This window comes from Comamonas sp. 7D-2 (assembly GCF_022749555.1).
In the GTDB taxonomy this organism is placed as follows: domain Bacteria; phylum Pseudomonadota; class Gammaproteobacteria; order Burkholderiales; family Burkholderiaceae_C; genus Comamonas; species Comamonas thiooxydans.
The window spans coordinates 525,001-640,343 of the sequence record NZ_CP094238.1; the positions used below are offsets into that span (position 1 = coordinate 525,001).

A 115,343-nucleotide genomic window follows, 5' to 3' on the forward strand; every position below is an offset into this window, starting at 1 on the left:
ATAGTCGATCAGTTAACAAAACGGCATGGAAAGGCCGACCATAGTGGGTGATAGTCCCGTATGTGAAAACCGATCGGTGGTACTAGGCTGCAGACAAGTAGGGCGGGGCACGAGAAACCCTGTCTGAATATGGGGGGACCATCCTCCAAGGCTAAATACTCATCATCGACCGATAGTGAACCAGTACCGTGAGGGAAAGGCGAAAAGAACCCCGGGAGGGGAGTGAAATAGATCCTGAAACCGTATGCTTACAAAAAGTCGGAGCCCTTAGGGGTGACGGCGTACCTTTTGTATAATGGGTCAGCGACTTACATTCAGTGGCAAGCTTAACCGAATAGGGGAGGCGAAGAGAAATCGAGTCCGAATAGGGCGACTAGTCGCTGGGTGTAGACCCGAAACCAAGTGATCTATCCATGGCCAGGATGAAGGTGCCGTAACAGGTACTGGAGGTCCGAACCCACTAATGTTGCAAAATTAGGGGATGAGCTGTGGATAGGGGTGAAAGGCTAAACAAACTTGGAAATAGCTGGTTCTCTCCGAAAACTATTTAGGTAGTGCCTCAAGTATTACCGTCGGGGGTAGAGCACTGTTTAGGCTAGGGGGTCATGGCGACTTACCAAACCTATGCAAACTCCGAATACCGACGAGTACAGCTTGGGAGACAGAGCACCGGGTGCTAACGTCCGGACTCAAGAGGGAAACAACCCAGACCGCCAGCTAAGGTCCCTAAAATTGGCTAAGTGGGAAACGAAGTGGGAAGGCTAAAACAGTCAGGATGTTGGCTTAGAAGCAGCCATCATTTAAAGAAAGCGTAATAGCTCACTGATCGAGTCGTCCTGCGCGGAAGATGTAACGGGGCTAAGCCAGTTACCGAAGCTGCGGATGCACAGTTTACTGTGCGTGGTAGGAGAGCGTTCTGTAAGCCTGTGAAGGTGTCTGGTAACGGATGCTGGAGGTATCAGAAGTGCGAATGCTGACATGAGTAGCGTTAAAGGGGGTGAAAAGCCCCCTCGCCGTAAGCGCAAGGTTTCCTACGCAACGTTCATCGGCGTAGGGTGAGTCGGCCCCTAAGGCGAGGCAGAGATGCGTAGCTGATGGGAAACAGGTCAATATTCCTGTACCGATCAATAGTGCGATGTGGGGACGGAGAAGGTTAGCTCAGCCAACTGTTGGATATGTTGGTTCAAGCGTGTAGTCGTGCTCTTTAGGCAAATCCGGAGAGCTAAGATGAGGCGTGATAACGAGTCTGCTTGCAGACGAAGTGAGTGATACCCTGCTTCCAGGAAAAGCCACTAAGCTTCAGCTATTGACGACCGTACCGCAAACCGACACTGGTGCGCGAGATGAGTATTCTAAGGCGCTTGAGAGAACTCAGGAGAAGGAACTCGGCAAATTGACACCGTAACTTCGGGAGAAGGTGTACCCCAAGTAAGTGAAGTTGTACAAATGGAGCTCAAAGGGGTTGCAAAAAATTGGTGGCTGCGACTGTTTAATAAAAACACAGCACTCTGCAAACACGAAAGTGGACGTATAGGGTGTGACGCCTGCCCGGTGCTGGAAGATTAAATGATGGGGTGCAAGCTCTTGATTGAAGTCCCAGTAAACGGCGGCCGTAACTATAACGGTCCTAAGGTAGCGAAATTCCTTGTCGGGTAAGTTCCGACCTGCACGAATGGCGTAACGATGGCCACACTGTCTCCTCCTGAGACTCAGCGAAGTTGAAATGTTTGTGATGATGCAATCTCCCCGCGGAAAGACGGAAAGACCCCATGAACCTTTACTGTAGCTTTGTATTGGACTTTGAACGGATCTGTGTAGGATAGGTGGGAGGCTTTGAAGTGCGGTCGCTAGATCGCATGGAGCCGACGTTGAAATACCACCCTGGTGCGTTTGAGGTTCTAACCTGGATCCATTATCTGGATCGGGGACAGTGCATGGTAGGCAGTTTGACTGGGGCGGTCTCCTCCCAAAGCGTAACGGAGGAGTTCGAAGGTACGCTAGTTACGGTCGGACATCGTGACGATAGTGCAATGGCATAAGCGTGCTTAACTGCGAGACTGACAAGTCGAGCAGATGCGAAAGCAGGACATAGTGATCCGGTGGTTCTGTATGGAAGGGCCATCGCTCAACGGATAAAAGGTACTCTGGGGATAACAGGCTGATACCGCCCAAGAGTTCATATCGACGGCGGTGTTTGGCACCTCGATGTCGGCTCATCTCATCCTGGGGCTGTAGTCGGTCCCAAGGGTATGGCTGTTCGCCATTTAAAGAGGTACGTGAGCTGGGTTTAAAACGTCGTGAGACAGTTTGGTCCCTATCTTCCGTGGGCGCTGCAGATTTGAGGAAGCCTGCTCCTAGTACGAGAGGACCGGAGTGGACACACCTCTGGTGTACCTGTTGTCACGCCAGTGGCATCGCAGGGTAGCTAAGTGTGGAAGAGATAACCGCTGAAAGCATCTAAGCGGGAAACTCGTTTCAAGATGAGATCTGCCGGGGCCTTGAGCCCCCTGAAGGGTCGTTGTAGACCACGACGTTGATAGGCTGGGTGTGGAAGCGCAGTAATGCGTTAAGCTAACCAGTACTAATTGCCCGTGCGGCTTGACCCTATAACTTTGGGTAAGCCTGGAAAATGAAAGACAGAACGCAAGTTCTAGTTATGCCGAAAAGGCGCAATCGAAAAGCTGATTGAAGACTCTATGAATTCGTTGGATTGAAGGTGAGCGAGATTAAGAAGTTAATCGAGGCGCTGTCAATCTGACAAAAAGTTTATGCCTGATGACCATAGCAAGTTGGTACCACTCCTTCCCATCCCGAACAGGACAGTGAAACGACTTTGCGCCGATGATAGTGCGGGTTCCCGTGTGAAAGTAGGTCATCGTCAGGCTCTTACGCCAAAACGCCTGGCTCACGCCAGGCGTTTTCTTCTCCCTCCTTGTAATGAGGGGTGAGAAGAAAACGCAAAAACGTTTTAAAAGTACTGTGAAAACAGTGCTACAATAGAAGGCTTCGCTGATCGCAGCAAGCAACGAGATTCGAGATCGGTACTTCCGGTTTTGCACTCGGTTCCTTAAAAAAATACAGCCGATAAGCGTGGGCGTTTGAGGGCAAGCAGCCAGTTCTTCGGAACAAACTCTTCGGAGTTATCAAGCGCTCACAAAAACAGTAATGAGGAAGAATTAATTCTTCTTGATTCCGTCAAGTGAGTGAGCAGTCGAAAGACTTTAAATTCAAGATCGAACTATAGAGTTTGATCCTGGCTCAGATTGAACGCTGGCGGCATGCTTTACACATGCAAGTCGAACGGTAACAGGTCTTCGGATGCTGACGAGTGGCGAACGGGTGAGTAATACATCGGAACGTGCCTAGTAGTGGGGGATAACTACTCGAAAGAGTAGCTAATACCGCATGAGATCTACGGATGAAAGCAGGGGACCTTCGGGCCTTGTGCTACTAGAGCGGCTGATGGCAGATTAGGTAGTTGGTGGGGTAAAGGCTTACCAAGCCTGCGATCTGTAGCTGGTCTGAGAGGACGACCAGCCACACTGGGACTGAGACACGGCCCAGACTCCTACGGGAGGCAGCAGTGGGGAATTTTGGACAATGGGCGAAAGCCTGATCCAGCAATGCCGCGTGCAGGATGAAGGCCCTCGGGTTGTAAACTGCTTTTGTACGGAACGAAAAGCCTGGGGCTAATATCCCCGGGTCATGACGGTACCGTAAGAATAAGCACCGGCTAACTACGTGCCAGCAGCCGCGGTAATACGTAGGGTGCAAGCGTTAATCGGAATTACTGGGCGTAAAGCGTGCGCAGGCGGTTTTGTAAGACAGTGGTGAAATCCCCGGGCTCAACCTGGGAACTGCCATTGTGACTGCAAGGCTAGAGTGCGGCAGAGGGGGATGGAATTCCGCGTGTAGCAGTGAAATGCGTAGATATGCGGAGGAACACCGATGGCGAAGGCAATCCCCTGGGCCTGCACTGACGCTCATGCACGAAAGCGTGGGGAGCAAACAGGATTAGATACCCTGGTAGTCCACGCCCTAAACGATGTCAACTGGTTGTTGGGTCTTAACTGACTCAGTAACGAAGCTAACGCGTGAAGTTGACCGCCTGGGGAGTACGGCCGCAAGGTTGAAACTCAAAGGAATTGACGGGGACCCGCACAAGCGGTGGATGATGTGGTTTAATTCGATGCAACGCGAAAAACCTTACCCACCTTTGACATGGCAGGAACTTACCAGAGATGGTTTGGTGCTCGAAAGAGAACCTGCACACAGGTGCTGCATGGCTGTCGTCAGCTCGTGTCGTGAGATGTTGGGTTAAGTCCCGCAACGAGCGCAACCCTTGCCATTAGTTGCTACATTCAGTTGAGCACTCTAATGGGACTGCCGGTGACAAACCGGAGGAAGGTGGGGATGACGTCAAGTCCTCATGGCCCTTATAGGTGGGGCTACACACGTCATACAATGGCTGGTACAAAGGGTTGCCAACCCGCGAGGGGGAGCTAATCCCATAAAGCCAGTCGTAGTCCGGATCGCAGTCTGCAACTCGACTGCGTGAAGTCGGAATCGCTAGTAATCGTGGATCAGAATGTCACGGTGAATACGTTCCCGGGTCTTGTACACACCGCCCGTCACACCATGGGAGCGGGTCTCGCCAGAAGTAGGTAGCCTAACCGCAAGGAGGGCGCTTACCACGGCGGGGTTCGTGACTGGGGTGAAGTCGTAACAAGGTAGCCGTATCGGAAGGTGCGGCTGGATCACCTCCTTTCTGGAAAAATGCTGCTTCAAATTGAACGTCCACACTTATCGGTTGTTGGAACAAGCCAGGTGGCCTGCTGAAAAAGTGGGCTGCGTGGAATGGGTCTGTAGCTCAGCTGGTTAGAGCACTGTGTTGATAACGCAGGGGTCGTTGGTTCGAGCCCAACTAGACCCACCAAGATTCCAATATCTGGTCAGAGGATCCCGGGGGATTAGCTCAGCTGGGAGAGCACCTGCTTTGCAAGCAGGGGGTCGTCGGTTCGATCCCGTCATCCTCCACCAAAAATGATAGCGCTAATGGTGCTATAATCGAAGGCTTCCCAATACAAAAGCAGTCTTGCAAAGACTGCTTTTGTATTGATCGAAACGTCGATCAATTGGCTGTTCTTTAAAAATTCATAGAGTCGAAATCAGCGTTGCTGGTGGAAAGAGTTGAAAAATACTCACCGTGCCGCCAGCAACATTTTGATTGCGTCAAAACAGATATTTTGCGAATGCAAATTTATCTAGTAATGACGAATATTCTCTAAGCTGCATCGAAAGATGCAGCCAAAGATATTCACATTACGGCATAACGCGTGAGGTGCAAGACCTCACCAGTCTTTGAAACCAGGCTTTGATTCTCGCTAAGAGAGTCCAAAGTTATAGGGTCAAGTGACTAAGAGCATATGGTGGATGCCTTGGCGATGATAGGCGACGAAAGACGTGATAGCCTGCGATAAGCTTCGGGGAGCTGGCAAATAAGCTTTGATCCGGAGATTTCTGAATGGGGGAACCCACCTCGCAAGAGGTATCGTGCACTGAATACATAGGTGCACGAAGCGAACCTGGAGAACTGAAACATCTAAGTACCCAGAGGAAAAGACATCAACCGAGATTCCGATAGTAGTGGCGAGCGAATTCGGAAGAGCCTTGCAGTGATAGTCGATCAGTTAACAAAACGGCATGGAAAGGCCGACCATAGTGGGTGATAGTCCCGTATGTGAAAACCGATCGGTGGTACTAGGCTGCAGACAAGTAGGGCGGGGCACGAGAAACCCTGTCTGAATATGGGGGGACCATCCTCCAAGGCTAAATACTCATCATCGACCGATAGTGAACCAGTACCGTGAGGGAAAGGCGAAAAGAACCCCGGGAGGGGAGTGAAATAGATCCTGAAACCGTATGCTTACAAAAAGTCGGAGCCCTTAGGGGTGACGGCGTACCTTTTGTATAATGGGTCAGCGACTTACATTCAGTGGCAAGCTTAACCGAATAGGGGAGGCGAAGAGAAATCGAGTCCGAATAGGGCGACTAGTCGCTGGGTGTAGACCCGAAACCAAGTGATCTATCCATGGCCAGGATGAAGGTGCCGTAACAGGTACTGGAGGTCCGAACCCACTAATGTTGCAAAATTAGGGGATGAGCTGTGGATAGGGGTGAAAGGCTAAACAAACTTGGAAATAGCTGGTTCTCTCCGAAAACTATTTAGGTAGTGCCTCAAGTATTACCGTCGGGGGTAGAGCACTGTTTAGGCTAGGGGGTCATGGCGACTTACCAAACCTATGCAAACTCCGAATACCGACGAGTACAGCTTGGGAGACAGAGCACCGGGTGCTAACGTCCGGACTCAAGAGGGAAACAACCCAGACCGCCAGCTAAGGTCCCTAAAATTGGCTAAGTGGGAAACGAAGTGGGAAGGCTAAAACAGTCAGGATGTTGGCTTAGAAGCAGCCATCATTTAAAGAAAGCGTAATAGCTCACTGATCGAGTCGTCCTGCGCGGAAGATGTAACGGGGCTAAGCCAGTTACCGAAGCTGCGGATGCACAGTTTACTGTGCGTGGTAGGAGAGCGTTCTGTAAGCCTGTGAAGGTGTCTGGTAACGGATGCTGGAGGTATCAGAAGTGCGAATGCTGACATGAGTAGCGTTAAAGGGGGTGAAAAGCCCCCTCGCCGTAAGCGCAAGGTTTCCTACGCAACGTTCATCGGCGTAGGGTGAGTCGGCCCCTAAGGCGAGGCAGAGATGCGTAGCTGATGGGAAACAGGTCAATATTCCTGTACCGATCAATAGTGCGATGTGGGGACGGAGAAGGTTAGCTCAGCCAACTGTTGGATATGTTGGTTCAAGCGTGTAGTCGTGCTCTTTAGGCAAATCCGGAGAGCTAAGATGAGGCGTGATAACGAGTCTGCTTGCAGACGAAGTGAGTGATACCCTGCTTCCAGGAAAAGCCACTAAGCTTCAGCTATTGACGACCGTACCGCAAACCGACACTGGTGCGCGAGATGAGTATTCTAAGGCGCTTGAGAGAACTCAGGAGAAGGAACTCGGCAAATTGACACCGTAACTTCGGGAGAAGGTGTACCCCAAGTAAGTGAAGTTGTACAAATGGAGCTCAAAGGGGTTGCAAAAAATTGGTGGCTGCGACTGTTTAATAAAAACACAGCACTCTGCAAACACGAAAGTGGACGTATAGGGTGTGACGCCTGCCCGGTGCTGGAAGATTAAATGATGGGGTGCAAGCTCTTGATTGAAGTCCCAGTAAACGGCGGCCGTAACTATAACGGTCCTAAGGTAGCGAAATTCCTTGTCGGGTAAGTTCCGACCTGCACGAATGGCGTAACGATGGCCACACTGTCTCCTCCTGAGACTCAGCGAAGTTGAAATGTTTGTGATGATGCAATCTCCCCGCGGAAAGACGGAAAGACCCCATGAACCTTTACTGTAGCTTTGTATTGGACTTTGAACGGATCTGTGTAGGATAGGTGGGAGGCTTTGAAGTGCGGTCGCTAGATCGCATGGAGCCGACGTTGAAATACCACCCTGGTGCGTTTGAGGTTCTAACCTGGATCCATTATCTGGATCGGGGACAGTGCATGGTAGGCAGTTTGACTGGGGCGGTCTCCTCCCAAAGCGTAACGGAGGAGTTCGAAGGTACGCTAGTTACGGTCGGACATCGTGACGATAGTGCAATGGCATAAGCGTGCTTAACTGCGAGACTGACAAGTCGAGCAGATGCGAAAGCAGGACATAGTGATCCGGTGGTTCTGTATGGAAGGGCCATCGCTCAACGGATAAAAGGTACTCTGGGGATAACAGGCTGATACCGCCCAAGAGTTCATATCGACGGCGGTGTTTGGCACCTCGATGTCGGCTCATCTCATCCTGGGGCTGTAGTCGGTCCCAAGGGTATGGCTGTTCGCCATTTAAAGAGGTACGTGAGCTGGGTTTAAAACGTCGTGAGACAGTTTGGTCCCTATCTTCCGTGGGCGCTGCAGATTTGAGGAAGCCTGCTCCTAGTACGAGAGGACCGGAGTGGACACACCTCTGGTGTACCTGTTGTCACGCCAGTGGCATCGCAGGGTAGCTAAGTGTGGAAGAGATAACCGCTGAAAGCATCTAAGCGGGAAACTCGTTTCAAGATGAGATCTGCCGGGGCCTTGAGCCCCCTGAAGGGTCGTTGTAGACCACGACGTTGATAGGCTGGGTGTGGAAGCGCAGTAATGCGTTAAGCTAACCAGTACTAATTGCCCGTGCGGCTTGACCCTATAACTTTGGGTAAGCCTGGAAAATGAAAGACAGAACGCAAGTTCTAGTTATGCCGAAAAGGCGCAATCGAAAAGCTGATTGAAGACTCTATGAATTCGTTGGATTGAAGGTGAGCGAGATTAAGAAGTTAATCGAGGCGCTGTCAATCTGACAAAAAGTTTATGCCTGATGACCATAGCAAGTTGGTACCACTCCTTCCCATCCCGAACAGGACAGTGAAACGACTTTGCGCCGATGATAGTGCGGGTTCCCGTGTGAAAGTAGGTCATCGTCAGGCTCTTACAGTGAAAACCCCGTAGTCGAAAGATTACGGGGTTTTTTATTGGGCGCTTCGAAACGAGGAGCGCTTGCCGCAGGGTGTCAAAGCATTCCAGCTACAAAAATACCGGAAACCCATAAAAAGAGAGCGCTAGGCGCTCTCTTTTTATTTCTGCATATTCGGTGCGTAGAAGCGCAGGATGCCGTTTTCATCCAGCCGCCGCGTCAGTTGCCGGCTGAACCAGAGATAGTGCAGGTGAGCCAGAGCCTCGCCCATGGCGAAAGTCATCTGGTGAGTGTCCAGTTGGCGTTTGAAGAGAATGGGAAGGATGTCGGCAGCGCTCAGCCCCTGTAGCCTGGAGGCCTGCATGATGTCGTTCAGACGTTCCTGATGATGGTCCAGCAGTTGCTGGACACGGATATGCAAGCCTGTAAAGGGTTTGCCATGCGAGGGCAGAACATAGGTGTTCTGTGGGAGAGCGAAGTAGCGCTTCAGCGATGTGAGAAACAGCTGCAGCGGGTTGGCTTCGGGCTCGGAAGAATGCACGCTGACATTGGCGGAAATACGGGGAAGCACCATGTCGCCGCTGATCAGTGTCTCGAGCTCGGCGCAGTAAAGCGCCATGTGCTCCGGCGCGTGACCATAGCCGGCAATGCATTGCCATGTGCGGCCGTTGATGTCGATCTCGTCGCCATCCATGATGCGGTGATAGATGTCGGGTATGGGGGCCACCAGGGAAGAGTAGTAGCTGCCACGGCCGCGGACATGGAGCAGAAATTCCTCATCTCTTTGTCCGTGCAGGCTGTAGAAGTCCGCACCGGATTCGCCGCCGAAGCCGTCCCTGTCTTTCATGGCGACGCGGGCGACGTTGTAATCGGTGGCGCTGATCCACAAGGGCGCGTTCCATTGCTGGCAGAGCCAGCCGGCCAGGCCGATATGGTCGGGGTGCATATGGGTGACGATGACGCGCAAAACGGGCAGGCCTTCCAGTTCGGCGGCGAAGATCTGCTCCCATTGCTCGCGCGCCTCGGTGCGATTGACGCAGCAGTCGATGACCGTCCAGCCCTCGCGTACCTGGCCATGCAGATCGGTCTGGCGATCACGCAGCAGCCAGAGGTTGATGTGATCGAGGGCAAACGGCAAGGTCATGCGGATCCACTTGACGCCGGGTGCCACTTCCAGAGTCTGGGCCGGACCGGGCAAGGTATCGCCGAGTGGGTAGTGAAGAGCGGATTCTTGGCTTGAGGTCATGGGGCGGTATTTCGTTTAGCATTGACGTTAACGTAAACGTCAGTTTTGTCAAAGCATTTTAGAGATCAAGCCACCTCTGGCAGTCGCCTGTGCGATGCAAGACTTACAACCCCACAGAATCATGTCGACCATTTACACCATCAGTGACCTTGCCAAAGAGTTCGATCTCACGACCCGGGCCATCCGTTTTTATGAGGACATGGGCTTGCTGCAGCCGGAGCGCTCCGGCGCAGGTGGTCGCAATCGCGTGTACTCGTCCCGAGATCGCGCACGTCTGCGCCTGACGCTGCGGGCCAAGCGCCTGGGACTGTCGCTGTCCGAGGCCAAGGAAATCATCGACATGTATGACAGCCCGCGTGATACGGGCGTGCAGCTGCGCAAGTTTCTCGACGTGCTGGCCATCCATCGCAAGCAGCTCGAAGCGCAGATGGCCGATCTGCAGGTGACTCTGGATGAGGTGCGAGAACAGGAAAAAGAGGCTCGCACACTATTGAAAAGGAGCGAGAGCAAAAATGGCGCATAATTGACGTTTACGTAAACGTCAATTGTAGAGCTTTGCTGGAGAGTTGCCATGTCTGTTGCAGGTGTCACCGAGTCTCTGGATTTTGTTCATCGGGTGAAGCAGAGCTTTGCGAAGCAAGGCGCCATGGCCACGATTGGCGCGGAGCTGACCCTGGTGGAGCCAGGCGTTGTGGATATCTGCCTGGACTGGGCTCCCGGCCTGACGCAGCAGCATGGTTTTTTGCACGCCGGCATGGTATCCACCGCACTGGACTCGGCCTGCGGCTACGCGGGCCTGACGCTGATGCCGGCCGATGCGGCCGTGCTCACCATCGAATTCAAGATCAACCTGCTCGCTCCTGCCAAAGGCCAGCGCTTTCGCATGGAAGGTCGGGTCATCAAGCCCGGACGCACCATCACCGTATCCGAAGGCAAGGCATTTGCCATTGACCAGGGAAAAGAGAAACTGATTGCCACAATGGGCTGCACTCTGATGTGTGTGCAGAACCGTGAAGGCATACAACACTGACAAGACGATTCGTCAGACCCATATCTACAGGAGACAACCATGAGCCTTGCCAATCTGCCCGGACTGAACTTCCAGCTCGGTGAAGACATCGATGCGCTGCGTGATGCGGTGCGTGAATTCGCACAGAGCGAGATTGCTCCGCGTGCGGCCGAGATTGATCGCAGCGACCAGTTCCCCATGGATCTGTGGCGCAAGTTCGGCGAGCTGGGCGTGCTCGGCATTACCGTGCCCGAGCAGTACGGCGGCGCCGATATGGGCTATCTGGCGCATATGGTGGCCATGGAGGAAATATCGCGCGCCAGTGCCTCGGTGGGCCTGTCCTATGGCGCGCACAGCAATCTGTGCGTGAATCAGATCAATCGCAACGGCAGCGAGGCGCAGAAGGCCAAATACCTGCCCAAGCTCATCAGCGGCGAGCATGTGGGAGCTCTGGCCATGAGCGAGCCCGGCGCCGGCTCCGACGTGATCAGCATGAAGCTCAAGGCCGAGGACAAGGGCGGCTACTACCTGCTCAACGGCAGCAAGATGTGGATCACCAACGGGCCCGACGCCGACACCCTGGTGGTCTATGCCAAGACCGAGCCGGAGATGGGCGCGCGCGGCGTGACGGCCTTTCTGATCGAAAAGGGCATGAAGGGCTTCTCGATCGCGCAAAAGCTAGACAAGCTGGGCATGCGCGGCAGCCACACGGGCGAGCTGGTGTTCCAGGATGTGGAAGTGCCGGCTGAAAACATTCTTGGCGGCCTGAACATGGGCGCCAAGGTATTGATGAGCGGCCTGGACTATGAGCGCGCCGTCCTGACCGGCGGCCCGCTGGGCATCATGCAGTCCGTCATGGACAATGTCGTCCCCTATATCCACGACCGCAAGCAGTTCGGCCAGAGCATCGGCGAGTTCCAGCTGATCCAGGGCAAGGTGGCGGACATGTACACCGTGCTGCAAGCAGGCCGCTCTTTTGCCTATACGGTCGCTAAAAACCTGGATCTTCTGGGAACCGATCATGTGCGCCAGGTTCGCAAGGACTGCGCCAGCGTGATCTTGTGGTGCGCCGAGAAGGCCACCTGGATGGCCGGCGAGGGCGTGCAAATCTATGGCGGTAATGGGTATATCAACGAGTATCCGCTCGGTCGTCTGTGGCGAGATGCGAAACTCTACGAGATTGGCGCTGGCACCAGCGAAATTCGCCGCATGCTCATAGGCCGCGAGCTGTTTGCTGAAACCTGCTGAAAAAGCAGGAGCTGCGCCGTTCTTTCAACCACAAAAAGAAGGATAGCTTCATGACAACGACCTCCATCGAAGAACTGTTTGTCCACAACCGCCAATGGGCAGACCAGATGGAGCGTGATCGTCCGGGTTTCTTTACCGGACTGATGGCGCAGCAAAAGCCCAAATACATGTGGATCGGCTGCTCGGACAGCCGCGTGCCAGCCAACCAGATCACGGGTCTGGAGCCTGGCGAGGTGTTCGTGCACCGCAACGTGGCCAACGTGGTGGTGCCCAGCGATCTGAACTGCCTGTCCACCATCCAGTACTCGGTCGATCATCTGAAGATCGAGCACCTGATGGTGGTGGGCCACTATGGCTGCGGCGGCGTGTATGCGGCGCTCAATAATCTGCGTCTGGGTCTGGTGGACAACTGGACCCGCCACGTGCGCGACGTGCGCGACAAGCACATCAAGCTGCTGGAAGGCATCTCCACCCAGTTCCGCCACGATGTGCTGTGCGAACTCAACGCCATCGAGCAGGTGGTCAACGTGGCTCAGTCCACCGTGATGCAGGATGCCTGGGCCCGTGGTCAGAAGGTGACTCTGCACGGCTGGTGCTACAGCCTCAACAACGGCCACATCACCAACCTCGAAATGACCGTGCCTGGTGTGGGCGGCCTGGAGGATGTCTACAACAAGGCTGTCGAGAAGGTCGCTGCGCGTAAGCGCGACTGATCGCTGCCGCTGCGCAGTTGCAGTGCCCTCAAGCGGACTCAAGGCCTGTGTCGCTTGTTCCGTTTGAGAGTGCTGCTCACTTATCTGGAGCGACTGGCCCGCCATGTTTCCGCAACGACTGGACGCCCCCGAGGCCTATGCCATTGCGCAGGCCCTGATGCATGGCTACAACCAGCATTACCGCATGTTCAGTGCGGAAGCTGCCCGAGCCAAGCAGCGCTTCGAGACCATGGACTGGCCGGGCCAGCAGCAGGCTCAGCGTGAGCGCATAGAGTTCTACGATCGGCAGGTGCGTGCCTGCATCCAGAGGCTGGAAGAGGAGTTTGCCGCCAGCCTGCAGAGCATGGCTGTCTGGCAGCAGGTCAAGCTTCATTACATCGGCCTGATGGTCGATCATCTGCAGCCGGAGCTGGCCGAGACCTTCTTCAACTCGGTCACCACCAAGATTCTGCACCGCACCCATTTCCAGAACGACTTCATCTTCGTGCGTGCTGCCGTCAGCACCGAATACCTGGAAAACACCGCGCCGGGTGCCGTACCCATCTACCGCGCCTACTACCCCGGCAACCTCGCCCAGATCGAAGGCACGCTGCAGAGCCTGTTCGAGCAGCTGCAGCTGCAATGCCGCTTCGAAGACCTGCAGCGCGACGTGCATCTGCTGGCCGAGCGCATACGCGAGAGGCTGGCGGGCCTGACGCTCAGGGCCAACTTCCAGCTTCAGGTGCTGTCCAGCCTGTTCTATCGCAACAAGGGAGCGTATCTGGTCGGCAAAATCATCACCGGCTATACCGAGCTGCCGCTGGCGATTCCCATACTGCATGGAGAGCAGGAGCAACTGATACTGCATGCGGCCCTGTTCGGCGAGGACGACCTGCATGCGCTGTTCAGCTTTGCGCGCGCCTATTTCATGGTGGACATGGAAGTGCCCAGCGCCTATGTGAGCTTTCTGCGCAGCCTCATGCCGCGCAAGCCCAAGGCGGAAATCTATAACGCCCTGGGTCTGGCCAAGCAGGGCAAGACGCTGTTCTATCGCGACTTCCTGCATCATCTGCGCCATTCCAGCGATCAGCTGCGCATTGCGCCCGGCATCAAAGGCCTGGTCATGCTGGTGTTCGACCTGCCGAGCTTCCCCTATGTGTTCAAGCTCATCAAGGACCGTATTGCCAGCAGCAAGGATGTTTCGCGTCCCCAGGTCAAGGCCAAGTACCAGCTGGTCAAGAAGCATGATCGTGGCGGCCGCATGGCCGACACCATGGAGTACAGCCTGGTGGCCTTTCCCAAGGAGCGCTTCAGCGATGAACTGCTGGCCGAGCTGCACGCCCAGGCTCCCGAGCAGATCGAGATCAGCGACCGCGACGGCGACGGGCAGATGGAAGTCATCATCAGCCACCTCTACATAGAGCGCCGCCTGGTGCCGCTGAACCTGTTCCTGATGGAGTGTCTGGCCGAGGCAGACACCAAGCCGGAGCGCCGCGCTGCCATGGAGAGGGCGATTCTCGAGTACGGCAATGCCATCAAGGATCTGGTCGCCACCAATATCTTTCCCGGCGACATGCTGTGGAAGAACTTCGGCGTCACGCGCGGCGGCAAGGTGGTGTTCTACGACTATGACGAGATCGAATACCTGACCGATTGCAATTTCCGCGAGGTGCCGCAGCCGCGAACCGAGGAAGAGGAGATGTCGGGCGACATCTGGTACTCGGTCGGCCCCAGGGATGTCTTTCCCGAGACCTTCGGGCCTTTTCTGCTGGGCCATCCGGCTGTGCGCGACATCTTCATGCGTCATCACGCCGACCTGCTGGAGGCTGAGTTCTGGCGCGGCCACCAGAGCCGTATCCGTGACGGTCATTTTCTGGACGTGTTTCCCTACGAGCGCAGCCGCTTTCTGCATGCTGGCGACGCAGGCCTGGACACGCAGCGTTTCGAGATTCCCGCCAATAGCCTCGCTTGAAGAGGCAGATCACATCCATCCATTTTTCAAGGAGACAAACCATGCATCAGGATCCCGTAGTCATCGTCAGCGCAGCCCGCACTCCCATGGGCGCGTTCCAGGGCGATTTTTCCGATCTGGCCGCCCATGATCTGGGCGGAGCAGCCATCAAGGCGGCAGTCGAGCGCGCCGGCATCCGGCCCGAGCTGGTGGAGGAAGTGCTGTTCGGCAACTGCCTGATGGCCGGCCAGGGCCAGGCTCCGGCTCGCCAGGCCGGCTTCAAGGGCGGCCTGCCGCAAAGCACAGGCGCCGTGACCCTGTCCAAGATGTGCGGCGCCGGCATGGAGGCCACCATCCTGGCGCACGACCAGCTCATTGCCGGCAGCCGCGAGGTGATGATTGCCGGCGGTATGGAGAGCATGACCAATGCGCCTTATCTGCTCAAGAAGGGGCGTGGCGGCTATCGCATGGGGCACGACAAGATCTTCGATCACATGATGCTCGACGGTCTGGAGGACGCCTATGAGGCCGGCCGCTCCATGGGCACTTTCGGTGAGGACTGCGCCGCCAAATACCAGTTCACGCGTGAAGCGCAGGACGCGTTTGCCATTGCCAGCGTGCAGCGCGCCCAGGCAGCAGCGCAAAGCGGTGCTTTTGACGCCGAAATCACGCCCGTCACCGTCAAGACCCGCAAGGGCGACGTGACCGTCAGCGTTGACGAAGGCCCGGCCAAGGCCAAGCTGGACAAGATCTCCAGCCTCAAGCCAGCGTTCAAGAAGGACGGCACCATCACGGCCGCTTCCAGCTCCAGCATCAACGACGGCGCTGCCGCCATGGTGCTGATGCGCGAGTCCACGGCCAAGCAGCTGGGCTGCAAGCCGCTGGCGCGCATCGTCTCGCACGCGACCTTTGCACAGGCCCCCGAGTGGTTCACCACCGCACCCGTGGGCGCCACCGAAAAGGCGCTGAAGAAGGCCGGCTGGGCCGTGGAGGATGTGGACCTGTGGGAAATCAACGAAGCCTTTGCCGTGGTGCCCATGGCGCTGATGGCCGATCTCAAGGTCTCGCATGACAAGGTCAACGTGAATGGCGGTGCCTGTGCTCTCGGACACCCGATTGGCGCCAGCGGTGCGCGCATTCTGGTCACCCTGCTGCACGCGCTCAAGACACGCGGCAAGAAGAAGGGCCTGGCCACGCTGTGCATCGGCGGCGGCGAGGCCACGGCCATGGCAATTGAGCTGATCTGACGCCATTTGCTCAGAACCGTCACCGGTTTGCTCTACAGTGAACGCATGTTCAACGGATTGCACGCATTCGCGCTGAATGTGTGCAGCTCACATTGCGGAAATCATTCATGAGCGCAGACATTCACCACGACGAGAGCGAGACCATCAAGCCGCTGGAGCCGCAGCAGATTGATGCTTTCTGGGGCGATTTTTCCAACCAGCTGAGCCAGCTGGAGGAGCTCGATCGCCATGAGTTTGTGGAAAGCTCCAATGAGTTGCTGCACCAATATGCACCGGGCCTGAGTCTGGAGCTGGAGGGCAAGCTCGGGGAGGCCGGCTCCCGTCTGGTGATCTCGGCCCATGGCAACACGGCGCAGTTCGAGAATGCCCAGGCACTGGTGCGCCAGGCGCCGCGTTTCGAGCATTACAGCGTGCAGGCGTTTCGCAGCCGCGCGCTGGGCAGCAACTTCGGCATGCGCATGGACGGCTTCGAGCTGGCCTGCTCCGATATTCGGGTGGGCTATTACGATGCGGGAGGCATCATAGGCCTCAAGCTTTCGTTCGAGAAGCCCATTGCCAGGGACATGGCCGAGCATGCACAGCACATGGCGTTCATCATGCTGGACCATGTGCTGGGCGAGTGGGATTTTTCCGTACGCGTGGGTCCGGTCGAGTTTGCCTCCGAGGCTGCGGCCGATGTCTACGGCTCCGCTCTGCTGTCGGAGTTTCCGCCCCTGTTCGATGGCTTCATCCGCCAGCAACTGGGCCGCAGCTATGAATTCCCCCAGGAAGACAGCGACCGCTGGCTCTCGCTCGAAGTGCGTGCACAGGATGCCGATGAGGATGCGCCGCCCGACATCCTGACCTTCCACGACGGTGCCAATGCCGTGGCCACGCGCGCCGATCTGTCGCATTTCATGGAATGGCGCTTCAATTTCTCCAGCCAGCAGGAGCTGGACGGGGTGCGTGACGCCCAGGATGCGCTGGATGAACAACTCAGCCGTGAACAGCGCGGCATTCTTGCCTTCTCGCGCGTGGAAAACATGAGTGCCCGCGTGGCCACCTACTATGTGGAAGATCCGGCCCATGCGGTGCAACTGGCCGGACAGCTGGGCAGACAGCATGTGCCCGAGCTGGAGGGCGAGCTCAGCGTGAGCTTCGACCCTTCCTGGAACGAGTTCCTGTCACTGTATGCAGCCATCCACCGCAACGACCGTCCCGAGGAGGTCCTGGCTTCATGATCACTTCGCGCGAACAACTGCTGCAGTTGTACGAGCCTCCTGCCGAGCGCGCGTTGCTCAAGCAGCAGTGGGAGCTGGATCGGCACTGCCTGCGCTTTATCGCGCTGTCTCCGTTTCTGGTCATGGCCACCGGCGGTGCGGGCGGCACCTTGCTCGATGCTTCGCCACGAGGCGGCAAGCCTGGCTTCGTCAAGGCACCGGACGCCAATACCTTGCTCATTCCCGATGCGGGCGGCAACAACCGGCTGGACAGCCTGAGCAATCTGCTCGACGACCCGCGCCTGGGTTTGCTGTTCTTTGTGCCGGGCTTCGATGAAACCCTGCGCGTCAACGGCACAGCCCAGCTGCGTGATGAGGCGCATTACACGGCCTTGTTTGCCAGCGATCATTTCCGCCCCAAGCTGGTGATCGAAGTCCGTGTGCAGGAGGCTTATCTGCACTGTGCCAAGGCGCTGATGCGCTCCCGCCTGTGGAGCGAGGAGGCCAGGGTGGCGCGCAACGTCATGCCTACGCTCAATCAGATCATCCATGCCCAAATGGGTCTGACCGCCCAGCCTGAATCGCAGGAAAGCATGGTGGCCCGCTATGGCGCCATGATTGCTGCCGAGCAGACCAAGAAAAGTTGATAGCTGACAGCGCTTGTCATGAAAGGATTTTCGATGGAAAACGTTTTGAAACCAACCATTCATAGGCGCAAACAGCTATGGCTTTGATACTGATTCTTGGCGCATCACGCGGCCTGGGCCGAGCCCTGGCCGAGGCCTATCTGGCACAAGGCCACCAGGTGATTGCCACCGTGCGCAAGGCTGAAGACATGGTCGACCTGCAGGCACGCGGCGCCCGGGTGCTGCAGGTCGATCTGGCAGATCCTGCCAGCGTCAGCGGCCTGGCCTGGCAGCTCGACGGGGCCAGCATCGATATCGCGCTTTACGTGGCCGGTGTCTGGGACGGTCATGACGCAGGCGTGCCGCCTACTCAGCAGCAGTTCGATCTGGTGATGCACAGCAATGTGCTGGGCTTTATGCAGGCCCTGCCGCAGATTGCTCCCATGGTGCAGGAGGCTGGCGGCGTGATCGGCGCCTTCTCCAGCGGCATGTCCCTGCTGGCTGATGCGGACGAGAGCGCCTGGCTGTACCGCGTCAGCAAGGCTGCGCTCAATATGGCCGTGGTCTCGGCCTGCCGCCAATGGCCGGGCCTGACGCTGCTGGCGCTGGATCCGGGCTGGGTGCAGACCGAGATGGGCGGCGCTGCGGCCCCGCTGTCGGTGGCTCAAAGCGTGCAGGGGCTGATGCAGGCCCTGGCGCAGGTCAAGCCCGAAGACCGTGGTCAGCTGCTGCGCCACGACGGCAGATACATCAAGCTTCTAGACGCCTAGCCCAGGCTGAACAACGGGCATATAGCTATAAATATCGGAGACAACATGCTGCTGAATCAGGACCAGGAAATGATCCGCGACGCTTTGCGCGATTTTGTGCGCGAGCAGATCACACCCCATGCCGCGCGCTGGGACAAGGAGCACGAGTTCCCCAAGGAGGTGCACCAGGGGCTGGCCGCGCTCGGTGCCTATGGCATCTGCGTGCCCGAGGAACTCGGCGGTGCGGGCCTGGACTATGTGAGCCTGGCGCTGGTGCTTGAGGAAATCGCCGCTGGCGATGGTGGCACCAGCACCGTCATCAGCGTGACCAATTGCCCGGTCAATGCCATTCTCATGAAGTACGGCAATGCCGGCCAGCAGGAGCAATGGCTGCGTCCGCTGGCGCAGGGCCAGATGCTGGGAGCCTTCTGCCTGACCGAGCCCCATGTGGGCAGCGATGCCTCGGCGCTGCGTACCACGGCCGTACGCGATGGCGGCGACTACGTCATCAACGGCGTCAAGCAGTTCATCACCAGCGGCAAGAATGGCGATGTAGCCATCGTCATCGCCGTCACCGACAAGACGGCGGGCAAGAAGGGCATGAGTGCCTTCATCGTGCCCACCGGCAATCCCGGCTACCAGGTGGCACGCCTCGAAGACAAGCTGGGCCAGCACAGCAGCGATACGGCGCAGATCAATTTCGAGAACTGCCGCATTCCCGCCGCGAACCTGATCGGGGCCGAGGGCGAGGGCTACAGGATTGCACTTTCCGCGCTGGAAGGCGGGCGTATCGGCATTGCCGCGCAAAGCGTGGGCATGGCGCGTGCGGCCTTTGAATGCGCGCTGCAATACAGCAAGGAACGCGAGAGCTTTGGTCAGCCCATCTTCAACCATCAGGCCGTGGGCTTCAGGCTTGCCGAATGCGCGACGCAGATCGAAGCGGCCCGGCAACTGATCTGGCATGCTGCCAGCCTGCGTGATGCGGGTCTTCCCTGCCTCAAGGAAGCAGCCATGGCCAAGCTCTTTGCCAGCGAGATGGCCGAGCGCGTATGCAGTGCCGCCATCCAGACCCTGGGCGGCTATGGCGTGGTGAGCGACTTTCCCGTGGAGCGCATCTATCGCGATGTGCGCGTATGCCAGATCTACGAAGGCACCAGCGATGTGCAGAAGATCTTGATCCAGCGGGCGCTGGCCTGATCTGAGTCAGGTTGCAAAAGCCCGCCGCTGTCAACTGTTGTGCACGAGGCTGTGGCACATCAGGGGACGGGCCGGTTGCCGATGTCACAAGGCCTGCTTAGGATGTGCTCAGTGTGGGGAGTTTCCCCCAGGGGTTTCAACCATTTGAAGCAGGAGTCCGCAGCATGCCTTTTGCCCAGGTCAATGGTCAGAATATCTACTACGAGGACACGGGAGGGCGTGGCCCGGCCATTGTGTTTTCGCACGGCCTGCTCATGGATCACACCATGTTCGAGCCGCAGATTCAGACTTTGCAGGGGCAGTATCGCTGCATCAGCTGGGACGAGCGCGGCCATGGGCAGACGGCCGATCCCGAGCATTGCGAAGCGTTCAGCTACTATGACTCGGCCGATGATCTGGCGGCTTTGCTCAAATATCTGGGTGTGGAAAAAGCGGTGCTGGTGGGCATGTCGCAAGGCGGCTATCTGTCGCTGCGCTGCGCGCTGATTCACCCCGATGTCGTGGGCGCGCTGGTGCTGATCGACACCCAGGCCATGCTGGAAGACCCCGAGCAGATGCCGCACCATGAGGCGCTGCTCAAGGCCTGGATGGAGCATGGTCTGTCGGACGACATGGCCACCATCGTGGAGCACACGATTCTGGGTCAGGGCTGGCCCGGGGCTGCGCAGTGGCGCGCCAAATGGAAACAGGCCTCGCCGATCAACCTGGGGCAGAGCTTTGCGACGCTGGCGCTGCGCGACGACATCAGCCCGCGCCTGGCCGAAATCAAGGTGCCTGCGCTGGTGATTCATGGCGACAAGGATGCGGCCATCGGTGTGGAGCGTGCGCGGGCCATGTTCAAGGGCTTGCCCCAGGCCCAGTGGGTGGATGTGGCCGGTGCGGGCCATGCAGCCAATCTCACGCACCCGGAACCCGTGAATGCGGCCATCAGGCAGTTTCTGGACGGCCTGCACTGAGAACCTAAACACGCTCTGAGGCTCTCAGGCCTCCCCCAGCTCAGCCATGCTGCGCTTGCGCAGCACCACGGTGATCTGGCCGTTGGTCTCGATCGTGGCGCGCTCCACCTCATGCGCGTTGAGACAGCCATTGGAGCGCAGGGCCGCAGCCAGGTCTTCGGCAGTGATCTGCTCCTGCGTCATCAGACTGGGTTGCACAATGCCTTGGTGAATCAGAACCTTGGGTTTGCCATTCACCAGCCTGCGAAGCCTCGCAAAACGGTAACTCAGGCGGGAGAGCAGCGCATGGCAGGCCAGCAGCGTGCCGGCACTGATCAGGCCGCCGATCAGCGAGTTGTCGCCGGCATTCATGGAGTTCTGTACTGCGTTGGAAAGAATCAGCAGCAGCACCAGGTCGAAAGGTGCGTACTGGCCGGTCTGGCGCCTGCCGGTCAGACGCAGAAACACCAGCAGAAACAGGTAGACGCTGACACCGCGAATCACGAACTCCCACCAGGGAGCAGCCATGGAGAACATAGGCAAACCTTTGAGCAGCGAGCTTTGGACTGCCGCTACTGTGCTCTGAGGCAACCGACTGCGCAAGCCGGCTTGCTCGTTGTTCGACTTGGTCGACAATGCAGCATTGCCAATCAAGACTGCCAAAGTTGTGAAAGAAGCCGAGAAAAAGCGGGACTGTCCCTGTGGACGCAAGAATGCCAAGGGGCGGCTGCTGGCCTATGCCGATTGCTGCGGCCGCTATATCGATCACTGGGATGCCCGGCCCGCTCCCGATGCCGAGGCGCTGATGCGCTCGCGCTACACGGCCTTCGTGTGTGAGAGTCAGGAATATTTGCAAGCCACCTGGCATGCCAGCCAGCGCCCGTCGCAGCTCGATTTCGATGCCGCCACCAAATGGCTGGGGCTGGATGTGAAGCAGTTTCAGTTGACCGGCGATGCTTCTGCGGAGGTCGAATTCGTCGCCCGCTATCGCCTGGCGGGTCGTGCCGTGCGCTTGCATGAGCGCAGCCGCTTTGTGCTCGAGGGTGGGCGCTGGTTCTACGTCGATGGCGACCAATTCTGAAGTCGATTCGGCGCAGCTGACCCGGCTGCAGGCCTGGTTGCGCCTGTTGCAGTCCCTGGCTTCGCGTGGCTCCTCCGAAATCGCCGCATTGCTGATTCCTGCCCTGCTGCTGTGGGTCAGTACCCGAAACAGCCCAGCCGTCAGCGCGGGGCTGGCCTGGTGGTGGGGGCTGATGGTCGTCATGGCGCTGGGCTTTCTGCTGTTTCGCCGCAGCCTGCATCGTCAGTGGCGGTCGGCGCGCGATTGGGAGCCATCGCGACTGCAGGCGGCATTGACGACATGGCAGCGACAGCTGGCGCTGGCCGCACTGATCAACGGCCTGCTTTGGGTCAGCGTGCTGGCCTTTACCTGGGGCGAAAGCCATAGTGAGCTGCGTCTGCTGATCTATCTGGTGCTGCTGGGCGTGATGGCGTCGGCCGCCACTTTTCTGGCGCCCGTACTGCAGGTGTTCGCCGCCTTCATGGCGGGTATCTACTTGCCCATGTTGCTGTGCACGCTGCATTACTTTCCGAAAAAAGGCCCTTATCTGTTGCCGCTGCTGCTGCTGTACGGCGCCATACTTGCGCGCCACGCCTGGGGCGCGCGGCGTTTCGTGCAGCAGCAGATGGCGCACGAGCTGGAGCGTCAGGCACTGGCGGAGCGCTATCGCGAGGCCAAGGAGCAGGCCGAGAATGCGCTGGCCGAGAAAAACTGGTTCATTTCCGCCGCCAGCCATGATCTGCGGCAACCCTTGCATGCCATGGGCCTGATGCTGCAAGCCGCCCACCAGCGCAATCAGGATGACGAGCTGGCACAACTGCTGCAGGAAATGCAGGCCTGCACGCGCGATCTGGGCTCCATGTTCAACGACTTGATGGATCTGTCGCGACTTGAGGGCGACAGCTTCGCACCGCAATGGCAGGCGGTATCCATGAGTGCGGTGCTGGACGAGGCTCGGCGCCTGTTCTCGCGCGAGGCAGCGCAGCGCGGTCTGCGTCTGCGCGTGAGGCAGCCGGCTCATATGCCGGCGCTGTGCACGGATGCGGTGCTGTTGCGGCAGATGGTTTTCAATCTGCTGCAAAACGCGCTGCGCTACACCGACCAGGGCGGGGTGCTGCTGGCGCTGCGGCACAGGCAGGGGCGCTGGCTTTTGCAGGTGTGGGACAGCGGCTGCGGCATGAGCGAGCAGGAATGCGCACAGGTCTTCATGCGTCACTATCGCAGCCCTGCGCGCCAGCAGCGCGATGCCAGGGATGGCGTGCCGGCGCCATTGCGCGGGCGTGGCCTGGGCTTGTCCGTGGTGGCGCTGGCGGCGCAGCGGCTGGGCGTGGAATGCGGGGTTCAGTCGCTGCCGGGCAAGGGTTCATGTTTCTGGCTGCGCTGGCCGCAGGATGCCGAGCAGTGGCAGACCTCGTCTGTGCTGCCGGCACCGCCGATATCGACTGGGCCGCAGTGGTTCGCCCCCTTGCAGGGACACTGCCTGGTCGTGGAAAACGATGCGCAGCTGGCCCCGGTGCTGGTGCAGATTTTGCAGAGCTGGGGTGTGCAGGTGCAAAGAGCGCGCAGCTTGCCTGAGGCGCAGCAACTGCTGGCCGATGGATTGCGGCCAGACTTTGTGTTGTGCGACCAGCGATTGAAGGATGGTGCAAGCGGGCTTGAGTGCTTGATGCAGCTGCTGGACCAGCATCCGCAAGCCAGCGGTGCTTTGATGAGCGGCGATGAGGAGATGCTGGAGCAGGTCCAGGATCAGGGCTATCTGGCTCTGGCGACGCCCTTGCAGCCCGACCAGCTGCATGCGGTGCTGGCGCGCTGTATGGCGATCCGTCAGCCTTAGTCCAAGTCGACCTCGATGCCTCGCATGCGCGTGATCAGCGCCACGCGGTTGCTGGCTCCCAGGCGCTGAAGCAGGGCGGTGACATGTTCCTTGACCGTGTATTCGGACAGGTTCAGCGCCTGTGCAATGGCGCGATTGGGCTTGCCCTGCAGCAACAGGCTCAGCACCTGCGCCTGGCGGGCAGTGATGCCGAGCTCTCTGGCGCTCATATGCAGGATGCTGCCCGCGGTTGGTGCCGGAGGGGCGGTGGGGATGGGAGGCAGGGCCTCAAACCAGGTGCGGCCGCTCAGCAGGGCTTGCACTGCTGCCTGAAATTCGTGAGACGGGCTGCTTTTGTGCACAAAGCCATGCACACCTGCGGCTGCGGCCTTGCTGGCGATGGCCGGGTGCTTGTCGCCGCTGGTCACCAGAATGCGTGTGCCAGGAGCCAAGGCCAGGATGCTGTGCACAAATTCCAGTGATGCGCCGTCCTCCAGCCAGAAGTCCATCACGGTGATAACGGGTTCGCCCAGCGCAGCAATCATTGCCAGAGCCTCATTGCCATGTGCCGCACAGCGCACCCGCTGCACGCCGGCGCTGGTCATCAGCACATGGGCTGCACCCTCCGCGACCAGCGGGTGATCATCCACCACCAGCGCATAGGGTTGTGCGCTCAGTTGAGTGGTGCTCAGGATTTGCAGTAGATCGGGCATGAGCGTTCCTTTGGGGCTTGGTAACAAAGACCCCTCCTCGGTAGGGAGTGGTCTGCTCGCAAGCCTTCTGACAATGTCTGTAAGACGACGCTGCTTGTTATCTCAGTGTCGGGATATGGACATTTTCAACCAACATCAAGACCGAGGAGCAAGCCAGTGCCATCTCTTATGCAAATCACCCGTAGAACTGCAGCCCTGCTGCTGATTTCCACTCTGGCTGCCTGTGGCGGCGGTGGTGGTGGAGACGGAGGCAGCGGCGCAGGCTCAGGAGGCGGCTCCGAAGGTGGCGGCGGCAATACAGGAGGCGGGGACAACGGCGGCGGCAACAATGGTGGCGGTACTGGCGGCGGCACCGGCAATCAGGCCGTCACGGGGACCTACAAGATGGGCGGCCAGACGGCCACCAGCCATGCGCAGATGCTGGATGCCGCCAACAGCATGGGCGCAGACGGCTATGCGCTGTTCAGTTCCCTGGCGGGCTCGATCTCTTCGACCGGTGCGGAGATCGGCGACTTCTATCTCACGGATACCGCGCATGCAGGCCGCAAGTTCAGCTATGTCAATCCTGCGGCGCAGCCATCGCGCACCGCCTTTCTGGCACAGCTGAACCAACAGGGCAGCAGCGGCTATATGTACAAGTCCGATGCGGTGTTCAGCGATGTCAGCGACATCCGCAGCGTCTATGTCAAGGACAACAGCCGCAGCGACCAGTTCAGCTACAGAACGGTGACGCCCGTGGCCACGACCGCTGAAGCCTTTGCCACGGAGCTCAACGGACAGGGGGCCGAAGGCTATCGCTATCTGGGTCCCCAGATCGTCAACAACGAGCTGTTCAGCCTGTATGCCAAGCGCAATGACAGCGTCACCTATACCTATCAGGTCGACAAGCTCGGCAGCGCATCCTCGGCCGCCGATGCTGCAGAAATGAGAACGCGCCTGGCCCAGAAGGGTGCGGACGGCTGGTTCATCCGCGGCACGCAGGGGCTGGGCAGCGACCCGATGAATATGAACTATGTGGATGTCTTCGAGAAAAGCTCGGCACAGAATGGCGCCATCGAGTATCTGGTCGAGGCCTCGGCAAGCAGTGACTCGCTCACAACCCAGCTGAGCAATATGAATGCCAATGCAGCCAACGGCTTCTTCTATTTCAGCGGCATCATGACTGCCGACAACAAGACGAGCACCATCTACGCCAAGAACAGCGCGTGGATGATCAATCCGCTGGCCGGAGTGACCTTCCCCTGAACTCGAAAAGGGCGTGAGCGCATAATCACGCCCTCTGTTTCTTGATACTAGGCGCCGTTGGGCGCCTTTTTTGCATCCCATGATGCGCTGGTAATGCTTCCATGACTGCTTTTGACGCTGTGCTTTTCGACTGTGATGGTGTGTTGGTGGACAGCGAATCCATCACCAATCGCGTGCTGTGCACCATGCTCAACGAATCCGGCTGGGCCATCAGCCAGGAGCAGTGCACGCGCGACTTCATCGGCAAGACGGTGCGCAGCCAGGCGGCCGTGATCGAGGCCCATACCGGCAAACCGCTGACCGATGCCTGGATGGCAGAGTTCTACGAGCGCCGCAATGCTGCGCTGAGTGCCGAGCTGGTAGCCATCGACGGCGCGCTGGAAGCGGTCAGGCGGATTCATGCGCTGTGCGATGGACGCATTGCCTGCGCCTCCGGTGCGGACCGTGCCAAGGTGGAGATGCAGCTCGCCAAGGTGGGCATGGCGCCCTATTTCGAAGGTCATGTCTACAGCGGCCATGAAATGCCGCGCAGCAAGCCCTTCCCCGATGTGTATCTGGCAGCGGCCGAAGCGCTGAAGGCCGATCCTGCCAAGTGCCTGGTGATCGAGGACACCATGACCGGCGTGCAGGCCGGCGTGGCCGCCGGTGCCACCGTATGGGGCTATTTTCCGGCCGATCAGGGTCATGCCTCGGCAGAGCAGTTGCTCGAGGCCGGCGCCGCCTGCGTGTTCGGTGACATGGGGGATCTGCCCGCCATGTTCGAGGCCGTGCGCAAGAGCGCCGCCAGCGCTTCGGTCGGCGAAGACGACGAGCACGACCTGCGCTGAAGCGCGCTCAGTCCCAGATCGACAGCGCCTCGCGCAGGTGCTTCATCGGCTGATCGTTGATCACGCTGTTGTGCAGCAGTATCACGCGCTGTACGGGCCAGTTTTCCACCCGCTTCACCCAGCTGCGCACGGCGGCCCTGTCCCTGACCAGCAGGCGCGCGGTGCGCGGCACGGTCAGGCGCTCATGTCCGCCCGTCAGACCCAGATACATGCGTACCGGCAGGCTTAGCGGTCCTTGCCAGCATTGCAACACGTCGGTGGCGATGAGGCTGCCGCTGGCCGGGTGGAACCACAGCGTCTCGTCGAGCATGGGAATGCCGTCCAGCCGCAGGCACTGCAGCTCGCCTGTCCAGGGTGCTTCGGAGTCCGGAGGCAAGGGCTCCAGCAGCGGCAGATCAGGTCGCTTGCGCAGCACGCCTTGTGTGCCATAGATCCTGGCCTGTGGATAAAGCCTGGCCAGTTTGCCCACGAACAAATGGTGCATGGCGCTGGGTGCGACTATGTGTTGCAGCGGTCCCAGGGCGTCGAGCGCAGCTTTCTGCCCGCCCGTCAGCGGCACTGCAGAGTGCGAGAACAGGCTGCCGTCGGCCAGCCGGATCACCGTCATGCGTGTGCTGACCTTCAGCCCTGCATTGCTGAAGTGATAGCTGAGTGCCCATACCCCATCAGCGATTGCCTGCCAGTTTTCTGAGGATTCCTGCATGGAGAGCTCCTTGCGTCAGGCGGCGCGCTGGCCGGCGGTTTTGCGGAATTCCGAAGGGGAGAGCCCTGTCCAGAGGCGAAAGGCGCGGATAAAGCTTTTGTCGTTGAGAAAGCCGCAGGCCTGGGCCACGCGCTTGATGGGGCGGCTGGTGCGCAGCAGCAGCGCAATCGCGCGTTCACGCCGGATATCGTCCTTGAGGGCCTGCAGCGAAATACCTTCTTCCTTGAGCTGGCGGTGCAGGCTGCGCTGCGACAGATGCAGTTGACGGGACAGCGTTTCAGCCGTCTGCTGCTCCTCCCCGCTGGCGGCCAGCAGATGGCGCACGCGCTGCACCAGAGTCTTCTCGCGCTGGTAGGGGCGCACCTGGATCGGCAAGGCGCGCTGCAGCATCCGGTTGAGGGCGGCCTCGTCGCGCGCCAGCGGTGCCTGCAGCCAGCGTGCTTCAAACTGCAGACTGGCGACGGGTGCATCAAAAGCGATGCTGCCCGGTGCGAAAAGCACCTTGTAGACATCGGCATGCGCGGGCTCGGCAAACGGAAAGCTGGCATGCAGCAGGCTGATCGGTTCGTTGATCAACCAGCTGGCAAAGCCGTGGATATTGCGCAGCACCGATACCATGCAGAACTCGCGCATGGCGCCCAGTGGACGGCTTTCATGCAGGGTAAGGGTGGCAATGCCGGCCTGCTCGCTGAGCTGCAGCTGTATGTCCTGCGCAATCAGGCAGTGATGTCGGCACCAGCGCGCCAGCGCCAGGCCCAATTGCGGTGCGCTGATGCTGGCGCGGGCCAGCATGCCGTAGCTGCCCCAGGGCAGGCGACGCTCGAACCAGCCCAAGGCTTCATCGTCCAGCTCGCGCATGGCTGCATCGGATAGTGCCTCCATCTGCAGGGCCGTGATGCGCTCGTTGGCATCGTTAATCAGATCTGGCGGGATTTGTGCCTTTTCCAGAGCTCCTAGCGCTGACATCTGCCTGGCTTCATAAGCGCTGACAATGGCTTTGACAAACGCCATGGGGGTAATTGCCGGGTGCGATTTGAGCACGGAGCTGGCATGGTGCGGTAGTGGAGTCTTGACCAGAGAGGGGGTGAGCATTTGGCAATTATTGCAACCTTTGTGACCTCTTCTGGACAGGGCTTGCCCTTATTCTGAGGCGCAGAAAACGGTGCTGAATGGACGCTGCGCAGCCAGTTCGCAGGTGGCTGCCGGCACGCAAGGAGACACAAGACCATGCCATCGCAAGTGAACGCGCTGACCGCCAGCTATGCCAAGGGGCGCACGGATGTGCCGCTGATCGAGCAGACGATTGGCGATTTTTTTGCTGCAATGGCACAGCGCCAGGGCCCGCGTGACGCGCTGGTCAGCCGTCATCAGGGTCTGCGCTACAGCTATGCCCAGCTGCATGTGGCAGCGCGCCAGCTGGCCAGCGCGCTGCTGTCGCAAGGGCTGGTCAAAGGTGACCGGGTGGGTATCTGGAGCCATAACAACGCCGAGTGGGTGCTGATGCAGCTGGCCACGGCTCAGGTGGGCCTGGTGCTGGTCAATATCAACCCTGCCTATCGCACCGCCGAAGTCGAATATGCACTCAACAAGGTGGGTTGCAAGGCGCTGGTGTCCATGCCGCGCTTCAAGACCAGCGACTATCTGGGCATGCTGCGCGAGCTGGCGCCCGAGCTGACGAGCTGCGCGCCAGGTCAGTTGCAATCCAAACGCCTGCCGGCCTTGCGCACCGTGGTGTGGATTGATGCGGCCGGCTCAGGTGCGGCCGGCCCAGGTGCGACCGCCTCAGGTGCGGCGGATCTGGACGCCGAACAGCCCGGCATGCTGCGTTTTTCGCAGCTGATGGCGCAAGGAACCAGTGCGGATGAGCGCATTGATGCGATTGCGGCCACGCTCAGCAACCGCGACCCCATCAATATCCAGTTCACGAGCGGCACCACGGGCTTCCCCAAGGGGGCGACGCTGACACACCGCAACATCCTCAACAACGGCTTTTTCATTGGCGAATGCATGCGCCTCACGCCCGAGGACCGACTGTGCATTCCCGTGCCCCTGTATCACTGCTTCGGCATGGTGCTGGGCAATCTGGCCTGCTTCACCCATGGCTCGACCATTGTCTATCCCAATGATGGCTTTGACCCCATCACCGTGCTGGAGGCAGTGCAGGCCGAGAAATGCACGGGTCTGCACGGCGTGCCCACCATGTTCATCGCCGAGCTCGACCATCCGCGCTTTGCCGAGTTCGATCTGTCCACGCTGCGCACCGGCATCATGGCCGGCTCGCCCTGTCCCATCGAGGTGATGAAGCGCGTGGTGCGCGACATGCACCTGAGCGAAATCACTATCGCCTACGGCATGACGGAAACCAGTCCCGTAAGCTGCCAGAGCGATGCCGATACGCCCCTGGAAAAGCGTGTTGCCACCGTGGGCAAGGTGCAGCCGCATCTGGAGGTGAAGATCGTGGACCCGTCCACGGGCGAGATCATGCCGCCGGGCCAGTCGGGCGAGCTGTGCACGCGCGGTTATTCCGTCATGCACGGCTACTGGGAAGACGAGGCCAGAACCCGCGAGGCCATCGATGCCGAGCAGTGGATGCACACCGGCGATCTGGCGACCATGGACGGCGAAGGCTATGTGAATATCGTGGGTCGCATCAAGGACATGGTGATCCGTGGCGGCGAGAACATCTACCCGCGTGAAATCGAGGAATTTCTCTATCGCCACCCCAAGGTGCAGGACGTGCAGGTGGTGGGCGTGCCCGATGTGCGCTATGGCGAGGAGCTGTGTGCCTGGATCATTGTCAAGCCCGGCCAGGAGCTCGGCGAGGAAGAGGTGCGCGACTTTTGCAAGGGGCAGATTGCCCACTACAAGGTGCCGCGCTATATCCGCTTTGTCCAGGCCTTCCCGATGACGGTGACGGGAAAGATCCAGAAGTTCAAGATTCGCGACGAGATGATCGAGTTGCTGGATCTGCGCGTGATCAAGACCGCCTGAATATGCGCTACCCCCTGAGCTGCTTCGCACCTTCCCTGCGCCGGGTGCCCCCCAAGGGGGACGACACCCTTGCCGCGAGGCGGCTCTTGCTGGGCGTCTCTGAATTAGTGGTTGGCGTGCGTGCTGGTCATGGGAAGACCGGCGGCACGGCGGGCGACAGCGAGGCGCTTGCGCATGGCGATTTCCTGCATGTCCAGCTCGCTGACCAGGCTGCGCAGCGATTCGTCGTTGATGCGATGAGCCTGTCTTTCGGCGTAGTAGAAGTCCCGCTCGGCATGAATGCACTCGATGCGGGTTTCGATCTCCATCACATAGCGCAGCTTGCGCTGGCGCACGACTTCGGGTGCTTCGCGCAGCAGCTCTATGCTTTGCGCGGCGCCGCTGCCGTCGTCGAGCAACTGGATGCGGTTACGGTATTCCTGGGTCAGGTGGCCGTTGACCTCCTGGCGCATCGCCACCCATTCGGGGTCGCGGCGCTGCATTTCCTCCTCGCTCAGCGTGAGCTTGGCCATGGCCGCCATGCAGGCCTGTTCACGGGCCAGGCGCTCCTCGCGCACGGTGGGCGACTCTTCGTGCGGGGGCAGATGGCGCAGCACGATGGGCAGGCCCACGGCACCGATCACCAGCGTGAACAAAATGGTGCCGGTGGCGAGAAAGACCAGCATGTCGCGGCCCGGGAAGGGCTGGCCGTTGTTCAGCAGCATGGGCACGGACAGCGCACCGGCCAGCGTGACCGCGCCGCGAATGCCGGCCAGCGTGGTGGCCAGATTCAGCAGTGGCGAGGGACGCTCGGACATCTTGCCCTGCCGGTGGGCGCGCAGCAGCGAGCCATGCACACCCAGCACCAGCCAGATCCAGCGCATCAGCAGCAGCGCAAACGAAATCGCGGCCACATAGCCGACCAGAATCCACCAGTCATGGCCGGCCTGATGCAGGGGCACGCCGATGATGGAGGGCAGCTGCAGGCCCAGCAGCAGGAAGATGGCGCCGTTGAAGGCGGCCTCCACCATGCTCCAGGTGCCTTCGGTCTGCAGGCGTTCGCTGATATAGCTGCTGCGCTCCAGGTCGGCGAAATTGGTGGCGATGCCTGCGGCCACGGCAGCCAGAATGCCGGAGACACCGATCTTCTCACCCACGATATAGGCGGCAAAAGGCAGCAGCACCAGCAGCAGCACCATCTGCGTGGCAGCGACATCGCCCAGGCGGCGCGTGATGGTGCCGCGCGCATGGCTGAAGCCCCAGCCTATCAGCGCACCCACACCCAGGCCGCCGACGGCCATCCAGGTGAATTCCTTGGCGACTTCGCCCCAGGAGAACATGCCGGTCAGCGTGGCTGCAATCGCAAACTTCAGCGCCACAAGGCCCGATGCGTCATTGAGCAGCGACTCGCCCTCCAGCACATGCATGGTCTTCTCGGGCATGCCCAGATTGCGCGTGATGGCCGAAACGGCTACGGCATCGGTGGGCGAGATCACGGCGGCCAGGGAAAAGGCCACGGTCAGCGGAATCTCGGGAATCATCCAGTGGATGAGATAGCCCAGGCCCAGCACGGTGAACAGAACCAGGCCCAGGGCCAGCAGCAAAATGGGTTTGGCCAGTGCGAAGAATTCACGCTTGGGGATGCGCCAGCCGTCGGCGAACAGCAGCGGCGGAATGAAGAGAAGCAGGAACAGCTCGGGGTCGAACGCGATGTGCAGGCCGGCTTGCGGCCAGGCAATCAGCGCACCCAGCGCGATTTGAATCAGAGGCAGGGGAATGGCCCGGATATAGCGGGCCACAATGCCTGTCAGCGCTCCCAGCAGCAAGACAAGCAGAACAGTTTCAACAGCGTGCATAAGGCATTTTCTTCAACTGCAGTGGCAGCGCTGTGTCTGAGCAAGAAAAAAACCAAGTTCCCGTATCGGGCAAAGTAATCAAGACAAGAGGCAAGCGATGAGCATTCTGGGCACACAACTGAATCCGCGTTCGGCAGATTTCCTGGCCAACGCTGCCGCCATGCAGGCGCTGGTCAATGAGCTGCACGCACGCTGCGATCAGAACGCGCTGGGCGGCAATGAAGCCGCGCGCGCCAAGCATGTGGCGCGCGGCAAGCTGCTGCCGCGCGAGCGCGTGCAGCGGCTGCTGGACCCCGGCACGCCGTTTCTGGAGCTGTCGCCGCTGGCCGCGCTCAATATGTACAACAACGATGCGCCGGGCGCCGGCGTGATTGTCGGCGTGGGCCGCGTCAGCGGCGTGGACTGCATGATCGTCTGCAACGACGCCACCGTGAAGGGCGGAACCTACTACCCGATGACGGTGAAAAAGCATCTGCGCGCGCAGGAAGTGGCCGCGCAGAACCGTCTGCCCTGCATCTATCTGGTGGACTCGGGCGGTGCCAATCTGCCCAATCAGGATGAGGTCTTCCCCGACCGCGAGCACTTCGGTCGCATCTTCTACAACCAGGCCAATATGAGCGCTCAGGGCATCGCCCAGATCGCCGTGGTCATGGGTTCGTGCACGGCAGGCGGCGCCTATGTGCCAGCCATGAGCGACGAGTCCATCATCGTCAAGAACCAGGGCACCATCTTTCTGGGCGGCCCTCCTCTGGTCAAGGCCGCCACCGGCGAGGTGGTCAGTGCCGAGGACCTGGGCGGCGGCGATGTTCACACGCGCCTGTCGGGTGTGGCCGACCATCTGGCCGAGAACGATCTGCATGCACTGGCGCTGGCACGCCAGGCAGTGGCAAACCTGAACAAGGACAAGCCCCAGTCGCAGACCGACCATACGCCAGCGGCGCCGCTGTTCGAGAGCGAAGAGCTGTATGGCGTGATTCCCGTCGATACGCGCAAGCCCTTCGATGTGCGCGAGATCATCGCCCGCATCGTGGACGGCAGCCAGTTCGACGAGTTCAAGGCCCGCTTCGGCAATACCCTGGTCTGCGGCTTTGCGCGCATCGAGGGCATGCAGGTCGGCATCATCGCCAACAACGGCATTCTGTTTTCCGAGTCGGCCGTCAAGGGTGCACACTTCATCGAGCTGTGCTGCCAGCGCAAGGTGCCACTGGTGTTCCTGCAGAACATCACGGGCTTTATGGTCGGCCGCAAATACGAAAACGAAGGCATTGCCCGTCATGGCGCCAAGCTGGTCACAGCCGTGGCTACGGCGGCGGTGCCCAAGTTCACCATCATCATCGGCGGCAGCTTTGGCGCGGGCAACTACGGCATGTGCGGCCGCGCCTATTCGCCCCGCTTCCTCTGGATGTGGCCCAACGCGCGCATCAGCGTCATGGGCGGCGAGCAGGCGGCCAGCGTGCTCGCCACCGTCAAGCGCGACGGCATCGAAGCCAAGGGCGGCAACTGGAGTGCCGAAGAAGAGGAACGCTTCAAGGCGCCCATCCGCCAGCAGTATGAAGACCAGGGCCATCCCTATTACGCCACGGCGCGTCTCTGGGACGACGGCGTGATCGATCCCGCCGACACGCGCCGCGTGCTGGCGCTGGGCCTGGCTGCCGCGCGCAATGCGCCGATTGAGGACACACGCTTCGGCGTATTCCGCATGTAAGCGGGCATAGGTTGCCAGTCATGTCGCGTCGCCATTTCTTCACCTGCTTGCCGCCAGTCCTGCTGTCGGCTGCGTTGGCCATGCCCATGGTTGGCGCTGCCGAGCCAGCGGTGCAGCGCATGGATGCGCGCATTCCGGTCTGGGTGCCAGCAAGCGGCGATTCGCCCGCGCACAGCGCCGAGTTGGCAGGTCATGTCTATCGTCCTCATGGGCAGGGTCCTTGGGGATTGATCGTGCTCAGCCATGGCACACCCAGCGGCAAAGAGGCGCGCGAAACCATGCGCGATCGCTACGGCCCGCAGGCGCGCGCTCTGGCCGAGCTGGGCTATGTGGTAGTGACGGGCTTGCGCCGCGGCTATGGCGCATCGGACGGTCCTCTGGCCGACCGCTACGGCAGCTGCGATGACCCCGACTACGCCCATGCGGCCCAGGAGGCAGCGCGCGATGTGGCGGCCATCATGACTTACGGGCAAAAGCTGCCCTATGTCGATGGCTCGCATGTGCTGCTGCTGGGCAAGTCCGCCGGCGGCTTTGCGTCGCTGGCGCTGGCGGCGCAGCAGCCCGCGGGCTTGCGCGGTGTCGTCAACTTTGCCGGTGGCCGCGGTTCGCAGCCGCAGATGCGTGAAAAAGCCGCGGTTTGCGGCGAGGCACAACTGCTCAAGACCGTGGCCGGCTTTGCCGCCACCAGCCGTGTGCCCCAGCTGTGGATTTATGCCGAGAACGATAGCTACTTTCGCCCGCCGCTGGTGCGCAAGATGGCTGAAAGCTATCTGGCCGCAGGCCAGAACCTGAAACTGGTGTTTGCTCCATCCAGTGGCGCTGAGGGACACCAGTTCTTTGACCGTGCAGCCAATATCGGGCAATGGTTGCCGCAGGTCCGTGAATTCCTGATGCAGCAGCTGCCGGGTACGGCGGCTGCGCAACTGCAAAGCTCTAACTCACTGGGAGACAAGCCATGACTGCTTTGACTTTGACCGTGGACGGCGGCATCGCCCGCGTCACGCTGGCTCAGCCCGCCATTCGCAACGCCTTCAGCGATGCGGCGATTGCCGAGATCACCGCCGCCTTCATTCAGGTCGGCGAGCGTGCCGATGTGCGCGCCGTGGTGCTGGCCGCCGAAGGACCCGCATTCTGCGCGGGCGCGGACCTGAACTGGATGCGCCGCATGGCCGATTACTCGCGCGACGAAAACCGCGTCGATGCGGGCTTGCTGGCCGAGATGCTGCGCGTCATCTACGAATGCCCCAAACCCACGATTGCGCGTGTGCAGGGCGATGTCTATGCGGGCGGTATGGGCCTGGTGGCCTGCTGCGATATGGCGGTGGCGGCCGACACGGCGGGCTTTTGCCTCAGCGAGGTCAAGATCGGCCTGATTCCCGCCACCATCAGCCCCTATGTGATCCGCGCCATGGGTGCCAGGGCTGCGCACCGCTACTTTCTCACGGGCGAGCGCTTTTCGGCGCAGGAGGCGCATCGCATCGGCTATGTGCATGAGGTGGTCGATGCCGACGGGCTAGACGCCGTGGTCGACGGCTGGCTCAAGCATTTGCTGAGCGCCGGCCCCGCAGCTGTTCGGGCCTGCAAGCGCCTGGTGCTGGACATGGCCGAGCGCGAAATCAGCGAGCAGCTGATTGCGGCGACAGTGGAATCGATTGCCACCATCCGCGCCAGCAGCGAAGGCAAGGAAGGCGTGCAGGCCTTTCTCAACAAGCGCAAACCCAACTGGCTGCCTGGATGAGATGACAAACCTTGTGTCCGGGGCGCTTTAGAGTCCGGGCGAGACATAAGGAGTGAACACCATGGATATCTGGCAAACCATCATCGACTGGCTGCACCGCATCGGCCTGCATATCGACCCCGAAACGGCCAGGGCCGTGGGCGATGCTGCGGGCCAGGTCACAGATGTGGCCGCCAGGGCCGGGCAAGCCGTGGGTCAGATGGACATGGCCTCGATGCTTGCGCTGGCCGCAGCCCTGGGCTGGGCCAGCGGCTTTCGCCTCTATGCCGTGGTGTTTGTCGTGGGCCTGCTGGGGGCAAGTGGTCTGATGCCGCTGCCCGGCGGTCTGCATGTGCTGCAGCACCCCATGGTGCTGGTCATCAGCGGCGGTCTGCTGTTCGTGGAGTTCTTTGCCGACAAGATTCCCGTGGTCGACTCGGTCTGGGACCTGTTCCAGAGCGTGCTGCGCATTCCCGCCGGGGCGGCGCTGGCGGCCTCGGTCTTTGCTGCCGACAGCACCACCATGGCCATGGCTGCCGCCTTGATGGGCGGAACGCTGGCCGCGACCAGCCAGGCGGCCAAGACCACGACGCGTGCCCTCATCAACACCTCGCCCGAGCCGTTCTCCAACGTGGGAGCCAGTCTGGCTGAAGACACGGTGTCGCTGGGCGCCATCTGGCTGGCGCTGACCAATCCGCTGGTGTTTGCCGCCGTGCTGCTGGTCGTGGTGATTGCGATGTGGCTGGTGATCTGGGCGCTTTGGCGCTTTCTCAAGGCGATTTTTCGACGCCTGCGCGGCACTGGCGATGCGCAGGAGCCATTGCAAAAAACATAGCTGCTTGCGTTTGATGGATATGCGCTGAGTGGTGATTTGACCGATAACCGGAGACGATATGTTCAAGAAAATTCTGATTGCGAATAGAGGTGAAATCGCCTGCCGCGTAGCCGCCACCGCCCGTCGCATGGGTGTGAAGACCGTGGCTGTGTATTCGGATGCCGATGCCCGGGCCAAGCATGTCGCGGCCTGCGACGAGGCCGTGCACATCGGCGGCAGCGCCCCCAAGGACAGCTATCTGCGCTGGGAGCGCATTCTGGAGGCGGCCCAGGCCACGGGTGCCGAAGCCATTCACCCCGGCTATGGCTTTCTCTCCGAGAACGAAGACTTTGCCAATGCCTGCGCAGCGGCCGGTCTGGTCTTCATCGGCCCGCCCGCCAGCGCGATCCGCGCCATGGGCCTCAAGGCCGAGTCCAAGCAGCTGATGGAAAAAGCCGGCGTGCCGCTGGTGCCCGGCTATCACGGTCACGACCAGAACCCCGAACTGCTGCAACGCGAGGCCGACCGCATCGGCTATCCCGTGCTCATCAAGGCCAGCGCGGGCGGTGGCGGCAAGGGCATGCGTCTGGTGGAAAAGAGCGAGGACTTCGCGGCTTCGCTGGAGTCCTGCAAGCGCGAGGCCATCAACAGCTTCGGCAACGATGCCGTGCTGATCGAGAAATACGTGCTGCGTCCGCGCCATATCGAGATCCAGGTGTTTGGTGATACGCAGGGCAACTGCGTCTATCTGTTCGAGCGCGACTGCTCGGTGCAGCGTCGTCACCAGAAGGTGCTTGAGGAAGCGCCGGCGCCCGGCATGACTGCCGCGCTGCGCCAGAAGATGGGCGAGGCCGCCGTGGCCGCCGCCAAGGCCGTGAACTATGTGGGCGCGGGCACGGTGGAGTTCATCGTCGAGCAGCCCGGTGGCTACGACCAGCCCGAAGCCATGAAGTTCTACTTCATGGAAATGAACACCCGGCTGCAGGTGGAGCACCCCGTGACCGAAGCCATCACCGGCGAGGATCTGGTGCGGTGGCAGCTGCTGGTGGCTTCGGGACAGCCTTTGCCCAAGGCGCAGTCGGAGCTTCGTATCCTGGGGCATGCCATCGAAGCACGCATCTGCGCCGAGAACCCAGAGAATAACTTCCTGCCCGCCACCGGTCATCTGGCCGTCTATCGCAAGCCCGAATGCAGCAGCTTCGAGGTCAGCGATGTGCGCGTGGACGACGGCGTGCGCGAGGGCGATGCGATCAGCCCCTTCTACGACTCCATGATCGCCAAGCTCATCGTCCATGGCGAGGACCGTGCTCAGGCGCTGGCGCGTCTGGACGCGGCGCTGGCCCAGACCCATATCGTGGGCCTGACGACCAATGTGCAGTTTCTGCGCCAGGTGGTGAAGAGCCAGGCGTTCTCCAATGCCCTGCTCGATACCGCTCTGATCGAGCGCGAGCGCGAGGCCTTGTTCGGCAAGGATTTCGTGGGCCGCGACCTGGCCGTCGCCGCTGCCATGGCCTGGCAGCTGCAGGGCGAGCAGGCCGCGCAAGGCGCAGACCCCTTCAGCCGCCGCGACGGCTGGCGCATGTCGGGCCGCTATGTGCGCTCCTTCGGCTTTGCCTACCGCGGCGAGGACTTCACGGCCGGCCTGGCCTATGGCCGCGGCACGCAGGCGGCGCAGACCTATCAGCTCGGCATTGGCGAGGGCGAAGGCCGCAGCGATGCCGCGCTGCAGTGGCGCGCACTGGCCGACGGGCGGCTGGAGCTGGGCCTGGACGGCAAGCGCACGGTGGTTGTGGTCCATGCCCAGGGCGACCAGCTGTCCATCTTCACCGAGGCGGGCAGCACCCAGATCACCGTGGTCGACCAGCTGGCCCACGCCGGCGATACCGGCCATGAAGGCGGCCGCCTGACGGCGCCCATGCCGGGTAAGGTGGTGTCTTTCACGGTCAAGGCCGGCGACAAGGTCAGCAAGGGCCAGCCGCTGGCCGTGATGGAGGCCATGAAGATGGAGCACACGATTGCCGCCCCTGGCGATGGCGTGGTGCTGGAGCTGCTGTATGTGCCCGGCGACCAGGTCAGCGAAGGCGCCGAGCTGCTGCGCATCGAGGTGGCAGCCTGATCCGGCCAGGGTTGAACTGTTTAACAAAAAGAGCAGCTTGCGCTGGACTATCCATGAATTCAGTCACTTTCGACGATGAAATCAAGACAGGTAAAGCGCAAGAAGCTTCTTTTTTGATAGCAGTCCATTGGCCATCTGCGTCTGCAGCAGGAATGCCAAAGCGTTAGGCTTCGCATCTATGAAAGTCTTATTTTGCTGTGACGATACGCGGCCGGAGCCCTGGCTCAAAGGTTTGCACGACGCGCTGCCGGGCGCGGAGATTGCCATCTGGGAGTCGGGCGCGCCCCAGGCCGACTATGCGCTGGTCTGGGCGCCGCCCCAGCAGTTCCTCGACGAGCAGGCGGCCGGACTGAAGGCCATGTTCAACATCGGCGCGGGCGTGGATGCCTTGCTGCCGCTGCGCATTCCCGCCGAGCTGCCCGTCTACCGCCTCGAAGATGCGGGCATGGCCGTGCAGATGGCCGAGTATGTGGCCCAGGCCGTGATCCGCTTCTTTCGCGGCCTCGATCAGTACGAGTCCGATATGGCGCAAGGCCTGTGGCAGCACCAGCGCAACCCCAGGCGGGTGGACTATCCCGTGGGCGTGATGGGCCTGGGCAAGATGGGCGAGCGCGTGGCCAGGGCGCTGACGGTGTTCGATTTCAAGGTCAATGGCTGGAGCCGCTCGCCGCGCGAGCTGCAGGGCGTTGAATGCTTCAGCGGCATGGACAGCCTGGACCGGTTTCTGTCCGAGACGCGCATTCTGGTCAATCTGCTGCCCCTGCACGACGAGACCCGCGACATCATCAACGCCCGCACGCTGGCGCTGCTGCAGCCCGGTGCCTATGTGATCAACGTGGGGCGCGGCGGCCATGTGGTCGATGCCGACCTGATTGCGCAGATCGAGTCCGGCCATGTCAGCGGCGCCATGCTGGATGTGTTCCGCGAGGAGCCGCTGCCCGAGAATCACCCGTTCTGGAAGCAGTCCAGAATCATCCTCACCCCCCATACCTCGGCCCGCACGCTGGCCGCGGACAGCATTGCCCAGATCGTGGGCAAGGTCGCCGCCATGAGCCGGGGCGAGCCCGTCACAGGTCGGGTCGATCTGAGAAAAGGGTATTAACCCCCTGAGCCGTTGCGCCTAGGCGGCTCCGCGGCTTCCCCCTTTCTCTGCGGAAGGGGGACGACGCCAACGCTGCGGGGCGGCGGGGCCGCCCAGGCCCTTGCTGGGCGTCTCTTGCGACGGGGGATTGTTCAGTGGTTCAGGTAATGAAGAGATAGGAGAACGAAATGAAATACCCCGCACGCGTCAAGATCATCGATGTGGGCCCGCGAGACGGCCTGCAGAACGAAAAGCAGCCTGTGCCTGCCGCCGTCAAGATCGAGCTAGTGCAGCGCCTGCAGGATGCAGGCCTCAAGGAGATCGAGGTCACCAGCTATGTGTCGCCCAAATGGGTGCCGCAGATGGCGGACAACGCCGAAGTCATGGCTGGCATAGCGCGCCGAGGCGGGGTGCGGTATTCGGTGCTCACGCCGAATCTCAAGGGCTTCGAGGCCGCGCTGGCCGGCAAGCCCGACGAGATCGTGGTGTTCGGTGCGGCCAGCGAAGCTTTCAGCCAGCGCAACATCAACTGCTCGATTGCCGAGAGCATCGAGCGCTTTGCGCCTGTGGTGCAGGCGGCCCTGGAGGCCGGCATTGCCGTGCGCGGCGCCATGAGCTGCACCGTGGGCTGCCCCTACGAGGGCGAGATCGCGCCCGAGAAGGTGGGCTATCTGGCCGGGCTCATGAAGAACATCGGCGTGCAGCGCGTGGATGTGGCCGACACCATCGGCGTGGGCACGCCCGTCAAGGTGCAAAAAGCGCTGGAAGCCACGCTGGCGCACTTCGATATCGACCAGGTGTCCGGCCATTTCCACGATACCTACGGCCAGGCCCTGAGCAACACGCTGGCGGCGCTGGACCTGGGGGTCTGGAACTTCCAGTCATCGGTCGCTGGCCTTGGCGGCTGTCCCTATGCCAAGGGCGCCACGGGCAATGTGGCCACCGAAGACGTGGTCTATCTGCTGCAGGGCATGGGCATAGAGACCGGCATCGACCTCGACAAGCTGATCGATGCGGGCCAGTTCATCAGCGAGCACCTGGGCCGCCCCACGCAGTCGCGCGTGGCCAAGGCCTTGCTGACCAAGCGCGCGGGCTGAGGCCAAGCCCGACTTGGAACGGCCCGGGCAGGCATGGGCGTTGTTACCATCGCCGCCATGCAAGCAAGATCACGTTTTTCGCTGGCCCTGTGTCTGGCGGCAGCTGCGCTGCTGGGCGGCTGCGCCGGTATGGATGCCCAGGAGTGCAGGGACACGGACTGGGCCTATCTGGGCCAGCTCGATGCCATGGACGGCAGGCTGGACCTGTCCACCCGCGCCAGACGGCATTTCAAGGCCTGCAAGGACCAGGGCGTGCAGATGGATGCACGGGCCTATCAGCAGGGCTGGCTGCGCGGCCTGCAGGATTTCTGCACCCTGGAAAGCGGCAAGGCCTATGCGGAAGCCGGCAGGAAGTTTCAGCCGGGCTATTGCCCGGCACCGCTGGAGGCGGCGTTTCTGCAAGGCTATGCGCCGGCGCGCGACCGCTATCAGGACAGACAGTCGGTGCTTGAGCTGGAGCGCCGCATCGAGGCCAAGAAAAAAGAGCTGCGCGAGGCGCGTGACGCCAAGAACAGTGCCGGACATATCGCCTATGTCCAGAAAGACCTGCGTGATTTGCAGCTGGAGCTGGTGCAGCTCAGGCTCAAGCTGGCACAGTAGGGGCCGTGACGTTGCCGGATGGCGGCGCGATTTTCAGGAAAACATCATGTGTGGGTCAGAACTTCATGCGCTGCCGGAAGGCGTGCAGCGCGTCAGCCGCTTTTTGCAGGATGCCGGTCATCCGCATGCGCCGCAGATGCTGGACGGCGCGGCGCGTACCGCCCAGGAGGCCGCCGATCAGCTCAGCATTCTGGTCGGGCAGGTGGCCAAGAGCATCATCTTCAAGCGCAGGAGCGATGGCGCGGCCGTGCTGGTCGTGGCCTCGGGCGACAGGCGTGTCGATGAAAAGAAAGTGACGCAGCTGGTGGGCAAGGTCGGTCGCGCCGATGCGGATTTCGTCAAGTCCAGCACGGGTTTCTCGATTGGCGGCGTCAGCCCCGTGGCTCATGCAACCAAGGTCGTCACCTTGATGGATGCCGAATTGCAGCGTTTCGAGACGGTGTGGGCCGCAGCAGGCCATCCTCACGGCGTGTTTCCCGCATCGCCCGCGCAGCTGCAGGCGCTGACCGCAGCCCCCTGGTCGGACGTGGTGGAGCAGGCATGAGCACGGAACTTCTTCAGGAGCAGCAGGCACAGCAGGCACAGCAACTGGCACAACTTGCCGCCAAGGCCGAGGTGGCCCTGGTCTGGGCAGAGGCCGACCAGCCCGTGGCTTCTCCCTGCATCAACGTCTGTCGCATGACGGTGGACCGCAGCCATTGCCAGGGCTGCTTCAGAACCATTGACGAGATTCGCGCCTGGTCCAAGGGCGATGCCGAGCTGCGTCTGCAGATCTGGGGCCAACTGCTGCAGCGCGCCGGCCTCGAGGACCCGCGCAAAGCCGAGATCTGATCACCCTTTGAGGAGAGCCGACATGAAGCACATCACCTGTTATCTGGACTTTGTGTCGCCCTATGCATGGCTGGCGCTGGAGCAAATGCCCAAGGCGCTGCAAGGGCTCAGCTATCACGTGGATTACCGCCCGGTGCTGCTGGGTGCTTTGCTGCAAGGCAATGCCAACCCCGGACCGGCCGGCATCCCTGCCAAGCGCACCTGGACCTACCGCCATGTCACATGGCTTGGCCGGTCGCTGGGCATACCTCTGCAGATGCCGGCCCGGCATCCGTTCAAGCCGCTGCCGCTGCTGCGGCTGGCGCTGGCACATGGGCGTGACGGCAGCATCAACCGCTTTGTGGCGCAGGCGGTGATGCAGCATGTCTGGCAGGGCGGCCATGAAGCCAATGATGCGCAGCGCCTGCAGCAGCTGCGCGAGCAGTTGAAGGAGCAGCTGCGCCAGGAAGAGGACAGTGCCGAGGTCAAGCAATGGCTGCGCAGCAATACGGAGCAGGCGCAGCAGGCCGGCGTATTCGGCGTGCCGGCCTGGGTGGTGGACGGCCATGTATTCTGGGGCCTGGACGGCCTGCCCATGCTGCAGGCCTATCTGCGTGGCGATGAGTGGTTTGCGCAGCAGTGGGAGGCCGCGGCCGGCGTGCCCTGGGGGCTGGAGTAGGGCGGCAGGTGTGGGGCCGGAGCCGGGATCGACACGCAGGACGGTGCTTTCTCTTTGGCATCGGCCATGGCGCCTAGGCGACGCCGGGCGTGGTGGGCCTTGCATAAGCTGGTGCGGTTTTCAAGACCATCAAGGAGACCGCACCATGGATACCCAGCAGATGTTTTCGCTCAAGGGCCGCACGGCTCTTGTCACCGGTGGTTCGCGCGGTATCGGCCGCATGATCGCCGAAGGCTTTGTGCGCCAGGGCGCGCGCGTGTACATCTCGGCGCGCAAGGCCGAGGCCTGCGACCAGACGGCGCGCGAACTGTCGGAGCTGGGCCACTGCGTTTCGCTGCCTGCCGACGTGTCCACCATGGACGGCGTGAAGTCGCTGGTCGATGCCTATGCGGCGCACGAAGATCAGCTGGGCATCCTAGTCAACAACGCGGGCGCGGCCTGGGGCGCGCCCTATGACGAATTTCCCGAAAGCGGCTGGGACAAGGTCGTGGACCTGAACATGAAGTCGCCCTTCTTCCTGACCCAGGCGCTCACGCCCATGCTGCGCAAGTCGGCCGCGGGCGCGCAGCTGGCCAAGGTCATCAACATTGCCTCCATCGACGGCGTCTCGGTCAACCCCTGGGAGACCTACTCCTACGCGGCCAGCAAGGCCGGCCTGATCCACCTGACCAAGCGCATGGCCCTGCGCCTGGCGCCCGAGCGCATCGTGGTCAGCGCCATCGCGCCCGGCCCGTTCGCCTCGGAGATGAACAAGAACGCGCGCGACCATGCGGACGAGGCCGCGGGGCGCGTGCCCCTGGGCCGCATCGGCGAGCCCGAGGATATGGCCGGCGCCGCCATCTTCCTGGCCTCGCGCGCCGGCGACTATGTGGTGGGCTCCACCCTGGTCGTGGATGGCGGCTGCGCCTGGGCGCGCTGAGCTCGCCCGAGCGCAGCCATTGCATAAAAAGATAGCTTCTACCGCTTGATGGATAAGTAGATCAGATAAATAAGTATCTGAGTTTTAATTGCAGCAAGCGATAAAAGCTATTGTTTTTGAATCATCACTCCGACAAAAATAGATCCTTTCGAGGCCGCTCCCCTGCGCTCAGGGATGCCACTGCGTGGCGCGCACAGGGCTGGCGGCCGGTGTGGCGGAATTGCCGGCCAGCGCATAGGACAGCTTGTTGGCTGCGGCGATCACGGTCCGGGCCAGGGCTTCGAGCCTGGCCTCGGGCAGGCGCGATGCGGGGCCCGAGATGCAGACCGATCCCATGAGCCGCCAGTGCATGCCGAACACCGGCGCCGAAACCGTTGCCACACCTTGCTCGCGCTCGCCGATGGAGCAGTGGTAGCCCTTTTGGCGGATCTGCTCGTAGATCGCGCCGGGCTCGCCCGAGAACGCCAGGATGACGCGGCCCGGCGAGCCTTTGTCCAGTGGCAACCCCTCGCCCATGCGCGCATGGTGGCGCAGGGCCTGCGGCCCTTCCACGCGTACCAGGCAGGTACGCACATGGCCCTCGCGCACGTAGAAGGCGGCGCTCTCGCCGCTGAGTTGGGTGAGCTCGCGCAGCGCGGGCTCCAGTACGTTCTGCACATCGAAGCCCGCCTGGTAGCGCGCGCCCAGCCAGCCCGAGGAAGGGCCCAGCCGCCATTCCCCGCCCTCGCGCTGCACCATGTAGCCCGACTGGGCCAGCGTGCGCGCCAGCCGCAGCACCGTGGTTTTGTGCAGGCCGCAGCGTCGGCTGAGTTCGGCCAGTGAAAGATGGGATTCGCCCAGCGCAAAGGCCTCGAGCAGCTGCAGTGCGCGGGTGACGGCGATGACGCCGTCGCCGGACTTCTGTGCGGATTGGGTGGGGTTGCTCATGGTGCAATGCGTTTCATTCTGCGAAACAGCATTGTATGGGTTGAAACGTTTGCCTACAGTCGCCTCCAGCGGTCGGGGATTACGGCCGCACGCATCAGAACACGCTTAAAGCGACCAACAGGAGACAACAGATGAACTTTCGCCCGCTTTCGCGCGCCCTGCATGCCGCCGTGCTCGGCTTCGTGGCTGTAGTCACTCCCTTCGACAGCGCGCTGGCGCAGCCCGCCTATCCGGCCAAGCCGATCCGCCTGATCGTGCCGTTCCCGCCTGGCGGCGGCACGGACATGATTGCGCGCACCGTGGCCCAGAAGATGGCCGAGCAGAACAAGTGGAGCGTGGTGGTGGACAACCGCCCCGGCGCGGGCGGCAACCTGGGCGTGGACGCCGCGGCCAAGGCCGCGCCCGATGGCTACACCCTGGTCATGGGCCAGACCAGCAATCTCGCCATCAACCCCTGGCTCTACGCCAAGCTGCCCTACGACCCGATCAAGAGCCTGGCGCCCGTGGCCCTGGTGTCCTCGGCGCCCATCGTCATGGCCGCTCCCGCCAACACGCCCTACAAGACCTTTGCCGATCTGGTGACGGCGGCCAAGGCCAGGCCCGACGGCATCACCCTGGGCTATTCGGGGAACGGCACAGTGGCCCATCTGGCGGGCGAGCAGGCTCAGAAGATCTCGGGCATGAGCCTGCGCCATGTGCCCTACAAGGGAGCAGGCCAGGCCATGACGGACCTGGTGGGCGGACAGATCGACCTGTACATGTCCGCCATTCCCACGCTGCTTGGCCAGGTGCGCAACGGCAAGCTGCGGCCCATTGTCGTGACCTCGCTGGCGCGCTCCAGCCAGTTGCCCGACACGCCCACGCTGGCCGAGCTCGGCTACAAGGACTTCGAGGCCAGCTCCTGGTACGGCGTGCTGGCGCCCGCGGGCACGCCCGAGGCCATCGTGCAGCAGCTCAACAAGGCCATCAACCGGGCCCTGAAGCAGGCCGATGTGGCCGAGAAGCTGCGCTCCGAGGGCGGCGACGTGCTGGGCGGCACGCCCAAGGCCTTCGCCCAGCTGCTGCGCACCGAGGTGCCGCGCTGGGGCCGCATCGTCAAGGACTCGGGCGCCAGCCTGGACTGAGGCCGATCAGGCCACCGTGCCATCGCGCCGATAAAGCGCCCACCGAGCACACCTGCCGCGCCATGCCTGGCGCATATGTCTGGCGCACATGCCTGGCATGTGCCCTTGCGGGCAGGACGCGGTGCGCCCTGCCACTCCTGCTCCTTCTTCACTTTCACCTCTGCAACCGGACCGAACCGCGGACCTAACCATCATGAGCCAACTTCCAGAAATCATCCGTGACTTCGAGCGCGTTAGCGCCGAGGTCGTCCAGAAGGCCTCGAGCTTTCAGGCCGCCATCCTGGCCGACGTGGCAGGCCGCCGCGGCACCATGAACGCACGTGTGGCGCCCGTGCACCACGACATGAAGCTCGCCGGCCCGGCCTTCACTGTCGAGGTGCGCCCCGGAGACAACCTGATGATCCACGCCGCCATCGCCCTGGCCAAGCCCGGCGATATCCTGGTCATCGACGGCAAGGGAGACCAGACTGCGGCCCTGATGGGTACGCTGATGCTCAGCGCCTGCAAGAAGAAAGGCCTTGGCGGCGTGATCGTGGATGGCGCGATCCGCGACAAGCTGGAGCTGCTGGAGCTGGGCTTTGCGGTGTTCAGCGCCGGCTTCAATCCTGCAGGTCCGACCAAGTTCGTGCCCGGTCGCATCAATCACCCCATCTCCTGCGGCGGTGCGATGGTGAACCCGGGCGACCTGGTGGTGGGCGACGCCGACGGCGTGGTCGTGATCGAGCGCGCCAAGGCGCCCGCCATGCTGGCGCTGGCCGACAGGAAAGTGGCCGACGAGGCCGCGCGCATCGAGGCCATCGCCCGCGGCGACACGGCCTCGAAGTGGCTGCCCGCCGCGCTGCGCGCGGCCGGCGTGCTCAAGGAAGGAGAGACGCTGTGAGCACCATCATCGTCACGGGCGCCGACCTGGCGCAGCAGGCACTGGATCTGCTGCAAGGCCACGACATAGTCTACGCGGGCAAGACGCCCACCGAGCAAGACCTGGTGGCCCTGTGCCGCCGGCATGATCCCGTCGCCATCATCGTGCGCTACGGCAAGGTGGGGGCCGCAGTCATGGATGCCGGACCTTCGCTCAAGGTGATTTCCAAGCACGGCAGCGGCACGGACACCATAGACAAGGCCGAGGCCGCGCAGCGCGGCATCGAGGTCGTGGCGGCGGCCGGCGCCAACGCGGCGGCCGTGGCCGAACAGGCCCTGGCCCTGCTGCTGGCCTGCGCCAAGTCGGTGGTGCAGCTGGACTCGCGCATGCACTCCGGCCATTGGGACAAGGCCACGCACAAAAGCCTGGAACTGGCCGGGCGCACCGTGGGCCTGGTCGGCCTGGGTGCCATAGGCCTGCGCTTTGCGAAGATGGCCGATGCACTGGGCATGCGCGTGATCGGCTTCGATCCCTTTGCGGGCCAGCTGCCCGGCTACGTGCAGGCCGTGGAGCTGGATACGCTGTGGCGCGAAAGCGATGCGATCTCGCTGCACTGCCCGCTGACCGACGACAACCGCAACCTGCTCAACGCCGCAACTCTGGCGTGCTGCAGGCGCGGCGTGATTGTGGTCAACACCGCGCGCGGCGGTCTCATCGACGAGGCCGCGCTGCTGGCCGCCGTCCAGCAAGGCCAGGTCAGCGCCGCAGGCCTGGACAGCTTTGCCGTTGAGCCCATGGCGGCTGGCCACCCGTTCCTGCACCAGCCGGGTTTCATCCTCAGTCCGCACATCGGCGGCGTGACCTCGGATGCCTATGTGAACATGGGAGTGGGAGCGGCGCGCAACGTGCTGGCGGTGCTGGAGCGCGCCAGCGTCTCCTGAGCCGGCGCCTGCCTTGCAAGGCCGATGAGACGGGTTGCGGGCTTTGCTGCGGGCGGGCGAGGCATCGATGCGGTGCGCTCTTTCCCGCCCTTGCGCGCGGTGGCGTCCAGTTCTGCGGTGCTGGTCGTGGGGCGGGCCGCCGGTGAAAACCTTCGCCGACTGCATGGCGCAGACGCGCAGGCAGCCCGGCCTCCTTGCGGTCGATATCTTTGGCGCGTGGAGGGGCGACGGCCGGCTCTCAGGCTGCGGCCTGCTTGGCGGCGCCGCGATAGCGCTCCAGCCAGTGGGCATAGGGCGCGGGCAGGGTCCAGTCGGGGCGGGCAACGCCCAGGCTTTGCGCCAGCTGGTAGGCGTAGTGCGGATTGGCCAGATGGGCGCGGCCGATCATCACCAGATCGACCTGGCCGTCGGCCACGATGCGCTCGGCAATCTGTGGATCATCCATGCCCCAACCTGAGGCCACGGGCAGGCCGGCGCTGCGGCTCACGCGCTGGGCGATGGGAGCGAGGAAGGCGGGCGTTCCCCAGGGAATCTTCACATCGGGAATCACGAAGTTGACGCTGACATTGAGCAGGTCCAGGCCGCGCTCGCGCATCTGGCGCGTCACGGCAATCGATTCCTCCAGGGTTTCTTCGTCGCGGCCGTCGTACTCGATGACGCCGAAACGCGCGGTCAGCGGCAGATGCTCGGGCCAGACCTCGCGCACCTTGGCCACGGTCTCCAGCAGAAAGCGGGCGCGGTTGCTGAAGCTGCCGCCATAGGCGTCGTCGCGCTGGTTGCTGTGGGGCGAGAAAAAGCTCTGGGCCAGATAGCCGTGGGCAAAGTGCAGCTCCAGCCATTCGAAGCCGGCCGCAAGCGCGCGGCGGGCCGCCGCTACAAAGTCGTCCTGCACGCGGGCGATGTCCGCAAGCGTCATGGCGCGAGGAACACGCGGCAGACCGCCGCCAAAGGCGATTGCCGATGGCGCAATCGGCTGCCAGCCGCGGGCATCGCCTTCGGCAATATGGTCGTCGCCTTCCCAGGGATTGTTGGCGCTGGCCTTGCGTCCGGCATGGCCGATCTGGATGCCGGGCACGGCGCCTGCGGCTTTGATGCCGGCGGCAATGCGCGACATGCCGTCGATCTGGCCGTCATTCCACAGGCCGGTGCAGTCGGGCGAGATGCGGCCTTCGGGCGACACGCCCGTGGCTTCGACGATCACCAGCCCCGCGCCGCCGCGCGCCATGGAGGCGTAGTGGACCTGGTGCCAGTCATTGGTGAGACCGTCCACGGCGCTGTACTGGCACATCGGCGGAATGGCGATGCGGTTGCGCAGGGTCAGGCTTTTGAGTGTGAAAGGGGTAAAGAGTGCAGACATGCGAAGTATCGGTGGTGCGAATGGAATGAGCCAGCAGTCCTGCGGCAATGCAGGATGCAAAAGGTTTGATAGCGCCTGGCGCTTTTCATGGTCTGTTTTCAGCATGAAATCAAACTGAAAATCAATGAATGAAGGTGCTGACAGCTATCAAAAAATCAAGGGCATCAGGGCACGGAAAGCGGCGGATACAGGCCCCGGGCAATGAGCTCGCTGGAGACGAAGTTTTTGGTGGTGCCCGGCATGTAGTCGGCGGGCCAGTGAATGCGGTGCATGCAGGGCTTCTGTCGAAGGGAATGGGGAAATGATGGGGGTTGTGGTGAAATAAATCTAATCGATATTTCTGATTTGTGAAATCATGCCGACTGATATCAAGAGTCTGGACCTGAATCTGCTCAAGGCCCTGGATGCGCTGCTGGACGAGCGCAGCGTGACGCGCGCTGCCGAGCGTCTGGCGCTGACCCAGCCGGCGGTCAGCGGCATGCTGACGCGGCTGCGCGAGAGCTTCGACGATCCCTTGTTCGTGCGCACGCAGCGCGGCATCGCCCCCACGCTGCGCGCGCTGGCACTGGCAGGGCCGCTCAAGGAGTTGCTGTGCAATGCCGAAGCGCTGTTGCGCCCCCAGGCCTTTGATCCGGCCACGGCGCATATGACGCTGCGCATTGCCGCCACGGATTACGCGCTGCAGGCGGTGGTGCTGCCGTTTCTGGCCGTGTTGCGCCAGCGCGCGCCCGGTCTGTGCGTGGCCGTGGTGCCGGCCCAGCATCTGCCGCTGCACGAGCGGCTGGAGCGCGGCGATATCGACCTGGCGCTGATCACGCCGGAGCGCACGGCCCCCGATCTGCATGCGCGCCGGCTGTTCGACGAACGCTATGTCTGCGTGATGCGCCAGGGCCATCCCGATGCGCGCCGGCGTGGCCTGTCACTGGAGCGCTTCTGCGCTCTGGATCATGCGCTGGTGTCCTATGACGGAGGCAGTTTTCATGGTGTGACGGACGAGGCGCTGGAGCGTCTGGGCCGCAAGCGGCGTGTGGCGCTGTCCGTGACCAGCTTTCTGGTGCTGCCCGAAATCCTGCGCAGCTGCGATCTGATTGCCGTCGTGCCCAGGCGGCTGGTCAAGCCCGACTCGGGGCTGGTGGTGCTGGAGCCGCCGCTGGAAATTCCGGGCTTTACCAAGACGGCCGCCTGGCATGCGCGCACCCATCGCTCTGCGGGGCACCAATGGGCACGGGAGCTGCTGTTCGAGCTGGCGCAGTCCGGCGGGCTGGACGTGGAATGAGCGCGGCCCGCAGAAACCGTGGCGGTCTCTGCGGGCCGAGGTGAGGGCAGATTCCTGCCGGGGCCTGGCATGGTGCCAAGCCATTCACATCATCAGTGGCCCGATGCGCCTGCGGCACCCAGACCGGTTTCCGAGCGCACTTGCTGCGCAGGGAACACGGCGCGCTCCTTGGCCGCCTGAGCGCTCTTGTCGAGCACGGAGAACAGCCACACGCCGAAGAAGCCGATTGCCATGGAGAACAGTGCGGGCGAGGCGTAGGGGAACCAGGCCGAGCCGGCGGGATGGCCCAGAGTCGCTTCCCACACCGATGGCGAGACGATGGTCAGACCCACGGAGGAGACCAGGCCCATGAAGCCGCCGATGACGGCGCCCTTGGTGGTGCAGTTCTTCCACAGCACCGACAGCAGCAGCGGCGGGAAGTTGGCGGAAGCAGCCACGGCAAAGGCCAGCGAGACCATGAAGGCGATGTTCTGCTTCTCGAACACAATGCCCAGCAGCACGGCCACAAAGCCCAGGCACAGCGTGGTGATGCGCGAGACCTTGAGTTCGGAGGCGCTGTCGGCCTTGCCCTTCTTGATGACGGTGGCGTAGAGGTCGTGCGAGACGGCCGAGGCGCCGGACAGGGTCAGACCTGCGACCACGGCGAGAATCGTGGCAAAGGCCACGGCCGAGATGAAGCCGTAGAACACATCGCCGCCCACGGTCTTGGCCACCAGCACGGCCGCCATATTGGCCGTGCCTGCGCCGCCGTGGATCACACCCTTGGCCGTGTCCGCCATTTCGGGGTTGGTGAGCACCAGGGTGATGGCGCCGAAGCCGATGATGAAGATCAGCACATAGAAGTAGCCGATCCAGGTCGTGGCCCAGAACACGCTCTTGCGTGCTTCCTTGGCGTCAGGCACGGTGAAGAAGCGCATCAGGATGTGGGGCAGGCCCAGGGTGCCGAACATCAGCGCCATGCCGAAGCTGATGGCGGAGATCGGGTCCTTGATGAAGCCGCCCGGTCCCATGATGGCCAGGCCGAGCTTTTCCGCCACGGATGGCTCTGCGCCGCCATCTGCGGCGATCTGGGTGCGCACCTTCACACCTTCGGCAAACAGTGCCTCGGGGCTGAAGCCGTACTTGGCCAGCACCATGAAGCCCATGAAGGTCACGCCGGCCAGCAGCAGGCAGGCCTTGATGATCTGCACCCAGGTGGTGGCCGTCATGCCGCCGAACAGCACATAGATCATCATCAGCGCGCCCACCAGTACCACCGCGATCCAGTAGTCCAGACCGAACAGCAGCTTGATGAGCTGGCCGGCGCCGACCATCTGGGCAATCAGATAGAAGGCCACCACGACCAGCGTGCCGCAGGAGGCAAAAATGCGGAACGGCGTCTGCGCAAAGCGGTAGCCGGCCACATCGGCAAAGGTGAAGCGGCCCAGATTGCGCAGGCGCTCGGCCAGCAGGAAGGTGAGCAGAGGCCAGCCGACCAGAAAGCCGATGGAGTAGATCAGGCCGTCATAGCCGCTGGCCATGACGGAGGCCGAGATGCCGAGGAAGGAGGCGGCGGACATATAGTCGCCCGCAATCGCCAGACCGTTCTGAAAGCCGGTGATGCCGCCGCCTGCGGTATAGAAATCGGAAGCCGACTTGGTGCGGCCCGCCGCCCATTTGGTGATCCACAGGGTTGCCACCACAAAGGCGGTGAACATGATGATGGCCGTCCAGTTGGTGGCCTGCTTGGCGGCGTTGCCGACGTCGCCGCCGGCGGCCAGCACGGGAGCTGTCGCGACCAGCGCCGCAGCGCCCGCCAGCCATTGGGAAGAGATGCGCTGCTTCATTGCTTGATGCCTTTGAGAATGTCGCGGGTGAGCTGATCAAACTCGTTGTTGGCGCGGCGCACATAGAGGCCGGTAATGATCACGGAAAAAATGATGACGCCCATGCCGATGGGAATTCCCAGCGTGGTCACTCCAGCGCCTATGGGCCGGGCCAGGAATTCCTTGTCGAATGCGATCAGCGCAACATAGCCGTAGTACACGATCAGCATCAGGACGGTCAGCGCCAGGCCGAGGCGATTGCGCTTGCGGCGCAGCTGCTGGTAGGCGGGGTTGCTTTGGATTGTCTCTATCACCGGGTCTCGCACAGCGTTGTCTCCTTTGAAGTTTTCCAGCCTGCCATCAGGTGCTCGGTGGCTTGCTTGCGATGCATTCTGAGAAGCCCGTCTGACCGTCTCCTTACTTACGATATCGGTGTTTGCCCCTGGTTTTTCACATCAAAAAAAAACCAATCCGGGTAAGTGCGGAGAGGGTCGGGTAATGCCCAGTCTTGAATTTTTGAGAAGCATTTTTTTGTAAGTTAGCGGTCAGTTGTCGCTTTGATATTGGGCAAACAGGTGAGTTGGCAGCGCCTGAAATTCCAAAACCTAGGAGACAAACATGGCCATCAATGCGACAGCACATATGGGAGGTAAATCGGCCCCAAGGCCGATGAGCCCGGAAGAGCGCAAAGTCATCTTTGCGTCTTCCCTCGGAACCGTTTTCGAGTGGTACGACTTCTATCTGTACGGATCTCTGGCAGCCATCATCGCCAAGCAGTTCTTCAGCGGTCTGGATGCGGGATCGGCCTTCATCTTCGCGTTGCTGGCCTTTGCGGCAGGCTTCATCGTGCGCCCCTTCGGTGCGCTGGTGTTCGGTCGTCTGGGCGACATGATCGGGCGCAAGTACACCTTCCTGGTGACGATTCTGATCATGGGCCTGTCCACCTTCATCGTCGGCATCTTGCCCAACTACGCCAGCATTGGCGTGGCCGCACCCGTCATCCTGATCGCGCTGCGCATGCTGCAAGGTCTGGCCCTGGGCGGTGAGTACGGCGGCGCTGCCACCTATGTGGCAGAGCATGCGCCGCATGGCAAGCGCGGTGCTTACACCTCGTGGATCCAGACCACGGCAACGCTGGGCCTGTTCCTGTCGCTGCTGGTGATTCTGGGTGTGCGTACCTCGATGGGCGAAGAGAAGTTTGCCGACTGGGGCTGGCGCATTCCCTTCCTGGTTTCCATTTTGCTGCTGGCCATCTCGGTCTGGATTCGCATGACGCTGTCCGAGTCTCCAGCCTTCCAGAAGATGAAGGCCGAGGGCAAGGTGTCCAAGGCGCCTCTGACTGAGTCGTTCGGTCAGTGGAAGAACCTCAAGATCGTGATTCTGGCGCTGGTCGGCCTGACCGCCGGCCAGGCGGTGGTCTGGTATACCGGCCAGTTCTATGCGCTGTTCTTTCTGACGCAGCAGCTCAAGGTCGATGCCGTGACGGCCAATCTGATGATTGCCGCCGCACTGCTGATCGGCACGCCTTTCTTTGTGATCTTCGGCACGCTGTCCGACAAGATCGGCCGCAAGCCCATCATCATGCTGGGGTGCATTCTGGCCGTGTTGACCTATTTCCCCGTCTTCAAGGCGCTGACCGAAGCTGCCAACCCCGATCTGGCTGCGGCTCAAGCCAAGAACAAGGTGGTCATCGTGGCCGATCCTGCGGAGTGCTCCTTCCAGTTCAACCCCACAGGTACGAGCAAGTTCACCAGCTCCTGCGACGTGGCCAAGCAGGTGCTGGCCGCGGGTTCCGTGAGCTATGAAAACGAAGATGCGCCAGCAGGCACGCAGGCCGTGATCCGTATCGGCGCGACCGAGATTCCTTCGTTCTCGCTCAAGGGCCTGAGCCCTGAAGACGCCAAGGCCAAGGACGGTGCGTTCAAGAAGACTGTGGCGGCAGAACTGGCCAAGGATGGCTATCCCACCAAGGCCGACCCCGCCAAGATGAACAAGGTCATGATGATCGTGATCCTGACCTATCTGGTGCTGCTGGTGACCATGGTCTACGGCCCCATCGCGGCCATGCTGGTGGAGCTGTTCCCGACACGCATCCGCTACACCTCGATGAGCTTGCCTTATCACATCGGCAACGGCTGGTTTGGCGGTCTGCTGCCCACCATGTCCTTCGCCATCGTGGCGCAGACCGGCAATATGTACAACGGTCTCTGGTACCCCATCATCATCGCTGGTGTGACGGCCGTGATCGGCACGCTGTTCGTGCCCGAAACCAAGGATCGCGACATCTACGCCGAAGACTGATGCCAGGCGCTGATGCTGCAATTTATGCAGCATCGCATCAAAGATCTGCAAGGCTTGTGCTTTGCAGGTCTTTTTTGTTTGCTTCAGCACTAGTGGGTTACAGCAGTGTGGCAACAAAGCATCATTGCGTTACTTTTTTGCGATGGAAATCATGCTTTTGAGAGGGGCCAACCTAGAATCACACCTAGCCGCGAGAGGGCCGACAACCTACAAGCCAATGCGGTGCAAAAAACACTATCCCAGGACATAGGAGCACTGAATGACCAAGATGACTCGCATCGCACTGGCCGCACTGGCTGTGATGGGCGCAACCACCGCAATGGCACAGAGCAGCGTGACGCTGTACGGCCGTATCAACACCACAGTCGAACGCCAGAAGGTGGGCGATGAGTCGGTGTCCGGCCTGTACAACAATGCTTCCCGCTGGGGCATTCGCGGTACCGAAGATCTGGGTGGCGGCCTGAAGGCTGGCTTCACCCTGGAGTCCGGCTTCAACTCCGACACCGGTACCGGTTCCGCCTGGACCCACTCCACCACAGGCATGTCCTTTGCGCGTCAGAGCGAAGTGAACCTGTCCGGCGGCTTCGGCATGATCCGTCTGGGCAACTTCGTTCCCGAGTCCTACTACGCAACTGCTGACTACATCAGCATGCACAACCACGACACCGGTTCTTCTTCCGATGCGCTGTACTACGATCCCGTCTGGTTCGGCGGTCTGAGCACCAAGAACAAGATCGGCTATCGCACCCCCAGCATGGGCGGCCTGACGGTGGATGCCTCCGTGTCTATGCACGAGAAGGACCCCACGGTCGGTCCTCGCAAGAACGGCTACGATCTGGCTGCCAACTACGCCACCGGTCCTCTGCACCTGGGTGCCGGTTTCAGCAAGGTGGGCGACAACTGGCAAGCCGCACTGCGCGGTCTGTACACATTTGGTCAGTTCACGGTTGGCGCCTACTACCAGCGCAACGACCAAGACCTGATCGGCACACGCAACAACTTCCGCCTGTCCGGTATGTACACCATGGGTGCTTCCGAGTTCCACGTGAACGTTGGTCACGCCAACAAGTGGAGCAAGGTTGCCGACTCCGCAGCTACCCAGTGGACTCTGGGCTACAACTACAACCTGAGCAAGCGCTCCAAGGTTTACGGTTACTACACCCGTGTGAACAACGACAGCGGTGCTGCATATAACGCACCAGCTGGCAAGGACTTCAGCTCCATCGCCGTGGGTATCCGCCACAACTTCTAATTTGTGCACCGCGCAAGCGGTGTCTCCAGCAGCTGCAGCTGATAATGCAGACCATTACTCCAAGTTCATACCCCATGTCGCAAGGCATGGGGTTTTTTCTTATGTGCAGCCTGTCTGGCAGTAAGCCACGCGCAAACTCGCTCAGGCTCAATGGTCGTGCTGACTGGCGTGGCACGAGTAGCTGCACCAGCTGCTTATTCATAACACTCTGGAGACTGATATGTGGAAGCTGGCGATTGGTTTTGTGGTGTTTGCTGCCGTGGCGCTGTTTGTCATCATGAAGGCGGGCGACAAGGTGGATATGAGTGGAGAAAAGCATGGTGCGGATGCGATTCATGCACCGGCAGAATCCAAATGAAGGCAGCAGCACTCGATCAAAGCCCCGCCAGCCGGGGCTTTTTTGCGCCGGCCCTGGCTGCACGCTGAAACGGTAATGCACATGCGCACCCAAGGCTCATGTCAGGACTGCCTAGAATGTTTGGCCTCCATAGAAAAGACCGCAGAACATGACGCAGGGCCTGATCCGTATCCGTGGTGCTCGCCAGCACAATCTTCGCAATCTGGACATCGATATCCGTACCGGTGAGCTGACCGTTGTCACCGGCCCCAGCGGCTCGGGCAAGTCCAGTCTGGTGTTCGACACGCTGTACGCCGAAGGTCAGCGCCGCTATGTCGAGACCTTCTCCGCCTATGCGCGCCAGTTCCTCGATCGCATGGACAAGCCGGCCGTGGACAAGGTCGAGGGTGTGCCGCCAGCGATTGCCATCGACCAGACCAATCCGGTGCGCAACTCGCGTTCCACCGTGGGCACGATGACGGAGATCAACGATCACCTCAAGCTGCTGTTTGCGCGCGCGGCCCAGTTGTTCGACAGCAGGACGGCCCTGCCGGTGCGCCACGATACGGCGGACAGCATTTATGCCGAATTGGCCCAGCGCTGCGAGGCCGCGGGCGACCCGCGCATTGCCATCACCTTCCCGGTGGAGCTGCCGGCCAATACCTCGGCCGAAGAGGTGGAGCAATGGCTGTCTGCCAGCGGTTTCACCAAGGTGCAGGCCGAGCGCGAAGTGGAGCGCGCTCACCCGGCAGCTGATGAGGTCGCCAAGGGCAAGAAAAAGGCCAAGCCAGCCCCCGAGAAGATCAAGGTGCTGGATGTGATTGCCGACCGCTTTCGCCTCGGCAAGGCCGAGCGGTCCCGCGCCATGGAGGCGATCGAGGTGGGCCTCAAGCGCGGCAGCGGCAGGCTCACGGTCTATGTGTTGCCTGAAAGCGGTGTCGAGGCGGCCGAGCCCGAGCTGTGGAAGTTCTCGCTGGGTCTGCATTGCCCCGAGAGCAATCTGACCTATCAGGAGCCGATTCCCTCGCTGTTCTCGTTCAACTCCGCGGTGGGTGCCTGCGATGCCTGCCGTGGTTTCGGCCGCGTCATCGGGGTCGACTGGGGACTGGTGATTCCCAATGAAAAGCTCACCTTGCGCACCGGTGTCATCAAGCCGATCCAGACGCCGGCCTGGAAGGAGATTCAGGACGACCTGATGCGCCATTCCGAGGCCGAGGGCATTCCACGCGATACGGCCTGGTCCAAGCTGACCCGGGAGCAGAAGGACTGGGTGATCGAGGGCTCGCCCAACTGGAACGGCAAGTGGAGCCAGACCTGGTATGGCATTCGCCGCTTCTTCGAGTATCTCGAAAGCAAGGCCTACAAGATGCATATCCGGGTGCTGCTGTCCAAGTACCGCAGCTATACCGAATGCCCGACATGCGGAGGTGCGCGTCTCAAGACCGAAAGCCTGCTCTGGCGCATAGGAGGCAAGCAGGCTGCGGATGCCGTGCTGCCGCCCGGCGATGAGAGCGGCAGATACCAGCGCTTCATGCCGCAGGCGGTGGGCTGGAGCCGAGAGCAGCTCGACAGCCTGCCTGGCCTGTGTCTGCACGATCTGATGCGCTTGCCGATCACGCGCCTGCGTGACTTCTTTGCGCGGCTGGCGCCAGACAGCGATGCCGTTAAAAATGATGGTGAAGCCCAGGCATTGAGGATGCTGCATGCAGAAGTCATGACGCGGCTGCAGTATCTGTGCGATGTGGGCATAGGCTATCTCACGCTGGACCGCCAGAGCCGCACGCTGAGCGGTGGCGAGGTGCAGCGCATCAATCTGACCACCGCTTTGGGCACTTCGCTGGTCAATACCTTGTTTGTGCTCGACGAGCCATCGATAGGTCTGCACCCGCGCGATATGGAACGCATCACTGAGGCCATGCAGCGCCTGCGCGATGCGGGCAATACGCTGGTTGTGGTGGAGCATGACCCGGCCGTGATGTTTGCCGCCGACCGCATGATAGACATGGGGCCGGGCCCTGGCGCACGCGGCGGCCAGATCGTGTTCGACGGCACACCCGAGGATCTGCGCAAGGCCGATACCCTCACTGGCGCCTATCTGGGTGGGCGCAAGCAGGTGGGCTTCGGTCTCAAGCGCATGGTGACCGAGAGCACGCCGCGCCTGATTCTCGAAGGCGCACGCGAACACAATCTGCGCGATATCAGCGTGGACTTTCCGCTGCAGCGCCTGGTCACGATCACCGGCGTGTCGGGCTCGGGCAAATCCACGCTGATCCAGGATGTGCTGGTGCCGGCGCTGATGCGCCATTTCGGTAAGCCCACCGATGCGGCGGGCGCGTTCGAGCGCCTGCTGGGCGCGGACCATCTGGCCGATGTGATGTTCGTGGACCAGTCGCCCATCGGCAAGACGGCGCGCTCCAACCCGGTCAGCTATGTGGGCGCCTGGGATGCGATCCGCGAGCTGTTCGCCGTGGCGCCGCTGTCGCGCCAGCGCGGCTACACGGCTGCCAAGTTCAGCTTCAACAGCGGCGACGGCCGCTGCCCGACCTGCGGCGGCTCGGGCTTTGAGCATGTGGAGATGCAGTTCCTCTCGGATGTCTATCTTCGCTGCCCCGACTGCAACGGCACGCGCTATCGCCCCGAGATCCTCGAAGTGAAAATCGAGCGCAACGGCCAGCCGCTGAATGTGGCCGATGTGCTGGAGCTCACTGTGGCCGAAGCCGCGCTGCTGTTTGCGCAGGACCGCGATGTGATCCGCGCTCTGCAACCCATCGTCGATGTGGGTCTGGAATATGTGAAGCTCGGCCAGCCGGTGCCCACGCTGTCGGGAGGCGAGGCACAGCGTCTCAAGCTCGCCGGCTTTCTGGCCGAGGCGGCCAAGGCACAGTCCAAATCCAGGCAGTCGCTGGCCAAGAAAGGCACGCTGTTCCTGTTCGACGAGCCCACGACCGGCCTGCATTTCGAGGACATCGCCAAGCTCATGCGCGCATTGCGCAAGCTGCTGGAAGCGGGCCACTCGCTGATCGTCATCGAGCACAATCTGGATGTGATTCGCGCCAGTGACTGGCTCATCGATCTGGGCCCCGAAGGCGGCGATGGCGGCGGTCTGATAGTGGCCCAGGGCACGCCTGAAGATGTGCGCCATGTGCAAGAGTCGCACACGGCCCAGGCCTTGCGTGAATACGACCTGGCCATGGGCGTGGGCGGCGAGGCGGTGCGCGAAGTTGCGCCCATGCTCTATAAACCAGAGCGCAAAGCCAAGGCTGCACAAGCACTGCATGCCAAGAATGCGATTGAAATCGTCAACGCCAAGGAGCACAACCTCAAGTCGCTGACGGTCGATGTGCCGCGCGGCAAGTTCAATGTGGTGACCGGGGTGTCGGGCTCGGGCAAATCCACGCTGGCTTTCGACATTCTGTTCAACGAAGGCCAGCGCCGCTATCTCGAATCGCTCAATGCCTATGCGCGCTCCATCGTGCAGCCTGCGGGTCGTCCCGAGGTCGATGCGGTCTATGGCATACCGCCCACGGTGGCCATCGAGCAGCGCCTGTCGCGCGGCGGTCGCAAGTCCACGGTGGGCACGACCACCGAGGTCTGGCACTTTCTGCGTCTGCTCTATGTGAAGCTGGGCGTGCAGCACTGCATACACGACGATGCCATCGTCCAGCCGCAGACCGAGGAAAGCATTGCCGCGCAGCTGATGACGAACTTCCGCGGTCAGACCATCGGTCTCTTGAGTCCGCTGGTCGTCAACCGCAAGGGCGTCTATACCGAGCTGGCCGACTGGGCCAGACCCAAGGGCTACACGCATCTGCGCGTGGATGGCGAGTTTCTGCCGACCACGGGCTTTCCGCGCATTGACCGTTTCAAGGAGCACACCATCGAGCTGCCCGTGGCCAGCGTGACGGTGACCGCGGCCAACGAGAAGGAGTTGCGCGACCACCTGCGCCAGGCACTGGAGATCGGCAAGGGCGTGCTGCATGTGCTATCGGGCATCGAGAATCTGGCCGACGCCATGCAGGGCGGCCGGAGCACGGCCGGCATCGGTGCGCTGCAGGTGTTCTCCACCCAGCGCGCCTGCCCGGTCTGCGCCACCAGCTATGCCGAGCTGGACCCGCGCCTGTTCTCCTACAACAGCAAGCATGGCTGGTGTCCCGATTGCGTGGGCACGGGCGTGAAGCTGACCAAGGACCAGCGCAAGGTCTATGACGACACCTTGCTGGCCGACGACAACCGGGGCCGTGAGGTGAAGTTCGAAGGCCAGGAAGTGGAAGACCTGGCTGAAGTCGTTTGTCCCAAATGCCATGGCACACGTCTGAACCCTGTGGCGCGAGCCGTGAAGTTTCACGACGAGGCGATTACCGATATTGCCCAGTTGTCAGTCAGCGATGTGCGCCACTGGATACAGAGCCTGGAGCTCACGGGCCGCGAAGCCGATATTGCGCGCGATCTGATTCCCGAGATCCAGAGCCGTCTCGAATTCCTGGAAGAAGTCGGTCTCAACTATCTGACGCTGGACCGTGGCGCGCCCACGCTGAGCGGGGGCGAGGCCCAGCGCATCCGTCTGGCTGCGCAGCTGGGCAGCAATCTGCAAGGCGTCTGCTATGTGCTGGACGAACCCACCATCGGCCTGCATGCGCGCGACAACCAGATCCTGCTCAATGCCTTGCACAAGCTCGGCGACAAGGGCAACACACTGGTGGTGGTGGAGCACGACGAAGACACGATTCGCCGCGCCGACCATGTGATCGACATCGGCCCCAGCGCTGGCATTCGTGGCGGCCGTCTGGTGGCTGAGGGTACGGTGGATGACATCATGGCGGCCAAGGACTCGGTCACGGGGCGCTATCTGCTGCACGCCATGCGCCATCCCTTCAAGCCGCGTCTATGGGTGGGGGAGGGCGAGCCTCCGGAGCAACCGGCTGCTATCAATGCAGAAGCTGCTGACGCCAGTGATATGGCGGCTCTAGATAAGAAACCATCCAAGACCAAGAAAAAGAAAGCGGTAGCTGCTACTGAAAATGTGGTGCAGCAAGACAGCGACGCCTTGCACTGGCTCACGGTGCTGGGCGCGAATCTGCACAATCTGCAGAGCGTGGACGCCCGCGTTCCGCTCAAGCGCCTGGTGGCCGTGACCGGAGTGTCCGGCTCGGGCAAGTCCACGCTGGCGCGCGATGTGCTGCTGAGCAATGTGGCGGCCTGGGTGCAGCAGCGCTCGACCAAGGCCGGCCGCGATGCCATGGATGCAGGCAAGTCGCCGGCGCTCGTGGGCTGCAAGGGACTCAAGGGTTTCGAGACCATCGATCGCGTGCTCGAAGTCGATCAGACCCCGATCGGCAAGACGCCGCGCTCCTGCCCGGCGACCTATATCGGCTTCTGGGACACGATTCGCAAGCTGTTTGCCGAGACCCTGGAGGCCAAGGCCCGCGGCTATGCGGCTGGCCGCTTCTCGTTCAACACCGGCGAAGGCCGTTGCCCGGCCTGCGAAGGCCAGGGCGTGCGCACCATCGAGATGAGCTTTCTGCCCGATGTGAAAGTGCCTTGCGAAGTCTGCCACGGTGCACGCTTCAACCCTGAGACGCTGGCCGTGAGCTGGCGCGGCAAGAGCATTGGCGATGTGCTGCAGATGGAGGTCGACGAGGCCGTGGAGTTCTTCGCCTCCATGCCTTCGATTGCCCATCCGCTGCAGCTGCTGAAAGACGTGGGCCTGGGCTATCTGACCCTGGGCCAGCCATCGCCCACGCTGTCGGGTGGCGAGGCCCAGCGCATCAAGCTGGTGACCGAGCTGACCAAGGTGCGCGACGATATCGGCCGGCGCGGACAGAAGGCTCCGCACACGCTGTATGTGCTGGACGAGCCCACCGTGGGCCTGCACATGGCCGATGTGGACAAGCTCATCCATGTGCTGCACCGCCTCGTCGATGGCGGCCACAGCGTGGTGGTCATCGAGCATGACCTCGACGTGATTGCCGAGGCGGACTGGATCATCGATCTGGGCCCCGAAGGCGGTAAGGACGGCGGACGCATCGTGGCTACGGGAACCCCCGAGGAGCTGGTGAAGATCGGCACCCACACTGGCAAGGCACTGGCGCCGGTGCTGGCGCGGTAGGAGGCGGCGCGCACCATGTCCTTCTCGCGCAGCAACTTTCCTGCACCGGCGGAGCTGGCAGCCTCGCGTGTCGCGTGGATGGCGCAGATCGCGCGTCCAGCGCTGCCGCCTGCGGTGCAGGCCTGGATGACTTGGGCGCGTGGCTGGAAGGATGCGCTGCCGTGGTTGCAGCTTCCTGCATGGCGTGAAGGCGCGGGCAACTGGCTCGCGATGCAGCGTGCCACCGATGCGGCAGGGCTGTGGTCTCAGACTGGTGAGTACCGCTTCGGTCTGGACCTCAAGGCCAGCACGCCCGGTGATCTGCGCTGGATCGATGGTGCGGTGGCGGATGGCTGGAGCCCGCACTGGCTGGTGCTGAGCCATGGCCTGGATGGCGACCCGCTGATCGGTGACATGAGCCGGCCCGAAGTGCCTGTGCTGTGGAAGTGGCATGACGAGCCGCACCGCGCGGCCAGGCCATTGTTCGCCTCGCTCGAGGAGTTGATGGCGCATGTGCAGGCCAAGGTAGCCAAAGCGCCACTTGTGCCGCGTGAAACGCGCTCTTCCACCATCTTCTACACCGTGCGCCTGCTGGAGCTGGGGCCCGACCCGGCCAGGGTCATGCTGGCGCTCAGGAAAATCTTCACGACGCTGTCTGCGCAGGAGCTGCTGAAACTCAAGACCCGGCTGCCGCTGACGCTGCTCGACGATAGCGTCAGCGTCTTGCAAAAGGACCGCCTGGTGCAGCATTTCGGGGGTCTGGGCGCGCGCGTGGAAGTGAGTGAACGTCGCTTGTAGCGCGCACGCAAGGGCGGCCGATACGGTGCATGCAGCGCGTCCTTCCAAAACACACCTCACCATCATCACACCTCACCCGCGCCATTTCTGCCAAGGCAGGCTCATGGTGTTCATGGGCGGCGGCACCGATTTTTGATCGAAAAAAAGGCCCGCGTGATGCACGCAGGCCTTGTGGTCCAGCACAGTCCGCTTTACTGGAAGCCCAGCGTGTGCGGCAGCCAGGTCGACAGCTCGGGGATGAATGTCAGCAGGCACAGCACGACGAAGTGGGCCAGCAGGAACAGCGGCATCTCGCGCGTCAGATCGGTGATGGACACGCGCGTGGACACGGCGGTCACGAACAGCAGGCCGCCGACCGGCGGCGTGATCATGCCCAGCGTGAGGTTGACGATCACCACCATGGCGAAGTGCGTGGGATCGATGCCCAGGCTGAAGGCGATGGGCGCGAGAATGGGCACCAGAATCATCACGCCGGGCAGCGGCTCCATGAAGATGCCGAAGACCAGCAGCAGAATGTTCACGGCAATCAGGAACATGACGGGCGAGAGTTCCCAGCTCACGATCAGCTCGGACAGATACTGCGGAATGCCTTCCACCGTGAGCACCCAGGCAAATGCTGCCGAGGTCGCCATCACCAGCAGCACCGAGGCCGTGAGCATGGCCGAGCGCGCCAGGATGCCGGGCAGGGCCGACCACTTGAGCGTGCGGTAAACCCATTTGCCGCAGACCAGCGCATAGAACACGGCCACGACGGAGGCTTCCGTGGGCGTGAAGATGCCGAAGCGGATACCGACCACGATGAGCACGATGAGCATCAGCGCCGGGATGGCCTTGAAGCTGGTGCTCCACATCTCGCGCGCCGAGGGGCGCGGCTCGGTGCTGCGGTAGTCGCGCTTCTTGCAGACCCACCAGTTGACGGCCGCCATGGCCAGCGCGATCAGAATGCCGGGAATGAAGCCGGCCATGAACAGGCCGCCCACGGACACGTTCTCATCCTGCAGCGCATAGATGATCATGCTCACCGATGGCGGAATGATGGGGCCGACGATGGCGGTGCTGGCCGTCAGCGCGGCCGCATAGGGGCGGCTGTAGCCGGCCTTGTCCATCATCTTGACCATCATGGAGCCGGGTCCGGCCGCATCGGCCAGGGCCGAGCCGGAGATGCCCGAGAACATGGTCAGCGAAAGCACATTGGCATAGCCCAGGCCGCCGCGCAGGTGACCGACGAACTGGGCGGCAAAGCGCAGCAGCACGGCCGTGAGCGCACCGCCCGACATCAGTTCTGCGGCCAGGATGAAGAAGGGCACGGCCATCAGCGGAAAGCTGTCGATGCCCGTGAACATTTCCTTGAAGACGATCAGCTGTGGATAACGTCCGCCGACAAAGACTGCAAGGGCGGCCGAGATGGCCAGCGCAAACGCCACCGGAAAGCCCAGCGTGAGCAGGACGATGATGGCAACAAATAAAGTGATACCCATGATGTTTCAATCGATCAGTGATTCGTGGCGCAACGCATAAAACTGGCCTGACCCAAGCCAGAGGCAGCGAGCAAGGGCCTGTGCCGGCCGCGCCGCCCCGCGGCGAGGCTGTCGTCCCCCTTCCAGGGGGAAGGCGCGCAGCGACTCAGATTTGTGGCGCAACGCATAAAACTGGCCTGACCCAAGTCAGGGACAGCGAGCAAGGGCCTGTGCCGGCCGCGCCGCCCCACAGCGAGGCTGTCGTCCCCCTTCCAGGGGGAAGGCGCGCAGCGACTCAGGGGGTGTTTCATATAGACGCTGCAGCGTCCGCATCCATTTCATCGGACTCTGCGAAGCTGCCAGCGGTGATGTAGCCGCGTGCGATGAACAGCAGATGGATCAGCATCAGCACAAAGCCCACGGGCATGGCCGCATAGATATAGGAGATCGGGATGTCCGTGGCCGCCGTGGTCTGAAAGCGCGTGGCGTACACATACTGCGAGGAGGTAACGGTCATCACGGCAAAGAAGATCGCCAGAATGAGCACGACAAAGCCGCGCATGGCCTGTGCCTTGCGGGCGCTCACGCTGCGGTGCAGATTGTCGATGGCCACATGGCCGCCAAAGCGCAGCACCAGGCCTGCGCCCAGGAAAGTGACCCAGATCATCATGTGGCGGGCCACTTCTTCGGCCCAGACGATGGAGTCGCCCGTGGTGTAGCGCAGCACCACGTTGGCAAAAACGATGCAGGCCATGGCCAGCAGCAGCAAGATCAGCAGCCAGCGATTGCCGGCCACGAGAATGCGTTCGATACGATCAAGCATAGGAGTGGAGGTGAGCAGGCGCAGCGGCATGGAACGCCGCAGGAGCTGGCTGCATCACAAAGTTGAGAGCTGCTTCATCATCGGCAGGAATTGGCGCAAGTCCATTCGTGCTGACCGCAGCCGGGCAAGGACCGGCCTTGCCCAGAAGGGAGAAAAATGCACGGGCCCGTCTCCGCGGAGGCAGGCCCATGTTGGCAGTGCTTACTTGACGGCAGTAATGGAGTCCAGCGTCTTCTGGCCGAACTTCTTGGCGTATTCCTTGTACGCGGGCTCCAGCGCGGTGCGGAAGGCGGTCTGATCGACCTTCTCCACGACCTTCATGCCGTTGGCCTTGGCTTCTTCCACGCCTTTCTTCTCCACGTTGTCCACAAAGGCGCGCGAAGCCAGTGCGCCCTTCTTGGCGGCTTCCGTGAAGGCGGTCTTCTGGGCCGCGTTCAGCGAACCCCAGAACGAGGGCGACACGATCAGGGCCATGGGGGCGTAGACGTGGGAGGTCAGGGTCAGGTGCTTTTGCACCTGCCACAGTTTGGCGGACACCAGCACGGAGATGGGGTTCTCCTGGCCGTCGATTGTGCCTTGCTGCAGCGCACCGATGACTTCGGGCCAGGACATGGGAGTGGGCGAGGCACCCAGGGTACGGAAGGCCGTGATGTGCACGGGGTTCTCGGTCACGCGGATCTTCAGGCCCTTGAGGTCGGGCACGCCATTGACGGCATGCTTGTTGTTGCTCAGATGGCGAAAGCCCTGCTCGCCCCAGGCCAGCGCGATCAGACCGCGCTTCTGGAACTTGGCCAGCAGTTCCTGACCGAAGGCTCCGTCCATCACGGCACGTGCGTGCTGGGTGTCGCGGAACAGGAAGGGGATGTCCACCACGCCCACATCGGGCACGAAGTTGCTCAGCGCTCCCGTGGAGACGATGGCGGCTTCCACGGTGCCCAGCTGCAGGCCTTCGATCAGCTCACGCTCGCCGCCCAGGGCGGAGGCGGGGAACTGCTTGAACTTGTAGGCACCGTTGGTGCCTTTTTCCACGCCCTCGGCCCAGGCGTTGGCGGCAGCGCCGTAGTGGGAGTTGACGGCCAGCGCATAGCCGATCTTGACTTCCTTGCCCTGGGCAAATGCAGTGCCTGCGCTCAGGGCGGCTGTTGCTGCCACGGCCGTGGCGACGAAGGTGCGGCGAATCATGCGCATGGTGTTGGTCTCTCAGAAATGTTTTGAAATGAATCAAAAATTGTAGTGAGTGCCAACCGTGGGTTTTTACGCATCCGGGGGTCGTCTTGTACGGGTGGATGCATCGTGTTTGGCGATGGATTGGCGTCGAAAAAGGCCTCCGTGCCGGCAAGCACGGAGGCCTTTGAAAATGAGAGCTGCTTGCGCTTGTTGTCAAACGATTTCAGATTGTTTTGATATTGAAATCGTTAAACAAAGAGCGGTTGCAGCTACTATTTTTGCTGAGCCAGCAGCAGCTCTGCGAGCTGAACAAAGCCGTCGCCGCGCTCGGCCGTGGTCACATGGCGCGGCAGATGCCTGAGCTGGGGCACGAAGCGCGCGATATTGGCCACGCCTACGCTGTGGGGCATGTGCTCGAACATCTGCTGGTCGTTGGTCGAGTCGCCGATATACACCCAGCGCGCCAGCGTGGCGTCCAGATCGATGTCGAACAGCTCGCGTGTGATCCAGCGCGCGCCTTCGAGCTTGTTGTGCTCGCCGAACCAGCCGTTGATGTGGATGGAGCTGACGGTGGCATTCATGCCGGCCGCCTTCATGATGGCCACGCATTCATCGATTTGTGCCTGGGGCATGTTCGTGAATTCGCTGTGGTCCACGGCGATATCGCATTCGCGGCCGGCCGAGTCCGTGGCGCGTCTGGCGCCGGGCACGGTGGCCTCGATCTGCTCGAGCACCTGCTGCATGCGGGCAAAGTTGCGGGCGCGCTCGTCGGCAGATTGCTGGTAGAGCTTGTCCAGGCTGCCCTGGGCATTGCGGCGCAGGGCCACGGCACCGTTTTCGGCCACGATGGCGTCCACGGGCCAGGCCGATGCAAAGGGCACGCTCCAGCCCACGGGGCGGCCGGTGATGGGCACGACCTTCAGACCCGCATCCTTGAGGCGCGCAATCGCGGCCACCACATGCTCGGGCACCACGCCGTCGGTGGTCAGCGTGTCGTCGATATCGGTCAGCACGCCCAGCAGCTTGGCAGGTGTCCGCAGTTCAGACAAAGGGCGCAGAAATTCTTGGCTCACAGAAAACTCTCAATGCATTGCAAAGGACGCTTGAACCTGGCGCGGCCCATCGGCGTGACGCCGAGCAAGGGCCGCCCCGCAGCGAGGGCGTCGTCCCCCTCCGGCGAAGCCAGAGAGGGGGAAGGCGCGAAGCGCCTCAGGGGGTGACCACGCTCAATTCGCCGAGCCCAGTGCCAGGCCCGCATGCTCGCGCAGCGGGTGGAAGTGGATCTTGGGGAAGCGCTCCTGCGCCAGGCGCACGTCATAGGGGCTGGTGCACAGATAGGCCAGGGTGTCGGCCGCATCATGCGCCAGACGCATGGGGTAGGCGTTCTCGAACTCGCGCAGCTCGGCGGGCGAGTCGGCCGTGATCCAGCGTGCCCCGGTGTACTGGCAGCCTTCCAGGCGGACGTCGCAGTCGTACTCGGTCTTGAGGCGGTGCTGCACCACTTCGAACTGCAGCTGACCCACGGCGCCCAGCAGCATATTGCCGCCGACATCGGGCTTGAAGACCTGGATCGCGCCTTCCTCGCCCAGCTGCATCAGGCCTTGCTGCAGCTGCTTGGTGCGCAGCGGGTTCTTGAGCACCACGGTCATGAACATTTCGGGTGCGAAGAAGGGCAGGCCGGTGAACTGCAGGCTGGGGCCGTCGGTGATGGAGTCGCCCAGCTGCACGCCGCCGTGAATCGTGAAGCCGATGATGTCGCCCGCATAGGCCTCGTCAACGGCCTCGCGGCGCTGGCTCATGAAGGTCACCACGGATGTGGGGCGCAGCTCCTTGCCGGTGCGCTGCACCTTCATCTTCATGCCGGGCGTGTACTTGCCGCTGGCCACGCGCACGAAGGCGATGCGGTCGCGGTGGTTGGCATCCATGTTCGCCTGTACCTTGAACACCACGCCCGCGAAGGTCTTGTCTTCGGGGTTAATGGTGACTTCTTCGCGCTGGCGGTTCACTTCGGTGAAGGCGACGCGCGGGCCGGGCGGGGGCGACATGTCGACCACGGCGTTCAGCACTTCCATCACACCGAAGTTGTTCACGCCGGAGCCGAAGAACACGGGGGTCAGCTTGCCTTCCAGAAACGCCTGGTGATCCCATTCGGCCGATGCGCCCTGGGCCAGTTCCATGCTCTCGATGGCATCGTCGTAGGCCTGGCCGAAGCGGGCACGCAGCCTGTCGACTTCCGTCAGCGGGATGACTTCGAAGTCTTCGGGGCGCTTCTCGCTGCCGGCGGCAAACACCGTCATGCTCTGTGTCTGCAGATTGATGATGCCGCCGAAGCTCTTGCCCTGGCCCACGGGCCAGGTGATGGGGCAGCAGGGCATGCCCAGCTCGCGCTCGACTTCGTCCATGATGTCCAGCGGGTCGCGCACTTCACGGTCGAACTTGTTGACGAAGGAGATGATGGGGGTGTTGCGCTGGCGGCAGACCTCGATCAGGCGGCGGGTCTGCGATTCCACGCCGTTGGCCGCGTCGATCACCATCAGCGCCGAGTCCACGGCCGTCAGCACGCGGTAGGTATCTTCCGAGAAGTCCTTGTGGCCGGGAGTGTCGAGCAGGTTGATCACATGATCGCGGTAGCTCATCTGCATCACCGACGAGGCCACCGAGATGCCGCGCTGCTTTTCGATTTCCATCCAGTCGGAGGTGGCGTGGCGCGAAGCCTTGCGGCCCTTGACCGCGCCGGCAATCTGGATCGCGCCCGAGAACAGCAGCAGCTTTTCGGTCAGCGTGGTCTTACCCGCGTCCGGGTGGGAGATGATGGCGAACGTACGACGGCGCCGGGTTTCTGGGGCGTATGACACAGTATTGAGAGCTGTAAATACAGCCGGAGAACGCCGGCTGTGACAACAAAAGGTGCGGCGGTCCGTTTGCCGCACCAGGCCCGCACCCATGCAGGGCAGACCTGTGAATAAGTCTTGAGGGCGCTTATTTTAACGGCAGGGCCAATTCATGGAGATGCTCCGGCAAATGCGAGACGGGCGACGCCATTGCCCAAGGCCGCTGGCTCCGGCAACTGGCAGATGCGGAGCACAATAGCGGCCTAGTCTCCGGTCCTTATTTTCCCCTCATGAACAGCGCCCCGCAGGATGTGAACACCTCCTTACCCATCCAGCCTCCAGCCTCTGCCGCCCCGGTATGGATCAAGCGCGGCACGCCCGAGTACCGGCGGGTCAGCGTGGCGCTGTTCCTGGCGGGGTTTGCCACCTTCTCCCTGCTGTACTGCGTGCAGCCGCTGCTGCCCGAGCTGGCCCACAGCTTTGCCGTCAGTCCGGCCCAGAGCGCGCTGGCGCTGTCGGTATCCACCGCCTGCCTGGCCGGCTCCATCGTGCTGGCGGGGGCCTTGTCCGAGGGGCTGGGGCGGCGCAAGCTGATGTTCATCTCCATGGCCCTGGCGGCGCTGTGCAATCTGCTGGCTTCGTTCATGCCGCAGTGGCATGCGCTGCTGGCCGCACGCGCGCTGGAAGGCTTGCTGCTGGGCGGCGTGCCTGCCGTGGCCATGGCCTATCTGTCCGAGGAGATCGACCCGCCCGGCCTGGGCTTTGCCATGGGCCTGTATGTGGGCGGCACGGCGCTGGGCGGCATGCTGGGCCGGGTCGGCATGAGCGCGATGACCGAGTTCTGGGGCTGGCGCCACGCCATGGCTGCGCTTTCGGTGCTTGACCTGCTGGCCGCCCTTGGCTTTGTCTGGCTGCTGCCCAACTCGCGCAACTTCATCAAGAAGACCGGGCTGGGTGCCCGGTATCACCTGCAGGCCTGGGGCCGGCATCTGCGCCACCCGGGCCTGCCGCTGCTGTTTCTGATCGCCTTCGGCCTGATGGGCGTGTTTGTCAGCATCTACAACTATGCCGGCTTTCTGCTCAGCGCATCGCCCTATGGTCTGAGCCAACTGCAGATCAGCCATATCTTCTATGCCTATCTGCTGGGTACGGCGGCGTCGCCGATTGCCGGGGGGCTGGCCGACAGGCTGGGCCGCGGCCCGGTGCTGGTCGCTGGCACTTTGCTGATGGCCGCAGGCGTGGTGCTGACCCTGTTGCAGCCGCTGGCCGTCATCGTGCTCGGCATCGTCCTGCTGACGGCAGGGTTCTTCATCGCGCATTCGGTGGCCAGCGGCTGGGTGGGTCGGCTGGCCACGCAGTCCAAGGGGCACGCATCATCGCTATACCTCTGGGGCTATTACATGGGCTCCAGCGTGCTGGGGGCCGGGGCGGGCTGGTTCTGGTCGCGCTGGGGCTGGACGGGCGTCGGCTCCGTGGCCTTGGCTGTGCTGGCGCTGGTCATCGTGCTGGCCTTGCGCGTTCAGTGGCTGGCCGGGGTTGCGGCCGCGAATCGAGCCGCTTCTTGATGCCGTCTTGATATCGGCAAGGCCAATCTCTACCCGTTCTTGACGGGCGAATTCCTACAGTTCCTCCATCGCAATCAAGCCGCGTGAACGGCTTGTGGGAGGAATGAAATGACCATCACCTGGATTGAGGCCCTGGCCGCCCTGACGGCGCTGGGGCTGTTTGCCTATTTGGGCTATGCGCTGCTGCGCCCCGAGAAATTCTGAAGGGGCCGCCATGCAAGTGCTGCAAGACCTGATTTTTGTGAGCCTGACTGTGGTCTGCTTTGTCGGACTGCTGGGCTTTGTGCGCGCCCTGGCGCGTCTCTGAAAGGGGTGGATCATGTGGTTACCCTGGATGGAATTTGCCGCCGTGCTGATTGCGGCAACCTTGCTGACCATACCCATGGGCCAATGGCTGGCACGCTGCTTTACCAGCGAGCGTCATGGCTGGCTGGAGCGCCTGAGCTACCGGGTCATGGGCGTGAACCCGCAGGAGCGCATGGGCTGGAAACGCTATGGCGCCGCTGTGGTGCTGAGCAATGCGCTGATGATGCTGCTGGGTTATCTGCTGCTGCGCCTGCAGGGCGCACTGCCGCTGAACCCGCTGGATATTGCGGCGCAGGCGCCCGACCTGGCCTTCAACACCGCAGCCTCCTTCATCACCAATACCAACTGGCAGGCCTACTCGGGTGAGAACAGCCTGAGCAATGCGACACAGATGGTGGTCATCACCTTTCTGATGTTTGCCGGTGCCACCACGGGTGTTGCTGCCGGTGCCGGCTTTGTGCGCGGCCTGGCGCGGTCAAGTGCCCAGGATATCGGCAACTTCTGGGTCGACTTCGTGCGCGTATTCTGGCGCGTGCTGCTGCCGCTGTCCTTCATCATGGCCCTGGTCTATGTCTGGCAGGGCATTCCGCAGACTATGCACACCGACGCGGTGGCGACGACGCTCGAAGGCGCCCGGCAGCAACTGCTGATGGGGCCGGTGGCCAGCCTGGAAAGCATCAAGCATCTGGGCACGAATGGCGGTGGCTTCTTCGGCATGAATGCAGCCCACCCCTTTGAGAACCCGACGCCGCTGACCAACCTGCTGCACATCCTCTCGATGCTGCTGATCCCGGCCGGCATGACCTACGCCTTCGGCTCCATGCTGCTGCGGCGCAAGCAGGGCTGGGTGCTGTTTGCTGCCTGCATGGTGATGTTCGTCGGCTTTCTGAGCCTGGTGTTTGTGGCCGAGCAAAACGGCAGCCAGTTGCTGGCGCGCGCCGGAGCCGATCAGCAATACAGCCTGACCCAGAGCGGCGGCAATATGGAGGGCAAGGAGCTGCGCTTCGGCATTGCCGATACAGCCTTGTTCGTGGCTACCACCACCGCGGCCACCACGGGTTCGGTCAATGCCATGCATGATTCGCTGACGCCGCTGGGCTCCATCACGCCGCTGGCGCAGATGATGCTCAACTGCGTCTTCGGCGGCGACGGCGTGGGACTGATCAACCTGATTCAGTACGCCATCCTCACGGTGTTTCTGGCCGGCATGATGATTGGGCGTACCCCTGAATTCCTGGGCAAGAAGATCGAGGTGCGCGAGATCAAGCTGGTCATGCTTGCGGTACTGGTGCCGCCGGCCTGCATTCTGGGCTTCACGGCGCTGGCTGCGCTCTGGCCGGATGCCGCAGCCAGTCTCAACAACCGCGGCCCGCATGGCTTCTCGGAGATTCTCTACGCCTATGCCTCGGCCACGGCCAACAACGGCTCGGCTTTTGCAGGGCTGAATGCCAACACGCCCTTCTTCAACACCACCACGGGCCTGGCCATGCTGGCGGGGCGCTTTCTGACGCTTGTGCCCATGCTGGCCGTGGCTGGCAGCCTGGCTGCCAAGGCCACCGTGCCTCCGGGCCCGGGCACTTTCCCCACGGCCACGCCGTTGTTCATGGGCCTGCTGGTGTTTGTGGTGCTGGTGGTGGGCGGTCTGACCTTTCTGCCGGCGCTGGCTCTGGGGCCCGTGATCGAGCACCTGCAAATGCTTGTGGCTCAGCTGTACGCCTGACGCCTTCTTCCAATTGATGCCAATGCTCTGCAGCCCATGCGCGGCTGCAGAGCAGGGAGCAAATCATGAAAACATCGACTCAAACTCTTTGCGCTTCAGTGCTACCAAGCCATGCACAAGCGCAGCCCGAGGCGCAATCCGCCTCCTGGCCACATCTGCTGGGCAGCAGCGTGCGCGCCGCCCTGCTGGTGATGGTGGTCTCCGGCATTGCCTATCCCTTGCTGACCACGGGTGTGGCGCAGGCACTGTTCCCGCATGCAGCCAATGGCAGCCTGATCGAACGCCAGGGCCGGATCGTGGGCTCTGCCCTGATCGGTCAGCAAATCACCGGGCCGCAGTACTTCCATGGCCGTCCCAGCGCCACAGTCGCTCCCGATCCGAGTCAGGAAGGGGCAAATATTGCGGCTCCCTACAACGCCGGCCTGTCCAGTGCCAGCAACCAGGGGGCAACGCACAAGGACTTGTCCGAAGCCGTGGCGCAGCGTGTCGCACAGTACCGCGCCGATAACGGTCTGGCCGCAGACCTGGCGGTGCCGGTGGATGCGGTCACGGCGTCGGCATCGGGCCTGGACCCGCATATCTCTATGGCCAATGCGCTGCTGCAACTACCGCGTGTGGCGAGGGCGCGAGGGCTCTCGCCAGACCAGGTGCAGCCATTGCTGGCACAGAAAACAGAGCAGCGCACGCTGGGCTTGCTGGGCGAGCCGCGCGTGAATGTGCTGCAGCTCAATTTGGCGCTGGACGCCTTGCAGCCCGCCACCAGCGCAGTGAAGGAGTAAGCCATGAGCACCAAGAAAATGACGGCAGGCCGCAGCCTGCTCGATGCCAAGCTGGTGAAATCGGCTCTGTGGGACGCGGTGCGCAAACTCTCGCCGCGTACGCAGTGGGCCAACCCTGTGATGTTTGTGGTGTATCTGGGTGCGATCCTGAGCACTCTGTTGTGGTGGCAGAGCCTGATGGAGCCGGGCAGCGAGAACAGTGGCTTTGTTCTGGCGATTGCGCTGTGGCTATGGTTCACCGTGCTGTTTGCCAACTTTGCCGAAGCATTGGCCGAGGGCCGCAGCCGCGCCCAGGCCGCCAGCCTGCGCGGCATGAAGCGCGATACGGTGGCCAAGCTGCTGCAACAACCGCATTTCGGCAGCTCATGGATTCCCATGCGCGCCAGCGAACTGCGCAAGGGCGTGGTCATCTTCGTGGAAGCCGGCGACACGATTGCGCTTGACGGCACGGTGATAGAAGGCGTTGCTTCGGTGGACGAAAGCGCGATCACCGGCGAATCAGCACCCGTGATCCGCGAGGCCGGAGGCGACTTCTCGTCGGTGACCGGCGGCACGCGCGTGCTGTCGGACTGGCTGGTGGTGGAAGTCACGGTCAATCCTGGCGAGTCGTTTCTGGATCGCATGATCTCCATGGTCGAATCGGCCAAGCGCCAGAAGACACCCAATGAGCTGGCGTTGACGATTTTGCTCGTGGGGCTGACGCTGGTCTTTTTGCTGGTCATCGTCACGCTGTGGCCCTTCTCGGCCTTTGCGGTGTCACAGGCCGGAACGGGCTCGGTGGTCGGTATTGCCGTGCTGATTGCGCTGCTGGTCTGCCTGATTCCGACCACGATTGGCGGCCTGCTGTCGGCCATCGGTGTGGCCGGCATGAGCCGCATGATGCAGGCCAATGTCATTGCGACTTCGGGCCGGGCCGTTGAGGCTGCCGGCGATGTGGACGTGCTGCTGCTGGACAAGACCGGCACCATTACCCTGGGCAACCGCCAGGCCTGCGAGTTTCTGCCGGCCCCCGGAACGAGCGCCGCGCAGCTGGCCGAAGCCGCACAGCTCTCGTCTCTGGCAGATGAAACACCTGAAGGCCGCAGCGTGGTGGCTCTGGCCAAGGAGCGCCATGGCCTGCCCGATCGCAGCAGTGCGGATTTTCCGGGCGAGTTCGTACCCTTTACCGCTCAGACGCGTATGAGCGGGGTGGATCTGCAGAGCCCGCAAGGCTTGCGCAGCTTGCGCAAGGGCGCCGCCGATGCCGTGCGCCGACATGTCGAGGCGCTGGGAGGCAGCTTCCCGGCTCAGGTACAACTGTCCGTGGACAACGTCTCGCGCAAGGGCAGCACGCCTTTGGTGGTGGCCGATGGCGCCAAGGTTCTGGGCGTGATCGAACTCAAGGACATCGTCAAGCCGGGCATGCGCGAGCGCTTTGCCGAGCTGCGCCGCATGGGCATAAAGACGGTGATGGTGACGGGCGACAACCCGCTGACGGCTGCCGCCATTGCCGCAGAGGCAGGGGTGGATGATTACCTGGCCGAAGCCAGGCCCGAAGACAAGCTGCAGCTGATCCGCTCGCACCAGGCGGCGGGCCGCCTGGTGGCCATGACGGGGGACGGCACCAACGATGCTCCGGCCCTGGCCCAGGCCGATGTGGCCGTGGCCATGAACAGCGGCACCCAGGCTGCCAAAGAGGCCGGCAATATGGTGGACCTGGACTCCAACCCCACCAAGCTGATCGAGGTGGTGGAAACCGGCAAGCAGATGCTGATGACGCGCGGCGCGTTGACCACCTTCAGCATTGCCAATGATGTGGCCAAGTATTTCGCCATCATTCCGGCCGCCTTTGTGGGCACTTATCCGCAACTGGCCTCGCTCAACGTGATGCAGCTGCACAGCGCCGATTCCGCCATCTTGAGCGCCGTGATCTTCAACGCACTGATCATCATCGCCCTGGTGCCGCTGGCCTTGCGTGGTGTGCAGTATCGCGCCGTGGGTGCGGCCCTGCTGCTGCGCCGAAACCTGCTGATCTACGGCCTGGGCGGGCTGATCGTGCCGTTTGTTGGCATCAAGCTCATCGACATGCTGCTGGCCGTTCTGGGCCTCGTCTAAGTCATATCCAGGCCTTGCTTTCTCGTTTCTCGGGCTTGTCCGCGTTCCCTGTGGACGCGGCAAGTCTGATCTGTTTGCTTCACCATCATGCGTCTCTCTCATCCCCAAAAACCATTTCACGCCTCGCGCTCCTGGGTCATCGGCTCTGCGTTGCTGATGATTGCCTTGAGCTGTGCAAAGCCCTCTGCTGCCGAGGAAACAAAAGCGCAATCTGCTTCTGAAAGCTCAGCCACTGCGCAGGCCGACAGCAGGTCTTCCCTGACCGGCTCGCTGAGCCTGATCAGTGACTACCGCTTTCGCGGCATCTCGCAGACCTGGCAAGGTGCGGCCGTGCAGGGCGCAGTGGAACTGGCCTTGCCCAAGGGCTTTTATCTGGGCACGTCGCTGTCCAATGTCTCTACCAGCAGCTACGGCCGGGGCCAGGGGCTGGAGCACGATATCTATGGTGGCTGGCGCTGCGAGCTCGTGCCTGACTGGTTGCTGGATGCCGGGCTTTTGCAGTACCGCTATCCCGGCGCACGCCTGGGCGCAAGCGATGGCAGCAGCAAACGCTTTGACACCACCGAGCTCTATCTGGGAGCGACTCATGGTGGTCTGAGCATCAAATGGTCCGTGGCACTGACGCCTTATTTCGGCCTGGGCGAGAGTACCGCCGACTCGGCGTTCGCCACTGCGCTGCAGCCGGCAGGCAGCAGCCGCGGCAGCCAGTATCTGGATCTGAACTATCAGCATCCGCTGGGCGATCTCGCCACCTTGGGCCTGCATGGCGGCTATACCTGGGTGCGCAATTACAGCGATGTTTCCTATGCCGACTGGCGCATCTCGCTATCCAGGGCCTGGGGCCCATGGACAGCATCGCTTGCGTATGCGGGTACCTCGGCCGATGCCCGCTACTACAGCGCCGTCAACAGTCGTGGCCAATGGCGTGATCTGGCACGCAGCGGCTGGCTGCTGGGCCTGAGTGCCGGGTTCTGAGCGGACTTGAGTGATACGCTGATCGCCTGATGCCTTCATCCACACCATCATCCGCAGCGCAGCGCCCCGACCCCGACGCGCTGGTCGCTCAACTGCAGGCAGATCGGCAGCGCGCCCATCTCGGCAAGCTGCGCATCTACTTTGGCTCCAATGCCGGAGTGGGCAAGACCTATTCCATGCTGGCGGCTGCGCAGCGCGAGCGGCAGGCCGGGCGCAAGGTTCTGGTGGGGCTGGTGGAGACGCATGGCCGTGCCGAGACCGAGCAGCAGCTGCACGACCTGGAGCTGCTGCCGCGGCGCACGCTGGTCTACCAGGGCAGGCAACTGGACGAGTTCGATCTGGATGCAGCTCTGGCACGCCGCCCGGAGGTGCTGCTGCTCGACGAGCTGGCACACAGCAATGTGAGCGGCTCGCGCCATCCCAAGCGCTGGCAGGATGTGCAGGAGCTGCTGGAGGCGGGTATCGAGGTGTGGACCACGCTCAACGTTCAGCATCTGGAAAGCCTGAACGATGTGGTGGGCGGCATTGTGGGCATACAGGTCCATGAGACCGTGCCCGACCATATCTTTGACGATGCCGATGAGGTCATCGTGGTCGACATCCCGCCCGAGGAGTTGCTCAAGCGCCTCAAGTCGGGCAAGGTCTACCCGCTGGAGCAGGCCGAGCGGGCCTCGCGCAATTTCTTTCGCCAGGGCAATTTGCTGGCGCTGCGCGAGCTGGCCTTGCGCCGCACGGCCGATCGTGTCGATGAGGACATGCGTGACTACCGCCGCGAGCGCTCCATCGGCGATGTCTGGCCCACGCGCGAGCGCCTGCTGGTGGGCGTGGGCGGCCGCGCAGGTGACGATGCCCTGGTGCGCCAGGTGGCGCGCCTGGCGAGAAGGCTGGAGGCCGACTGGGTGGTGGTCTATGTGGATGCGCCGGAGCGCCAGCATAGGCCTCGGGCAGCGCAGGAGGCCGTGCTCAAGACCCTGGCGCTGGCGGCGCGTCTGGGCGCGGAAACGGCCACCATCCCCGGTGCCCATGTGGCCCAGGCTCTGGTGGACTTTGCGCGTGAGCGCAATGCCAGTCATCTGGTGCTGGCGCGTGTGCATGAACCTTTGAGCCGCTGGCTGCGCTGGCGTGCCTCCAGCCTGTCCGAACAGATCGCTGCGCTGGATCCCGGCCTGGACGTGCTGCTGCTGTCCGTCAAGCAAAGCAAGAACGAGAGCACCTTGCGATTGCCGGCGGCGCGTGAAAAGAACATTCCGTGGAAGGGCTATGCGGGTGTGACCCTGGCTTGCCTGGCCGCTACAGCGGTGGCGGAGCTGCTGCTGCGAGTGTTCGACCCTGCCAATGTGGTCATGCTTTTCCTGCTGGTGGTGGTGCTGTCCGCCGTGCGCTGGGGACGCGGCCCCGGAGCATGGGCGGCCCTGCTGTCAGTGCTGCTGTTCGATTTCTACTTTGTGCCGCCGCGCAACTCTTTTAGCGTCAACGATACGCAATACCTGTTCACCTTCAGCCTGATGCTGGGTGTGGCACTGGTCTGCGGCCAGCTGACGGCGCGGCTGCGCCACGAGGCACGCGTGGCCGCAGAGCGCGAAAGGCGGGCCGGCGCGCTGGCCAGGCTGGCGCGTGACCTGTCGGGTGCGCTGACGCAGGAGCAGGTCACGCAGATCGCACTGACTACGATTTCAGGCGTTTTCGATGCCCAGACTGGGCTGCTTGTTCCCGATGCCGATGAGCGCCTGCAGCTGGCGCCTGGCAGCGAAGCTCAGATCGACACCAGCGTGGGTCGCTGGAGCATGGAGCATGGCCAGATGGCCGGCCATGGAACCGATACCCTGGCAGCTGCGCCGGCACTTTATGTGCCGCTGATGGCGCCCGTGCGCTCGCGTGGCGTGCTGGTACTGCAGTTGCGTGTGCCGCAACGATTGCGAGTGCCCGAGGAGCGCCGTCTGCTTGAAGCCTGTGCCAGCCAGATTGCCCTGGCATTGGAGCGTGTGCATTTTGTGGAGGTGGCGCAGCAGACCCAGATCGCCATGGAGGGCGAACGCATGCGCAACACCTTGCTCTCGGCCGTCTCGCATGATCTGCGCACGCCGCTGACGGGCATCCTGGGCGCGGCCCAGGCGGCCTTGCCCCATGCGCCGCAGGGGCCGGCGCATCACATGCTGGTGCAGATTCGCAATCAAGCACAGGCGCTGCAGCAACTGGTGGACAACCTGCTGGCCATGGCGCGCCTGCAGCAAGGCGGCGTGCAGCTCAAGCGTGAATGGCTGCCGGTGGACGAACTGGTGGGCAGCGCGCTGGCGCAGATGCGCGAGCGACTGGCCGCTCATGCGCTGCAGACCTCGCTGCCGGCCGATCTGCCTTTGCTGCAGCTCGATGCCGTGCTGATGGAGCGTGTGCTGGTCAATCTGCTGGACAACGCCATCAAGTACACGCCCGAAGGCACGACGATCACCGTGGCAGCCAGCGTGGCCGATGGCGACTGCGTGCTGAGCGTGCAGGACGCGGGGCCGGGTCTGCCCGGGCATCTGTCGGCTGAGCAACTGTTCGAGCCGTTCACGCGTGGGCAGGCGGAGAGTGCCGTGTTCGGCATGGGGCTCGGACTGGCTCTGGCTCAGCGGATTGTGCAAGCCCATGGCGGCAGATTGCGGGTTGCACAGGCAGAGCCCGGTCCGGGCACCGTCTTCAGCGTACACCTGCCCGTGCCCGAGCAGCCGGCGATGGACGAATGAGCCGACAATCCCGTGCATCACATGCAAATCCGAACATGACAAGCGCCGCACCCCGCATTTTGCTGATTGAAGACGACGCCAGCATCCGCCGCTTTGTGCGCCTGGCACTGGAGGACGAAGGCTGGCAGGTGTTCGAGTCAGAAACCGCCAGGCGCGGCCTGATCGAGGCCGCCAGCCGCCAGCCCGACGCCGTGGTGCTGGACCTGGGCCTGCCCGATGCGGATGGCAAGACCGTGATTGCCGAGCTGCGCGCCTGGAGCCAGCTGCCGATTCTGATCCTGTCCGCGCGCGAGCGGGAAGAGGACAAGGTGGCGGCGCTGGACGCCGGGGCCGATGACTACCTGACCAAGCCCTTTGGCGTGCCCGAGCTGCTGGCCAGGCTGCGCGTGATGCTGCGTCGCCGCCAGCAGGCATCGGCGGCAGACAAGCCCGGCAGCTGTGCGCGTTTCGGCGCGGTGGTGGTGGATCTGGCGGCGCACGATGTCAGGCGCGACGGAGTGGCCGTGCACCTGACGCCCATAGAGTTCCGCCTGCTGGCGGCCCTGATTGCCGGCCATGGCAAGGTGCTGACGCATCGCCAGTTGCTGCTGCAGGTCTGGGGCGCTGAATATCTGGACCGCCCCCACTATCTGCGCGTGCACATGGCCAACCTGCGCCAGAAGATAGAGCTCGATCCGGCCCAGCCCCGGCATCTGGTAACCGAGTTGCAAGTCGGTTATCGCTTGGTGGGCCTGGAAGGCTGATTCCTTTATAATCGCCGTCCATCCGAGGAGCGTTGCAGCGTTCCCCCGGCCAGCCATGAGCTGGTCTGCGCGGGGCGTGAGGCTCGGATTTCATCCCGCAACGACGCTCGCCCACGCTTTCTGTGCGGTGAGCCGGTTTATTCCCCCTCTGCTGCAGAACGTGGTTTTTCATTCAAGATTTGGAGAAAACCATGAACGCTGCCGTGCGCTTCAACCCCGCTGATTCGGCCATTACCGATATTTCCCTGGCTGCCTGGGGTCGCAAGGAAATCAGGATCGCCGAAACCGAAATGCCCGGTCTGATGGCTGTGCGTGAAGAGTTCGCCGCTGCCCAGCCCCTGAAGGGCGCGCGCATCACGGGCTCGCTGCACATGACCATCCAGACCGCCGTGCTGATCGAGACGCTGACGGCACTGGGCGCACAAGTGCGCTGGGCCTCGTGCAACATCTTCTCGACCCAGGACCACGCAGCTGCCGCCATCGCCGAAACCGGCGTGCCTGTCTACGCCATCAAGGGCGAGTCGCTGGAAGACTACTGGAACTACACCCACTCCATCTTTGAATTCGGCGCTGCCGGCACCGAAGGCGAAGGCCCCAACATGATCCTGGACGACGGCGGCGACGCCACCATGCTCATGCACCTGGGCAAGCGCGCCGAGAAGGACCTGTCCGTGCTGGCCAACCCCGGTTCGGAAGAAGAGCGCATCGTCTTCGCCGCCATCAAGGCCAAGCTGGCCGTGGATCCCACCTGGTACAGCCGCAAGTCGGCCCAGATCATGGGCGTGACCGAAGAGACCACCACCGGCGTGCACCGCCTCAACGAAATGTCGGCCAAGGGCACGCTGCTGTTCCGCGCCATCAACGTCAACGACTCGGTGACCAAGTCCAAGTTCGACAACCTCTACGGCTGCCGCGAATCGCTGGTGGACGGCATCAAGCGCGCCACCGACGTGATGATCGCCGGCAAGGTGGCCTGCGTGGCCGGCTACGGCGACGTGGGCAAGGGCTCGGCCCAGGCTCTGCGCGCGCTGTCGGCCCAGGTCTGGGTGACCGAGATCGACCCCATCAACGCCCTGCAGGCCGCCATGGAAGGCTATCGTGTCGTGACCATGGAATACGCTGCCGACAAGGCCGATATCTTCGTGACCACCACCGGCAACAAGGACATCATCCGCCACGAGCACATGGTTGCCATGAAGGACCAGGCCATCGTCTGCAACATCGGTCACTTCGACAACGAAATCGATGTGGCTTCGATCGAGAAGTACAAGTGGGAAGAAGTGAAGCCCCAGGTGGACCAGATCGAGTTCCCCGACGGCAAGAAGATCACCCTGCTGGCCAAGGGCCGCCTGGTGAACCTGGGCTGCGCCACCGGCCACCCCAGCTTTGTGATGTCCAACTCGTTTGCCAACCAGACTCTGGCGCAGATCGAGCTGTTCACCCGCCCCGACGCCTACGAAGTGGGCAAGGTCTATGTGCTGCCCAAGATCCTGGACGAAAAGGTCGCCCGCCTGCACCTGAAGAAGGTCGGCGCCATGCTGACCGAACTGAGCGACGAGCAGGCCGCTTATATCGGCGTGAGCAAGCAAGGCCCTTACAAGCCTGAAACGTATCGCTATTAACCCCCCCTTAGGCGCTTTGCGCCTTCCCCCTCTCTGGCTTCGCCGGAGGGGGACGACAGCCTCGCTGGGGCAGTCCTCGCTGCGAGGCGGCTCTTGCTCGCTGTCCCTTGTTTGGTGTGCGCCAGTATTGGGGCTGTGTTGATTTATTTGATAGCTTCTTGCGCTTGTCGTATCTTGATTTCAGATGAATTTCTGTCTGAAATTAAGACAGGGTAAGCGCAGGCAGCTATAAAAAAACAGATTATCTTGCCTGCAGCGTATGGCTGCGGTTGATTTCAAAGGAAGCGACGCTATGCGCGCAGATGTTTTTTTGGTTGAAGCAGGTCATGCTGCCACCCGTTCCCAGGCCCAGCGCCTGATTGCCTCGGGTGTGGAATGGCGCCTGACGCCGCTGGCGCCATGGAAGAAAGTGGCCAAGAACGGCGATGACATTCCTGCCGGTGCCGAGCTGCAGCTGCTGGACGCCGCCGAGGCCAAATACATCTCGCGCGGCGGGCTCAAGCTCGAGGGCGCGCTGGCCGCGACCGGCCTCAGCGTCAAGGGCTTGCGCTGTCTGGACGTGGGGCAGAGCACGGGCGGCTTCACCGATTGCCTGCTGCAGGCCGGTGCGACCCAGGTCATCGGCCTCGACGTGGGCCACGGCCAGCTGCACGAGCGCCTGAAAAATGACGAACGCGTGGTCTGCGTCGAGGGCTTCAACGCCCGCGCGCTGACGCCCGAGCTGCTGGAGAAGGCTTGCGACGAGGCGCTGTGCGAAGTCATCGAGGAAGAAGAGGACAACGACACCCAGCCCATCGCTCCCTATGCCTGGATGCGCAACGGCGGTCAAGTCGATGAAGACTATGACGACAGCGACGATGCCAAGGAACAGGATGTCGAGAGCTTCAAGGCCGAGCGCGCCGCCAAGGCCAAGGCCCGGGCCGAAGGTCTGGCTCCGGTGGAGTTGCGCCGCAAGCCCGGCACCGAAAATATCGACATCAGCCCGGCTTTCGATTTCGTGACCGGCGATCTGTCCTTCATCTCGCTGACCCTGGTGCTGCCTGCCGTGGTACAGCTGCTCAAGCCCCATGGCCAGCTGCTGATGCTGGTCAAGCCCCAGTTCGAGCTGCAGCCCGGCCAGATCGGCAAGGGCGGCATCGTGCGCGACACGGCCTTGTACGCCGAGGTCGAAAAACGCATTCGCGACTGCCTCGGAGATCTGGGGCTGAGCGTCAAGCAGTGGCTGGACTCGTCCATTGAAGGCGGCGACGGCAATCACGAATTCTTTGTCTGGGCGCAGCAGGGCGCCGAAGTCAAGGCTCCGGCCCCCGCTGCTGCCGACGAGGCCGCTGCGGCCAGGCCGGCCGTCAAGGCAGCCGCCAAGCGCCCTTCGCGTGCCGATATCAAGGCCCAGCGCGCCAAGCAGGAGCTGTATGAAGACCCCGAGGTGGCCAGCTTCGGCCAACCCGGCCCGGCCCGCAGCAAGCAGAAAAAGCGCAACGAACGTTGAGCGTTGAGTAAAAAGCGTGGCGGGTGCCGAGCCTTCGACGCCCGCACATGATCCAGGATTCAGAGACATAGACCGCCATGAGCTTTCCCGTCAGCTTCGAGTTTTTCCCCACCAAGACGCCCGAGGGCGCTGCCAAGCATGTGGGCGTGCGCCAGGCCCTGTATGCGCGCAAGCCCGAGTTCTGCTCCGTGACCTATGGCGCGGGCGGCTCCACTCAGGCCGGCACCTTCACCATGGTGCGCGACATTCAGAACGAGGGTGTGGGCGCGGCCTCGCACTTCTCCTGCATCGGCGCCACGCATGAAAAAGTGCGCGCCGAGCTGAACGAACTCAAGGCCATGGGCGTCAAGCGCATCGTCGCCTTGCGCGGCGACCTGCCCAGCGGCTACGGCCTGGGCGGCGAGTTCCAGTACGCCAGCGATCTGGTGGCTTTCGTGCGCCAGGAGTTCGGCGACTGGTTTCACATCGAAGTGGCCGCCTATCCCGAAACTCACCCCCAAGCAAAGTCCCCTCGCAGCGATCTGGACGCATTTGTTGCTAAAGTGCGCGCTGGTGCAGATTCCGCCATCACGCAATACTTCTACAATGCCGACGCATACATGCGCTTTGTCGATGAGGTGAGGGCCCTGGGGCTCGACGTGCCGGTCGTGCCAGGAATCATGCCTATTACCAGCTCTACGCAGCTGATGCGCTTCTCGGATGCATGTGGTGCCGAGATTCCGCGCTGGATTCGTCTGCGTCTGCAGGCGTTCGGAGATGACACCGCTTCCATTCGTGCGTTCGGTCTGGATGTCGTGACTCATCTATGCGAGCAGTTGCGCAGCCAGGGTGCTCCCGGGCTGCACTTCTATACGATGAACCAGAGCGTCGCCACTCTGGAGATCTGCGACCGTCTGGGCCTGTAAGCCAAAAGCTTGCCGGCCGCGAGGCGGCCGGTCTTGGGCGGCTCTCACTTGAGCTTTCAAGGAGATTGCGCCCGTGCAACCGAAATTTTGGCGCTTGCGTTGTTGTCAGTGGATAGGTCTTGCCGTCGTCACCGCGACCATGGCCGGCTGTGCTCCGCTGCAGGAAAAGTCCGAGGAACAGCCCCCCGTCGTTCAGAGCCAGCCCCGAAAAAAGGGCGCGCAGCCCACGGTCTCCGGCCCCCTGCTGCCCGACGCCTATGCGCGCAGCAACTATCGCGACAAAGGCCTGGGCGTCAAGGCCAACAAGCCTGCGGATGCCGACAAGGCAGACCTGCCCGAAGACAGCAGCAAGTACGAGCTGAGCCCTCCGCGAGAAAGCGACCAGGAGGGGCTGGCCTCCTGGTATGGCGGGCAGTTCCACGGCCGCAAGACGGCCAGCGGCGAGCGCTTTGACAGCATGGACATGACGGCAGCGCACAAGACCCTGCCTTTCGGAACGCGCGTTTGCGTGCGCAGCTCCGTGACCGGCAAGAGCGTGGTGGTGCGTATCAATGACCGCGGCCCCTTCGCGCCAGGTCGCATCATCGACCTGAGCAAGGCCGCGGCCCAGGAGCTGGGCATGCTGGGCCTGGGCATCAAGCCCGTGGAGCTGTGGCAGCTGGACGCCGATGAGGACGAGTGCCCGGCCACGCTCAATGCTTCGGGCAAGAAGCGCCATCCTAGTGTGGCGCAGGGCGCTGCCGCCTCCAAGGCGCGCGCGGCGTCCGCGAATCAGCCCGCGCGCAAGGTCTCCCAGACCGCCAAGCGCAAGCGCTGAACCATTGTTGCTGTTGAAGGGGTGCAGCCGGTGAAGCTGGCGCGCCCGGACTGCAGAGGGCCGGCAAGGGCCGGCCTACAGCCGCGTAGTTAGCCGCCAGACTCCAGCGTAAAGCCTGCATTGCTGTCTTGACCCAGCAGCTTGACCAGCTGCGGCATGGCGGGCTTGAGCTGATCCTTGAGATTGAATGGCGGGTTGATCAGAAACATGCCGCTGGCGGGCAGGCCGCCGCGTTCGGAGGTCTTGTTGCTCTTGACCGTGAGCGTTGCATGCAACCAGCTCTTGCCGGCCTTGGTTGCCATGGTCTTGAGCCGCTTGGGCAGATCGTGGGCTTCGGGGCGCGGGATGATGGGGTACCAGACGGCGTAAGTGCCTGTGGGAAAGCGCTTGAGACCGTCCGCCGCCATGTCCAGCACGCGGCCGTAGTCGGTCTTCAATTCGTAGCTTGGATCGCAGAGCAGCAAGGCGCGGCGCGATGGCGGAGGCAGGAATTTCTTCACGCCTTCGAAACCATCCTCGTGCAGGATGGCGACCTGGCGCCTGACTTCCAGCTGGGCCATGTTGCCGGTCAGAGAGCGCATGTCCGTGGGGTGCAGTTCAAAGGCCTTGAGACGGTCATGACCGCGCAGCAGCGCCTGGGTGATGAAGGGCGAGCCGGGATAGTTGCGGATGGCATTGCCCTGGTTGAAGCGACGCACCATCTGAAGATAGTCCTGCAGCACCGGGGCCAGCTCGGCCTCCTTGGCGGCAGCCAGGCGCAGCACGCCTTCCTCGGCCTCGCCGCTCTTGCTGGCGTAGTCGCCGTCCAGGCGGTACAGGCCGGCGCCGCCGTGGGTGTCGAGCACCGTCAGCGCAGCCTCTTTTTGCGTGAGGTATTGCACGGTGGCAATCAGAACGGTGTGCTTGAGCACATCGGCGTGATTGCCTGCATGGAAGGCGTGGCGGTAACTGAACATAGAAATGGATGGTAACCAGCAGGGCAAGAGGGGAACAGCACTTTTTACCCTGTGGTCTTTAAAGGCTGTCGGCGCCTGGATGCAGAGGGAGAAACAGGCACTAGGGGCTGTTTCACAACAGGCTGCTGCACGAAAACACGCAGATTCTGGCGTTTTTGTATAATGGCGGGCTTCGCAGCGATTTTATGGTTCCCGCGGCGAAGGCTTGGGCCAAGTTTAAATTGGTCCGAGTAACCCCGCCTAAGAGGCTTCCTTTAAAAGACCTGTCTTTTTCAAGAAGAAGCACCGACCGCGGAAAAGGGACCGCCAAACCTTCTTGAAAGAGAAAACTCATGTCTACATTCAGCGCAAAGCCCGCTGAGGTGCAACACGAGTGGTTTGTGATTGACGCCACCGATAAGGTGCTCGGACGTGTCGCCAGCGAAGTGGCACTCCGTCTGCGCGGCAAGCACAAGGCCATTTACACACCTCACGTTGACACCGGTGACTACATCGTCATCATCAACGCCTCCAAGCTCAAGGTCACTGGTACCAAGAACCTGGACAAGGTGTACTACCGTCACTCCGGTTTCCCCGGCGGCATCACTGCCACCAACTTCCGCGACCTGCAAGCCAAGTTCCCTGGCCGTGCTCTCGAGAAGGCCGTCAAGGGCATGCTGCCCAAGGGTCCTCTGGGCTACGCCATGATCAAGAAGCTGAAGGTTTACGGCGGTGCTGAGCACCCCCATACCGCACAGCAGCCTAAGGCTCTGGAAATCTAAGGAGACCTAGATGATTGGTGATTGGAACAATGGCACAGGCCGTCGCAAGTCCAGCGTCGCTCGCGTGTTTCTGAAGAAGGGCTCCGGCAAGATTACTGTGAATGGCAAGGACATTCAGCAGTACTTCGGTCGCGAAACCTCCATCATGATCGCAAAGCAACCCCTGGTTCTGACTGAGAACCTGGAGACTTTCGACATTCAAGTGAACGTCCATGGCGGCGGCGAATCCGGTCAAGCCGGTGCAACCCGTCACGGCATCACCCGTGCCCTGATCGACTATGACGCAGCTCTGAAGCCTGCACTGAGCCAAGCTGGCTTCGTGACTCGCGACGCTCGTGAAGTCGAACGTAAGAAGGTCGGTCTGCACTCCGCACGCCGCGCCAAGCAGTTCTCGAAGCGTTAATCCGTTTCCCCTGCAGGAAAGACTCTGCGGAGTCTTTTCAAGAAAAGCCGCCTCGAATGCAAATTCCTGGCGGTTTTTTCATGGGCGGTCGCAGCCTTGTCCAGCGCTTGCGCAAAGCCCCCACTTGCACTGGCGACAAAGAGATACGGCCGGTATTCCCGAGCCCCTTGCTGTACCATTTCAGGCAATCAAGAAACTACGGAGTAATGCCATGAGCGCCGTTGCTGAAACCACGACCACCGAAATGCCTTCCCCCATCGTCTTCACCGACAGCGCTGCTGCCAAGGTGGCCGACCTGATTGCCGAAGAAGGCAATCCCGATCTGAAGCTGCGCGTTTTTGTGCAAGGTGGTGGCTGCTCCGGTTTTCAGTACGGTTTCACCTTCGACGAGATCACCAATGACGACGACACCACCATGACCAAGAACGGTGTCTCGCTGCTGATCGACTCCATGAGCTATCAATACCTGGTGGGTGCCGAGATCGACTACAAGGAAGACCTGCAAGGCGCTCAGTTCGTGATCAAGAACCCCAATGCCTCGACCACCTGCGGCTGCGGCTCCAGCTTCTCGGTCTGAGTGAAATGATTGTCCGCGCGCCGGCCGCTTTGGTCTGGCGCTCGCATATTGCTTAAGCCGCTGCTTGTCAGCGGCTTTTTTGTTGCCTTGCCGACTCGTTCCGGAGCTGCCCATGGGTGAGATGCCCACCGCGCACCATAGTGCCCCCCATAAAGAAAGACTGCTTTGGCTGGTGGCCATAGGCTTTTTCATGCAGTCGCTGGACGCGACCATTCTCAACACGGCGTTGCCGGCCATGGCGACCGAGCTGGGCGAGAGCCCGATGAAGATGCAGTCCGTCATCGTGGCCTATGCGCTGACCACGGCCATGCTGATCCCGGCCACGGGCTGGGTGGCCGACCGCTTTGGCACGCGGCGTGTCTACGGCTGGGCGATAGGCCTGTTTGTGCTGGGCTCGGTGCTGTGCGCACTCTCGCCCAGCCTGCCGTTTCTGATCGCGGCACGCGTGGTGCAGGGCGTGGGCGGGGCCATGATGCTGCCGGTGGGGCGGCTGGCCGTGCTGCGTACCTATCCGCGCGGCGAGTTCATTCGTGCCATGAGCTTCATCGCCATTCCGGGCCAGGTCGGGCCGTTGCTGGGGCCTACCCTGGGCGGCTGGATGGTGGAGTACGCCAGCTGGCACTGGATCTTCTGGATCAATGTGCCCGTGGGACTGATAGGGCTGTGGGCGACCTGGCGCTGGTTTCCGCGCAGTGCACCCGTGCCCGTGCACCGCTTTGACGGCAAGGGCTATGCCATGCTGGCCTTCGGCATGGTGGCCATTTCCATCGCGCTGGACGGCCTGTCCGGCATGGGGCTGGGCATGGCGCTGGTGGTGGTGCTCATGGTGTTCGGCCTGGCCAGTTTGGCCAGCTACTGGATGCATGCGCTGCGCGTGGATGAGCCGCTGTTTGCGCCGGGCCTGTTCAAGGTGCGCTCGCTGCGCGTGGGCCTGCTGGGCAATCTGTTCACCCGCTTCGGCAGCGGCGCCGCTCCGTTTCTGATTCCGCTGATGCTGCAGGTCGGCCTCAAGATGTCGCCCATGAACGCGGGCCTGATGATGCTGGCCACCGTCACCGGCAGCATGCTGGTCAAGCGCATTGCCGTGCGCACGGTGCAGCGCTTTGGCTACAAGCGCGTGCTGCAGGTCAATTCGGTGATGCTGGCGGTGATGCTGGCCTCCTTCGGGCTGGTGGTGCCTGGAACGCCGGTCTGGCTGCTGCTGGTGCAGCTGTTCATCTTCGGCGGCTTCAACTCCATGCAGTTCTCGGCCATGAATTCGGTCACGCTCAAGGACATGGAGGGCGAGTCTGCGAGCAGCGGCAACAGCCTGCTGTCCATGGTGCAGATGCTGGCCATGAGCATGGGCGTGGCACTGGCCGGAGCCCTGCTGACGGGCTTCAGCGATATGTGGCCGACGCACAGCGACGAGCGCATGCAGGCCATTCGCGCCACCTTTGTGACGGTGGCATTGATGACGCTGGCGGCGACGCTGGTGTTCAGCCAGCTCGATGCCGACGAGCCGGTGCGCCCGGCTCCGGATGGTGGCGATGCCTGAAAATTTGATAGCTTATAGCGCTTGTCAATAAGAGATTTCAGATTGTTTTCAATTTGAAATCGTTTATTGGAGGGTGCTAATAGCTATTGATAGAGGAGCTCTACTCGGCTCTCGCTTCCTGGGATTTACCCGTAGGCTGCCGGGTTTTGTACGGGTTCACCCTTGATTTTGGTCACGGATATATGACGCGCTACATAGCCCCTATGAGCGCGTCTGTATGAGAAGCTGCCCATGCAGGCGTAGCCTTCGATCTTGACGAATGCTGCGTTTGGAATGCATCTTGCATGCAGGCATTCAATCTCACCCTGTCCCACGATCATGAGCACCAGTCAGAACTCTCAACCGATACGCTTCTTCCACCGCGGCGAGGTGGTGGAAGTGCAAGGCCCGCACCCCACACGCTCCGTGCTCCAATGGCTGCGCGAGGATGCCCATTGCACCGGCACCAAGGAAGGCTGCAACGAAGGCGACTGCGGGGCCTGCACGGTAGTCATCGGCGAGCTGGCCGAAGCCGGCGATACCGAGGCCGTCAACGGCCTGCGCCTGCAGACCGTCAATGCCTGCATTCAGTTTCTGCCCAGCCTGCATGGCAAGGCCTTGTTCACGGTGGAAGACCTCAAGAGCCAGTGCGCGGGCAAGTCTGCCTGCGCCGGCAAGCCCGCAGGCCCGCAAAGCCTGCATCCGGTACAGCAGGCCATGGTGGAGTGCCATGGTTCGCAATGCGGCTTCTGCACGCCCGGCATCGTGATGACGCTGTGGTCGGCCTATGAGCATCACCAGCAGCAGGGCAGCGAGCCCACGCGCCAGCAACTGGCCGACGAACTCTCGGGCAATCTGTGCCGCTGCACGGGCTACCGCCCGATTCTCGATGCCGGTCAGCGCATGTTCGATCTGCCTGCCGTGCGTCTGGATACGGCGCCCGTGGTGGCTGCACTGCAAGGCCTGCAGGCTGGCAATGCAGGGCTGAACTATGCGGCGCCCCAGGGCCTGCGCACCGACTTCTTCCACGCTCCACGCACGCTGGCAGAGCTGGCCAGCCTGTGCGAGACCAAGCCCAAGGCCCGCATCGTGGCCGGCTCCACCGATGTGGGGCTCTGGGTCAACAAGCAGTTCCGCGACCTGGGCGACATGATTTACGTCGGCGACGTGGCCGAGATGAAGCGCATCGAAGTGCGGCCCGATGCCGAAGGCGGCGAGCTGTATATCGGCGCCGGGGCTTCGCTGGAATCGGCATGGAGCGCGCTGGTGCAGCGCTGGCCCAGCCTGACCGATGTCTGGCTGCGCTTTGCCTCCACGCCCATCCGCCATGCAGGAACCATGGGTGGCAATGTGGCCAATGGTTCGCCTATCGGCGATTCGCCGCCGGTGCTGATGGCGCTGGATGCGCAGATCGAGCTGCGCAAGGGCGAGCGCGTGCGCCGCATGCCCCTGACGGATTTCTATCTGGACTATATGAAGAACCAGCTGGAGCCTGGCGAGTTCGTGCAGGCCCTGGCGGTGCCGCTGGCGGCCATGCAGCGCCAGGTGCGCGGCTACAAGATCAGCAAGCGCTTCGACTGCGATATCTCGGCCCTGTGCGCCGGCTTTGCCATCGAGCTCGATGGCGAGATCGTGCAATCCATCAGGCTGGCATTCGGCGGCATGGCTGCCACGGTCAAAAGAGCGGCGGCAGCCGAAGCGGCCCTGCTGGGCAAGCCCTGGAGCCTTGAAAACGTGAAGGCCGCACAGGCCGCGCTGGCCCAGGATTTCAAGCCCATGAGCGATATGCGCGCCAGCGCCGATTACCGCCTCAAGGTGGCGCAGAACCTGATCCAGCGTCTGTGGCTGGAAACGCGCGCCGATCAGCCGCAGGGCACTGATGCGACCAGTGTCTGGAGCGTGATGCCCCACGTCGTTCCCGCCGCCGTGGAGCAAGGAGTCTGAAATGAACAACCCCCTTGAATTGACGAATGAACTGGTGGCGGAAGCCTTTGCCGATTACCGCAAGAATCAGGCTTATCGCATTGACGAAGTGACCGAAGCCAAGGCCCATGATCAGGGCGCACGCGTGGGCGTCAGCCGCAAGCACGAGTCCGCACATCTGCATGTGGCCGGCGAGGCCGCCTATATCGACGACCTGCCCGAGCTGGAAGGCACGCTGCATTGTGCGCTGGGCCTCTCTCCCGTGGCCCACGGCCGTTTGACGGCGCTGGCGCTGGAGGCCGTGCGGGCCATGCCCGAAGTGGTGGACGTGATCACGGCAGCCGACATCCCCGGTGTCAACGACTGCGGCTCCATCATTCATGACGACCCGATTCTGTGCGACGGCGAAATCCGCTACGTAGGCCAGCCCCTGTTCGCCGTGATTGCCCGCTCGCGCGATGCGGCAAGACGTGCAGCCGCCCTGGCCAAGGCAGCGGCCACCATCAGCGAGCTGCCGCCCGTGCTGACACCGCGCAAGGCCCATGAGCTGGGGCAGTATGTGATGCCGCCCATGCACCTGGAGCGCAGTACACGGGAAGGCGGCGCGCGCGCCGCCATGGATGCCGCGCCGCACCGCCTCAAGGGTTCCTTCGATGTGGGCGGGCAGGAGCAGTTCTATCTGGAAGGGCAGATCAGCTATGCCACGCCCAAGGAAGACGGGGCCGTGCATATTCATTGCTCCACTCAGCATCCCAGCGAGATGCAGCATCTGGTGGCACATGCTCTGGGCGTGGCTTCGCACAGCGTGCATGTGGAATGCCGACGCATGGGTGGCGGCTTCGGCGGCAAGGAATCGCAGTCGGCGCTGTTCGCCTGCGTGGCGGCCGTGGCGGCAACCAGGCTGCAGAAACCGGTCAAGCTGCGTCTGGACCGCGACGACGACTTCATGATTACCGGTCGCCGTCACTGCTTCTGGTATGAGTACGAAGTGGGCTATGACGATGAAGGCCGCGTGCTGGGAGCCGAGATCTCCATGGTCTCGCGCGCCGGTCACTCTGCCGATCTGTCGGCGCCCGTGATGACGCGTGCGCTGTGCCATTTCGACAATACCTACTGGCTGCCCGATGTGCTCATGCATGGCTATATGGGCAAGACCAATACCCAGAGCAATACGGCTTTCCGTGGCTTTGGCGGACCTCAGGGCGCGATTGCCATCGAGAACATTCTGGATACGGTGGCGCGCAGCCTGGGGCGCGATCCGCTCGATGTGCGGCGCGTCAACTTCTACGGCAAGGGCGAGCGAAACATCACGCCCTATGAACAGGTCGTGACCGATAACGTGATTCACGAGCTGGTGGCCGAGCTGGAGGAGTCCAGCGACTACCGTGCGCGCCGTGCGGCCGTGAATGCCTTCAACGCCGGCAGTGCCGTGCTCAAGCGCGGCCTGGCGCTGACACCGCTGAAGTTCGGCATCTCCTTCAATGTGGCCCACTTCAACCAGGCCGGCGCACTGGTCCATATCTATACCGATGGCTCGATTCTCGTGAACCATGGCGGCACCGAAATGGGCCAGGGCCTGAACACCAAGGTGGCGCAGGTGGTGGCGCATGAGCTGGGCGTGGCATTCGAGAATGTGCGCGTGACGGCCACCGATACCAGCAAGGTGGCCAACACCTCGGCCACGGCGGCTTCGACGGGAGCCGACCTCAACGGTAAGGCCGCACAGGATGCCGCACGCCAGCTGCGCGAGCGTCTGGCCGAATGCGCCGCGCGCCTGCATGGCGGCGATGCCCATGACGTGCGCTTTGCCAACAATGCGGTGCAGGTCAATGGCCAGAATGTGCCGTTTGCCGAGCTGGTGCGCGCAGCCTATCTGCAGCGTGTGCAGCTGTGGTCGGATGGCTTCTATGCCACGCCCGGCCTGCACTGGGACGGCAAGCGCATGAAGGGTCACCCCTTCTTCTACTTTGCCTATGGCGCGGCCGTCAGCGAAGTGGTCATCGATACCTTGACGGGCGAATGGAAGCTGCTGCGCGCCGATGTGCTGCATGACGTGGGCCGCTCGCTGAACCCGGCCGTCGATGTGGGCCAGGTGGAGGGGGCCTTCATTCAGGGCATGGGCTGGCTGACCACAGAAGAGTTGGTCTGGCATCCGCAAACCGGAAAGCTCACGACCCACGCGCCCAGCACCTACAAGATTCCTACGGCCAATGACTGCCCGCCGGTCTTCAATGTGCGCCTGTTCGAGGGCGATAACTATGAAGACTCCATCCACCGCAGCAAGGCCGTGGGCGAGCCCCCGCTGCTGCTGCCGTTCTCGGTGTTCTTCGCGATTCGCGATGCGGTGTCGGCCGCCGGCGAGCACCGCATGAACCCTCCTCTGCAGGCGCCTGCCACGTCAGAGGCCATCCTGCGAGCAGTGGAAGCCGTTCAAGGGCACACTGGCTAGTTTTTCCTCACAGGTGTTGTCGCCTTGCGGGGCGGCAGCCATTCTGAGTCATGGCTGTTTGCCGCGGGGCAAGGCCATGTGCTGCGCCGTCCATTTGGCGGCGCAGGACCGGGCGCGTTCCTCGCGTTGCGCCTCGCATGCAAAACAACACGGAGACTATGCAATGAACTGGACAGAGCGGATATTCAAACTCAGGGAGCACAACACCAATGTGCGCACGGAACTGGTCGCAGGGCTGACGACCTTTCTTTCAATGGCCTACATCATGTTCGTCAACCCCTCCATTCTGGGGGATGCGGGCATGCCCAAGGGCTCGGTCTTTGTCGCCACCTGCCTGATCGCAGCGCTGGGCTCGACCATCATGGCGCTGTATGCCAACTACCCGATTGCGCTGGCGCCGGGCATGGGGCTGAACGCCTATTTCGCCTACGTGGTGGTGCTCAAGATGGGCTATACGTGGGAGGCTGCCCTGGGGGCGGTGTTCGTCTCGGGATGTCTGTTCCTGATCTGCACCATGCTGGGCCTGCGTGAGCTCATCATCAAGGGCATACCGCAGTCCATACGCGTTTCCATCACCGTGGGTCTGGGTCTTTTCCTGGCGCTGATCGCGCTCAAGACCGCCGGTGTGGTCGCTGCCGACCAGAACACCTATGTGACGCTGGGCGATCTGCACAAGCCCGAGGTCATCATGGCGCTGCTGGGCTTTTTGCTGATCGTGGTGCTGGACCGTCTCAAGGTGCCGGGCGCCTTGCTGATCGGCATCCTGGCCGTGACGGTGGCCTCGTTCTTCTTCGGCGGCAATACCTTCCACGGCATCTTCTCGGCACCTCCCTCCATCGAGCCCACCTTCATGAAGCTCGATATCAAGACGGCGCTGACCACGGGCTTCCTCAACGTGGTGCTGGTGTTCTTCCTGGTGGAACTGTTTGATGCCACCGGCACGCTGATGGGCGTGGCGCGTCGCGCCGGCCTGCTGGTGCCTGAGCGCATGGGGCGTTTCAACCGCTCGCTGCTGGCCGATTCGGGCGCGATCTTTGTGGGCTCCATCCTGGGTACTTCCAGCACCACCGCCTATGTGGAGAGCGCTGCCGGTGTGCAGGCTGGCGGCCGTACCGGTCTGACGGCTCTCACGGTTGCCATGCTCTTCCTGGCCTGCCTGTTCATCGCGCCGCTGGCCGGTGTGGTGCCCGGCTATGCCACTGCGCCTGCGCTGCTGTTCGTGGCCTGCCTGATGCTGCGTGACCTGACGGAAGTGCAGTGGGATGAAACCACCGAAGCCATACCGGCAGTCGTCACCGCGCTGATGATGCCTTTCACCTACTCCATCGCCAACGGTCTGGCCTTCGGCTTCATCACCTATGCCGTACTCAAGCTGTGCACGGGCAAGGTCAAGGAGGTGCACTGGATCATGTGGGTGATTGCGGCCCTGTTCCTGTTCAAGTTCATCTACGTCGGCGGTCACTGAGCGCCTATACACCGATCAAGCCTGGCAGTAATCTGTGCCGGGCCGTGGCAGTCGGAGGAGAGGCCGGCTGACATGGCTCGCTGGAGCCCGCCAGGCATGAAATCACAGATGCAACAAGCAGTCCGGCTTCTGGTGGGGTCGGGCTGTTTTGCATTGTGAGTGGCAAGACATTTGCAAGCATGTCATCCGAGCATGTGTTGACAGCTAGACACCCAGGCCCCAGGTGGCCGGCCATTTCCCCAAGCTTCAACAACATTGATTTCATGAGCATATTGCTGAATCAAAGCTTGTTGCGCGCTTTGCGGGTGGCGGAATTCAACTCGTGCCGTCTTAAGTGCTTGGCAGCACAGTGAAATTCATGCGAGGCCGGTGAGCTGACTCCGGCGCTCGGATGAGTTGGTTGTTTCCAAATTTGAAATCAATATTTTTGAATCGATCGACTGCTCCCTAGCATCCGTCTCATTGCATACATGGGAGATGGAAGTGGACAAGCGTCGATTCCTGCTGGCAGGGCCTTCATTGCTGGCAGTGACTGCCATGGGCACCGCCGGTGTTGCACGTGCTGCGGCAGATGCCAGGACCAGGCTGGTTGTCGCTGATCAGAGCGAGCTGATTCGTCATCTGCTGGATGCCAGCGGTGAGCGCAAGAAGACCGGCTTTCAGTTGGAGCTGCCAAATTTTGCCGGCGGTCCGGCCATTTTCGAGGCCATCCGCGCCGGGGCACTGGACATGGCTTATGTGGGAGATACGCCTCCCATACAGGCGCGGGCCGCAGGCGTGAACCTGCCCATCATCGCGACCTTCACCCGAGCCAGGGCGGAATATCGTTTGCTCCAGCATGCCGGTGCCGGGGTGGAGCGCCTGAGCGATCTGCGCGGCAAGCGCGTGAGCTATGTGGAAGGCTCGGGGCGCCAGGTGTTCCTCATCGAGGCGCTGAACCGGGCGGGCCTGACGCTCAAGGATGTCACGCTGGTGCATCTGCGCGTGGCCGAGCTCAACGATGCCTTGCGCGCCCGTGCCGTCGATGTCGCCACCATTTCCGAGCCGCATGTCACGCGACTGTCCAGGCAGGTTGGAGCGCGCGTGGTGCCCGATCCACTGGAGCGGCAACTGCTGCCGTCCACCTCCTATATCTATGCCCGCCCGGATGTGCTGGCCGATCCGCAGAAGGCAGAAGCCATCCGCGAATTCCTGGCCTCCTTCGTGCGTGCGGGGCGCTGGAGCAATACCCATCGCAAGGAATGGGGGCAGCATTACCTGCGCAACTTCCAGCGCCTTGATGCCGAGAGCGCGGCGGCCATCCAGGCGGCGCAGGCTCCGCTGGAGTTCCAGACGGCGGCACAGGCCCAGTCCCATCATCAGAAACTCATCGACATCCTGCACAGCGCAGGCAGTCTGCCCCAGCGTCTGGATGCCAGGGATTCCTTTGTGGCGAGCTATGACGGCGTGATCGTCGCCAATCGCTGAGGAGTGGCCGTGATGACACCGACTCCTCTGGAAGCGCGCTTGGCCGGCTGGCAGTCTCAGACTGGATCGCCGCTCGCCGCGCCAGACCGCAAAGCCCCGGCGCTGGTACCGGCCCGCCTGTCGCCGGGCATGCTGCTGGCCGGGCCCGTCCTGCTGCTGCTGTTGTGGGAGGCTGCATCGCGCCTGGGTTATCTCTCGCCGGAGACGCTGACCGCACCGTCGCAGGCTCTGCGTACCGGCTACGAAATGGTGCTCGATGGCAGCCTGCTGCCGCATCTGCTGGCTTCGGCCGGGCGCGCCTACACGGGACTGTTTCTGGGCATTGTGGTGGGAGTGTTGCTGGCGCTGGTCGCCGGACTGAGCCGCAGCGGCGAGGCCCTCATCGATGGCCTGGTGCAAATCAAGCGGGCCGTTCCCACGCTGGCGCTGATCCCGCTGGCCATCATCTGGCTGGGCATAGGCGAGGCGATGAAGGTCTTTCTCATCTTTACCGCAGTGCTGATTCCCATCTACATCAACACCCATGCAGCGGTGCGCAGCATCGACATCGGTCATGTGGAGCTGGCTCAGACGCTGGGACTGTCGCGTGCCGAATTCATTCGCAAGGTGGCGCTGCCGGGTGCCTTGCCGGGCTTTTTTGTCGGCCTGCGCATGGCGGTCTCGCTGTGCTGGACGGCGCTGGTGGTGCTGGAGCTGATCAACACACAGACCGGCATCGGTTACTTGATGAACCGCGCGCGCGACTGGGGGCAGACCGATGTGATCGTGGTGGGCATCCTGATCTACGCGCTGCTGGGTCTGCTGTCGGACGCCGCAGTGCGGCGCCTGGAGGCACATGTGCTGTCCTACCGGAGGTCGCTGGGATCATGAGCCATCCATCATTGACCGGTTCCGTGCAACTGCACGGCTTCAGTCGCAGCTTTCAAGGCAAGCAGGTGCTCGATGACATCCATCTCGATATCGCACCCGGGCAGTTCGTGGCACTGCTGGGGGAGTCGGGCTCGGGCAAGACCACGCTGCTGCGTGCCCTGGCCAACCTCGATGCCGAGGCCCGGAGTTCGGGGACGGCGGTTGCACATGGCAATGTGTCCGTGCTGTTCCAGGACTCGCGTCTGCTGCCCTGGCTCACGGTGCTGGACAACCTGACGCTGGGTCTGAGCGCGCAGGCTGCCCGGCCTGCCGCAGTTCAGTTGCTGCGCGAGGTGGGGCTGGCAGAGAAGGCAGCAGCCTGGCCTGCCAGCTTGTCGGGCGGGCAAAAGCAAAGGGCGGCGCTGGCTCGTTCCTTGCTGCGCGAGCCTCATGTGTTGCTGGCCGACGAGCCTTTTGGGGCCCTGGATGCCCTGACCCGCCTGCGCATGCAGGGCCTGCTGCGGCGCATGGTGGAGCGCATACGCCCGACGGTGATCCTGGTGACCCACGATGTGGACGAATCCCTGCTGCTGGCAGACCGGATTCTGGTGCTCAGGGACGGAAGGATCGCCGAAGACCATGCGCTGGATCTGGCCCATCCGCGGCGACCCGATCACCCCGCTTTCATGCAACTGCGCGCGACCTTGCTGCGCAGTCTGGGAGTGGAAGCCGAATTTGCCTGAAAGAAGCTGTGCCATGACACGACAACTACACCTGAACCTGTTTCTGATGACGCGAGGCCACCACGAAGGTGCCTGGCGTCACCCCGGCGCCAACCCCAAGGCCCTGACCGATCTGCAGCTCTATGTGGATGCGGCCCGCATTGCCGAGGCCGCGAAGTTCGACGCCGTGTTTCTGGCAGACGGGCTGGTCGGGCCCGACAATGGGCAGATGGCCTCTTCAGGCCAGCTCGAGCCGCTGCTGCTGCTGGCTGCTCTGGCGCAGCATACCGAGCGCATCGGGCTGATCGGAACGGCTTCCACCACCTACAGCCTGCCCTATACGCTGGCGCGCCAGTTCGCCACGCTGGACCATCTCTCCAAGGGGCGGGCAGGCTGGAATATCGTGACCTCCTGGCTGCCCCGGGCCGGCGAAAACTACGGACTGCAGCAGAACGTCGAGCATGCCGAGCGCTACCGCATCGCCGAGGAATTCGTGGCCGCAGTGGATGCGCTGTGGCGCAGCTTTCCGAGCGGGGCTGTGGTGGACGATGCCGAATCGGGCCAGTTCCTGGACATAGGCCAGGTGCGCCCCGTCAACTATGCGGGCACGCATATCCGTACGCGTGGACCGCTGAATGTGCCGGGCAGTCCCCAGGGGCGTCCGGTGCTGGTGCAGGCCGGGCAGTCCGACACTGGTCGCGCCTTTGCCGCGCAATGGGCCGAGGCCATTTTCACGGCGCATGGCAGCAAGGAGTCGGCGCAAGGCTTCTATGCCGATATCAAGGGACAGGCGAAGGCTCTGGGGCGCAGTGCCGAGGGCATCGTGATTCTGCCGGGCATCAGTGCCGCGATCGGATCCACGGAGTACGAAGCCCGTCAGGTGTGGGAGGAGCTCGACAGCCTGACCAGCATCGACGTGGGGCTGGGGCGCCTGTCGGCCCGCTTTGGCGGCCATGATTTCAGCGGCCTGCCGCTGGACCGACGGCTCACGCGCGACGACTTTCCGGACCCCGCGCTGGTGGAAGCTTCCAGGAGCCGCGCCATAGGCTATGTGGAGACCACGCTGCGCGATGGACTCACGCTGCGTCAGCTGCTCAAGCGGCTGGCTGGCGCGCGCGGGCATCTGGCGATTGCCGGCACGCCCGAGCAGGTGGCGGACACGATTGAAGACTGGTTCCGCACGGGCGCTGCCGACGGCTTCAATGTGATGCCACCGGTCATCACCCAGCAGCTGGAGCTGTTTGCCAGTGAGGTCGTGCCGATTTTGCGCAAGCGCGGGCTGTTTCGCAGCGACTACCAGAGCAGCACGCTGCGCGGTCACTTCGGCTTGCCCGATCTGCCTGTGGTGCAGCACAAGGCGCAGGCGGATGCAGCAGTAGCGGCCTGAGCCTGCAGCGGGCCGGCGGCCGCGCTTTCAAGCGGGGTGGATGGCGCCCAGAATGCGCGGGCCGCTGGCGCCTGTCACACTGGCCAGATTGCCGGGCAGGCCCAGCAGGCATTGACGTGCCAGCCAGGCAAAGGCGGCTGCTTCCACTTCGAGCGGGGGCAGGCCGCGCTCTGCCGTGGAGGCCACCTTCACGCCCGGCAGCAGGGCGGCAAGACGCTGCATCAGATAGGTGTTCAGTGCGCCGCCGCCGCAGACAAGCAGTTCGGTGCCGCCCCTGCCGAAACGCTGGACAGCATGGGCGCAGCTGGCAGCCGTGAATTCGGTCAGGGTCGCCTGTACATCGATTGCGGCGGCCTGGGCCGCATGCTGCTGCAGATGCCGCTCCAGCCACTCGGCGTGAAACAGATCGCGCCCCGTGCTCTTGGGCGGCTGCTGGGCCAGATAGGGATCGCCCAGCATGGCGGCCAGCAGCTCGGGCAGGACCTTGCCGCTGGCGGCCCACCGGCCGCTCTCGTCATAGCTCCTGCCGGTATGGCGCAGGCACCAGCCGTCCATGAGCGCATTGCCGGTGCCGGTATCGAAGCCGAGCACCGAGCCGTCGGCACCCAGCACGCTGAGATTGGCAATGCCGCCGATATTGAGTACCAGCGCGGTTTCAGCGGGCCTGCCGAACACGCTTTGGTGAAAGGCCGGCACCAGCGGTGCCCCCTGGCCGCCTGCCGCCACATCACGGCTGCGCAGGTCGGCGACTACGGTGATGCCGGTCAGCTCGGCCAGCAGGGCGGGGCTGTTGAGCTGCAGCGTATAGCCCGTGCCATCGAACATCTGCGGACGGTGGCGCACGGTCTGGCCATGGGCGCCTATGGCCGCGATCTGCCCGGCCCGGACACCGGCTGCAGTCAGTAGTTGCTGCACCACCTGTGCATAGTGGCGCACCAGTGCATTGGCGGCCAGGGCGGCGCGATGCAGCTCGTCCTGACCGCCAGTGGTGTTGAGGGCCAGCAGCTCGGCGCGCAATGCCGCATCGAAGCCGCAGCTGGCATGTTGCAGCACTCGCATGCCCTGGCTGAAGTCCACGAGAACCCCGTCGACGCCGTCCAGCGATGTACCGGACATCAGGCCGATATAGAGGTTGCTTTGAGCGGCTTGTTCAATGGCATTGGGCATGGCAGATCAGAGGGTTGGCGTGCGGTTCACTATCTTAGCTGTAGCGTTTGCGGCTTTCCTGGCGGTCGCTGCAAACGATCCTGATGCGGAAATGAAAAAGGGCTGCAATTTGCAGCCCTCAGGTTGTGTCGCAGCGATGGATCAGCGCGTACTGGCCAAGGCGAACGACTGCGTGCCGGCGTTGAGTTCGATGCGCATCTGCGCTGCCTGCTGCTCAAAGGCCGGGCGTGCGGCCTTGGAGATGGGCTGGGCGGCATCGGTGATCTGGGCAATAGTCAGCGGGTCGCGCTGCTCGCCCTTCTCGCGGAATTCGAAGTGCAGATGAGGGCCGGTGGCCCAGCCCGTGGAGCCCACGGCGCCGATGATGTCGCCCTGGTCCACGCGCTGACCGTGCTTGACGTCGATGCGGCTCAGGTGGGCGTAGACGGTGGTGTGCTGGTTGGCGTGATCGACGAAGATCACATTGCCGTAACCGTTTTGCACGCCGGCAAAGGACACGACGCCGTCGCCCACGGTACGCACCTTGGTGCCCGTGGGGGCCGCGAAGTCGGTGCCCAGGTGAGCGCGCCAGGTTTTATGAATGGGGTGGACGCGCATGGAAAAACCGCTGCTGATGCGCGAGAACTCCACGGGATAGTTCAGATAGGCCTGGCGCAGGCTCTTGCCGTCCAGCGTGTAGTAGGCGCCCTTCTTGCCTGCTTCCTGGAACCACATGGCCTGGTGCGACTTGCCATTGTTGTAGAACTCGGTGCTCAGCACGCGGCCGGCGCGCAGTGGCTCGCCATCGGCTTCCAGCGATTCATAGACCACGGCAAAGCGGTCGCCCTTGCGCAGGCCGCGGCGGAAGTCCAGCTCGCCCTGGAAGATGTCGGCCATCTGCATGGAGATGCTGTCGGGAATGTCGGAGGCATCCGTGGCGGCAAAGAAGGAGGAGCGAATCACGCCGCCGGCCAGACGCGGGCTGGCCGTGAGTTTGCCGGTCTCGATCTTGGATTGCAGCTTGCCATCCACGCGCTCCACAGTCAGGCGCTGAAAGCTGCCGTCTTCGCTGGGAGCCCAGCGCACGGTCAGCTGGCTCAGTTGCTGGTCGGGCGTGGTCTCTGCTGACACCAGGCGGCCGGCGCGGCCCAGCACGTTCTGGCGCACGGCTTCGTTGCTGCGCATGAAGGCTGCGGCCTGCGGGTCGGCAATGCCAAGGCGCTGCAGCAGCGACTCGGTGGTGTCGTTGCTGCGGGTGTATTCGGAGCGATAGAGGGAGAAGGACTGCAGATCCGTCAGATCGGCCAGATCCTGGCCGGCGGCCAGGGAGGTGACGGGTTCGGTCAGTGTACGTACGGGAAGGTCGGCGGGGTCGGGACCCAGGCTGGCCACTGCGAAGGCGCCGCTGCCACCGGTCAGCAAAACAGTCGCCAGCGCCGCCGTGGCGCGCTTGGGGTGTTTTTGCAGAGCCGATGTCAGCCGCGCAAGCAGAGCACCGCCGGCATTTTTCAAGCCAGTCATCAAAACATCAAATCCTTGGGAAAGCGTGTCGGTGGAGTTGGTATTTGTTACGACTGACACGTCTCCAGTAGCTCTACCGTGCCATAAGTCCATCCAAAGAGGTCTTTATGAGGGAGCAGTCTAGAATTGACCGTAACACCAAACCTCCAAGTATATCGGCCGCGTCCTACTTCGCCTGCCGAAAAACCCTTATGAATCAATCTGCTGTTACAAGTTTTCCCGTGACCGACAGAGTGAACCAGGCGCTGGAAGTCACTCTGCGTGGAGTCGATGAGCTGCTGCCCAAGGACGAGTGGGTCCAGAAACTGGCCAGGTCCGAAGCCACCGGCGTGCCCCTGCGCATCAAGCTGGGTCTGGACCCGACAGCCCCCGACATCCACCTGGGCCATACTGTGGTGCTCAACAAGATGCGCCAGCTGCAGGATTTGGGCCATCAGGTGATCTTCCTGATCGGCGACTTCACGACGCTGATCGGCGACCCTTCGGGCCGCAACTCCACACGCCCGCCGCTGACGGCCGAGCAGATCAAGGTCAATGCCGAGACCTATTACACCCAGGCCGCCAAGGTGCTGGACCCGGCCAGGACCGAGGTGCGCTACAACAGCGAGTGGTGCGACCAGCTGGGCGCGCGCGGCATGATCCAGCTGTCGGCCAAGTACACGGTGGCGCGCATGATGGAGCGCAACGACTTCCATACGCGTTTCACCGACGGCAGCTCCATCAGCCTGCACGAGTTTCTCTACCCGCTGCTGCAGGGCTATGACTCGGTGGCGCTCAAGTCCGACCTGGAGCTGGGCGGCACCGATCAGAAGTTCAATCTGATGATGGGCAGGCATCTGCAGGCCGAGTACGGTCAAGATCAGCAGTGCGTGCTCACAATGCCGCTGCTGGTCGGCCTGGACGGCGTGCACAAGATGTCCAAGTCCAAGAACAACTACATCGGCATCACCGAGGACGCCAACACCATGTTCGCCAAGGTGCTGTCGATCTCGGACGAGCTGATGTGGGACTGGTACACCCTGCTGTCCTTCAAGAGCCTGGCCGAGATTGCAGCGCTCAAGGCCGAGATCGAGGCCGGAGGCAACCCCAAGCATGCCAAGGTGGCGCTGGCCAAGGAGATCACCGCGCGCTTCCACAGCGCCGAAGCCGCCGATGCGGCCGAGCAGGATTTCATCAACCGCTCCAAGGGCGGCATTCCCGATGACATCCCTGAAATCAGCCTGTCCGGCGCTCCGCTGGGCATTGGTGCGCTGGTCAAACAGGCCAATCTGGCTGCATCGACCGGCGAAGCCAACCGCCTGATCGATGGCGGCGGCGTGCGCGTCGACGGCAACGTCATCAGCGACCGTGCACTGAAGCTGGACGCCGGCACCTTTGTGCTGCAGGTGGGCAAGCGCAAGTTTGCGCGTGTCACGCTGAGCTGAGCGCCCTGGGGCGCTTCGCCCCGTTCGCCTCTTTGCGCCACAGGGCAAGGCCTTTGCCGCTGTGGTGCGGCCTAAAGAGGTGAACGTAAAAATGAGAGCTGTTTACGCTTGATACATCTTCGTTTCAAATCACTTTGTATTTGAAATCGATGCAGGTCATGCGTGAATAGCTCTTTTTTTATTGACTGGGCTCGCTCGCGCCCTGCATGGCGTCGCGCGTCTGGCGGGCTTGTTCCATCAGCCACTGACAGAAGGCCTGCACTTCGGGCCGCTCGCTGCTGCGCGGGCCTTGCAGCAGCCAGTACGACAGCGGCGAGGCCAGGCGACGCTCGGGCAATACCTCGATCAAGGTGCCGGCCGCCAGTGCATCGGCTACCAGCGGCAGGCGCGCGATGGCCAGACCCTGGCCCGCCAGCGCGGCCTGCACGATCTGGTGGGCGTAGTTGAAGTACAGCCAGCGCGGCGGCTGCAGCTGGTCGCAGCCGTTGGCGGCAAACCAGCGCTGCCAGCTCAGCCACTCCAGCTGGGGCATGCGGTGCACGTCGCCGGTTTCAATCAAGGTGTAGCGGGCCGCATCGGCGGGGCTGTGCACGGCGGGGCCGCTCCTGAGCAGGGCTGGGCTTGCGACCAGCACCAGTTCTTCGCCAAACAGGGCCTTTGCCGCGGCATCGGAGACGCCGGCGCTGTAGCGTATGGCCAGGTCCACATCGGTGGTCTCCAGATCCACCACGGCGTCGCCCGTGTCTATGCGAATGTCGATATCGGGATAGGCGCGCTGGAAAGCCTCCAGGCGCGGAATCAGCCACATGGCGGCAAAGCTGGCCCAGGTGGTGATGGCCACGCTCTTGCGGCCCACGGTCTGGCGGATCTGGCGCACGGTGGCGTCGATCGACTCCAATGCAGGCTGCACGGCATGCAGCAGCTGGGCGCCGGCACCCGTCAATTCCACGGCGCGCGAATGGCGCAGAAACAGCGGGATGCCCACCTCGTCTTCCAGCGACTGGATCTGGCGGCTGACGGCAGACTGGGTCAGTGCCAGCTCGTCCGCCGCGGCACGAAAGTTCAGGTGTCGGGCCACGGCCAGAAAGGCGCGCAGATGGCCGGCACCGATGGCGCGGGTGCGAAGCAGCGGAGTGGGGCTGGTGGTGGCATGAGGCATGGCAGGGCAAGCATAAGGTGTTTGCGGCGACTGTTGCCTGCGCTTGCAGTTGCCGACCGCGGCTATGGGTCGATAATCAGGCGGTTTTCATCCCACAAATCAATATGACTGCACCTCTGGACATCGTCGTCATGGCTGCCGGCAAAGGCACCCGCATGAAAAGCCGCCATCCCAAGGTGCTGCAAAAGCTGGCCGGTCGCGCCCTGTTGCAGCATGTGCTGGATACTGCTGCGCAGCTCAAGGCGCGCTCGGCCGTGGTGGTGACGGGCCATGGCGCAGCGGAAGTGGAAGCTGCCATCGCCGCTGCCAATGGCGTGGATCGCGCGGATGGCACCCATGGTGCAATGGACCTGAAGTTTGTGCGCCAGGAGCCCCAGCTGGGAACCGGCCATGCCGTGCAGCAGGCCGTGCCTGCGCTCAAGGAAGATGGTCTGGTCGTGGTGCTGTCGGGTGATGTGCCGCTGACCCGGGCCGACACGCTGCAAGGTCTGCTCGATGCCGCAGGCAGCGACAAGATGGCGCTGCTCACCGTGACCATGCCCGATCCCACGGGCTATGGCCGCATCGTGCGAAACGATGCAGGCACGGTGCAGCGCATCGTCGAGCAGAAAGATGCCAGCGAGGCCGAGCGCGCCATCACCGAGATCTACAGCGGCATCATGGCCGTGCCAGCCAGGCATCTGACGGCCTGGCTTGCCAAGCTCGACAACAACAATGCCCAGGGCGAGTACTACCTGACCGATATCGTCGCCATGGCCGTGGCCGACGGCGTGCCCGTGGTGGGCCACCGCATTGCCGATGTCCTGCAGGTGGCGGGCGTCAACAGCCCGCTGCAACTGGCAGAGCTGGAGCGCGCTCACCAGTTGCGCCAGGCGCGCGAGTTGATGGAGCAGGGCGTGCGCATGGCCGATCCTGCGCGCTTCGACCTGCGTGACGATGCGCGCGGCACCAAGGCCAGCCTGAGCTGCGGCCAGGATGTGGAAATCGACGTGAACTGCATCTTTGCCGGCAAGGTGACGATTGGCGCCGGCGCCAGGATCGGGGCCAACTGCCATCTCAGCAATGTGAGCATTGCCGAAGATGCCGTGATCCACCCCTTCACGCACATCGATGGCGAGAAGGCCGGCGTGGAAGTGGGCCAGGGCGCGCTGGTCGGCCCGTTTGCCCGCTTGCGCCCCGGCGCCAGGCTGGGCCGCGAAGTGCATATCGGCAACTTCGTGGAAGTGAAGAACTCCGTCCTGGCCGACGGTGCCAAGGCCAATCACCTGGCCTATCTGGGCGACGCCACGGTGGGCGAGCGCGTGAACTATGGTGCAGGCAGCATCACTGCCAACTATGACGGCGTGAACAAGCACCGTACCGTGATCGAGGCCGATGTGCATATCGGCAGCAACTGCGTGCTGGTGGCTCCGGTGACGATTGCCGCTGGCGGCACCGTGGGCGGTGGCTCCACCGTGACCAAGAATACGGAGGCTGGTGCCTTGACGGTAGGACGTGGCAGGCAGGTCAGCATCAGCAACTGGAAGCGCCCTGAAAAGCTGCCAAAAGCCTGATGGAACAAGCGCAGCAAGCTTTGGAGAGCATGGCGCCTCGGTCCCTGGACGAAGCGCTGGCGCTGCTGGCCAGGCGCGAGGCCGAACTGTCCGCCTTGCGCACGGCCCAGCAGGAATGGATGCATGCCGTCTCGCATGATTTGCGGGCGCCGCTGCGCCATCTGCTGGCTTTCAATCCGCTGGTTGCCGAGCTGCTGCAGTCCGCCAGTCCCGGTGCCGAAGACCTGGAGGAAGCACGCAGCTTCCTCCAGACCATGGACCAGTCCGCCCAGCGCATGGCGGCCATGTTCGACGGCTTGCTGAAGCTGAATCGGGCCCAGAGCCATGTGCTGAAGCCGCAGCCCGTGGACTTGCTGGCCTTGCTGGGAAGTCTGAGTCAGCGTCTGCAGGCAGGCGCGCAAGGCCGACGCATAGAGTGGTGTCTGCCTGCCGCAGCCCCCATGCTGCAGGCGGATCCGCATCTGCTGGAGCAGGCTTTGGATGCAGCTCTCGCCAATGCCGTCAAGTTCACGCGGGCCGTGCCGCTGGCGCGCATCCAGGTCGAAGTGCAGCGTGATGGGCAGGGGGGCTGCTTCATCACCGTGGCCGACAACGGCGCCGGCTTCGAGCAGGCGCGGTCAGGCAAGCTGTTTGGCGCCTTTCAGCGCATGCATCGCGAGGCCGAGTTCGAGGGCCTAGGCATCGGCTTGGCGCTGGTGCGCGATATCTGCCGCCGCCATGGCGGCGAGGCGGAAATCCAGGCCCAGCTCAATGCAGGATGCCAGTTGCAGATGCATTGGCCCACCTGCCTGCCCTGAGTGCTCAGACCACGTTGCGGTCCAGGCTTTCCTGCTCGGCACTCGCCGGGCTGATTCGCGTGGATTCCGGTCGCATGGGCATGGTCGATGGACTGTGCTGTCGCTCGGGTTGCTGCGTGGCATCCATCACCTGGTCGCGCCCGCCGCTCTTGGCGCTGTAAAGCGCACTGTCGGCCGCTTTTATCCATTCGGACACCGAGCCAAAACCTTCATCGGCTGCAGCAACGCCGATACTCGCACTGATGTGCAGCTGTGGATATTCGCGAATGCGTATCTGAGCAATTTTTTCGCAAATACGCATGGCGACCGAATATGCCTCCTTGGCCGTGGTGTGCTTGCAAAGCACGGTGAATTCATCACCGCCGTAGCGCCCAGCAATATCGTTGCTGCGCAGGCTGTTTCTAATCGCCAGCCCGATCATTTTCAAAACATCGTCGCCCACAATATGGCCGTACAGATCATTCACGCTTTTGAAACGGTCAATGTCAATCACCAGCAGGCAGGTCTGCTCCTTGACGGTGCGGTGCTGATGCAGCGCGGCACGGGCTTTTTTCCACCAGTAATCGCGGCTGTATACCGTGGTCAGAGGATCAATGCGTCCCAGTAACTTGAGCTGCAGGTTCTGCCTGGCCAGAGTCTTGAGCATTCGACTGTTGGACCAGCTTGCATAGGCGCTGTGCAGGATGATCAGCGGCAGCAGGCTGAGCTGTACCGCCAGTGGCGCGCCCCATTGCGGGGTGGGCGTTATGGCGATGCTCATGAAAAGCATGCCGCACAGCAGCGCGATCAGGGAGGGCAGCCAGCGGCGCTTCAAACCGGTATAGAAGCGGTCCGCCACGCCGATGGCCAGAATGCAGATGCTGGGCAGAAGGCTCCAGTGCATCAGAGAAATCCAGCAGCCGACGATCAGCGCATCTATCAGAGAATTGAAATACTCCGCATGGAACTGATCCTGTTGCCGGCTTGAATGCAAAAAAGCAATATGCGGCCATACCAGCGCACTGACCGTCGTGAATGCCCACCAGGCGAGATTGGTCGGGAGATATGACAGGCTCGCAGCCACCACCGCTCCGCCCAGTGCCATATAAGAGGCGCGCAGAGGGTAGGTCCGGCGGTGAATATCTCGATGCAAGGGCATCTGGTGGAGTTGGCTTAAGTCAAGGTTGCGAGAATAATCTAATTAATACAATTTGTATCAAATATTGAGGGGCTTGCGCGGCATCCGCACCACACATGGCGGTTCAAAAATAAAGGCGTGCAAGTCCCTAATGATTGGGGGCTGGCAAGGGCAGTTCGGTACTGAATTTGGCGCGCTTGATGCTGAAGAAGGCTTTGACATTGCGCACATTGGCATCCTGCGTGAACAGCTTCTGGCTCAATGCCAGGTAGGCAGGCATATCGATGGTGGCAATGACGAGGATGAAGTCGGGGCCGGGAGAGACGCGCCAGCATTGCTGCACGCCGGGTTCGGCCACGGCTTTGTGCTCGAATTGCAGCAGTGAGCTGCTGTCCTGCCGGTCCAGCGAGACTTCCACAATGGCCTGCAGGCCATGACCGGTGAGGCGGGCGATGTGTTCGCTGCTCAGGATGGCGACTTGTTTCTCGATCAGACCCAGCTCCTGCAGGCGCTTGACACGACGCAGGCAGGTAGGGGCAGACAGCTCGAGATGCCGGGCCAGGGCCTGGTTGCTCAGGCTGGCATCCCGCTGCAATTGCTGCAGCAGTTGCAAGTCGGTGTCATCCAGATTGATGGAATTTTCATTCATTTATATGAATTTTATTAAATAAATAATCAATATTCCGATTTGATGAAATTTTCAGTCATTTAGTTGGTTTTATTGATTGAAAATTTTTTATTGCAACCGTTAGCATGCTCGCTCAAACAACCTAAGGTGTACCTCTATGTGTGGCATTGTTGCTGCGGTGTCTCATCGCAATATCGTTCCGGTTCTGGTCCAGGGTCTGCAGCGACTGGAGTATCGCGGCTATGACTCCTGTGGTGTGGCTGTACAGGCAGCGGATGCCAGCGGCTTGAGCCTGGGATTGCAGCGTGCGCGCTCTACAGCCCGCGTGGCCGAGCTGATGGAGCAGGTCAAGACCGAGCATGTGGAAGGTTTCACCGGCATTGCCCATACCCGCTGGGCCACTCACGGCGAGCCAGCCGTACGCAATGCCCATCCCCACTTCAGCCATGGTCCCGGCATCTCGCCCGTGGCCGATGCCGATGCGCCGGCCCGCGTGGCCCTGGTGCACAACGGCATCATCGAGAACTACGAAGCCCTGCGTGCCGAGCTGCAGGCCAAGGGCTATGTATTTGCCAGCCAGACCGACACCGAGGTCATTGCTCACCTGGTGGACAGCCTCTACAACGGCGATCTTTTCGAAGCCGTGCAAGCCGCGACGGCTCGCCTGCATGGCGCCTACGCGATTGGCGTGATGCACCGGGATGAACCTCGCCGTGTGGTGGGCGCTCGTGCCGGCTCGCCGCTGATTCTGGGTGTGGGCAAGGACGGCGCGGAACATTTCCTGGCCAGCGATGCAATGGCGCTGGCGGGTGTGACCGACCAGATCGTGTACCTGGAAGAGGGCGATCTGATCGATCTGCAGCCGGGACGCTACTGGGTCATCAGCAAGAGCGGTGAGCGCCTGACAGAGCAGCAGCGCCCGGTCAAAACCGTGATGGCGCACAGCGGCGCAGCCGAACTGGGCCCTTATCGCCATTACATGCAAAAGGAAATCTTCGAGCAGCCGCGCGCTTTGGGCGATACGCTGGAAGGCCTGAAGAACATTGCTCCCGAGCTGTTTGACGGGGTCACTTCGGAAGGCAAGACCGGCGCGGCGGCCTGGCGAGTATTCAAGGAGATCGACCGGGTCCTGATACTGGCCTGCGGCACCAGCTATTACAGCGGCTGCACGGCCAAGTACTGGATAGAGGCGATTGCCGGCATCCCCTGCAATGTGGAGGTGGCCAGCGAGTACCGCTATCGCACCAGCGTGCCCGATCCCAAGACACTGATCGTGACCATCAGCCAGTCGGGCGAGACGGCCGATACATTGGCGGCCCTGCGCCATGCCCAGAGCCTGGGCATGAAGCACAGCCTGACCATCTGCAATGTGGCCACCAGCGCCATGGTGCGCGAGTGCGAGCTGGCCTATATCACGCGCGCCGGCGTGGAAATCGGCGTGGCATCGACCAAGGCCTTCACGACGCAGCTTGCGGGTCTGTTCCTGCTGACGCTGGCGCTGGCTCAGTCCAAGGGACGCCTGACGGAAGAGAAGGAGCAGCAGTATCTGACGGCCATGCGCCACCTTCCCGTGGCCCTGCAATCCGTGCTGGCGCTGGAGCCGCAGATCATCAGCTGGGCCGAAGACTTTGCGAAGAAGGAAAACGCGCTGTTCCTGGGTCGCGGCATTCACTATCCCATCGCACTGGAAGGTGCACTCAAGCTCAAGGAAATCAGCTACATCCACGCAGAGGCCTATCCCGCCGGAGAGCTCAAGCATGGCCCGCTGGCACTGGTGGACAGCCAGATGCCTGTGGTCACCGTGGCGCCCAACGACGAACTGCTGGAAAAGCTCAAGAGCAATATGCAGGAAGTGCGTGCCCGCGGCGGCGTCCTTTATGTGCTGGCCGATGCCAAGACCAATATCGAAAGCAGCGAAGGCATGCATGTGATTCGCATGCCCGAGAACTATGGTGCCCTGAGCCCCATCCTGCACGTGGTGCCACTGCAGCTGCTGGCCTATCACACGGCGGTGGCACGCGGCACCGATGTGGACAAGCCGCGCAACCTGGCCAAGTCGGTCACAGTGGAATAAGCCGGTTGCTTCGTGCTGACTAGAGCAAATAAAGTTTGTCGGACACGAATAAAGTTAGTCGAACAGGGTATGCCGCTCGTTGCTTGAGCTAGTCGCAGAAAAAAGCGCTCGGTGTGAGCGCTTTTTTGTCTCTATAACTTTGGTGGTATTGCTCGACTGGAAACAGCTATGTCACAAGGTTGGTTTTTTATCGGAGTTTGGTTGGATGACTCGTCACTGTGGGATGCCTGTTTTAGGCTGATCTCGGCCGTTCGTGGTTAAGAACCTCAGTGACTGCTCTTGCTAATGCTAGGCGTTCAGCGGCGCTGACATGACAGGCGGCTTCACCCTCCCAACCGGCCGCTAACAGTTTCAGGCAGAGCAGCGCTTCCGACCATAACCTTTAGCTTGTCCTGACGCGTATCGCTGCGACTTAGAACGGCCGCTGTTGAGCCGACGAGTTGCAAGCACACACTGTTTCATCGTGCACCAAGGCCCTCATGCGCGGGCGCGATGGTTGGCAAACAGATGTCTGAAGTCGCCTCTAGGATCAAAGGCGTCAGGCCAGAGTTGTTTGCTTATCCGCTTTGAGACGACCGTTGCGTCGCTGCGTGCTGAATAGCAGCTCGAGAGCGCTGTGCTGAACCTGCTGTGTAGACCATTCGTCGCATGGCATGAATACAAAGGGGAGGTCAGCGACAGAGAAAATCGAACCGGCTTGCATCAGGTTGCGGTAGGCGGCTGATGGCCGGCCAATCTTTCACGTACGCGGATCATAAGACCGCCCACAACCCGTGTAGCGATCTTCTGTAGTACAGGCTCTTGGATGAGAGTTCCCGTCAGGGCGGAGGCCGAGCCAAGTCGCCAAGGCTCTCAACCTGGCAGAATCACACTTGCGATAGGAGAGCATGGGCGCACAACTGATCGCGATGTTCAAAAAGAAAGATGCAAGCAATGAGAGAAGCGATACCGGTAATAGATCTGTTCGCCGGACCGGGAGGGTTATGCGAAGGGTTCTCGTCCGTCATGGGTACAGCGGGTGCGCGCTGCTTCGATGTCAAGGTCTCGATAGAGAAGGATCCAGTCGCGCATCGGACCCTGCTGCTTCGGGCGATCTTCCGCAAGTTCCACAAGAATAGGGTCCCGACCTGCTACTACGACTACGTCCGCGGCAACATCAGCCGCGAGCAATTTTTGTCCCATCCTGAAATCAAAGACGCTGCTGCGCATGCGGCTAAGGAGGCTCGCTGCGCAGAACTCGGCGTTGTCGCACCCGAGGAAGTCGACGGGTGGATCCGCGAAGCGCTGGGTGACCAGACGGATTGGGTGCTCATCGGCGGACCGCCATGCCAAGCCTATTCACTGGCTGGCCGCTCTCGGTTACGCAGCAAAGACGTCAAGAAGTTCGAGGCCGACGCCAAGCATTTTCTCTACATCGAATACCTGCGGATCATTCAGCAGTTCGCCCCGGCGGTCTTCGTAATGGAGAACGTCAAGGGAATGTTGAACTCCACCAATTCGGGTAAACGCATCTTCGAGAAAATCCTGGCAGACCTTAAATCGCCGCGAGAGAACCTGAGCTACGAAGTTAGGTCGCTGGTGGTTAACAAGGCAGAGGGGCAGGACCTTGACCCCAACGACTATGTGATCGAAGCCGACGACCATGGCATTCCTCAAAGCCGACACCGCGTAATCCTTTTCGGTATCCGCTCCGATGTGGCGAAAGCCACACATGCATTGAGGGAACGCCCTGATCGATTTCTTCTAACAAAGGTTCAGAAGAAGGTGGGCGTAAGCGCTGCTTTGGCAGGCCTGCCCGCGCTGCGCAGCAGGCTCTCCAAGGAACCCGACTCTCAGGATGCGTGGATAGAAGTTCTGCGCGAGTCTCCCAAGTCACTCAAAGATTGGCGCGTCCCAGTGCGTATGGACATCGAGGCGGCCATGACAAAGTTCATCAAGCTTGCCGAGAAGCAAACAACATATGGCTCAACCTTCATCCCCCAGGAGGTGACGCCGGGCGAAGCCATGCCCAAGGCATTGCGTGAGTGGTATCTCGACCCGAAATTGGGTGGAGTACTGCAACACGAGACGCGCAGTCACATGCGGTCAGATCTGCATCGCTATATGTTCGCGGCCTGCTTCGCCGCCACGCAGAAATATGCCCCAGACCTGCACTTTTTCCCCCCAAGGCTCTTGCCCAACCATGTGAATGTGGATAAGGAGACGATTCCGTTCAAGGATCGATTTCGCGTGCAGATGGGCAAACACCCGTCGTCTACAGTCGTCGCTCACATCAAAAAGGATGGGCACTATTACATTCACCCCGATCCCGCGCAGTGCCGCAGCTTGACGGTGCGCGAGGCTGCCCGCTTGCAGACCTTTCCCGACAACTACTTCTTCGAGGGGAACCGGACGGAGCAATATGGCCAGATCGGCAATGCCGTCCCACCGCTGCTGGCAAAGCAAATTGGCCAGATCATTTTCGACTTCATGTCTTCCCCACGTAAGCGGTGAGAGGCGCGCTCAGCGTTGGTCAGTCGGTGACTCTTAAGTCCCTCCCATTGGCCAGATTCCAAACCTGATACCACAGCACGCTGTAACGGTTCAAGTTGCCCTTCCACCGGATTTATGCCGTGCCGCGGGAACACTTCGTTGAGGACGATGTCGGCGTCGCAGATTCGCGCAAGTGGCATGCCCCCGAGACTCGCCTAAGCGCAGTTGCAATCGAAGACCGATTACATCTGCTCCTCGCTCAGATATACATGCAGGCCTTCGATGGATTCGTAGGCGAGGGTCGCGAAAGGAGATTGCATGGTGGCTTAGGTTCAGAGGCAGGTAGCGCGTCACAGCGCGTGGCTCGTTCATGCCTGCCGGACTGCCGCCAAGCTCTTGGCGCTGATCTCGCCCGTTGGTGCGCCGCTGTCGATCCAATCTCTCAGGGCATCGGGCAGGCCCTCGGCGGCCGCCGGATCGCGAGTCGAGCACTCCCAGACATAAAGTACCCGCCAGCCCATCTCCGTGAGCTTGTCGGCGACACGTCCGTCACGATCAACGTTGCCTTGCAGCTTGGCGGTCCAGAACTCGGTCCGCGTAGATGGCGTCTTGGCGAATTTGCATCCCTGGTGGGCATGCCAGAAACAACCGTGGACGAAGATTGCGATCCTGCGACCCGGCATGGCGATGTCGGGTGTACCTGGCAGATCGCTCCGATGCAGCCGAAAGCGGTGCCCCATCGCGAACAAAGCCCTGCGGACCAGCATCTCGGGCATTGTGTTCTTGCCCTTGATGCCGGACATCATCTGGCGGCGCTTGGTGGGGCTGACGACATCGACCATGGTGGACTACGATACGGCAAGTGACGTCGACGCAGTAGATCAAGGTTTTCACGAGGCGGTTGGACCGTCCGACCTCGGATTCCCTGCCATGCGCTGCGATGAGACGTCGCAACTCCAGGTGACGACTATCCGCGCAAAGTTGTCGCGCTCTCCAAAAGCTTGGTGCTGCGCGGTTCCGCCGTCTTTCAATCAAAGTCCTGACGAGCTCTCGTCAACCGCAAGAGCAAGGAAGCAGCCGAAGTCCAGTGGCCAACTCAGCGTGAATCACCGCCGATTTGCCGCCTTTCCGGCCGGCTTAGTTGAATCTGATGGTCACCACTACAGCCGGGTGTCTCGATCAGATTGGCCCAACACTAGGCGTTCCGATACGTTGGAGAATCCAATGCATTATCGATCTGCGATCACTCTGATGCCGGAAGCCCTTCCTGCAAAAGCTTCCGTCGGATCAAAAGTATCGCGGCGGCCTGTCGCTCGGAAGGGACTTTTCCCGGTGTGGCCGCGATGAGCAGCAGTTGCTCCTCTTTGCCTGTCAGCAGCTTGTTCTCAAGTCCCCACTGACGTGTCTCTCGCCACTTTGTAGGCTTGGTGGCCACAACTTCCGAAATGTCGAAGATCCCGCGGTCAATCCGAGCAGTCTCGACCGCATTGCTACGGATCTCGTCGACCTGCTCTCTCGAAATCAACTCTGCCTTGAAATCGTGCAAAAGCTCCACGCGCTTGCTCTTGGCTCGTTGCCAGGCAAGCTCCTTCTTCGCCCATTCGGTCACGTTTTCGAGCCCTTGCTCAGGCGAAATGATCACCTGATACATCGCTTGCGCAATCAGCTTCAGCTGTTCGCTGAACGCCGTCGAGATGCCTTGCTGCTTCCAGATCCGCGGAGTGTCGAGGCTCTTCCCAGGAGCGAGCTCCTCAATCATGGCTACCAACTTCGCAATTGTAAAGGTTACGACGTTCGCGCGATATCCGCCGTCATACCAGTCCTTCTGGGCAGGGATTAGCTTCTCGAGCTCCCGAAATACGATGGTATGGGCAACCACAGTTCGAAAGTACTCGTCATTGAACTCGAGCGGTCGGGACAGCCACTCTGCAATGATGAATTTGCTGAAGACGTCGAAGTTCTTCTGAGCCCCCTTGCTGACGTCATGCGGGAGACAACGCCACGAGTTCTCAACCTTGGCGATGTCGGTCTTTGTAATGAGCTGAGACTTTGGGTTCTCCGCCTCGAAACGCTGTTTCTCGGCTGGACTCATCTTGGCCGTCTCGATTCTGTATTGGCCCTTTGCACGCTCGTAGAACCACGCGGTGGGACGCTGGGCACCAGCCTTTGGAGGAGCCTTGATTCTGCGAGAGAGCTCCTCCATCCGTCGATGAAACTCGTGGTTCGAGAACAGGTCCGAGTCGGACACCTTAGTCTGCTTGTTTGCGAACTCCGAGATCTTAGGAATGAGTTCGCCGGACAACTCGTCTCCGACAACGGACAGCTTCATTTGCACGAAGATTCCTGACAGATCCGCACCGTCCTTGCGCCGAGTGAAAGTCAACGATGCCGTCGTCTGACCACCGTTAACGATCTGGAGGTCGGTGGCCGACTTCAGGCGCAAGCCGTCGGCCGTGGCCTCGACCACGACGGAACTCGCTGTGGCAGCAATGCCGTTGTTAAAGGCGAAGAACATCTCCGGGGTTC

At 62.0% G+C, this 115,343-nt stretch carries 88 protein-coding genes, 2 tRNA genes, 5 rRNA genes and 1 riboswitch (2 of these 96 only partly in view); of the genes, 72 read left to right on the forward strand and 23 right to left on the reverse strand.

Annotated elements, in window-relative coordinates:
- From MPZ60_RS02425 to rrf (MPZ60_RS02455), 7 genes are all read left to right on the forward strand, one after another.
- Positions 1-2,606, forward strand: a 23S ribosomal RNA gene (locus tag MPZ60_RS02425); it begins 272 nt to the left of the window's first position.
- A 165-nt stretch (positions 2,607-2,771) separates the two neighbouring features.
- Positions 2,772-2,884, forward strand: a 5S ribosomal RNA gene (gene rrf / locus MPZ60_RS02430).
- Between the two features lie 351 nt (positions 2,885-3,235).
- A 16S ribosomal RNA gene (locus MPZ60_RS02435) occupies positions 3,236-4,768 on the forward strand.
- Positions 4,769-4,859: 91 nt separating this feature from the next.
- A tRNA-Ile gene (locus tag MPZ60_RS02440) sits at positions 4,860-4,936 on the forward strand.
- 28 nt (positions 4,937-4,964) lie between these two features.
- Positions 4,965-5,040 (forward strand) — tRNA-Ala (locus tag MPZ60_RS02445).
- Positions 5,041-5,406: 366 nt separating this feature from the next.
- Positions 5,407-8,284: ribosomal RNA gene (locus MPZ60_RS02450) — 23S ribosomal RNA — on the forward strand.
- 165 nt (positions 8,285-8,449) lie between these two features.
- A 5S ribosomal RNA gene (gene rrf, locus MPZ60_RS02455) occupies positions 8,450-8,562 on the forward strand.
- Together the 16S, 23S and 5S rRNA genes with 2 tRNA genes alongside form the textbook arrangement of a ribosomal RNA operon.
- A 147-nt stretch (positions 8,563-8,709) precedes the next feature.
- On the opposite strand, the gene MPZ60_RS02460 is transcribed toward rrf (MPZ60_RS02455), so the two are convergent.
- Complete coding sequence (locus MPZ60_RS02460; RefSeq protein WP_034357064.1) at positions 8,710-9,795, reverse strand: MBL fold metallo-hydrolase; 1,086 nt, start codon at positions 9,793-9,795, stop codon at positions 8,710-8,712.
- Positions 9,796-9,916: 121 nt separating this feature from the next.
- Here MPZ60_RS02460 and MPZ60_RS02465 point away from each other — a divergent pair, with 121 nt between their 5' ends.
- The 11 genes from MPZ60_RS02465 to MPZ60_RS02515 all read left to right on the forward strand — a co-directional run bounded on the left by MPZ60_RS02465 (position 9,917) and on the right by MPZ60_RS02515 (position 20,669).
- Positions 9,917-10,318: a MerR family DNA-binding transcriptional regulator gene (locus tag MPZ60_RS02465; protein WP_003061601.1), complete on the forward strand. Its 402-nt coding sequence runs from the start codon at positions 9,917-9,919 to the stop codon at positions 10,316-10,318.
- 48 nt (positions 10,319-10,366) lie between these two features.
- A complete protein-coding gene (locus MPZ60_RS02470; RefSeq protein WP_034357067.1) occupies positions 10,367-10,825 on the forward strand; it encodes a PaaI family thioesterase in 459 nt (152 codons plus the stop codon).
- A gap of 39 nt (positions 10,826-10,864) precedes the next feature.
- Positions 10,865-12,052 carry an isovaleryl-CoA dehydrogenase gene (locus tag MPZ60_RS02475; RefSeq protein ID WP_034357069.1) on the forward strand — a complete coding sequence of 396 codons (1,188 nt, stop codon included), beginning with the start codon at positions 10,865-10,867 and terminating at the stop codon, positions 12,050-12,052.
- Between the two features lie 50 nt (positions 12,053-12,102).
- Positions 12,103-12,765 carry a carbonate dehydratase gene (gene can, locus MPZ60_RS02480; RefSeq protein WP_003061612.1) on the forward strand — a complete coding sequence of 221 codons (663 nt, stop codon included), beginning with the start codon at positions 12,103-12,105 and terminating at the stop codon, positions 12,763-12,765.
- Positions 12,766-12,868: 103 nt separating this feature from the next.
- Positions 12,869-14,716 carry a bifunctional isocitrate dehydrogenase kinase/phosphatase gene (aceK, locus tag MPZ60_RS02485; protein WP_034357072.1) on the forward strand — a complete coding sequence of 616 codons (1,848 nt, stop codon included), beginning with the start codon at positions 12,869-12,871 and terminating at the stop codon, positions 14,714-14,716.
- A gap of 41 nt (positions 14,717-14,757) precedes the next feature.
- Positions 14,758-15,942: an acetyl-CoA C-acyltransferase gene (locus tag MPZ60_RS02490; RefSeq protein ID WP_034357074.1), complete on the forward strand. Its 1,185-nt coding sequence runs from the start codon at positions 14,758-14,760 to the stop codon at positions 15,940-15,942.
- Between the two features lie 107 nt (positions 15,943-16,049).
- Positions 16,050-17,162, forward strand: a complete 1,113-nt coding sequence (locus MPZ60_RS02495) for a hypothetical protein (protein ID WP_034357076.1) — start codon at positions 16,050-16,052, stop codon at positions 17,160-17,162.
- Positions 17,159-17,788, forward strand: a complete 630-nt coding sequence (locus MPZ60_RS02500) for an MSMEG_1061 family FMN-dependent PPOX-type flavoprotein (protein ID WP_034357077.1) — start codon at positions 17,159-17,161, stop codon at positions 17,786-17,788. The genes MPZ60_RS02495 and MPZ60_RS02500 overlap by 4 nt, the downstream gene beginning before the upstream one ends.
- 77 nt (positions 17,789-17,865) lie before the next feature.
- Entirely contained in the window at positions 17,866-18,537 is a 672-nt protein-coding gene (locus tag MPZ60_RS02505) for an SDR family oxidoreductase (protein WP_034357079.1), read from the forward strand.
- A gap of 45 nt (positions 18,538-18,582) precedes the next feature.
- Entirely contained in the window at positions 18,583-19,713 is a 1,131-nt protein-coding gene (locus tag MPZ60_RS02510; protein WP_034357082.1) for an acyl-CoA dehydrogenase family protein, read from the forward strand.
- Between the two features lie 164 nt (positions 19,714-19,877).
- Positions 19,878-20,669, forward strand: coding sequence for an alpha/beta fold hydrolase (locus tag MPZ60_RS02515; RefSeq protein WP_034357085.1), 792 nt, complete (start codon positions 19,878-19,880; stop codon positions 20,667-20,669).
- Positions 20,670-20,693: 24 nt separating this feature from the next.
- Here the strand turns inward: MPZ60_RS02515 and MPZ60_RS02520 are convergent, their stop codons facing one another.
- Positions 20,694-21,185: a DUF421 domain-containing protein gene (locus tag MPZ60_RS02520; RefSeq protein WP_034357088.1), complete on the reverse strand. Its 492-nt coding sequence runs from the start codon at positions 21,183-21,185 to the stop codon at positions 20,694-20,696.
- Between the two features lie 130 nt (positions 21,186-21,315).
- On the opposite strand from MPZ60_RS02520, the gene MPZ60_RS02525 reads away from it, so the two are divergent.
- Entirely contained in the window at positions 21,316-21,729 is a 414-nt protein-coding gene (locus MPZ60_RS02525; RefSeq protein WP_034357660.1) for a YchJ family protein, read from the forward strand.
- A complete protein-coding gene (locus tag MPZ60_RS02530) occupies positions 21,713-23,542 on the forward strand; it encodes a hybrid sensor histidine kinase/response regulator (protein WP_034357090.1) in 1,830 nt (609 codons plus the stop codon). The genes MPZ60_RS02525 and MPZ60_RS02530 overlap by 17 nt, the downstream gene beginning before the upstream one ends.
- Here the strand turns inward: MPZ60_RS02530 and MPZ60_RS02535 are convergent.
- Entirely contained in the window at positions 23,539-24,234 is a 696-nt protein-coding gene (locus MPZ60_RS02535) for a response regulator transcription factor (RefSeq protein ID WP_034357094.1), read from the reverse strand. The two genes, MPZ60_RS02530 and MPZ60_RS02535, sit on opposite strands and share 4 nt — an antisense overlap.
- 168 nt (positions 24,235-24,402) lie before the next feature.
- On the opposite strand from MPZ60_RS02535, the gene MPZ60_RS02540 reads away from it, so the two are divergent.
- Both MPZ60_RS02540 and MPZ60_RS02545 read left to right on the forward strand, forming a co-directional pair.
- Entirely contained in the window at positions 24,403-25,479 is a 1,077-nt protein-coding gene (locus tag MPZ60_RS02540; RefSeq protein WP_242607092.1) for a hypothetical protein, read from the forward strand.
- Between the two features lie 101 nt (positions 25,480-25,580).
- Positions 25,581-26,306, forward strand: a complete 726-nt coding sequence (locus MPZ60_RS02545) for an HAD family phosphatase (RefSeq protein ID WP_034357099.1) — start codon at positions 25,581-25,583, stop codon at positions 26,304-26,306.
- A 7-nt stretch (positions 26,307-26,313) separates the two neighbouring features.
- Here the strand turns inward: MPZ60_RS02545 and MPZ60_RS02550 are convergent, their stop codons facing one another.
- Positions 26,314-27,009 carry a DUF4336 domain-containing protein gene (locus MPZ60_RS02550; protein WP_034357102.1) on the reverse strand — a complete coding sequence of 232 codons (696 nt, stop codon included), beginning with the start codon at positions 27,007-27,009 and terminating at the stop codon, positions 26,314-26,316.
- A gap of 15 nt (positions 27,010-27,024) precedes the next feature.
- Positions 27,025-28,101 (reverse strand): AraC family transcriptional regulator, encoded by a 1,077-nt coding sequence (locus MPZ60_RS02555; protein WP_034357105.1) that lies wholly within the window; start codon positions 28,099-28,101, stop codon positions 27,025-27,027.
- A 135-nt stretch (positions 28,102-28,236) separates the two neighbouring features.
- On the opposite strand from MPZ60_RS02555, the gene MPZ60_RS02560 reads away from it, so the two are divergent.
- Positions 28,237-30,000 carry an AMP-binding protein gene (locus MPZ60_RS02560; RefSeq protein ID WP_034357108.1) on the forward strand — a complete coding sequence of 588 codons (1,764 nt, stop codon included), beginning with the start codon at positions 28,237-28,239 and terminating at the stop codon, positions 29,998-30,000.
- A 104-nt stretch (positions 30,001-30,104) separates the two neighbouring features.
- Here the strand turns inward: MPZ60_RS02560 and MPZ60_RS02565 are convergent, their stop codons facing one another.
- Positions 30,105-31,835 (reverse strand): Na+/H+ antiporter, encoded by a 1,731-nt coding sequence (locus MPZ60_RS02565; protein ID WP_034357110.1) that lies wholly within the window; start codon positions 31,833-31,835, stop codon positions 30,105-30,107.
- Positions 31,836-31,932: 97 nt separating this feature from the next.
- Here MPZ60_RS02565 and MPZ60_RS02570 point away from each other — a divergent pair, with 97 nt between their 5' ends.
- The 12 genes from MPZ60_RS02570 (at position 31,933) to MPZ60_RS02625 (ending at position 43,373) form a co-directional block, all read left to right on the forward strand.
- Positions 31,933-33,540, forward strand: a complete 1,608-nt coding sequence (locus MPZ60_RS02570) for a carboxyl transferase domain-containing protein (RefSeq protein ID WP_034357113.1) — start codon at positions 31,933-31,935, stop codon at positions 33,538-33,540.
- Between the two features lie 20 nt (positions 33,541-33,560).
- Positions 33,561-34,499 carry a S9 family peptidase gene (locus tag MPZ60_RS02575; protein ID WP_034357116.1) on the forward strand — a complete coding sequence of 313 codons (939 nt, stop codon included), beginning with the start codon at positions 33,561-33,563 and terminating at the stop codon, positions 34,497-34,499.
- Positions 34,496-35,278 carry an enoyl-CoA hydratase/isomerase family protein gene (locus MPZ60_RS02580; protein ID WP_034357118.1) on the forward strand — a complete coding sequence of 261 codons (783 nt, stop codon included), beginning with the start codon at positions 34,496-34,498 and terminating at the stop codon, positions 35,276-35,278. The genes MPZ60_RS02575 and MPZ60_RS02580 overlap by 4 nt, the downstream gene beginning before the upstream one ends.
- Before the next feature lie 61 nt (positions 35,279-35,339).
- The gene (locus tag MPZ60_RS02585) at positions 35,340-36,092 is read left to right on the forward strand and encodes a DUF4126 domain-containing protein (protein ID WP_034357121.1); all 753 of its coding nucleotides are present in this window, start codon (positions 35,340-35,342) and stop codon (positions 36,090-36,092) included.
- A 58-nt stretch (positions 36,093-36,150) separates the two neighbouring features.
- Positions 36,151-38,187, forward strand: coding sequence for an acetyl/propionyl/methylcrotonyl-CoA carboxylase subunit alpha (locus MPZ60_RS02590; RefSeq protein WP_034357124.1), 2,037 nt, complete (start codon positions 36,151-36,153; stop codon positions 38,185-38,187).
- A gap of 178 nt (positions 38,188-38,365) precedes the next feature.
- Positions 38,366-39,289 (forward strand): glyoxylate/hydroxypyruvate reductase A, encoded by a 924-nt coding sequence (locus MPZ60_RS02595; protein WP_034357127.1) that lies wholly within the window; start codon positions 38,366-38,368, stop codon positions 39,287-39,289.
- 167 nt (positions 39,290-39,456) lie between these two features.
- On the forward strand, positions 39,457-40,365 hold the full coding sequence (locus tag MPZ60_RS02600; protein WP_034357129.1) for a hydroxymethylglutaryl-CoA lyase: 909 nt from the start codon (positions 39,457-39,459) through the stop codon (positions 40,363-40,365).
- A 57-nt stretch (positions 40,366-40,422) separates the two neighbouring features.
- Complete coding sequence (locus tag MPZ60_RS02605) at positions 40,423-40,965, forward strand: DUF2799 domain-containing protein (RefSeq protein WP_242607093.1); 543 nt, start codon at positions 40,423-40,425, stop codon at positions 40,963-40,965.
- A 46-nt stretch (positions 40,966-41,011) separates the two neighbouring features.
- Positions 41,012-41,509: a YbaK/EbsC family protein gene (locus MPZ60_RS02610; RefSeq protein WP_003061666.1), complete on the forward strand. Its 498-nt coding sequence runs from the start codon at positions 41,012-41,014 to the stop codon at positions 41,507-41,509.
- Complete coding sequence (locus tag MPZ60_RS02615) at positions 41,506-41,796, forward strand: DUF1289 domain-containing protein (protein ID WP_034357132.1); 291 nt, start codon at positions 41,506-41,508, stop codon at positions 41,794-41,796. The genes MPZ60_RS02610 and MPZ60_RS02615 overlap by 4 nt, the downstream gene beginning before the upstream one ends.
- 22 nt (positions 41,797-41,818) lie before the next feature.
- Positions 41,819-42,454 (forward strand): 2-hydroxychromene-2-carboxylate isomerase, encoded by a 636-nt coding sequence (locus MPZ60_RS02620; RefSeq protein ID WP_034357134.1) that lies wholly within the window; start codon positions 41,819-41,821, stop codon positions 42,452-42,454.
- 145 nt (positions 42,455-42,599) lie between these two features.
- Entirely contained in the window at positions 42,600-43,373 is a 774-nt protein-coding gene (locus tag MPZ60_RS02625) for a glucose 1-dehydrogenase (RefSeq protein ID WP_034357137.1), read from the forward strand.
- A 168-nt stretch (positions 43,374-43,541) separates the two neighbouring features.
- Here the strand turns inward: MPZ60_RS02625 and MPZ60_RS02630 are convergent, their stop codons facing one another.
- Positions 43,542-44,300 (reverse strand): IclR family transcriptional regulator, encoded by a 759-nt coding sequence (locus MPZ60_RS02630; protein WP_034357140.1) that lies wholly within the window; start codon positions 44,298-44,300, stop codon positions 43,542-43,544.
- 131 nt (positions 44,301-44,431) lie between these two features.
- On the opposite strand from MPZ60_RS02630, the gene MPZ60_RS02635 reads away from it, so the two are divergent.
- The 3 genes from MPZ60_RS02635 to MPZ60_RS02645 all read left to right on the forward strand — a co-directional run bounded on the left by MPZ60_RS02635 (position 44,432) and on the right by MPZ60_RS02645 (position 47,224).
- Positions 44,432-45,424, forward strand: coding sequence for a tripartite tricarboxylate transporter substrate binding protein (locus tag MPZ60_RS02635; RefSeq protein ID WP_034357142.1), 993 nt, complete (start codon positions 44,432-44,434; stop codon positions 45,422-45,424).
- Between the two features lie 193 nt (positions 45,425-45,617).
- Positions 45,618-46,304, forward strand: coding sequence for a diguanylate cyclase (locus MPZ60_RS02640; RefSeq protein ID WP_034357144.1), 687 nt, complete (start codon positions 45,618-45,620; stop codon positions 46,302-46,304).
- Positions 46,301-47,224: an NAD(P)-dependent oxidoreductase gene (locus tag MPZ60_RS02645; protein ID WP_034357148.1), complete on the forward strand. Its 924-nt coding sequence runs from the start codon at positions 46,301-46,303 to the stop codon at positions 47,222-47,224. Before MPZ60_RS02640 ends, MPZ60_RS02645 begins: the two co-directional genes overlap by 4 nt.
- Before the next feature lie 238 nt (positions 47,225-47,462).
- Here the strand turns inward: MPZ60_RS02645 and MPZ60_RS02650 are convergent, their stop codons facing one another.
- Positions 47,463-48,581: an NADH:flavin oxidoreductase/NADH oxidase gene (locus MPZ60_RS02650; RefSeq protein ID WP_034357151.1), complete on the reverse strand. Its 1,119-nt coding sequence runs from the start codon at positions 48,579-48,581 to the stop codon at positions 47,463-47,465.
- A gap of 355 nt (positions 48,582-48,936) precedes the next feature.
- Between MPZ60_RS02650 and MPZ60_RS02655 the strand changes: the two genes are divergently transcribed.
- Positions 48,937-49,857: a LysR family transcriptional regulator gene (locus MPZ60_RS02655; RefSeq protein WP_034357155.1), complete on the forward strand. Its 921-nt coding sequence runs from the start codon at positions 48,937-48,939 to the stop codon at positions 49,855-49,857.
- Positions 49,858-49,949: 92 nt separating this feature from the next.
- Here the strand turns inward: MPZ60_RS02655 and MPZ60_RS02660 are convergent, their stop codons facing one another.
- On the reverse strand, positions 49,950-51,683 hold the full coding sequence (locus tag MPZ60_RS02660; RefSeq protein WP_034357157.1) for a cation acetate symporter: 1,734 nt from the start codon (positions 51,681-51,683) through the stop codon (positions 49,950-49,952).
- Positions 51,680-51,988: a DUF485 domain-containing protein gene (locus MPZ60_RS02665; protein WP_003061686.1), complete on the reverse strand. Its 309-nt coding sequence runs from the start codon at positions 51,986-51,988 to the stop codon at positions 51,680-51,682. The genes MPZ60_RS02660 and MPZ60_RS02665 overlap by 4 nt, the downstream gene beginning before the upstream one ends.
- Positions 51,989-52,280: 292 nt before the next feature.
- Between MPZ60_RS02665 and MPZ60_RS02670 the strand changes: the two genes are divergently transcribed.
- From MPZ60_RS02670 to MPZ60_RS02690, 5 genes are all read left to right on the forward strand, one after another.
- Positions 52,281-53,963, forward strand: a complete 1,683-nt coding sequence (locus MPZ60_RS02670) for an MFS transporter (protein WP_034357159.1) — start codon at positions 52,281-52,283, stop codon at positions 53,961-53,963.
- A 259-nt stretch (positions 53,964-54,222) separates the two neighbouring features.
- Positions 54,223-55,215, forward strand: a complete 993-nt coding sequence (locus MPZ60_RS02675) for a porin (protein WP_034357162.1) — start codon at positions 54,223-54,225, stop codon at positions 55,213-55,215.
- Positions 55,216-55,435: 220 nt separating this feature from the next.
- Complete coding sequence (locus MPZ60_RS02680; RefSeq protein WP_003059044.1) at positions 55,436-55,573, forward strand: hypothetical protein; 138 nt, start codon at positions 55,436-55,438, stop codon at positions 55,571-55,573.
- A gap of 148 nt (positions 55,574-55,721) precedes the next feature.
- Positions 55,722-61,658 carry an excinuclease ABC subunit UvrA gene (uvrA, locus tag MPZ60_RS02685; protein WP_242881932.1) on the forward strand — a complete coding sequence of 1,979 codons (5,937 nt, stop codon included), beginning with the start codon at positions 55,722-55,724 and terminating at the stop codon, positions 61,656-61,658.
- 15 nt (positions 61,659-61,673) lie between these two features.
- Positions 61,674-62,435, forward strand: a complete 762-nt coding sequence (locus MPZ60_RS02690) for a hypothetical protein (RefSeq protein ID WP_034357167.1) — start codon at positions 61,674-61,676, stop codon at positions 62,433-62,435.
- 191 nt (positions 62,436-62,626) lie between these two features.
- On the opposite strand, the gene MPZ60_RS02695 is transcribed toward MPZ60_RS02690, so the two are convergent.
- The 5 genes from MPZ60_RS02695 to MPZ60_RS02715 all read right to left on the reverse strand — a co-directional run bounded on the left by MPZ60_RS02695 (position 62,627) and on the right by MPZ60_RS02715 (position 68,737).
- Positions 62,627-63,913 (reverse strand): TRAP transporter large permease, encoded by a 1,287-nt coding sequence (locus MPZ60_RS02695; protein WP_034357169.1) that lies wholly within the window; start codon positions 63,911-63,913, stop codon positions 62,627-62,629.
- Between the two features lie 286 nt (positions 63,914-64,199).
- Positions 64,200-64,715, reverse strand: a complete 516-nt coding sequence (locus MPZ60_RS02700) for a TRAP transporter small permease (RefSeq protein WP_034357664.1) — start codon at positions 64,713-64,715, stop codon at positions 64,200-64,202.
- 201 nt (positions 64,716-64,916) lie between these two features.
- On the reverse strand, positions 64,917-65,903 hold the full coding sequence (locus MPZ60_RS02705) for a TRAP transporter substrate-binding protein (RefSeq protein WP_034357170.1): 987 nt from the start codon (positions 65,901-65,903) through the stop codon (positions 64,917-64,919).
- A 251-nt stretch (positions 65,904-66,154) separates the two neighbouring features.
- On the reverse strand, positions 66,155-66,955 hold the full coding sequence (locus MPZ60_RS02710; protein WP_034357171.1) for an HAD-IIB family hydrolase: 801 nt from the start codon (positions 66,953-66,955) through the stop codon (positions 66,155-66,157).
- 153 nt (positions 66,956-67,108) lie between these two features.
- On the reverse strand, positions 67,109-68,737 hold the full coding sequence (locus MPZ60_RS02715; RefSeq protein ID WP_034357174.1) for a peptide chain release factor 3: 1,629 nt from the start codon (positions 68,735-68,737) through the stop codon (positions 67,109-67,111).
- A 266-nt stretch (positions 68,738-69,003) separates the two neighbouring features.
- Here MPZ60_RS02715 and MPZ60_RS02720 point away from each other — a divergent pair, with 266 nt between their 5' ends.
- The 12 genes from MPZ60_RS02720 (at position 69,004) to MPZ60_RS02775 (ending at position 84,451) form a co-directional block, all read left to right on the forward strand.
- On the forward strand, positions 69,004-70,278 hold the full coding sequence (locus MPZ60_RS02720; RefSeq protein WP_034357176.1) for an MFS transporter: 1,275 nt from the start codon (positions 69,004-69,006) through the stop codon (positions 70,276-70,278).
- A gap of 108 nt (positions 70,279-70,386) precedes the next feature.
- Positions 70,387-70,482, forward strand: coding sequence for a K(+)-transporting ATPase subunit F (kdpF, locus tag MPZ60_RS02725; protein WP_003061706.1), 96 nt, complete (start codon positions 70,387-70,389; stop codon positions 70,480-70,482).
- Positions 70,483-70,597: 115 nt separating this feature from the next.
- Positions 70,598-72,304, forward strand: a complete 1,707-nt coding sequence (gene kdpA, locus MPZ60_RS02730; protein ID WP_034357178.1) for a potassium-transporting ATPase subunit KdpA — start codon at positions 70,598-70,600, stop codon at positions 72,302-72,304.
- A gap of 65 nt (positions 72,305-72,369) precedes the next feature.
- The gene (kdpC, locus tag MPZ60_RS02735) at positions 72,370-73,083 is read left to right on the forward strand and encodes a K(+)-transporting ATPase subunit C (protein ID WP_034357183.1); all 714 of its coding nucleotides are present in this window, start codon (positions 72,370-72,372) and stop codon (positions 73,081-73,083) included.
- A gap of 3 nt (positions 73,084-73,086) precedes the next feature.
- Positions 73,087-75,177, forward strand: a complete 2,091-nt coding sequence (gene kdpB / locus MPZ60_RS02740) for a potassium-transporting ATPase subunit KdpB (RefSeq protein WP_034357185.1) — start codon at positions 73,087-73,089, stop codon at positions 75,175-75,177.
- An 87-nt stretch (positions 75,178-75,264) separates the two neighbouring features.
- Positions 75,265-76,152, forward strand: a complete 888-nt coding sequence (locus MPZ60_RS02745) for a TorF family putative porin (protein ID WP_034357187.1) — start codon at positions 75,265-75,267, stop codon at positions 76,150-76,152.
- Positions 76,153-76,181: 29 nt separating this feature from the next.
- Entirely contained in the window at positions 76,182-78,875 is a 2,694-nt protein-coding gene (locus MPZ60_RS02750; RefSeq protein WP_034357189.1) for a sensor histidine kinase KdpD, read from the forward strand.
- 35 nt (positions 78,876-78,910) lie between these two features.
- Positions 78,911-79,618 carry a response regulator gene (locus tag MPZ60_RS02755; protein WP_012836924.1) on the forward strand — a complete coding sequence of 236 codons (708 nt, stop codon included), beginning with the start codon at positions 78,911-78,913 and terminating at the stop codon, positions 79,616-79,618.
- A gap of 18 nt (positions 79,619-79,636) precedes the next feature.
- Positions 79,637-79,734: riboswitch (S-adenosyl-L-homocysteine riboswitch) on the forward strand.
- Between the two features lie 75 nt (positions 79,735-79,809).
- A complete protein-coding gene (gene ahcY / locus MPZ60_RS02760; protein WP_003061721.1) occupies positions 79,810-81,240 on the forward strand; it encodes an adenosylhomocysteinase in 1,431 nt (476 codons plus the stop codon).
- Between the two features lie 292 nt (positions 81,241-81,532).
- A complete protein-coding gene (locus MPZ60_RS02765) occupies positions 81,533-82,729 on the forward strand; it encodes a TlyA family RNA methyltransferase (protein WP_034357192.1) in 1,197 nt (398 codons plus the stop codon).
- 77 nt (positions 82,730-82,806) lie between these two features.
- A complete protein-coding gene (gene metF / locus MPZ60_RS02770; protein WP_003061724.1) occupies positions 82,807-83,634 on the forward strand; it encodes a methylenetetrahydrofolate reductase [NAD(P)H] in 828 nt (275 codons plus the stop codon).
- Between the two features lie 139 nt (positions 83,635-83,773).
- A complete protein-coding gene (locus tag MPZ60_RS02775; RefSeq protein WP_052057633.1) occupies positions 83,774-84,451 on the forward strand; it encodes a septal ring lytic transglycosylase RlpA family protein in 678 nt (225 codons plus the stop codon).
- Positions 84,452-84,540: 89 nt separating this feature from the next.
- Here MPZ60_RS02775 and MPZ60_RS02780 read toward each other — a convergent pair whose 3' ends face one another.
- Positions 84,541-85,407, reverse strand: a complete 867-nt coding sequence (locus MPZ60_RS02780; protein WP_012836927.1) for a 23S rRNA (adenine(2030)-N(6))-methyltransferase RlmJ — start codon at positions 85,405-85,407, stop codon at positions 84,541-84,543.
- 332 nt (positions 85,408-85,739) lie between these two features.
- Here MPZ60_RS02780 and rplM point away from each other — a divergent pair, with 332 nt between their 5' ends.
- From rplM to MPZ60_RS02835, 11 genes are all read left to right on the forward strand, one after another.
- Positions 85,740-86,168, forward strand: a complete 429-nt coding sequence (gene rplM, locus MPZ60_RS02785; protein ID WP_003059004.1) for a 50S ribosomal protein L13 — start codon at positions 85,740-85,742, stop codon at positions 86,166-86,168.
- Positions 86,169-86,178: 10 nt separating this feature from the next.
- On the forward strand, positions 86,179-86,571 hold the full coding sequence (rpsI, locus tag MPZ60_RS02790; protein WP_003059002.1) for a 30S ribosomal protein S9: 393 nt from the start codon (positions 86,179-86,181) through the stop codon (positions 86,569-86,571).
- Between the two features lie 211 nt (positions 86,572-86,782).
- On the forward strand, positions 86,783-87,148 hold the full coding sequence (gene erpA / locus MPZ60_RS02795; RefSeq protein ID WP_003059000.1) for an iron-sulfur cluster insertion protein ErpA: 366 nt from the start codon (positions 86,783-86,785) through the stop codon (positions 87,146-87,148).
- Between the two features lie 64 nt (positions 87,149-87,212).
- Positions 87,213-88,685 carry a multidrug transporter subunit MdtD gene (gene mdtD, locus MPZ60_RS02800; RefSeq protein ID WP_122974800.1) on the forward strand — a complete coding sequence of 491 codons (1,473 nt, stop codon included), beginning with the start codon at positions 87,213-87,215 and terminating at the stop codon, positions 88,683-88,685.
- Between the two features lie 318 nt (positions 88,686-89,003).
- On the forward strand, positions 89,004-90,608 hold the full coding sequence (xdhA, locus tag MPZ60_RS02805) for a xanthine dehydrogenase small subunit (protein ID WP_034357200.1): 1,605 nt from the start codon (positions 89,004-89,006) through the stop codon (positions 90,606-90,608).
- 1 nt (position 90,609) lies between these two features.
- A complete protein-coding gene (gene xdhB, locus MPZ60_RS02810) occupies positions 90,610-93,036 on the forward strand; it encodes a xanthine dehydrogenase molybdopterin binding subunit (protein ID WP_034357203.1) in 2,427 nt (808 codons plus the stop codon).
- A 163-nt stretch (positions 93,037-93,199) separates the two neighbouring features.
- Complete coding sequence (locus MPZ60_RS02815; RefSeq protein WP_003061737.1) at positions 93,200-94,501, forward strand: NCS2 family permease; 1,302 nt, start codon at positions 93,200-93,202, stop codon at positions 94,499-94,501.
- Between the two features lie 477 nt (positions 94,502-94,978).
- A complete protein-coding gene (locus MPZ60_RS02820) occupies positions 94,979-95,968 on the forward strand; it encodes an ABC transporter substrate-binding protein (protein ID WP_034357205.1) in 990 nt (329 codons plus the stop codon).
- A 12-nt stretch (positions 95,969-95,980) separates the two neighbouring features.
- On the forward strand, positions 95,981-96,838 hold the full coding sequence (locus MPZ60_RS02825; protein ID WP_034357208.1) for an ABC transporter permease: 858 nt from the start codon (positions 95,981-95,983) through the stop codon (positions 96,836-96,838).
- A complete protein-coding gene (locus MPZ60_RS02830) occupies positions 96,835-97,560 on the forward strand; it encodes an ABC transporter ATP-binding protein (RefSeq protein ID WP_034357211.1) in 726 nt (241 codons plus the stop codon). The genes MPZ60_RS02825 and MPZ60_RS02830 overlap by 4 nt, the downstream gene beginning before the upstream one ends.
- A 13-nt stretch (positions 97,561-97,573) precedes the next feature.
- Positions 97,574-98,926: an LLM class flavin-dependent oxidoreductase gene (locus tag MPZ60_RS02835; RefSeq protein WP_034357212.1), complete on the forward strand. Its 1,353-nt coding sequence runs from the start codon at positions 97,574-97,576 to the stop codon at positions 98,924-98,926.
- 27 nt (positions 98,927-98,953) lie between these two features.
- Here the strand turns inward: MPZ60_RS02835 and MPZ60_RS02840 are convergent, their stop codons facing one another.
- Both MPZ60_RS02840 and MPZ60_RS02845 read right to left on the reverse strand, forming a co-directional pair.
- Positions 98,954-100,093 carry an anhydro-N-acetylmuramic acid kinase gene (locus tag MPZ60_RS02840; protein WP_052057634.1) on the reverse strand — a complete coding sequence of 380 codons (1,140 nt, stop codon included), beginning with the start codon at positions 100,091-100,093 and terminating at the stop codon, positions 98,954-98,956.
- Positions 100,094-100,234: 141 nt separating this feature from the next.
- Entirely contained in the window at positions 100,235-101,593 is a 1,359-nt protein-coding gene (locus tag MPZ60_RS02845; RefSeq protein WP_034357214.1) for a M23 family metallopeptidase, read from the reverse strand.
- Between the two features lie 191 nt (positions 101,594-101,784).
- Here MPZ60_RS02845 and tyrS point away from each other — a divergent pair, with 191 nt between their 5' ends.
- Positions 101,785-103,017 (forward strand): tyrosine--tRNA ligase, encoded by a 1,233-nt coding sequence (tyrS, locus tag MPZ60_RS02850; protein WP_012836937.1) that lies wholly within the window; start codon positions 101,785-101,787, stop codon positions 103,015-103,017.
- Between the two features lie 178 nt (positions 103,018-103,195).
- On the opposite strand, the gene MPZ60_RS02855 is transcribed toward tyrS, so the two are convergent.
- Positions 103,196-104,176 carry a LysR substrate-binding domain-containing protein gene (locus MPZ60_RS02855; protein ID WP_034357217.1) on the reverse strand — a complete coding sequence of 327 codons (981 nt, stop codon included), beginning with the start codon at positions 104,174-104,176 and terminating at the stop codon, positions 103,196-103,198.
- Between the two features lie 104 nt (positions 104,177-104,280).
- Between MPZ60_RS02855 and glmU the strand changes: the two genes are divergently transcribed.
- Together glmU and MPZ60_RS02865 are read left to right on the forward strand one after the other, a co-directional pair.
- A complete protein-coding gene (gene glmU, locus MPZ60_RS02860; protein WP_034357218.1) occupies positions 104,281-105,729 on the forward strand; it encodes a bifunctional UDP-N-acetylglucosamine diphosphorylase/glucosamine-1-phosphate N-acetyltransferase GlmU in 1,449 nt (482 codons plus the stop codon).
- Positions 105,729-106,526, forward strand: coding sequence for an ATP-binding protein (locus MPZ60_RS02865; protein WP_034357221.1), 798 nt, complete (start codon positions 105,729-105,731; stop codon positions 106,524-106,526). The genes glmU and MPZ60_RS02865 overlap by 1 nt, the downstream gene beginning before the upstream one ends.
- Before the next feature lie 4 nt (positions 106,527-106,530).
- Here MPZ60_RS02865 and MPZ60_RS02870 read toward each other — a convergent pair whose 3' ends face one another.
- Both MPZ60_RS02870 and MPZ60_RS02875 read right to left on the reverse strand, forming a co-directional pair.
- Positions 106,531-107,664: a diguanylate cyclase AdrA gene (locus MPZ60_RS02870; protein ID WP_034357223.1), complete on the reverse strand. Its 1,134-nt coding sequence runs from the start codon at positions 107,662-107,664 to the stop codon at positions 106,531-106,533.
- 127 nt (positions 107,665-107,791) lie between these two features.
- Positions 107,792-108,292, reverse strand: coding sequence for an Lrp/AsnC family transcriptional regulator (locus tag MPZ60_RS02875; RefSeq protein ID WP_034357226.1), 501 nt, complete (start codon positions 108,290-108,292; stop codon positions 107,792-107,794).
- 136 nt (positions 108,293-108,428) lie between these two features.
- Between MPZ60_RS02875 and glmS the strand changes: the two genes are divergently transcribed.
- Complete coding sequence (glmS, locus tag MPZ60_RS02880; protein WP_034357228.1) at positions 108,429-110,345, forward strand: glutamine--fructose-6-phosphate transaminase (isomerizing); 1,917 nt, start codon at positions 108,429-108,431, stop codon at positions 110,343-110,345.
- Positions 110,346-111,278: 933 nt separating this feature from the next.
- The gene (locus tag MPZ60_RS02885) at positions 111,279-112,838 is read left to right on the forward strand and encodes a DNA cytosine methyltransferase (RefSeq protein WP_242881931.1); all 1,560 of its coding nucleotides are present in this window, start codon (positions 111,279-111,281) and stop codon (positions 112,836-112,838) included.
- A gap of 347 nt (positions 112,839-113,185) precedes the next feature.
- On the opposite strand, the gene MPZ60_RS02890 is transcribed toward MPZ60_RS02885, so the two are convergent.
- Positions 113,186-113,659, reverse strand: coding sequence for a very short patch repair endonuclease (locus MPZ60_RS02890; RefSeq protein WP_242881930.1), 474 nt, complete (start codon positions 113,657-113,659; stop codon positions 113,186-113,188).
- 401 nt (positions 113,660-114,060) lie between these two features.
- Positions 114,061-115,343: the 3' portion of an AIPR family protein gene (locus MPZ60_RS02895; protein ID WP_242882094.1), read on the reverse strand. The gene runs 781 nt beyond the window's last position; the window shows 1,283 of its 2,064 coding nt (coding positions 782-2,064); the start codon falls outside the window, past its right edge; its stop codon occupies positions 114,061-114,063.

Excerpts from the sequence above, each read along its gene's own strand:
- MPZ60_RS02845 (WP_034357214.1), bottom strand. The coding sequence starts at position 101,593 with ATGACTGGCTTGAAAAATGCCGGCGGTGCTCTGCTTGCGCGGCTGACA.
- MPZ60_RS02610 (WP_003061666.1), top strand. The coding sequence starts at position 41,012 with ATGTGTGGGTCAGAACTTCATGCGCTGCCGGAAGGCGTGCAGCGCGTC.
- MPZ60_RS02690 (WP_034357167.1), top strand. The coding sequence starts at position 61,674 with ATGTCCTTCTCGCGCAGCAACTTTCCTGCACCGGCGGAGCTGGCAGCC.
- MPZ60_RS02870 (WP_034357223.1), bottom strand. The coding sequence starts at position 107,664 with ATGCCCTTGCATCGAGATATTCACCGCCGGACCTACCCTCTGCGCGCC.
- tyrS (WP_012836937.1), top strand. The coding sequence starts at position 101,785 with ATGAATCAATCTGCTGTTACAAGTTTTCCCGTGACCGACAGAGTGAAC.
- MPZ60_RS02580 (WP_034357118.1), top strand. The coding sequence starts at position 34,496 with ATGACTGCTTTGACTTTGACCGTGGACGGCGGCATCGCCCGCGTCACG.
- kdpA (WP_034357178.1), top strand. The coding sequence starts at position 70,598 with ATGTGGTTACCCTGGATGGAATTTGCCGCCGTGCTGATTGCGGCAACC.
- MPZ60_RS02775 (WP_052057633.1), top strand. The coding sequence starts at position 83,774 with ATGGCCGGCTGTGCTCCGCTGCAGGAAAAGTCCGAGGAACAGCCCCCC.
- kdpC (WP_034357183.1), top strand. The coding sequence starts at position 72,370 with ATGAAAACATCGACTCAAACTCTTTGCGCTTCAGTGCTACCAAGCCAT.
- MPZ60_RS02830 (WP_034357211.1), top strand. The coding sequence starts at position 96,835 with ATGAGCCATCCATCATTGACCGGTTCCGTGCAACTGCACGGCTTCAGT.
- MPZ60_RS02495 (WP_034357076.1), top strand. The coding sequence starts at position 16,050 with ATGAGCGCAGACATTCACCACGACGAGAGCGAGACCATCAAGCCGCTG.
- MPZ60_RS02750 (WP_034357189.1), top strand. The coding sequence starts at position 76,182 with ATGCCTTCATCCACACCATCATCCGCAGCGCAGCGCCCCGACCCCGAC.
- MPZ60_RS02660 (WP_034357157.1), bottom strand. The coding sequence starts at position 51,683 with ATGAAGCAGCGCATCTCTTCCCAATGGCTGGCGGGCGCTGCGGCGCTG.
- MPZ60_RS02755 (WP_012836924.1), top strand. The coding sequence starts at position 78,911 with ATGACAAGCGCCGCACCCCGCATTTTGCTGATTGAAGACGACGCCAGC.
- MPZ60_RS02460 (WP_034357064.1), bottom strand. The coding sequence starts at position 9,795 with ATGACCTCAAGCCAAGAATCCGCTCTTCACTACCCACTCGGCGATACC.
- MPZ60_RS02655 (WP_034357155.1), top strand. The coding sequence starts at position 48,937 with ATGCCGACTGATATCAAGAGTCTGGACCTGAATCTGCTCAAGGCCCTG.
- MPZ60_RS02695 (WP_034357169.1), bottom strand. The coding sequence starts at position 63,913 with ATGGGTATCACTTTATTTGTTGCCATCATCGTCCTGCTCACGCTGGGC.
- MPZ60_RS02465 (WP_003061601.1), top strand. The coding sequence starts at position 9,917 with ATGTCGACCATTTACACCATCAGTGACCTTGCCAAAGAGTTCGATCTC.
- MPZ60_RS02835 (WP_034357212.1), top strand. The coding sequence starts at position 97,574 with ATGACACGACAACTACACCTGAACCTGTTTCTGATGACGCGAGGCCAC.
- MPZ60_RS02640 (WP_034357144.1), top strand. The coding sequence starts at position 45,618 with ATGAGCCAACTTCCAGAAATCATCCGTGACTTCGAGCGCGTTAGCGCC.
- MPZ60_RS02470 (WP_034357067.1), top strand. The coding sequence starts at position 10,367 with ATGTCTGTTGCAGGTGTCACCGAGTCTCTGGATTTTGTTCATCGGGTG.
- kdpF (WP_003061706.1), top strand. The coding sequence starts at position 70,387 with ATGACCATCACCTGGATTGAGGCCCTGGCCGCCCTGACGGCGCTGGGG.
- MPZ60_RS02865 (WP_034357221.1), top strand. The coding sequence starts at position 105,729 with ATGGAACAAGCGCAGCAAGCTTTGGAGAGCATGGCGCCTCGGTCCCTG.
- glmS (WP_034357228.1), top strand. The coding sequence starts at position 108,429 with ATGTGTGGCATTGTTGCTGCGGTGTCTCATCGCAATATCGTTCCGGTT.
- glmU (WP_034357218.1), top strand. The coding sequence starts at position 104,281 with ATGACTGCACCTCTGGACATCGTCGTCATGGCTGCCGGCAAAGGCACC.
- MPZ60_RS02500 (WP_034357077.1), top strand. The coding sequence starts at position 17,159 with ATGATCACTTCGCGCGAACAACTGCTGCAGTTGTACGAGCCTCCTGCC.
- MPZ60_RS02605 (WP_242607093.1), top strand. The coding sequence starts at position 40,423 with ATGCAAGCAAGATCACGTTTTTCGCTGGCCCTGTGTCTGGCGGCAGCT.
- MPZ60_RS02700 (WP_034357664.1), bottom strand. The coding sequence starts at position 64,715 with ATGCTTGATCGTATCGAACGCATTCTCGTGGCCGGCAATCGCTGGCTG.
- MPZ60_RS02875 (WP_034357226.1), bottom strand. The coding sequence starts at position 108,292 with ATGAATGAAAATTCCATCAATCTGGATGACACCGACTTGCAACTGCTG.
- MPZ60_RS02595 (WP_034357127.1), top strand. The coding sequence starts at position 38,366 with ATGAAAGTCTTATTTTGCTGTGACGATACGCGGCCGGAGCCCTGGCTC.
- kdpB (WP_034357185.1), top strand. The coding sequence starts at position 73,087 with ATGAGCACCAAGAAAATGACGGCAGGCCGCAGCCTGCTCGATGCCAAG.
- can (WP_003061612.1), top strand. The coding sequence starts at position 12,103 with ATGACAACGACCTCCATCGAAGAACTGTTTGTCCACAACCGCCAATGG.
- MPZ60_RS02890 (WP_242881930.1), bottom strand. The coding sequence starts at position 113,659 with ATGGTCGATGTCGTCAGCCCCACCAAGCGCCGCCAGATGATGTCCGGC.
- MPZ60_RS02825 (WP_034357208.1), top strand. The coding sequence starts at position 95,981 with ATGACACCGACTCCTCTGGAAGCGCGCTTGGCCGGCTGGCAGTCTCAG.
- MPZ60_RS02815 (WP_003061737.1), top strand. The coding sequence starts at position 93,200 with ATGAACTGGACAGAGCGGATATTCAAACTCAGGGAGCACAACACCAAT.
- ahcY (WP_003061721.1), top strand. The coding sequence starts at position 79,810 with ATGAACGCTGCCGTGCGCTTCAACCCCGCTGATTCGGCCATTACCGAT.
- MPZ60_RS02600 (WP_034357129.1), top strand. The coding sequence starts at position 39,457 with ATGAAATACCCCGCACGCGTCAAGATCATCGATGTGGGCCCGCGAGAC.
- MPZ60_RS02590 (WP_034357124.1), top strand. The coding sequence starts at position 36,151 with ATGTTCAAGAAAATTCTGATTGCGAATAGAGGTGAAATCGCCTGCCGC.
- erpA (WP_003059000.1), top strand. The coding sequence starts at position 86,783 with ATGAGCGCCGTTGCTGAAACCACGACCACCGAAATGCCTTCCCCCATC.
- MPZ60_RS02510 (WP_034357082.1), top strand. The coding sequence starts at position 18,583 with ATGCTGCTGAATCAGGACCAGGAAATGATCCGCGACGCTTTGCGCGAT.
- MPZ60_RS02675 (WP_034357162.1), top strand. The coding sequence starts at position 54,223 with ATGACCAAGATGACTCGCATCGCACTGGCCGCACTGGCTGTGATGGGC.
- MPZ60_RS02765 (WP_034357192.1), top strand. The coding sequence starts at position 81,533 with ATGCGCGCAGATGTTTTTTTGGTTGAAGCAGGTCATGCTGCCACCCGT.
- MPZ60_RS02840 (WP_052057634.1), bottom strand. The coding sequence starts at position 100,093 with ATGCCCAATGCCATTGAACAAGCCGCTCAAAGCAACCTCTATATCGGC.
- xdhB (WP_034357203.1), top strand. The coding sequence starts at position 90,610 with ATGAACAACCCCCTTGAATTGACGAATGAACTGGTGGCGGAAGCCTTT.
- MPZ60_RS02855 (WP_034357217.1), bottom strand. The coding sequence starts at position 104,176 with ATGCCTCATGCCACCACCAGCCCCACTCCGCTGCTTCGCACCCGCGCC.
- MPZ60_RS02650 (WP_034357151.1), bottom strand. The coding sequence starts at position 48,581 with ATGTCTGCACTCTTTACCCCTTTCACACTCAAAAGCCTGACCCTGCGC.
- MPZ60_RS02745 (WP_034357187.1), top strand. The coding sequence starts at position 75,265 with ATGCGTCTCTCTCATCCCCAAAAACCATTTCACGCCTCGCGCTCCTGG.
- MPZ60_RS02585 (WP_034357121.1), top strand. The coding sequence starts at position 35,340 with ATGGATATCTGGCAAACCATCATCGACTGGCTGCACCGCATCGGCCTG.
- MPZ60_RS02560 (WP_034357108.1), top strand. The coding sequence starts at position 28,237 with ATGCCATCGCAAGTGAACGCGCTGACCGCCAGCTATGCCAAGGGGCGC.
- rpsI (WP_003059002.1), top strand. The coding sequence starts at position 86,179 with ATGATTGGTGATTGGAACAATGGCACAGGCCGTCGCAAGTCCAGCGTC.
- uvrA (WP_242881932.1), top strand. The coding sequence starts at position 55,722 with ATGACGCAGGGCCTGATCCGTATCCGTGGTGCTCGCCAGCACAATCTT.
- MPZ60_RS02635 (WP_034357142.1), top strand. The coding sequence starts at position 44,432 with ATGAACTTTCGCCCGCTTTCGCGCGCCCTGCATGCCGCCGTGCTCGGC.
- MPZ60_RS02705 (WP_034357170.1), bottom strand. The coding sequence starts at position 65,903 with ATGCGCATGATTCGCCGCACCTTCGTCGCCACGGCCGTGGCAGCAACA.
- MPZ60_RS02540 (WP_242607092.1), top strand. The coding sequence starts at position 24,403 with ATGCAAATCACCCGTAGAACTGCAGCCCTGCTGCTGATTTCCACTCTG.
- MPZ60_RS02520 (WP_034357088.1), bottom strand. The coding sequence starts at position 21,185 with ATGTTCTCCATGGCTGCTCCCTGGTGGGAGTTCGTGATTCGCGGTGTC.
- MPZ60_RS02575 (WP_034357116.1), top strand. The coding sequence starts at position 33,561 with ATGTCGCGTCGCCATTTCTTCACCTGCTTGCCGCCAGTCCTGCTGTCG.
- MPZ60_RS02820 (WP_034357205.1), top strand. The coding sequence starts at position 94,979 with ATGGAAGTGGACAAGCGTCGATTCCTGCTGGCAGGGCCTTCATTGCTG.
- MPZ60_RS02720 (WP_034357176.1), top strand. The coding sequence starts at position 69,004 with ATGAACAGCGCCCCGCAGGATGTGAACACCTCCTTACCCATCCAGCCT.
- rplM (WP_003059004.1), top strand. The coding sequence starts at position 85,740 with ATGTCTACATTCAGCGCAAAGCCCGCTGAGGTGCAACACGAGTGGTTT.
- MPZ60_RS02545 (WP_034357099.1), top strand. The coding sequence starts at position 25,581 with ATGACTGCTTTTGACGCTGTGCTTTTCGACTGTGATGGTGTGTTGGTG.
- MPZ60_RS02780 (WP_012836927.1), bottom strand. The coding sequence starts at position 85,407 with ATGTTCAGTTACCGCCACGCCTTCCATGCAGGCAATCACGCCGATGTG.
- MPZ60_RS02505 (WP_034357079.1), top strand. The coding sequence starts at position 17,866 with ATGGCTTTGATACTGATTCTTGGCGCATCACGCGGCCTGGGCCGAGCC.
- MPZ60_RS02535 (WP_034357094.1), bottom strand. The coding sequence starts at position 24,234 with ATGCCCGATCTACTGCAAATCCTGAGCACCACTCAACTGAGCGCACAA.
- MPZ60_RS02515 (WP_034357085.1), top strand. The coding sequence starts at position 19,878 with ATGCCTTTTGCCCAGGTCAATGGTCAGAATATCTACTACGAGGACACG.
- MPZ60_RS02670 (WP_034357159.1), top strand. The coding sequence starts at position 52,281 with ATGGCCATCAATGCGACAGCACATATGGGAGGTAAATCGGCCCCAAGG.
- MPZ60_RS02490 (WP_034357074.1), top strand. The coding sequence starts at position 14,758 with ATGCATCAGGATCCCGTAGTCATCGTCAGCGCAGCCCGCACTCCCATG.
- MPZ60_RS02885 (WP_242881931.1), top strand. The coding sequence starts at position 111,279 with ATGAGAGAAGCGATACCGGTAATAGATCTGTTCGCCGGACCGGGAGGG.
- aceK (WP_034357072.1), top strand. The coding sequence starts at position 12,869 with ATGTTTCCGCAACGACTGGACGCCCCCGAGGCCTATGCCATTGCGCAG.
- MPZ60_RS02625 (WP_034357137.1), top strand. The coding sequence starts at position 42,600 with ATGGATACCCAGCAGATGTTTTCGCTCAAGGGCCGCACGGCTCTTGTC.
- MPZ60_RS02550 (WP_034357102.1), bottom strand. The coding sequence starts at position 27,009 with ATGCAGGAATCCTCAGAAAACTGGCAGGCAATCGCTGATGGGGTATGG.
- MPZ60_RS02565 (WP_034357110.1), bottom strand. The coding sequence starts at position 31,835 with ATGCACGCTGTTGAAACTGTTCTGCTTGTCTTGCTGCTGGGAGCGCTG.
- MPZ60_RS02620 (WP_034357134.1), top strand. The coding sequence starts at position 41,819 with ATGAAGCACATCACCTGTTATCTGGACTTTGTGTCGCCCTATGCATGG.
- MPZ60_RS02630 (WP_034357140.1), bottom strand. The coding sequence starts at position 44,300 with ATGAGCAACCCCACCCAATCCGCACAGAAGTCCGGCGACGGCGTCATC.
- MPZ60_RS02555 (WP_034357105.1), bottom strand. The coding sequence starts at position 28,101 with ATGCTCACCCCCTCTCTGGTCAAGACTCCACTACCGCACCATGCCAGC.
- MPZ60_RS02570 (WP_034357113.1), top strand. The coding sequence starts at position 31,933 with ATGAGCATTCTGGGCACACAACTGAATCCGCGTTCGGCAGATTTCCTG.
- metF (WP_003061724.1), top strand. The coding sequence starts at position 82,807 with ATGAGCTTTCCCGTCAGCTTCGAGTTTTTCCCCACCAAGACGCCCGAG.
- xdhA (WP_034357200.1), top strand. The coding sequence starts at position 89,004 with ATGAGCACCAGTCAGAACTCTCAACCGATACGCTTCTTCCACCGCGGC.
- MPZ60_RS02530 (WP_034357090.1), top strand. The coding sequence starts at position 21,713 with ATGGCGACCAATTCTGAAGTCGATTCGGCGCAGCTGACCCGGCTGCAG.
- MPZ60_RS02680 (WP_003059044.1), top strand. The coding sequence starts at position 55,436 with ATGTGGAAGCTGGCGATTGGTTTTGTGGTGTTTGCTGCCGTGGCGCTG.
- MPZ60_RS02475 (WP_034357069.1), top strand. The coding sequence starts at position 10,865 with ATGAGCCTTGCCAATCTGCCCGGACTGAACTTCCAGCTCGGTGAAGAC.
- MPZ60_RS02615 (WP_034357132.1), top strand. The coding sequence starts at position 41,506 with ATGAGCACGGAACTTCTTCAGGAGCAGCAGGCACAGCAGGCACAGCAA.